This window comes from Streptomyces sp. NBC_00341 (genome assembly GCF_041435055.1).
Lineage (GTDB): Bacteria > Actinomycetota > Actinomycetes > Streptomycetales > Streptomycetaceae > Streptomyces.
In genome coordinates, this window is sequence record NZ_CP108002.1 from 57672 (window position 1) to 171560 (window position 113889).

Genomic DNA, 113889 nt, shown 5'->3' on the forward strand with positions numbered 1-113889 from the left:
TGCGAGTCCGGCACGGCGAGCACCAGATCCTCCGAGTGCACCGGCATCGACTCGAACTTCTCCGGGATCGGCGGCCGCACCAGCCCGAGATCGATATCGAGATTCGCCAACGCCTCGAACTGCTCGGGACTCACCAGCTCCGTCAGCTCCGCCGTCACCCCTGGCGTCCGCCTGCCGACCAGGGTCAGGAAGTCCGCGAGCACGGCGTACGCGCCGATCGCGGTGAACGCGATCCGCAGTGTCCCGGTCGTCCCGTCGGCCGCGCGCCGGGTCGCCTCCGGAGCGACCTCCAGCAGCGCGAGCACGCGGCGGGCGTGCTCCAGGAACACTCCGCCGGCTGCGGTCAGCCGGACGCCGCGGCCGGGGCGGTCGAACAGGCGGACGTCAAGCATCCGTTCAAGGGCCTGGATCTGCCGGGTCAACGGCGGCTGGGTCAGGTTCAGGCGCTGCGCCGCCCGCCCGAAGTGCAGTTCTTCGGCGACGGCGACGAAGCCACGGAGTTGCTGAAGCGTGAAGTCCATGCGCGCACGGTATCGGTTCATGCGAAAACGGGCTTGGACCTGCATGACGGAAGGCGCCTACCGTCAGATTCACGCCAACCCCGAAGGAGCTCCCGTGCCGAATCCCCGACTCGCGGCCCTCATCTCACCCGAACGTGCCGCCGATGTCATCGACGCCGACACGCGCCGGCTACTCGACGAACGCTTCGATGTCGTCTGGGCGGAAGACGGGCACACGACGGGCCCGGCCCAGCCGGGCAACCCGCCCGGTCTCGACCCGGCCGCCCTCCCCGAGTTGGCTGCCGGCGCCGACGTCCTGCTGACCAGCTGGGGCACGCCGAGGCTCGGCAACGAGCTGTGGGCCGGCGGCCAGGGCCCGAAGGTGGTCGCGCACGCGGCCGGCACGGTGAAGCACCTGATCGACCCGGCCGTCCTCGATCACGGCGTCGGCGTCTTCTCGGCCGGCCGGCGGATCGCCTGGTCGGTCGGCGAGTACTGCCTCGGCTCCCTGCTGACCCTCGCCCGCAGGCTTCCCCGGTTCGACGGAGCGATCCGTTCCGGTGGCTGGAAGCAGACGGAGTACCGCGGTCACGAGCTGGCCGGCGCCAAGGTCGGGATCATCGGCGCGAGCAGCACGGCCCGCGCACTGATCACCATGCTCAAACCGTTCGGCTGCGACATCGCGGTCTACGACCCGTACCTGTCGCGCGCCGGCGCACAGGAAATAGGCGTACGGACGACGACGCTCAAGGACGCCGCACGCAGTCCGTTCCTGAGCATCCACGTCCCGAACGTGCCCGAGACGAAAGGCATGATCACCCGCGAGCTGATCGAGAACCTGCCCGACGGCGCGGTCGTGGTCAACTCCTCGCGCGGCCCCGCGATCGACCAGCAAGCCCTCCTGGACCACGCGCTGAGTGGCCGGATCTACGCGGCCCTGGACGTCTACGACCCCGAGCCCTCGACGTTCGACGCGACGGTCCTCCGTGCCCCGAACCTCCTGCTCACCCCGCACATCGCGGGCGACACCGCCGAAGGCCACCTCGCGCTCGCGGGCTATGTGCTGCGCGACGCCCTGCGGTGGCTGGCCGACGGCACCCGAGGACCGAGCTTCGTCGAACCGGCCGCCTGGTCGATCACCGCCTGAAAGGACCGCAGATGTCCCGCATTACCCAGGTCGAGGTCTTCCCGGTCGCCGTACCGTTCGCCCGCAGGTTCGTGCTCGGCAGCGGAGCCGTCGGCGCACCCGACGCCGCGCCGGACCAGTCCGCGGCGGTGATCTTCGTCAAGCTGACCACAGAGGACGGCGTGGTCGGCTGGGGAGAGCAGCGCGCGCTCCCCAGCTGGAGCTACGAGACCGCCGAGACGATGGCCGTCATCATCCGCCGCCACCTCGCGCCGATCCTGCTCGAACTCACCCCGTTCGATGTCGAGCTCTTCCAACGGCGCGCCGCCCAGCGCCTCAGTCCCGCGGTCTCGAACGGCTTCCCGTTCGCCCGCGCCGCGGTCGACGTCGCGATGCACGACGCGGCCGGCAAACTCGCGGGCGTCCCCGTGCACGCGCTGCTCGGCGGCAAGGTGTACGACGAGATCCCGCTCTGCTCGGCGATCGGGGTCGGCGACCAGGACGCGGTCCGCGAGCACGTACTCCAGTCGTCGGACTACGCGGCGTACAAGATCAAGATCGGTGGCGACCTGGACGCCGACACGGCGGCGATCGAGACCGCCGCGGAAGTCGCCGACGGCAAACCGCTGTGGCTCGACGCGAACCAGTCGTACCGCCCGGCCGCCCTCAAGCAACTCCTCGACCGGACGGCGCACATCAGCACGATCCACTGTGTCGAGCAACCCGTGCCGAGCACCGACACGCTCGCGATGAGCCGGCTGCGTGGGCTCATCGACCTGCCGGTCGCGATCGACGAGGGCAGCTTCTCCGCCCAGGACCTGGCGCGCGCGATCCGGCTGGACGCGGCGGACCTGGTCGTGATCAAGGTCTGCAAGTCCGGGGGACTGCGCAACGCCCTGAAGACCGCCCAGACCGCGCTCGCCGGCGGTCTGGAGATCCTGGCCAGCGGTCTCACCGACTGCGGAATCGCGTTCGCCGCCGCACTCCACGTCTTCAGCCAGCTTGAACTCGCCCTGCCCGCCGAACTCAACGGGCCGGAGCTCCTGACCGACCTGTACGTCGACGGGCTGACCATCACCAAGGCCGTCGCGACGGTCCCCACAGCCCCTGGACTGGGCATCGAGGTCGACGAGGAGCGGATTCGCGCCGAGTCGGTCGACCTGCTCTATCGCTGAGGAGAACCATGATCAGTAAGCTGTCCCGCCGCAGCTTCCTCGAGCTCAGCGGCCTCGCCGGCATCGGGCTCGCCGCAGCCGGCTGTTCGTCCGCCCCGTCCTCCGACAGGGCGACCTGGTCCATGTGGTCCAGCAGCGCCGCGGAGACGAAGGTCTGGGAGGACTTCGGCACGTATGTCGAGAAGCAGCTCGGCGTGCGCTCCGTCGCCACCCTGACCCCGTCGAGCGGCTACTCGACCAAGCTCGACCTGCAACTCGTCAGCGGCACCGCGAGCCTGGTCACCGCGCTCAACGGCACCCTGATCCCGACGTACGCCGCCCGCGGCGCGCACCGCCCGCTCGACGACCTGATCGCCGCCGACCCCGACTTCGACCTCGACGACTTCTACGAGACCAGCCGGCGGATCTCGAGCTTCAACGGGCAGACGTACGGCATCGGTTTCGACGTCGCGCCGACCGTCATGTACTACAACAAGGACCTCCTGCAGAAGCAGGGCATCCCGCTGCCGTCACGCACCGAACCGATGTCGTGGGCGACGTTCCGCGAGCTCACCAAGCAGCTCACCAAACCCGGTGAGCAGTACGGCTTCACCTGCGCGCCGCTGATCGGCGACCTGGTGTCGTGGATCTACTGCGCCGGCGGAAACGTGATGAGCGCGGACGGCGGCCGGAGCATCCTCGGTGAGCCGCGGGCGATGGAGGGCCTGCAGTTCGTCATCGACCTGTTCGCGAAGGACAAGGTCACACCGCCGATCAAGAACCTCGTCACCGAGAACTCCCTGTCGAACTTCCTCCAGGGCAACGTCGCGTTCCTGCAGAACGGGCCGTGGCAGGTGGTCAACGCGCGCAAGGCGAAGTTCGACTGGGACGTCATCCCGTTCCCGGCCGGTGCCGCCGGGAGTACGCCGCGCGTCTCGGGCACCAGCTTCGCGATTCCGTCGGGGGTGCGCGAGGGCGCCGAACTCGACCTCGCGTGGAAGCTGCTCAAGACGCTGACCAGCACCGGTGCGCTCGACATCTACGCCGAGGCCGGCCGCAACAACCCGGCGCGGCGCAGTGCGGGCAGCGCGTTCCAGCCGCCGCCCGCCAACCTCGGGATCGTCCAGAACATCCTGGCCGGCAAGCTCGCCGGCGGGCACGCCTACGACGTCACCACGAACTGGAACCAGGTCGAGCAGCTGCTCGGTCAGGATCTGCCGCGCGCCTTCCTCGGCCAGGTCGGCATCCGCGAGGTCATCGACGGCCTCACCCCACGCCTCGACGTACTGATGCGTCAGCATCGCGACACCGTCAGCCAAGCCACGGCCAGGAAGAGGTGATCGCGATGGCTGTCGGTACCCCGCCCGCCACAAGCACACCCGTACCGCTCACACCCGCTACCGCTCCGCGCCGACGCAGCCGTGAGGCGCTCACCGCCTGGCTGTTCCTCCTGCCCAGCCTGATCGGCTTCGTCGTCTTCACCGTCGGCCCGGTCGTCGCGGCAGGCGTGATCTCCCTGCTGGACTGGAACCTGTTCAGCTCGCCCACCTGGGTCGGCCTGCGCAACTTCGCGCGCCTCGGCCCCGATCCGACGTTCTGGTCGGCGCTCGGCAACACGGCGTACTTCACGCTGGTCAGCGTGCCGCTGACGATCCTGGTCAGCCTGGCACTGGCGTTGCTGCTCAATCAGGGAATCCGGCGGATCGCCGTCTTCCGGTCCCTCCTGCTGTTGCCGTACGCGACCATCACGGTCGCGGTGGCGTTCGTCTGGATCTGGCTCTACATCCCGCACGACGGCCTGGTGAACACCGTGCTGGGATGGTTCGGCATCAGCGGTCCGGCCTGGCTGATCTCGGACAACTGGGCGATGCCGGCCCTGATCGTCATGAGCGTGTGGAAGAGCTTCGGCTTCGGCATGGTCGTCATCCTGGCGGGGCTCCAGACGATTCCGCAGCAGCTCTACGAGGCCGGACGCGTGGACGGTGCGTCGCCGTGGCACAGCTTCCGGCACATCACGCTGCCGATGCTTTCCCCCGCACTGTTCTTCGTCGTCGTCACGTCGGTGATCGGCTCGTTCCAGGTCTTCGACCAGGCCCTGATCATGACGAACGGCGGACCTGGCACCCGGACCACCACGCTGGTCATGTACATCTACCAGACGGGCTTCAAGAACTACGACCAGGGGTACGCCGCCGCGCAGTCGCTGGTGCTGTTCGCGTTCATCGTGCTGATCACAGCGGGCCAGTTCCTCTTCCAACGGAAGCTGGTGCACTATGACAAGTGAGACCAAACCTGTTGTCAGGCGCAAACTAGTCGTCTTCGCCTGTTTCCTGGTCACGGCGGTCACGCTGATCCCGGTCGTGATGATGGTGCTGGTGGCGTTCCAGTCCGACGACGAGTCGATGGCCGCGAAGCCGTCGTTCTGGCCGAGCAGCTGGCACCCCGAGAACCTGACCCGCGTCTTCGATCTCGTCCCGCTCGGCAAGTACCTGCTGAACACCATCTACTTCGCCGCCGGGACGACGATCCTCGAAACGGTCACCGCGGCGCTCGCGGCGTACGCGTTCGCCCGGCTGAACTTCCCCGGCCGCAGCTGGCTGTTCGGTGTCTACCTCGCCACGTTGATGATCCCGTCGCAGGTGACGCTGATCCCGCAGTTCGTGCTGGTCGCGAAGCTGCACGCCATCGACACCTGGCCGGGCATGATCGTGCCGCACGCGTTCACCGCGATCGGGGTGTTCCTGCTCCGGCAGTTCTTCCTCGGCATCCCGCGCGACTACGAGGAGGCGGCCCGCCTCGACGGCGCGAACCGCTGGCAGGCGTTCGTCCGCGTGATCGTGCCACTCGCCCTGCCGGCGCTCGCGACCCTGGCGGTGTTCAAGTTCATCGGACAGTGGAACAACCTGCTCTGGCCGATGATCATCTCGAACAGCGACGCCACCCGCACCGTCCCGGTCGGCCTGCAGGTGTTCCAGGACATCAACGGCACCCAGTGGAACCTGCTGCTGATGGCGGCCACCGTCACCACGATCCCCCTGATCATCCTGTTCTTCCTCACCCAGCGCTGGTTCGTCCGCGGCATCACCATGAGCGGTCTGGGAGGCCGTTGACGCCGGATCTCCGGCCCGCCCCCCCCCGGCCGACCGTGCGCGAGCCGACCGCGCCGTGCCCCTCAAGAGAAAGGCAGCACCAGATGCAAACGGTCCTGTTCACCAAGCTGTTCGGCGACCGCGAAGTCGCCGAGACCGTCGACACGATCGCAGGTCTCGGCTTCGACGGAGTCGACCTCCTCATCCGGGACGGATTCACCGCCTCCCCGACGAATCCCGCCGACATCTCCAGCGCGGTCTCCCGCTGCCGCGAAGGCGGACTGTCCGTCCCGCTGGCGACGACCGACCTCAGCGATCCCGCGGCCTACCCGGCCGAGTCCGTGCTCGAAGCCTGCGCCGCGGCCGGGATCGGCACGGTTCGGCTCGGCTACTGGAAGTACGACCCGAACATGCGGGTCACCGAGCAGATCGACCGGGCCAGGCGCGATCTCGACGCCTTGGGCGACCTCGCGGAACGAGCCGGTGTCCGGCTCGCGCTGCAGCTGCACGGCGGCACCGTACACAGCTCCGGCGCGCTCGCGCACCGGCTGCTCGACGGGCGCGATCCGGCCACGTTCGTCGCCTACCCGGACCCCGGGAACCAGGCGGTGCAGGAGGGGCGGGAGAACTGGCGGCTGACCTTCGACCTGCTGGCCACCTGGCTCGGCTGCGTAGGAGTGAAGAACGGCGGCTGGTACCCGGCCGCCCCCGACCCGAGCGGCCGTCGGGCGTGGGCCTCCGACTGGTTCGGACTCGCCGACGGCATGGTCCCGTGGCCCGAGATCATCGCCCACCTCCGAGCAGCTGACTTCGACGGTGTGCTCACCCTGCACAGCCACTACGCGCTGCCCTACGCACAGGCGCTCGACCAGACCCGGACCGACGTGTCGTACATCCGGCGGCTGGTGACCGGATGAGCCTCCCGCCTCCGCGGGGCCCGCTGAGCGGGCACACGATTCTCGTCGCCGGCGCCAGCAGCGGCATGGGACGAGCGACCGCGCAGACGCTGGCCGGACTCGGTGCCGACCTCGTGCTCGCCGCCCGGCGGGCACCGGAGCTGGCCGAAGTGGCGGACCGCCTGCGCGGCGGCGGCACACGCGTGCTCGACGTCCCCGGCGATCTGGCCGGCCTCGACGCGGCACAGTCTGCCGTCGAACGCGCCACCGCGGAGTTCGGCGGACTGGACGCGGTGGTCAACTGCGTCGGTGCGAACGTGACCCGACGCTCACTGGACACCCTCTCCGAGAGCGACTGGCGTGAGCTGTTCCGGGTGAACGTCGACGCCGCGTTCGCCCTGACCAGGGCAGCGGTCCCCGCGCTGAAGCGGCGCGGCGGCGGGGTGCTCGTCCACGTGTCGTCATCGGCCGCGAAGAGGCCGGACCTGTCCGGCGTCGGCTACCAGGCGGCCAAGGCCGCCGTGGCCGCACTGGCCCACGCCGCCATGGAGGAGGCTCGCGCCGACGGTGTCCGGGTCAGCGTGATCTACCCCGGATTCACCCGGACCCCGATGATCGCCAAGCGTCCGACGCCCCCGACGGCCGATCAGCTGGCACACGCGCTGCAGCCGGAGGACGTGGCGGCGATGGTCGCCGCGATCCTGCAGCTTCCACCTCGGGCGTACGTACCCGAGCTGATGCTCTGTCCCAGCCGGTCATGACCGCCCTACCGAACGAGAAGACAGCCCCCGGCACGCCGTGCCGAACGCCGTTCACCCGCCGCACATCGCCGGACAGACACCCGATACCTACCCGCTTCAGGAAGAGACGAATGATGCACGAGATCAGCCGACCGCTCGAAGGCGAGCCGTCGCACTACGAAATGATGGACGATCAGGCCGGGAGGCAGGCATGAGCCGGACACCGACACACGGACAGACAACCGGGCTCCGCTCGTTGAACCTCCAGGGGCGCAGGGCCCTGGTGACCGGCGGCGGTACGGGCATCGGAGCGGCGGTCGCGATCGCTCTCGCGGACGCCGGCGCCGACGTGGCGCTGACCTACAAGACCCACGACGGCCACGAGGTCGCCGACCGGATCGCCGCCACCGGAAGGCGGGCGCACGCCGCGCCGCTCGACGCCACCGACCCAGCAGCCGTGGAAGCGGCGGTCAGCACCGCCGCCGCACAGCTCCAGGGCCCGATCGACATCCTGGTCAACAACGCCGGCGGTCTCGTGGGCCGGCACAGTCTCATCGAGATGCCCGACGAGCACTGGCACACCGTCCTGAACCTGAACCTCACCAGCACATTCCTCGTCACCCGTGCCGTGGTGCGCCAGATGGGCCCGGGAGGCGGCAGGATCGTCAACATCAGCTCCCAGGCCGCACGCAACGGTGGCGGACCGGGCGCCTCGGCGTACGCCGCGGCCAAGGCGGGCATGCACGGCCTCATGCTCGCCTGGGCGAAGGAGCTCGGCGCGCGCGACATCACCGTCAACACCATCGCGCCGGGCTTCATCGGGGACACCCCGTTCCACGCGACCTTCACACCGCCCGAGTCCCAACGCGCGGTGATCGAGGCGACACCGCTGCGCCGAGCCGGTGTACCCGAAGACGTCGCCGGCGCGGTGCTGTACCTTGCGTCCGACCTCGGCGGGTTCTGCACCGGCGAGATCATCGACGTCAACGGAGGTGCGTACCTGTGACGCGCCCAACTTCGCCGGTGCGCGCGGTCCTCGTCGGCGCCGGACATCGCGGCGTGCTCTACTCGCGCTACGCGCAGGTCGCGCCCGACCAGCTGACGATCACAGCGATCGTCGAGCCCGACCCGACGCGCCGAGAGAGGTGGGGCGCGGAGTTCGACATCCCCCATGCGGCCCGGTACGCATCGCTGACCGACCTTCCGGACGCGGGCGTGCTCGCAGAGGCGGCGATCGACGCAACGATGGACCAAGACCATGTGCACACCGCCACCCGGCTGCTCGCCGCCGGTTACGACGTGCTGCTGGAGAAGCCCACCGCACAGAGCGCTCCGGAACTCATGACCCTGGCGCAGGCGCAGCGGACGTCCGGGCGGACCTTGATGGTCTGTCACGTGCTGCGCTACGCACCCTTCTACAGCGAGGTCAAGCGCCGCATCCTCGCCGGCGAGATCGGTGAGCCCCTCAGCATCGAGATGGCCGAGCACGTCAGCTACGACCACATGTCGATGGCGTACGTCCGAGGCCGCTGGGCCAACTCCGAGCAGTCGGGCTCCTCGATACTGCTTGCCAAGTGCTGCCACGACCTGGACCTGATGACCTGGTTGTGCAACGCGGCAGCCCCGGTCCGCGTCGCCGGCTCCGGGTCCCGTGGCATGTTCATCCCCGAACGGGCGCCGCAGGGTGCGGGCACGCGGTGCCTGTCCGACTGCTCGATCGAGTCGACGTGCTCGTACTCGGCGCGTCGGCTCTACGTCGAGCTGAACAAGTGGCAGGAATACGTCTGGGAGCAGGCCGAGCACCTGAGCCCGGACCCTGACCTGGACCAGAAGCTCGAATCGCTGCGCACCGACAACCGCTACGGCCGCTGTGTGTGGCGCGCCGACAATGACGTGCTCGATCGCCAGACCGTGAGCGTGGAGTTCGCCGACGGTGTCCTCGGATCCTTCGTGCTGGCGACCAACACCCCGGCTTCGAGCCGCACGCTCCACGTGGTCGGAACCGCCGGTGAGATCTCCGGCGCCCTGGAGGAGGGGACGCTCAGGGTCCGCCGCATCCGCACCGACGCGGCTGCTTCGTTCGACGAGGAGATGGTCAACACGTCGGTGACCGACGACATGCACGGTGGCGGTGATCACTTGCTCGTTGCGGACTTCGTCCGGGTCGTGCGCGGAGAGCCGGCCAGCGTGTCGAGTACGCAGTTCGCCGACTCGGTCAACGGCCATCTGCTGGTCTTCGCCGCCGAACGCGCGCGACAGCAGCACCGCTGGGTCGAGCTCGCGGAGCTGCAGACCGCGATCGACGCGTGATGCGACGCGCCATCGGACCGTCTCGGAGCCGGGCGCCGATACGGCCCACGAGAAACCAGGAGCATTGATGATGGGCGCCGACATGGGCTACTCGGCCTGCGGCTGGTACGGAATCGGGGCCGGTTCCCCGACCCTGATCTCGCCGGTCGTCCCGGGTCTGGTGACCGCCGTCATCGCGGGCGCGATCGGCTTCGGTGCGAACACCGTGCTCGGCGCCCATCGCACTCATCGCGGCACTCATCGCGCCCCGCTCCCGGAGGTCTCCGACAACAAGTACCGGCACCTCGGGGCGGCCGTCCCGGCCATCACCCGCGAGACCGGGGGAGGCGTCCTCACGAGGCTCAGTGACGCGCTGATCAACCAGCACCCGACGGAGGCAGCACGATGAATCTGTTCAACCTGGCCGGGCGGACCGCCCTCGTCACCGGCTCCAGCCGCGGTATCGGGTACGCCCTCGCCCAGGGTCTGCTCGAAGCGGGCGCCCGGGTCGTCGTCCACGGGCGCGGCGTCGAGGCGGCGGAGGCCGCGGCGGTTCGGCTGCGGGAGATCACCGGCGGCGAGGTGCGGGTGGCCACCTTCGACGTGACCTCCCCGGACGAGGTGGACTCGGGGATCGGGCGGATCGAAGAGGTCTGGGGCACCCCGGACATCCTGGTCAACAATGCCGGCATCCAGCGCCGGGCGGCCTTCACCGAGTTTCCGATCGCCGACTGGAACGAACTGGTCGCCACCAACCTGACCAGCGCCTTTCTGGTAGGGCAGCGGGTCGCCCGCGGCATGGTCGCCCGTGGCAGCGGCAAGATCGTCAACATCGGGTCGGTCCAGAGCCGACTGGCACGGCCCGACATCACCCCGTACAGCGCCACCAAGGGGGGCATCGTGATGCTGACCCAGGGCATGTGCGCCGACCTCGGTCCGCACGGCATCCAGGCCAATGCCCTGGCCCCCGGCTACTTCGCCACCGAGCTGACCGAGCCCCTGGTCGAGGACGTCGACTTCAGCGCCTGGGTCGCTCAGCGGACACCGGCCGGCCGGTGGGGGCGGGTGCACGAACTGGTCGGCGCACTGGTTTTCTTGTCCTCGTCGGCCTCGGACTTCGTGAACGGGCAGACGATCTACGTCGACGGTGGCATGACGGCGGTGGTGTGATGATCATGGATGTGCTGCCACGGCCTCTCACCGGGTTCGCGCAGAACAAGCCCCTGAACGCCCATCCGCTACCCCACCGGACCCGGCACAAGCCGGTGCGCTCCGCCATCCGCATCGAAGGACCGCTCGTGATGCCACTCGTCCCCGGCGACGCCATCCCGACTGGCACCCCCGGCACTGTCGTACCCGTCCAGCCCCGTGACGTCGTCGAGATCCTGGTCGACGGCATCGGTACGCTCTCGAATCCGGTGGTCCGACCATGACTCCTCCTGTCTCGTCCCCGGCTGTCGTCGTCCACGCTGCGGACGACCTACGGATCGACGACGTTCCCGTCCGGACCCCCGAGCCCGACGAGGCCGTGGTCGAGATCGTGTACGGCGGCATCTGCGGCTCCGATCTGCACTACTGGACGCACGGCGCTGCCGGCGAGTCGATCCTGCGGGCACCGATGGTGCTCGGTCACGAGGTAGTCGGCATCGTCGCGTCAGCGGCCACCGACGGGTCCGGCCCCGGTATCGGTACGAGGGTCGCGGTGCATCCGGCCTCCCCGGCCGGCCAAGGGGCCACCCGCTATCCGGCCGACCGGCCGAACCTGTCACCGGGTTGCACCTACCTGGGATCTGCGGCCAGGTCTCCGCACACGGACGGGGCGTTCATCCGATACGCGACCTTGCCGAGCCGGATGCTCCGGGCGCTGCCCGACGGTCTGGCCCTGCGGACGGCAGCCACGGCAGAACCCGCGTCGGTGGCCTGGCACGCCGTCTCCCGGGCCGGAGACGTGACCGGCAGGACGGCTTTGGTGGTCGGTGCCGGGCCGATCGGTGCGCTGGTCGTCGCCGTGCTCAAACGGGCGGGCGCGGCGGAGATCGTCGTGGTCGACCTCCATGATCATCCGTTGACGGTAGCCAGGGCACTGGGCGCCACCCGGACCCTGAGCGCCACCGACACCGACGCGATCGCCGCGGTACAGGCCGACGTGGCGATCGACTCCAGCGGCAACCACCACGGTCTGGCCGGCGCCATCCGCGGCACCGCCCGCGGCGGACGGGTGGTGATGGTCGGGCTGCTGCCGGCCGGCGATCAGCCGGTGCCGATGTCGGTGGCCGTAACTCGCGAGCTGGAGCTGGTGGGCTCGTTTCGGTTCAATGACGAGATCGACGAGGTGATCGCGGCCCTTGCCGACGGCAGCCTGGTGGTCGACGCGGTGATCACCCACGAGTACCCGATCAGTGAGGCGCTGGAGGCCTTCGCAATGGCCAAGGACGCCTCGCGGTCGTCGAAGGTGCTGCTGCGGTTCTGAGTACCCGGTATGCCACCACGGCCCCCGGAAAGTGCATCTCTGCGGGGGCCGCTCCTTCCTGAACGTTTCCGGCTGCTCATCCGTCATAGCAACACCACTCAGAGGGGACGGTTCATGAGAGGACGCCTACGCCCCGTGCCGCTCAGCGTCCGACGCCGGCGATGCCCGGAGCCCCCGATTCCACAGAAAGACGCGATAGGCCTGGCGACGACATTGACGTTCCGCGCGTGCGGGCGGTCCTGGCCCTGGGAGGCGTTGCCCTGGGACCACCTGGACGATGGGGTGCAGGAGGTTCGGCTGAAGCTGCTGGAGCAGCAGGCCGGGCCCGGACGCGCAGCGGTCCGCAATCCGTCCGCGTGGAGCGGCGTCGTCGCCTCCCGCGTCGCAGCGGACCGGCAACCGGTCGGGGAAAAGGGGACGGTGGTCTGCAGGCGCGCCTCGCCGCCCGCTGGGCGAGACAACCCGCCACGGAGCATGAGGACGAGCAACGAACCCTTGCTCTCGAAGTAGCCACTGGACTCGCCGGCCTGCCGGCCCACCACCGACAACTGCTGACGCTGCGCCAGCCGACTGCATGCGGCCGTAGGTGCCTTGCGCACACAACTCAGCGAGACGAGGTGATCTACGATGACTCGACCGACTGAGGACGAGGAGAGCCGGCTTCGCCGAGCGTTTTCGCTCATCGGCGAAGCTGTGGCCGTCCCGGAGTCCGCCGAGGAATTCGGGCAGGGCGAGGCACCGCGGAAAAGGGCATCCTCCCGGCCGACACGGAAGAGGGGACGAACGGTCCTCTGGACCGCGGCAGCTGCATGCGCGGCCGTCCTTGTCATTGGGGTGGCTGTCGCAGCGAGTGGCGGCTCTTCGGCCCCCTCTGCCGGCGGGACGACCCGCGGACAGACATTCCCCGAGCTCTTGGCGTGCTCGAATAGCATCGTTGAGGGCACCCTGAAAGATGTCCGCGCTGTCAGCAACGGGCGTGTGCGGGTGACCATGTCGGTGGACCGATGGCTCAAGCCCGAGAACGGACTCGACACAGCCACCTTCGCCCTGGCCGACCCCACCGTCAGAGACCCGGAAGAGGCTTACGGCCGGGGCGACCACGTGCTCATGGTGATTCCGTCGAACCATGACCAGATCGCGACAACCTTCCCCCTCCAGGGGCAGGAAATCCCAGCGACCCGTGACCGGATCATCCGCGCGCTGCCAGGAGTAACCGCCGCGGACTGCCCGACCGCCTTCCGCTGACCCGGCGTGTTGGGTGTGGAGCGTAAGGGACCCGCCAGGCGCCGGCCCGGCTCGACGGTGCCGGATGGCGCCGCCTTGCGGGCGGGTGTCCGAGGTCCTGGCAGAACCCCCTGCAGGCGAGGAGGCGCCGCCGGCCGGGATGGCCGGTGAACGGCCTGCGCGTGTCGCCGGGGAGCCAGGCGAACGTCCGTTTCACCAGCCACCTTTTCTGCTGCACCACGGAGCCCGCGGTAGCGTCGGTGCGTCTGACCACCGTCAGCGCGATGCGCAGCACGTCGCGAGCGAGGTCGACCAGGCGTCCGGGGTAGCCGCCGTCGGCCCACACCGGCGAGATGCGCCAGTACCGTTCACGGAGCCGCTTCAGCAGCGTCCGGCCGGCGTCGCGGTCGGTGACGGGTGCGGCGGTGACCATCACGGTCAGCACGAGCCCGAGGGTACCCACGGCGATGTGGCGCTTGCGGCCGTTGACCTTCTTCTTCCCGCCGTCGAACAAGATCGGGATGACAGCGGCTTCCCGTACTGGAGTTTAATTCGCTGGTGAGCGGCGAAGCCCGTCCCGAACACTGCTGCCATGGCAGTAACGCAGCAACTCGCACGAGTGACGACGGAGTACTTGATTTTCTGCCGACAGGCAGCAGAGGTCTCGCCGGACGCCAACCCCCAGTGGGACCCGCCGAGAGCTGACTGGATCGATCTCGACTGGTCGCCCGCGTCCCTCCGGCAACTCCTCAAGCTGGCCAAGGTCGGACCGGCGGCGGTTGCGGCACTCGAACGGTCCACCAACGGCGATGCGCTGATCGATGTCTCCTACCTCGACCATGACGATGCCGTGGGCACCTTCGGTCCTCCGCCCAGAGCCGTCGCCCCCGCCGCGGTAGCGGAGATAGCCACCACACTCGCTGCGGTCGACTGGGAGGCTGTCATCGCGGCGCTGCCGGCGGGCGCCCAAGAAGCAGCAACTGCTCTGGGAATGAGCATCACCGGCGACCCTCGGCCGTACCCCACCGGCCACTTCGAGGCACTCCGCACCTTCTACCAACAGGCGGCTGAACGGCGGCTCACCGTCGTCCTGTGGTGGGACTGAGCCTGGCCTGGAACAACGAAGAGGGTCAAGATTCTGCGGATCGTCCTCATTGGCTTCGGAGCGGCTTGGATTCTCGTTCGAGCGGCAGGCCTCGTGATCGGTATGACATCGGCTTCTGAAAGTGAAGGAAGCCAAGTGGACGCGGAGGGCGGCTTGATGGTCTTCGTCTCGTTCGACGAGACCGCCCTCGCGGCCGCCGACAGCGACCGCGTTGCTGTCGGGGCGAGCGTCTTGGGCCCGCCGCTAGCCGTGTCCGGGGCCTGGAGCATGCCCGTCACATCCGTACGCTGCCCGCCACCGGCGGCGACCACCTGCCCGTCGCCGGCGGCGACCACCTGCCCGTCGCCGCCTCGGTCACCCTGCACCGACCGGCACCCCCGGCAGATCACCGAAGACGGCCGAGGCTTCCGGGGTACAGGTACTTCCGTTCCGGGACGGTGGTGCCGTGTGCCCAGGCGTCGAAGAATCCGGTGAGGTCCGGCCCGCCGGAGATCTTCTTCGCGAGTGCTTCGAACTGGGGCCAGGTGGCGTTGCCGTAGCGGTGCTCCTTCTGCCACTGCCGGAGGGTCCCGAAGAAGGCGGCGTCCCCGATGGTCCGCCGCAGGGCGTGCATCATCATCGACCCCTTGTCGTACAGCGCCGGGTCCAGCTCCTTGCCCTGGCCCGGGTCGTAGAGCTTCACGTTCCAGAAGCCGGGGTCCTGTTCGCTCTGCTCCACCATGCCGGCGTAGAAGCCGGTGTCGAGGTCGGCGCCGCCCTTCTCCTCTCACAGCTGGTTGGCGTACTGGGCGACGCACTCGGCGATGCAGCCGTCACGCCAGTCCGAGAAGGAGACGCTGTCGCCGAACCACTGATGGGCGTACTCGTGCACCATCGAGGCATCGAACATCATCCCGCTGTACGTCGGACGGCTCTGCGTCTCCAGCGCGAGGGGGCCGTTGCCGCCCGCGTCGGCTTCGCCGTTGATGACGATGCCACCGGCCGAGGAGAAGGGGTACGGGCCGAACTTCGAGGCCAGGAAGCCGATGATCTCCGGGAGCAGCGCCTCGGACTCCGGGTCGATCACGGCGCCGGGGCTGTAGGCGTTGATGACCGGGGTGCCATCGGCCAGTTTCGACGTGTGCACCGTGAACTTGTCGATGGCGAGGGTGCTGAGGTAGGTGGCGAGCGGCTTGTCCTCGTACCAGCGGAAGGTCTTTCTCCCCTTGGCCGGGGAGGTGGTCGGGCCGGGGCGGCCGTTGCCGATCACGGTCCAGGTGCCGGGGACCGTCGCGCTGAGCCGGAACGTCGCCTTGTCGGACGGGTGGTCGTTGGCCGGGTACCAGACGGTGGCGGAGTGCGGCTCGCCGGTCACGCTCACCCCGCCGTTGGTGAGCCGGTGCCAGCTCTCACCGACAGGCTTGCCGGAGTAGCGGACGCGGACCGCGAATTTCGCGCCCTTGGCGATCAGGCCGGCCGGGGTGATGACCAGTTCGTGTGCACCGCTGCGGGTGACGCTTCTGACGGGAACGCCGTCGACAGTGACCGAGCCGACCCGGAAGCCCTCCAGGTCCAAGTGGAATCGGTCGAGCCTGTCGGTGGCCGTGGCGGTGACCGTGGTGTCGCCGTCGAGGTGGCCGGGGCGGGCCGGGTCGTAGGCCACGCGGACGTCGTAGTGGGAGACGTCGTATCCGGGGTTGCCGTCGTCGGGGAAGTACGGGTCCCCCACACCGGACCCGCCGCCGGTGGTGGCCGCGGAGGGCACGGCGGTCAGCAGCACGCTGCCTGCCAGGATGCCCACCACCGTGGGGTATCGGTGCCGTTTCGTCGTGCTGCGCATAGGTCCTGCTCCTGACCGTAGGGGTCGTGGTCGGTGATCAGTGGGTGGCGAGCTGCCAGGTCACGCCGAGAACGGCGTTGGTGCTAACGGTCTCGGTCCCGGGGTCCACGTTGTCGATGCGGTCGCATGCGTCGTGGAGGCAGTTGCCGACGCCGGTGGTGAAGCCGGAGACCGGGATTCCGGCGTCGCCGAACGACTCGTGGTCCGAGCCGCCGATGCCGATGTCGAAGGTGGGCAGGCTCTTGGCCGCGAAGTACGCCTCGAACGCGTCCGTGGCCCTGGGGTCGTCGTGGACGACGAGCCACTGCTGCACGTTCTTGCTGCCGGTCATGTCGAAGTTGAGGTAGACGTCGATCTTCTTCCGTCCGGCGGCGGAGAGCTTGTGCACATAGTCCTTGGAGCCGATCAGGCCCTGCTCCTCCGCTCCCCACCACGCGAACCGCAGATGCCGCTTCGGCGCGACACCCGCCCGCGACATCGCGACGGCGGTGGCGAGCACGGCGGCCGAGCCCGAGCCGTTGTCGTTCATACCGGGCCCGGCCTCGACGCTGTCGAGGTGGGCGCCGACGAGCACGACGTGGTCCGGGTCGCCTCCCGGCAAGTCCGCGATGAGGTTGTGTCCGAGGACGCCGTTGTGCGTGAAGGGCCGCAGGCTGGTGCGGAAGCCCGCCTTGTCCAGTACGCCCTTCACATACGCCAGCGACTCCTGGAAGCCCTTGGTGCCGTGGGCGCGGTTGCCTCCGGTGCGGTCCGCGATTGACTGCAGCGCCCGCAGGTGCGGCATGACCTGCTCCGTGGAGACGAGGGGTATCCGTGGCGTCTTCGGAGCGGTGGGTTCGGCCGACGCGGCGGCGGGGACGGCGACCAGTGCCGCACACAGACCGAGTACCGCGGCCGTGTGCCGCATGCGGCTGAGTATCTTCATGCGTGACTCTCTCCTTGAGGGCAAGGCGGGATCTTCCGGCGTGGAGCCGGAAGAAGAGAGAGTCGCTGGGTGATGTCAGAAAACTGTCAGAAACCTGTGGCCGCGCAGTAGTCGTCATCCGGGGGAACCACGCGCTCCGTGCAGCGGCGGATACCGCCGATCGCCCCCGCACCGGGAGCCTTCCTTCAGCGTGGCGCGGTCGAACGGTCCGCTCTCCTCGAAGAGGCGCGCGACGCGTTGGAGGCGGCCGGGATCAACGAGGCCCACGGCGGGGGAGTCCTGGCCTCGGCTCGTCCCCGCGATCGAACAGTGCACTGCGTTCTTGCCGGCACGTTAGAGGGACCACCCCGGCTACAGCGACTGCGGTCCCGTTCCCAGGACAGGGGGACGGATCAGCGCCGGACCATCGTCGGACCATCGTCGGCGGCGAGGCGGTCGGGGCACGTCGCCTCCCCACACCCACGGGCCGTCAGGGCGGCTGAAGGCAGGCGCGTATGAGGCCCTCCCGCCCGGTCCGTATGTGCTGTGAGAGGTGATCAGGTGTGCGCGGCGGTGGTGATCTCCTCTTCCGTCCAGCCGGTCACCTCGATCAGCCGCCCGTCCAGCGGCCCACCGGTCAGCTCGCGGTAGTCGCCGCCGGGCTGCGGCCCGGCCGCCGGCTCATCTTGCTCGCTGCCGTACACCCTCGGTCCCTGTGTCACGCGACCGGTCTGGTGCGACGCGGGGTCCACCAGCACGGAGCCGGCGCGGCCTCACCGGGAAGAGCCCTGCCCACTGCACATGACGGCACACCTGTCCCGTACAACCCTGAGGGCCCACCAACAGTCCATACCTGCACCGAACGACGTGGGTGCATGCGCGTACGCGTCTGAACGCCTGCCCACTCGCGCACCCGCGCCGACGGATCAACCGATTTCCGAATGCCGTACCACCGACATCCGGCCTGCCGCAGGAGAAGAAGACCCACATGCACCAGAGCCTCCGTATCGCCACCGCTGCCGCCACCGCGGCCGCGTTCACCGGCGCGCTGCTCGTCGCCGGTGCGGCCAGCGCCTCCGCCGCGCCTTCCGGGCTGCAGGGCGACTTCAACGGAGACGGCTACCGCGACCTCGTCATAGCCGCGCCCATCGGTAAGATCTCGGGCAAGGAAGGGGCCGGTTACGTCACGGTCGTCTACGGAACCAAGAGCGGCCTCGACAAGTCCAAGCACACGGTCATCAGCCAGGCCACCGCGGGAATCCCCGGCACTCCGGAGGCCAGTGACTACTTCGGTGACCGGCTCACCACGGGCGACCTCGACGGCGACGGGTACACCGACCTCGTGGTCGGTGTGCACTCCGAGCGGATCGGCTCCACCGACTCGTCCGGTGTCCTCACCGTCATCTGGGGCGGGGCGACCGGCCTCAAGACCGGCACCGACATCGCGTCCCCGCTGCCCAAGTACCGGAACGAACTCGGCTGGGCCCTGGCGGCCGGCGACTTCGACGGCGATGGACACACCGACCTCGCCGCCGGTAGCAACTCCACCCCGAGCCTGAACATCTTCAAGGGCCCCATCTCCCGTACCGGCAAGGCCGCTGCACTCGTCGGCATCGACACCACCGCCGCCACCGGCATCTACCCGGACAAGCTCGTCGCCGGCAACGTCAACCGGGACGGCGCGGCCGACCTCCTCGTCATGGGCCAGCAGGAGAGCGGCAACACGTACGCCACCCGCAGCGTCCTCTACAAGGGCAGCTCCACCGGCCTCAAGGCGTCGAGCAAACTCGCGGGCGGCTACACGGCGGCCATCGCCGACGTCGACAAGGACGGTTACGGGGACATCATCACCGGCAACTTCATGGAGAAGTCAGCCGGGGAACCGAACGGCGGTCCGGGCGGTGCGGTCACCGTGACGTACGGAAGCGCCTCCGGACTCTCCACCCGGACCCCTGTCCGGATCACCCAGGACACCGCCTCGGTCCCGGGCACCGCCGAGAAGAACGACCACTTCGGGTGGAGCGTGTCCGCGGGTGACACCAACGGCGACGGGTACGCCGATATCGCAGTCGGCGCCCCGGGTGAGGCCCTCGGATCAAAGCAGTCGGCCGGCACGGTCACGGTGCTGCGCGGCTCGGCCAAGGGACTGACCGGGACCGGCTCGAAGAGCTTCTCCCAGGACACAGCGGGGGTCCCCGGCGCCGCCGAGGCCCGTGACGAGTTCGGCGGCTCAGTATGGGCCACGGACAGCAACAACGACGGCCGTGCGGAACTGGTGGTCGGTGCCGCCGCGGAGAACAACGGCGTTGGTTCGGTCTGGCTGCTCAAGACGGGGGCCAGCGGTATCACGGCGACCGGATCGACGTCCTTCGGACCGGGATCGGTCGGCGGGCCTGCCGGGATCTCCTACTTCGGCGACAACTTCGCCAACTGATCGCTTGGGCTCTGACGGAGCCCTTGGGCCCGGGTCGTGCCCACGTACGCTCAGGTTCTGCCCCTGTGCGTACGGTGGTACGTCCCCGCCCCCGGCCGGCCGCCCGGATGTTCGCAGCCACGACCATCGCCTCCCCGAGCGCCGCCCGGCACAGCAGCGAGCCGAGACTCACCCTGCGCACCCCCAGTTCGCCGAACTGGGCGACCGAGGGCCGGCACGTGGTCGACCCGGACCGCGCTATCCCGAGCCCGCCCGCCGTCGACACCGTGCGGCTGCGGACACCCCGTCCGTTGCGGAGGGGCCGCCAGGTCCCGCTGGAGGTGGAGCGAGTCGATCTGCGACTCTCCGGGAATCCCCCAGGGGGCCGAGTCATCGTGCAGGACGTAGAGGCAGCGCTTCCAGGAAGTCCGCTCGCGGCGCCCGCCGCTACGGCGGTCCGGTTGCCCTCCTGACGGCCGCGACGACGTTCAGCGCAGGTGAGATGTTCGCCCAGGTCCTCATCGACCGGCCCGGCGGGACCGTCCACATCGGGGCGAACAAGTAGGGCGTCTTCTCCGACACGCCGCACGCCGCCCGACGGCATGGCGGTCTGGCTTCCGAACGAGGAGTTCCTCACCCGCCGGGGAGAGACCTTCGACGGCGCGGGAATCCCGCCCCACATCCGTACACCGGTCTTCACCGAGGCGGAGTTCGCGACGGACCGGGACTCGGCCTTCGACGCGGCGGTCGCGTGCTCCGGGACCAGAAGCTGTCGTGAGGCGCCACGCGCCCGTTCGGCGTGTCGTGGAACAGGGACTGTGCGGGGCCGCCCCTGGGGAATGACGGACCTGCTAAGGGGAGGTGACGCGCCACGCCGCCTCGATCATTTCGAAGATCTCGTCCACCGCGGCCTGCGGATCGGGCGCCTCGCGGGCCAGTGCGTACGCGTCGATCACGAACCTCGCGATCGTCCGGCAGGCCGTTGTGGTCCGTGCCAGGTCAGGATCGGCGGACATGGCCGTTGCCAGCGTCTCCGCATGGCGCAGCCTCATCGACTCCTCGTACTCCCGCAGAGCGGGGGACCCGACGACCATGTCCCAGACCGGGGCGTTGCCGTCTGCGGTGCAGTGGCGCACCAGGGCGTGGATCTCGCGGCGCAGCGGGGGGAGGAGTGGCTCGTGCGGCGCCCGTCCGGTGACCGCCTGGGTGAGGCGCTGCTCGAAGTCCGTGTCCTGCTCGAACACCAGGGCCTCTTTGGAGGCGAAGTGGGAGAAGAGGGTGGTGACGGCTACATCGGCTTCGGCGGCCACGTCACGGATGCCCACCGCGTCGTACCCGCGTTCCATGAAGAGCCGGAGGGCGGTGTCGGCGATCTTCTGGCGGGTCGCGGCCTTCTTGCGCTCACGGCGTCCGGACTCAACGGTCATGCGTTGACACTAGCAGGTAGTAAATGCTAACCGTTTCAAAAAGCTAACCGTTAGTGTTATGTTCCCGGTATGAAGAAAGTGAACTTCGCCGAGTTCGGCGGTCCGGACGTCCTGCGACTCATCGATGCCGAGGAGCCCCACGCCGGCCCCGGCCGGATACGCGTCGCCGTGAGGGCGGCGGGCGTGAACCCCGTCGACTGGCGGATCCGGGAAGGACAGGTTCTGGGCGCCCACCCGACCGAGTTGCCCGCCGGAGTCGGGCTGGACGCCGCCGGGGTCGTGGACGAGGTCGGTGAGGGCGTCGACGGGATCGAGATCGGCGACCACGTGTTCGGCGAGGGCTCCAGTACGTACGCCGAGTTCGCCGTCCTGTCAGCCTGGGCCCGGATGCCCGAGGGGCTGCCGTTCGAAGAGGCGGCCGGGTACCCCTCCGTGATGGAGACCGCGCTGCGCGTCATCCGCGAGGTCGGTGTGCTGCCGGGGCAGACGCTGCTGGTCAGCGGTGCGTCCGGGGGAGTCGGGTCGGCGGTGCTGCAGATCGCCCGCGACCGTGGCATCGCGGTGATCGGCACGGGAAGTGCTTCGTCCCAGGATTATCTGCGGGGCCTGGGCGCCCTCGCCACCACGTACGGCGAGGGCTGGGCCGAGCGGGTGCGGCAGCTCGGCCGGGTCGACGCCGCTCTCGATCTGGCCGGTTCGGGAGTGATCCGCGAGCTCGTCGATCTGACGGGGGATCCGCAGAAGGTCGTCTCCATCGCCGATCTTCGCGCGCCGGAGTCCGGGGTCCGGTTCTCCGGCGTGGCCGGGAGCGTGCCGGAGGCGCTCGCCGAGGCCGCCCGTCTCATCGCGCGAGGGAAGCTCCACATCCCGGTCGAGAAGTCGTACACGCTCGCCGAGGCCGCAACGGCCCACATCGACAGCCAGGCCGGCCACACGCGCGGGCGTCGGGTCATGGTCGTCTGACCGGCTCCACGCGCCAGCCGTGACCGGGAGGGGACGGGCACGGATGGGGACCTGGCGCGGTTGCGAGCCCGGTAGGCGAAGGTGCCCGGCGTACGCGGTGCACGCACGCCGGGCTCCACCTGGCCGTCTGCAGGCTCGAAGCCATCGAGCCGTTGGCCGAGTTCGGGTAGGGGCAGGGATCTCCTTGTGGATGCCCGGTTCAACGGCGGGACGAGTGGGGAGCCGGCCAGGTGCCGGGGCGTCGGTGGCCCCGGTGCTGCGGCTGGCCGGTACCTGCGGCTGCCGGCCAGCGCGGCGAACACCTTTGGTGACAGGGGAGCATGTGTGCTGGTGGTACGGCATGTCGGGCCGTTGTCGACCTGTTCCACGACATCTCAGCCCCTGACCCGCTCCCGCTGCTCCGTGCCTTGATCAACTCACCTCGACATACCAACAAGATCAATGAGCAGAGTCCCCGCGCTCAGACTCCCACCTGGGGCCCGTCACGAAGCGGCTCAGCCGATAGGTGGCCGGCAGCGCCAGGCGCCCGCACAGCGTGTCGATCCGGATCATCGAATCGTCGACTCCTGCTTCTCGGATGTCGCGCAACCGTATGTGCAGCTCCGCCTGGTCCCGAGTCTCAACAATCACTTCCCACTCGGTGATCATTTGCCAGATCCACGGCCTAGTAGTCGGCGGAGTAGTTAAGGAAGTTGGCGACGGCGGGTACGGCGCGCCGACGTCCGAGTTTCTGCCGGAGGTCGTTGAGGGTGCTGGTGCCGCGTGGGGAGGTGACGCCTCCCAGGCGGGCGACGGCGCTGTGGGAGGCGTCTATGTCGCCGAGGGCGAGATGGGCCTCGGCGAGGCGTGCGAGGTAGATGGAGTGTCCGCGGGGGAGGGCGTCGCCGGTGCATGCCTCGCCCTCACTGCGGTGGGCGGTGGAGACGTCCTGGAAGTGCGTGAGGGATTGGCGGCGGTTGCCAAGGTTGAGGGCGGAGCTGCCCAGGAGCCGGTGGGTTTCGCCGAGGCCCCTGTTACCTACGGCATGGTCCGTGCGCACATCGCTACTTTGCGCGGGGCTCCATCCGGGCCGCCGCCCCGGCCGCCGACGGTGCGGCAGGTGACCGGCTGGATCACTCGGCATCCCGCGACTCTGACCGAGGTAGACCGCGCCGGGGTTGGAGCTGAAGCCGGTCACACCTCTACATGGAGGAACTCACCACGCGAAGAGCGGCGATACGTCCCAGGCTGGGGCCGGTCCGGGCCTTCCCTCAACACCCACTGCGCGTGGGTTGCCAGGCCAGGTACGCCCGTTGTCAGTGCCGTGCAGCAGAATCCGCTTCACTGACTCCGTCGTGGCCACGGCACCCGGTACGAGAAGAGGACCCCTGTGCGTTATCTGCTCCAGTTCGACCGTCTCCATCCGGACGAACAGCTGACGTCCCCGTCGGGGAGGTTCGTGCTGCGCTGCGACTCGGCAGGTGTCGCCGTGGTCACGGACACCGACCGCGACCGGGTCGTCTGGCGGGCGGGTGCGGCCGGACGACTGCTGCTCGGACACGGCTACGAGGTCGTCGTAGAGGCCGGGGAGGACTACGAGACGGTCTGGCGCTCGGGCTTCGCCATGCCCGGTGCGCGGTACCTGATCCTCACGGACTCCGGCGAGCTGGAACTCGTGGACGGCTCGCACGTTCGGGTGGCCAACATACGCACCGGCCCCATCCACGCTGTGCCCCTCGGGGATGCGGCGCCCGCGGCTGCCATCACCGCGGATGCGTATCTCGTCCGCGACGGGAAGATCCGCCGGACCGTGGCCCGTGAGCAGGACGGATGGCTGAGGATCTGTGAGAGCTGGACGGGCGGGGGCGGAAGCTATGCGCTGACCAGTCCTCTGGTCGACTGGCTGGAGCAGGAAGGCACCGTGCTGACCTGGCGCCTGCACATGGCGGGCGGTTCGAAATCCAAAGGCTGGATGCTGTGCCTGGTCGACTCCGACGGCACGGTCCTGTGGCACGAGGGCACCCAACGCCCTCATGAACCGGTCCCCCTGGGAACGCCCTACGCCTACGGCGGACCCGCGCTGGAGGCGGGAGGGCGCCTGCGTAACCAGTCTCTGACGTCTCCCGCCGGTACCCACACTCTGGTCCACCAGGGCAACGGTGACCTGGCTCTGTACTGTCACACCGAGGATCGTGCCGTGTGGACTACCGGCACCGAATGGGTGGACGGTGGATGGGCCGAGCTCTCCGAGAACGGCGACCTGTCGGTCCGTAACACCCACGGCGCCCGGGTGTGGAGCTCTGCCACGGCCGGTTCAGGGGCCCGCCGCCTCGTGGTCCGTGACAACGGTCGTGCCGAACTCCTCGACATGGACGGCCGGTCGATGTGGTCGACAGGCACACACACGTCATGCGACGGTCCCGCTGTCGACACCCCGCGGGGCGCGGTGCTGCGCCGGGGGCAGACGCTCGGACGGCACTCCCTCACCTCCCCCGACGGAAGCACGGTGCTTGGGCACTGGGACGAACGGCGTCTCGTGCTGTTCGGGGCGAACCACACCTGGCTCTGGTACGCGCACCTCGGCGAGACGGCCCGGCCAGGACTGCACCTTGACGAGGACGGCATGCTGCGCGTTCTTGACGACGAAAGCTCTCCGCTGGGTGGGCCGGCCGACGAACTGCGTGTAGAGGAAGGCGAAGTGATCCTGTGCCGTGCCGACGGCACCGTCGTCTGGCGCAACGGCGAGGCGGTGGCCGAGCCCACCGTCGTTCCGGAGGAGCCGGCCGAGGACTTCGAGGCATGGATGGAGGAACTGACAGGCCAGGTCAGTTACTGTGCGACCGTCGTGCACGACACGACGCCCGACGAAGCCCTGACCCGGCTGGGAGCGGACCCGGCGGGCATCCGCACCGGCACCTGGAACGACCTTCGCACCCAGAGCGAGATCGACGGCGCCAGCGTGGAGGACGTGCGTGTGGCCGCGTTCGCCCTTGGCCCGCACACCCTGGTCGTCGAGGACAACGGCCTGTTGGGAATCGGTAGCCCGGCGCTGTCCCAGGGCACTTTCGCGGTCTCCAACTACAGCAGTGTCAACGCGGACACCTACTTCGTGGTCCACCGCGACGGCGAGACGGTCGCCGACCACTCCGACAACGGCAGTGAGGAGCCGACCACACCAGAGGTCGAGGCGGCCATGGCAGCGATGGGCTCAGACGACCCGCTGGACGCCGCCTTCCAGGACGGCCTCGAACTCCTCTGCCGGACGGCGGGCGTCCGCCCGACGGTCGCGGACGTGACAGGGGAAGCCCGGTTCACGATCATTGCGGCGCCCTGAACAAGGCACCGGATCATCCAGAGCACGGACAGCCTCACCTCCGCTCACGGGGAGCAGGATCCGGCGGTCCAGCGATCGCACAGCAACCGACCCTGCCCTGGCGGCTGATAGATCATTTGCGGGACAGCCCTTAGACATCGCTTCTTATGGCGTGCATGCTCGTTGGTCTGTGCATGACGGGTCTGGTTGAGCGGTTGGTGCCGGATGAGTTGTAGGTGTTGTTCCGGCGGGTGGTGCCGCCTACGGAGGTGAGGCGTCCGCAGGGTGGGGGTCGGCGTCGGGACGGCGATCGTGAAGTCCTGGCCGCGATCGTCTTCGTGGCTACCTCGGGCTGTACGTGGAGGCAGCTCCCGCCGGTGTTCGGCCCGGCCTGGCAGACGGTCTATCGGCGGTTCGCCCAGTGGACCGCGGATCGGGTTCGGGCCCGGCTCCACCCTGTGGTCCTGGACGAACTGGGGGCGCGGGGTGAGCTGGACTGGTCGCGGTGCGCGATCGACTCGGTCAGCGTTCGGGCGGCAAAAGGGGGCTTCTGACGGGACCGAATCCGACCGATCGCGGCAAGTTGGGATCGAGAATCCATCTGGTCACCGACCGGAACGGACAAGGGCTACGACTATGACCACCTGCGGCGATGGCTCTGCAAGCGCGGCATAGGCCCCCGCATTGCCCGGAAGGGCGTCGAGTCCTCCGCCCGGCACCGCTGGGTCGTAAAGCGATCCGTTTCCTGGCTGGCCGGCTGCCGTCGCCTGCACCGCCGCTACGAATGCAGGCCCGAGCACTTCCTCGCCTTCGTCGGCATAGCCGCGCCCCTTATCTGTCACCGCCGACTCGGGAGGCCGCCGAGCCGCCCGCAGGAGCCAGTCGACCGCCCTTCGGGGGCTGGTCAGTCGCGGCGGGGGCCGATGACGGAGGCCCCGTCGTGCACGGTGATCGCCAGGGCCGGGCAGATGTCGGCCGCGTCCAGGACCCGTTCGTCCGGCTCGGTCCCCTCGGCCCGCACGCGGGCGCGCTCACCGTCCAGTGCGAACACCTCCGGAACTGTTCCGGCGCACATCCCGGAACCCTGGCAGAGCTTCGGGTCGACGCGTACGTTCCAGGTCACGGCGCTCACCACTCCACCGGCATGACGCGCGGACCGCGCACCAGCATCTCGGACTTCCAGGTGACATCGCCCGCCAGGCGAAGTTCCGGGAAGCCCGCGATGAGGGCGGACAGCGCCTCCTGGAGTTCCAGCCGGGCCAGCGGGGCGCCCAGGCAGTGGTGGACCCCATGGCCGAATCCGAGGTGCTGGTTGCCCTCCCGGGCGACGTCGAGCACGCCCGGGGCGGTGAACCGCAGCGCGTCGCGGTTGGCGGCGCCCACCGCGACCAGGACGGGGCTGCCCGCGTGGACCAGTGTTCCGCCGACCTCGATGTCCTCGGTGGCGTACCGGGGCTGGCCTGCCCCGCTGCCCAGGGGCACGAAGCGGAGCAGCTCCTCCACGGCGCTCGGTACGAGCTCCGGCTCGGCCCGGAGCCTGGCCAGCTGGTCCGGGTGGTCCAGGAGGGTGAGGACGAAGTTGGGGATCTGGGACGCGGTGGTCTCGTGCCCCGCTACCAGGACGGCGACGCAGAGATCGATGAGTTCCAGTTCCGAGAGCCGGTCGCCGCCGTCGCGGGCCTCGATGAGGGCCGTCATCAGGTCGTCCTGCGGCTCCTGGCGGTGGAGCTCGATCAACCCGGCCATGTAGGAACGGAGTTCGGCGCGGCTCGCGTCGAACTCCTCGGCGGTGAGCGAGCTGGTCGACAGCGCGTCGTCGCTCCACACGCGGAACCGCGGCCGGTCCTCGGTGGGCACGCCCAGCATCCGGCAGATCACGGCGACCGGCAGCGGCAGCGCGAAGAGGTCGACCAGATCGGCGGGCGGTCCGGCCGTCCTCATCCCGTCGAGCAGGCCGGCGGTCAGCTCGCGGACCTGGGGGCGCAGCTTCTCGACCTGGCGGACGGTGAACGCCTTGGCGACCAGGGAGCGCAGCCGGGTGTGGTCCGGCGGGTCCATGCCGAGGATTCCGCCGTCGCGCTGCCCCTCGGACTGACGGGGCTCGTCGTGCGAGGCGGCCGCCGCCCGGCTGAAGCGCTGGTCACCGAGGACCAGCCGGGCATCGGCGTAGCGCGTGACCAGCCAGGCCGGTTCTCCGTACGGCAACTGGACCCTCAAGAGGCCCGATCGGTCGCGGACGCGCTCATAGGCATCGGAGAGCTGGAGTCCGTCAGGGGTGTTGAAGGGGTAGGCAAGGGGCGCGATATCTGCGGTCGTCACTGCGGCCTCCCGGTTGTAAGCAGCTGCTTACAACGGTAGGAGCGTCCTCCGAGAGCAGTCAACAACGCTTTACAGCCGTTATCCTGACGGGCCGTCCGAGAGGAATCCCGCCATGGAATCCGGTTCCGCACCGCCGCCCGAAGAGCGCCGCAGGGATGCCCGGGCCACCCGTCGCCGCCTTCTGGAGGCGGCCCGTGACCTGTTCGCGGAGCGGGGCTACGAGGGGACGACGGTCCGGAGCATCGCCGCGCTGGCCGGGGTCAACCAGGCCCTGCTGTTCCGGTATTTCGGCTCGAAACGGGGTTTGCTGACGGAAGTCGTCGCTCTCGGCGGGCTGGAGCAGTTGCGCGAGACGCCGCCCGAGGAGCTTTTCGAGACCGCCCTGCGCTCGATGCTGACCCGGAGCGCGGAGGGGGCGGAGGACCGTTCCCTGGAGGTCTATCTGCGCTCGGTGGGGCGTGGCGACGAGGCAGCCGGAACCCTGCGGGAGCTGGGGGAGGAGTACCGGAGTGCGCTGGCCGGGCTCTCCGGTGCCCCGGACGCGGTGCTGCGGGCGGATCTCGCCATGGCCTGGCTGCTGGGGATCGGGCTGATGCGGACGGTCGTCGCGCGGGAACCGCTGGCAGGTGCCGAGCCGGACGACGTCTGCCGTCTCGTCCTCGGCACGCTCGGCCATCTGTGGTCCGCGACGCCGGGCGACGGCGAGGTGCGGAAAGGTCCCGGGGCGTAGGCACCCTTGTCCGCGGCCCGACCATCATGACCGACGTCCGTCCACTTGCGCCCGGTTGACCGCGAGCGGCGATGCGGTGCCGGGCACAGGCGGCGTCCGCGGCCGCTGCGTCTCCGCGCACCGGACTCCCGCCCAGTGCCGGGCTCTGGCGGCTGTCGGCATCCATTGATGCGGTCCGGCGCCCCCGGGGCAGTGGCGCAGGTTTCTACCGTGGGGGCCGGTCCGGCCGGTTGAGGGCGTGCAGACGCATGCGCAGCAGCGCAATGACTTATTTTCCCTACTTGGTGCTGAGGCCGGGAACGGTATAGCGCGGATTACTGGGAAAACGCCATGACACTCCTTGGCCGGTAGAATGGCGTCATTTCCACTTCCCTCTCCCGTCTGATCCATAACCAAGCAGTCTGTGTCACTGCGGCGGAACTGCGGGGGATCAGTTGTTGGTCGACGGGTGCGACCGGACCGTTCTGCTGGCTCGGCTGCGGGCTGAGTGGTTCGTACGGAGGTGCCGCCCTGGAGACGCGCCGACGACGGAGAGATTCGGTCGCGGCTGGCGTGGATGACGGCGCTGCCAGTACGGGTTGTCGTGGGAAAGCTTGCTGGAGACGCGGCCGTACATACCGAAGGTCAGAATGACCAGCCCCATGATGAAGCTGAAGATGACGTTGGTCATGCCGAAGTCGAGGAAGTTCGCCGGCCGGTCCAGAACGAAAATGTGCGCGAATCCGCTGAGCAGGAACAGTGTGCCCACTGTCATGTTCAGCGTGGACGCCGTGTTGCCGCCGACGAAAGCTCCTGCGATGAGGGCGAGTCCTACTACGAGTGAGATGGCGCTGAGGGAGGTGTTCGACGTCATGCCGGCGATCCGGTCACCGCTGGTGCTGAACGGGCTGAGTGTATCGGCGAAACCCAGGGCGGCGAAGAGAAGCAGGATCAGACCACACACGGCGGACCCCCAACGGTAGACGACCGCCAGCCGGTGATCGACGGGAAGTTCATCGCTCAATTTCATGACTCATCTCCTTCGCTGTCACGTGCCGGTCGTGAACCGTCGTCCAGTTGTGGGGGCGACGCCCGGTCTCTGCGTCCTGCGGGATCAATACCGGCTTCCGCATCACGATGGATGCAGAGGTATTCGAGTGTGTGCAGTGCGTGAATTGGAAGGCTGAGCTTCATGACGGGGAGGGTCTGTTCGGACGGTGATGGGTGAGAGCGCATATGAACGGCTGGGGAGAGGGCGCGGTCCGGCCGTATATGGCTGTGCCCGGGGCCTGAATCACCCGAGCGGGTCAGTGGGCGGACGGAGTTGCGTGTCCGGGTCGCGGGAACGCGCGCCACTGCCTGAACTTGTGGTCCTCTCGTACGGCCGGTCGGCCCTATCCGTAGCCGGAAATTCGTTATTCAGTGCATCCGAACGCCTCGCAGCACGGAATGAGGAGTGGGAGTGCACCGAACCCGCCGACCGGAGGACATGGTGATGCTGCGAAGCCGGGCCAAAGGGCAGTCCTTTTCCCAAGACCACCCGCGTTCGGAGACAGAGGCGATGGACGGTGCCGCTCACGCCGGCCGGGGCCGCTACCCGGTGCACGACGGTGCCGGGTCACGGCACGGCGCCATGGGCCTGGTGGACCAGGACGTACCCGGAGCTGTCCTGCGCACAGCACGGGCTGTCCTCAGCGAGAAGCTCGATCAGGCCTCCGCGATCGACGCCGTCTTCTCCCGTGACGTCGCCGAACGCCTCGCCGGCTTCACCCTCGGCGGGGGGAGTCGGATGCGCTCCCAGTTCATCTGGTGGGGCATACGCGCGACCACTGCGGGCTCACAGGCCGTGGACGTCGAGTCCGCGCTGCGCCTGGGAGTGGCGGTCGAACTCGTCCAGACGTGCGCGCTGGTCCAGGACGACGTGATGGACGGTTCGTCGTTGCGCCGGGGCCGCCCCGCCATGCATGTCGACTTCGCGGAGAGCCCCGGCCTGTTATGCGGCCCGAAGCTGCGGGACTCATTCGGTAGATCCGCTGCCGTGCTCCTCGGTGACTTGGCTCTCGCTTGGGCGGACGACACCGTCGCGGAGACGAGCATGTGCCCGGCGACCAGGCAGCGCGTGTCAGCGGTCTGGCAGGCGATGAGAACCGAGATGGTGGCCGGGCAGTACCTCGACCTGCACGGGCAGGTCACTGGCACACGGTCCGAGGCCCGCGCCTTGCGAACGGCGTACCTGAAGAGCGCCCTGTACTCGGTTGCCCGTCCACTGGCGTTGGGAGCCGCCCTGGCCGGTGCCGCGGAGGACGCCACTCGTGCGTTGTCGGCGGCCGGCCGGTGCGCCGGCCTCGCTTTTCAGATCCGCGACGATCTGCTGGGTGTCTTCGGTGACCCCGGCAAGACCGGTAAGCCTTCGGGTGGCGACATCCGCGAGGGCAAGCCGACCTGCCTGATGGCTGTGGCCCGGTCGCGAGCCGGAACCAGCAGTGCGCGCGCCGTTCTCGACGACGCCCTGGGCCGGGCCGACCTCTCGGACGAAGCCCTGACCGACGTGCGCGACGTACTCGTGACCACCGGGGCCCGCGCCGAGATGGAGGACAGAGCCGGCCGGCTCATGAAGCACGCGGCACGCCATCTGGCCGAGGCCTCCGTGGAGCCGTACGCCGGAAACCGCCTGCTCGGCCTGTTCGAAAGCGTCACCGGAGCCGCCACGACTCCATCGGCGGAACCGAGGACCCGGCCCGTCCCGGCCCTGGAGACGGGCTCCTCCTCGCCTTCTGACGCAACGGGTCCGGCAGAAGGGGGCACAGCCCGGTGATGACCGTGAAGGGCCCCACCGACCACGTGGTGGTGGTCGGTGCCGGGCTGGCGGGACTGTCCGCCGCTCTCCATCTGCTCGGCGCCGGACGGCAGGTCACGGTGGTGGAGCGGGACTCCTCGCCCGGCGGGAGGGCCGGGCTGCTGGAGCGCGGCGGCTACCGCATGGACACCGGCCCGACCGTGCTGACCATGCCGGATCTGGTCGAGGAGGCCTTCGCGGCCATCGGCCACACTCTGACCGGCCGACTGGAGCTGATCCCTCTCCACCCCGCCTACCGGGCACGGTTCGCCGACGGGACGCAACTGGACGTGCACACGGAACCGGAGGCCATGGAAGCCGCGGTCGAGCAGTTCGCGGGCGCCAGGGAAGCGGTCGGCTACCGCAGGCTGCGGACCTGGCTGACGCGCCTCTACGCCGTACAGATGCGCCGGTTCATCGACACGAACTTCGACTCCCCGCTCCAGCTCCTCCACCCCGACCTGGCCCGGCTCGCCGCCCTCGGAGGCTTCGGACGGCTCGACGCGCGAGTCGGACACTTCATCAAGGACGAGCGGCTGCGCCGGGTCTTCACCTTCCAGGCCCTGTACGCCGGTGTGCCCCCGGCCCGCGCGCTGGCCGCCTACGCCGTCATCGCCTACATGGACACCATCGCAGGGGTCTATTTCCCGCGGGGCGGTATGCACGCACTGCCGGAGGCGATGGCCCGCTCGGCGACCGAGGCGGGCGCCGCATTCCACTACGGGCACACCGTCACCCGTTTGGAGCGTTCCGGAGAACGGATCACCGCCGTCGTCACCGACCAGCGGCGCATCGCCTGTGATGCCGTCGTCCTGACGCCGGATCTGCCCGTCAGCTACCGATTGCTCGGTCGCAGCCCCCGCCGCCCCCTTGCTCTGCGCCACTCTCCGTCCGCGGTGATCCTGCATGCCGGAACCGACCGCACCTGGCCCGGCCTCGCCCACCACACCATCTCGTTCGGTGCGGCCTGGAAGGAGACCTTCGGTGAACTCACCCACGGATCACTGATGTCGGACCCCTCCCTGCTCATCACCCGTCCCACCGCGACGGACCCGGATCTGGCCCCGCCCGGCAAACACCTCCACTACGTCCTGGCGCCGTGCCCGAACACAGACGTCGGACCAGGCACCAGCGAGTGGCGCCAACTGGCACCCCGCTACCGCGACACCCTGCTCACCACGCTCGAACAGCGCGGAATGGCCGGGCTGGGCTCCGCGATCGAGGAGGAGGGCCTGGTCACCCCCATCGACTGGACCGCCCAGGGACACACGGCCGGCACACCCTTCTCCGCCGCCCACACCTTTCCCCAGACGGGGCCCTTCCGCCCGCGCAACCTCTTACGGGGCACCGAGAACGCCGTGCTCGCCGGCTGCGGCACCACGCCGGGCGTCGGCGTGCCCACCGTGCTCATCTCGGGAAAGCTGGCAGCGGAGAGGATCACCGGTCCTCGCTCCGGCCGACCTCGTCCACGTCCCTCCTCTCGAAGGGCAGGCCCGCATGACGCCTCGTGAACTCGACGCGGCAGGCATCCGCGAGCCCGCCCTGCGCGCCGCGTACACGGCGTGCCGCCGGCTCAACGCGCGGCACGGCAAGACGTACTTCCTCGCGACCCGGCTGCTCCCGGTCGAAAAGCGCCCAGCAGTCCATGCCCTGTACGGCTTCGCCCGGTGGGCCGACGACATCGTGGACGATCTCGACAGCGCCGCCACCCCCGACGAACGCGCCCACGCGCTGCACCGTCTCCAGGAAGTCCTCGACGACGGCCTGCGCGGCGGCACCTGCACGGAGCCCGTCATCCGCTCGCTCGTCCACACGGCTGCCGTCCACGACATCGACCACCGTCACTTCGCCGCCTTCATGGCGTCGATGCGCAGCGACCTGACGGTGACCGGGTACGCCTCGTACGAGGAACTGGGCCGCTACATGTACGGGTCGGCCGCCGTGATCGGCCTTCAGATGCTGCCGGTGCTGGGTACCGAAGGTCCGCGGGAAGAGGCGGCCCCGTACGCGGCCGCCCTGGGCGTCGCCTTCCAGCTCACCAACTTCCTCCGGGACGTGGGGGAAGATCTCGACCGGGGCCGGCTCTATCTGCCGGCCGATCTGCTGGCCGCGCACGGAGTGGACCGGGACTACCTCGAATGGAGCAGGGCCACCGGCCGGTGCGACGTTCGCATCACCAGGGTCATGCAAGCGGCGGCCGCTCACAACCGCGGTGTCTATCGCGACGCGCTCCCCGGTCTCGCCCTGCTCGCGCCCCGCTCACGCCCTTGCATCCGTACGGCGTTCATCCTCTACAGCCGCATCCTCGACGCGATCGAGGACGACGGCTACGCCGTCCTGCACCGACGGGCCGTGGTCCCTCGTCTGAACCGGGCGGCCGTGGCCCTCGACGGACTGGTACGGGCCCTGGCCACCAGAGCCGCCGGAGCGGGTGCCGGCCGCACCTCGCCGGCCCGCCCCGCGACGAGCGCCGCGTCGGCGTCCCAGACCAGGGCCCGACCCGTCCGCGAGGAGGTGGCATGACCCGCGGCCGCCGTACCGCAGGGAACCGGATCCCCCTGCGGCTGCGCCGCGCGGCCGTCACGTGGGACCGGCAACCCCCGACCTGGCGCGATGCCAGGCCCGGGGTCATCGCGGACGCGCTGAAGCGTGCACTGGGCCGGCCTTCCGGTAACTGGTACGTCCTCGGGGCGTCCCGTGCCGTCACGGCCGAGCGGTCGATCGGACGGACCGTCGGTGGCAGTGAAGTGGTGGCCTGGCGCGATGCCTCGGGCCGTCTGCGCGCCGGGCCCGGCGCGTGCCCGCACCTCGGGGCGCCCCTGCGCGACAGCCCCGTCCGGTGCGGCACCCTGGTCTGTCACTGGCACGGACTCGCCCTGAGCGGTGAGCCGTTCGCCGGCTGGGAGCCCTATCCGGCCTTCGACGACGGGGTCCTCGCCTGGGTGCGCCTCGACCACGTCGGCGGTGAGACCCCGCTGGAGCGGCCGGTCGTCCCGCCCCGCCCGGCGGTGGGGGACACCGTCGACTCCGTGTACGAGGGTGTCGGTGTCTGCGAGCCGGAAGACGTGGTGGCCAATCGCCTCGACCCGTGGCACGGCGCCTGGTTCCACCCGTACTCATTCGTCGACCTGACAGTGACCGGTACGCCTTCCGTTGAGGGCGACGGGGACGAGGACGGGTTCGCCGTCGACGTGTCCTTCAAGATCGTGGGGCGCGTCGTGGTACCGGTGCGTGCCCTCTTCACCGCGCCGGAACCACGCACCGTCGTCATGCACATCACGGAGGGCGAGGGCCGCGGGTCCGTGGTCGAATCCCATGCCACGCCGCTGGGGCCCGACCTCATGGGCAGGCCCCGGACCGCGGTGACGGAGGCACTCCTGGCCGCCTCCGACCGTCGCGGCTTCGCCGTTGCCCGCGCGGCGGCCCCGCTGCTCCGCCCGCTCATGCGGGCCTCCGCCGGACGGCTGTGGCGGGACGACCTCGCGTACGCCGAACGGCGTTGGGAACTGCGCGGCACCGGCCGCTTGCCGGGCTGACCGCGGCGCGCGCCCGGCCCGCCGGCCCTCCGGACGGTCCTGTGACCGCGCGCCGCCCAGCCCCGACCGTCCTCCTCACCGGGTCCCGAGCGCGGCCAGCCCGCGCAGCACCGCGGAGCGGCCGGCCCGCGGCACCGTCCACAGCGTCTGACCGCGCACCCCCCAGCGCTCCAACAGCGCGTTGGCCGCGAGGAATCCGCTTGTCGCGGCACGCTCCATCAGCGCCACCGGAAGCCCGGTCCGGACCAGGTCACCCGCCACCGTCACGGTGGGGTCGGGCGTGCGGACGCCGGGCCGGTGCGGGTATCCGCCGACCGGGAAGAGCGGGCAGTCCGCGCGCCATTCGTGCCGTACGTCCACCACCCGGGCGCTGCGCGTCTCCGGGTAGACCCGGTGGAGCTGTTCGATCGCCGCTGTCTGCACCTCGGCACGGTCCGCGTCCGGTGAGACCGCGTAGGCGTGCAGTTCGAGCACCGAGCCCCGGTGACGGCGCGCCCAACGGGCGGCCTCGCCCTCCCATCGGTCCAGCACACTGACGTTGTCCAGCGGGGGATAGCCGCTGGTACCGAGGAAGCCGGGGCGGTCCGGCGCCACCGGACGGTCCAGCCAGAGCCGCGAGACGAGGAACGGTGGTGCTGTCCTGAGACCCTCCACCTTCGCACGCCAGGACGCGTCGCCCAGTCCGGGCGACGCTGCCACGGCCTTCCGCAGTCCGTCGGTGTCCAGGGCCAGGACCAGTGCGTCGTGGCGCCGCGTCCGGCCGTCGGCGGTGACATCGTGCCCACCGCCCACCAGGGGTGTGACGTTCTCCACCGCCGATCCCGTGCGTACCTGCGCGCTGTGCCCCTCCAGATATCGCCGCAACGGTTCCCACAACGCCTGCGGGAACGGCTCGTCCGGCACGTCGAAGAGGAGTCCCTCGCTGGAGCCGAGAAAATAGATGTGGAACATCAACACCAGTTCCGCGGCGGACAGTTCCCGCGGATCGGCGAAGAAGCTACGGGAGAACACCTCGAAGGCCAGATGATGGGCGGCCTCCGGGAACCGGATGCGCGTCAGGAAGTCGTGCGCGCTGACCTCGTCGAGCTGCTCGTACACGTCGGGCACGCGCACGTCCAGCAGGGGCAGCGCGGCCCGCGGCCTCATCCGGACCAGGTCGCGCAGGCCGAAGGTCGGGCTGAGCGCGACGAAACCCAGGACGCTGAACGGCGGAGTGCGCGGCACCCGCGCGAAGCTGTCGTACAGGCCCGTGCTGTGCCGCAGCGGATAGTCGGGCAGCCCGGTCAGCGTACGCAGTCCCGGGTCGACCCGGCGCAACAGGCCGCGCAGGTTGTAGTACTGACGGAAGAAGGCGTGAAAGCCGCGGCTCATCGTGACCGTGGTCCCGTCGGCGATCTCGGTGGGCCGGCCCGCAAGCCGCCCGCCGAGACCCGGCTCACGCTCGTACAGCGTCACCCGCGCACCGCGCTCGGCCAGCACCGTCGCCGCGGAGATTCCCGCGATGCCACCGCCGATCACGGCCACCGAGGGCGCGTCACCGGCGAAACGAGCACGACCGCCGGGTCCGCGGAGCACGACGGCCCTCCGGTCGCGGCCGCGACGGTGGCCGTCCGTAACGGACCTCGCGTACCTCATGGCCGTTCCCGTAGGGCGCTCGGCGCCTGGGCGACGATCGTGTGGGTGATGCCCGTCTGCCAACCGGGCAGCGGCAGGACCCGCACATGACCGAATCCGCGGCGTCGTACCCGATCGGCGAAATCGGCGGCCGAGTCGAACTCCAGCACGCTGCGGTGCAGGTGGCGGTAGAGGTCCGCGTCTCCGGTGAGCCGCCCTGCCGGGACCACCACCGCGCCGCAGACCGCCGACCACAGCGCCCGGTGCATACGGCCGGAGCCGAGCGTGTACTCGTGCACGGCCAGCCGCCCGGCCGGGACGAGCAGCTCCCGGACCACGTCGAGCACCTGGTCCGGATCGCTCACATTGCGGAAGAGGTATGCGGCGAACACGGCGTCGAAGCGGCCGTTCACCTGCGAGGGGTGCATGGCCTCCGCCGGTGCGTGCACGAAGGTGACGTTCGACGGCCAGCGCTTGGCCTTGGCACGCTCGAGCATGCCCACCGACGAGTCCACCGCGACGATCTCCGCATCCGGCGCCGCCGTCAGGAGCGCGGCGGTCGACGTTCCCGTTCCGCAGCCGAGATCCAGCAGGCGCAGGCCCCGGCCGCCGCCCGCCAGCCCGAGTCTGCGCGCCGAGCGCCGCAGGTCGCGGCGGTAGCCGGGATTGACCGCGGTGAGCCGGTCGTAGGCGAGGGAGCCGTGGTCGAACGCGGCGGACAGGTCGTCGTCACGCAGCAGTGTCATGGGTCGCTCGTTTCCTGATCAGGAGGCGTACGGGCAGGAGCGCTGGGAGTGGGCCACGGCGGGGCTCCGGCAGGCGCCTGCCGCTTCGGTCTGAAAGGGAGTTCGACGACGGTGCGAAGCATCGGGGCGACCGGCGTGCGCAGCCCGACCAGGACGTCCTCGTATCCGCGCGACGTACCGTCCAGGAACCGCAGCAGCCGCTCTCCCGGGACCGTGCGGAAGAGGCCGGAGAAGAACTCGCCACCGTCCACCCGGCCGCTGTCCAGCGCCCGCAGCATCACGGCGTCCATGGCGCGCGGCCAGGCCCCGTAAGGCGATGCCACCCGCAGCCGGCTTCCGCCGCGTACCTGCGCGGCGATGGTCCGGCTCTGGCGCTGGACAGCGGCGAACGTATAGCCGGTCGACGGACGGGTGGCCCCGCCGGCCGTCCCGATACGGAAGACCGACCGGCCGACCCGAACCGGGAAACGTCCGTCGGTCATCGGAATGACGCCCCGCTCCACAGCGGTCACCCGATGGGCCCCGAGACCCAGCACATCGTGGGTGTAGTGACGTAACGCCCGCTCATATCCCGGCGCGTCCAGGACGGCACGCGAGAACTGCGTGTACTCGACCAGGGCGCTGCGCGGTCCCATCGGGAGCACGTAGCCGAACGACAGGCCCTGCGGCGGCTGCGGAGTGCGGAAGTCCATCAGATCCGCCGTAGCCGGATCGAACACCGGCCCGTCCGTCTCGACGAACCAGCCCGTGAAGTGCTGCAGCAGCGTGGTGCGGGCCGTCGGCAGCCGGGTGGGCGGCCTCGAATCGAAGACGTACCTCCCGTGCAGCAGGATCCGCGCGCCCCGGGCGTCGCGTGCGACCACCCGGCCACCGCCTCCGGGCGCGTCCCCGACCGCGGTCACCGTCGCCTCCAGCCGGCGAAAGCCTGCCGCGTGCGACAGCCGCCGCTGGACCAACTGCTCGAAGGCGTCCGAGCGGAGCATCTTGTAGCGGAACGGATCGGGGCACGTCACGGTTTCCGCACCGTCGGGGCCCGTCACGCGCAACCGCTCCCAGGACGCGGACAACACGTCGTCGTACGCGCCACCGGCGGCCTCCCAGAAGCACCACGTGCGAGGCGGTGGTCGCAACGGTCCCGCGGGGGCGTCGACGAGGACAACCGACACGGGGGCGCCATCCGCCGGCGCGCACAGCTGATGGGCGAGTGTCAGCCCGGCCGCCCCGGCGCCCACGATGACGACGTCCGGCTGTAGCACGGGGCGCCTTTCTCTCGGACGGGTTTCAGTACAGCAATCCGGCGGTCCGGGGAGAGAACCGCCTGCCTGCTGGAGATACTTCCGCAGGGGACGGCACTGCGGATGCGTGCGACGCGCACACGACGTGTAATCGTGCCCACCCGATCGCGCGCACTGCCTCTCGTCGTTGCTGCATCCGAAGTGGCCGTGGGGGGCGAAGTGTCAAAAGCCATCACCCCACCACGGGAACCAGCCTCAACCTGAGAGACAACACGCGTGCACACACTGACTGGCTTCGTCATCCGGCACCGCTTCCTGGTACTCGGAGTCTGGCTGATCCTGGCCGTGGTGGGCGGTTACGCCGCACCGAAGGCGACCGCTGCCCTGAGCTTCGAGTTCGGACTGCCGGACCAGCCCGGCTACGAGGCGAACGAGCAGTTGGTGGAGCACTTCGGTTCCGGCGGATCGAACGCACCCGTCCTGCTGGTCGTCGGTGACGGAGACGCCCGTGTCCAGCGGTCGGCGGCGGCACCTCTGGTCGCGGATGTGCGGCGCACGGTGCCCGGCGCACGTGTGGCCTCGTTCGGCGACGAATCCGCCCTGCTGTCCCGCGACGAGCGCACCGGCATCATCCTGGTCTACCCCCGACCGCTGCCCGGCCAGGACCCCTATGCCCGTGCCCTGCCGGCCTTGACGAACGTCGCTGAGCGTTCCGGTGAGACAGTGCGGGTGACCGGGCAGGACGCCTTGCAGGCAGACGGCGGTGGTGGCGGTGCGGGGGTGCTCGCCGAGACGCTGTTCGGCGGCGTGGGCGCGTTGATCGTCCTGCTGGTGGTGTTCGGATCCGCCCTCGCGCTGATGCCGCTGCTCATCGCCGTCGCGTCCATCCTCACCACGTTCCTGATCGTGTGGGGCCTGACGGGTGTCACCGACATCTCGTTCATCGTCCAGTACCTGCTCGCCCTGATCGGTCTGGGGGTGGCGATCGATTACGCGCTGCTGGTCGTGACCCGCTGGCGTGAGGAGTTGGGCCGCGGTGCCGACACCGAGGAGGCAGTGCGGCGGGCCATGTCCACGGCCGGGCGCTCCGTGCTCTTCTCCGGGGTCACCGTGGCGGTGAGCCTGGCGGCACTGATCGTCCTGCCCGTGCCGTTCCTGCGAAGCGTCGGATTCACCGGGCTGCTCATTCCGTTGATGAGCGTCGCTGCCGCCCTCACCCTGCTCCCGGCTCTCCTGCTGACGGTGGGCAGGCGGCTGGAGTGGCCCGGTCGGCGCTCCCGCGCCTCCGGGAGCAGGCTGTGGCACGCGGTCGGCAGCGCTGTGGTGCGCCACCGCTGGGCGGCCGGTCTGGCAGCCACGGTGGTGCTGCTGGCACTGGCCTCGCCGGTGCTCGGTCTGCGGCTCGGCCGGCCCACGACCGAGTCACTGGCATCCCTGGGAGGGCCGGCCGCCTCCGCCGTGGATCAACTGGACGATTCGTCGATCGGAGCCGGTCTCGCCCACCCTGTCGAGATCATCACCGAGGACGTGGCGAAGGTCCGTGAGGCACTCGGCGGTATCGACGGCGTGGCGGGCGTCATCGCACCACCCGGCTGGACCGACGGCAGCCGTTCCGTCGTCGAGGCGTGGACGCGTGCGGACACCTCCACGGAGACCGGAGCCGACGCGGCCGCCCAGATCAGGACCGCCGCCGAGAAGGCCGGTGCCCAGGTCGGCGGAGGCCCCGCCCAGGACGCCGACTTCCTCAGCGCCGTCTACGGCAACGCGCCCTGGGTGCTGGCCATCATCGTGGTCGTGACGTTCCTGCTCCTGTCCAGAGCCCTGCGTTCGTTCTGGCTGCCGGTCAAGGCACTGGTGCTCAACGTGCTCTCGCTCGGCGCCGCATACGGCGTCACGGTCCTGATCTGGCAGCACGGCCTGGGTACCGAGTTCCTGTTCGGGCAGTCCGCATCGGGCGCGATCACCGTCTGGGTCCCGATCGCCGTGTTCGCGTTCCTCTTCGGCCTCTCGATGGACTACGAGGTCTTCCTGCTGTCCCGGATCCGCGAAGAACACGACGCCGGAGCCGACACGGACACCGCCACGGTGCTGGGCGTCGCCCGGACAGGCCGGCTCGTCAGCTCCGCGGCACTCATCCTGTTCCTCGCCTTCGTCGCCCTGTCACGCGTCCCCACCACCGACGTCAAGATCCTTGCCACAGCGCTCGCGCTCGGCATCGTCATCGACGCGACCATCGTCCGCGGCGTCCTCGCACCCGCCCTCGTCGCGCTCCTTGGCGACGCCAACTGGTGGCGCACCCCCCTGCCACGCAAGAAGAGATGAACCTCCGCACCGACCGGGCTGCGCCTCTCCCCGGCGGTCGGCGGCGCTCCACCGCCGTTCCGCTGCCGTCCCAGGTGGTCCGGAGATGCGCAAACGGGTGTATGGCACCACGCTTGAACCATGGCTGAGCACCTTGTACCTCCCGGTGAGACCCCTCCCGTCGAGGGCTGCATCGCCGAAGCCCATGAAGAGCGCCCGGACGGAGGTGTGTGGGAGCACCCGAAGATCTGGCTGGGGCTCATCGTCTTCGGCGCGGTTCTCATCGCAGCCTTCTTCATCGCCCGCATATTCGCTCTGTGAGCCGACCGGCTACGCGTCCTCACACGCGATGTCCCTGACGGGCGAGGAGAAACGCGGCCAGGTCAGGGCTGTTGCGGACCGGGCGCGCAGGGGCCCAGGGCCTGTGCGAGCGCTGCCGGGAGCTGTCGGGACACCTCATCCCCCAAACGCTCGAACTCCCTCTTCAGCAGGGGGGTTGCCAGTCGCGCGATCCCGTGGAACTCGACCTGCGCGCCGTAGGTGATACGGGTGCCGTCGGAGAGCGTTTCGAAGTGCAGGTCGTCCGTCGATGTCGCAGTCTTGTTGCGCCCGACGAAGGTGAGCCGGTCGTTGCTCATCCGCGTCAGTTCGTAGCGAAGCTCCGTACGGCGTCCGCGGAACGAGGACACGTTGAGCCACTCCGTGCCCACCTCCACCGGATCATTGGCGTTCACCCGTCGGCAGGTGATGGTCCCCGGGTCCCACTGTTCGGCGCGGGAGAAGTCGGCCATGTAGGCCACGATCTCGTCGCGCGTTCGGCTTGAGTGCATGACTCGTTCGACCTTGATCACTACGACTCCTGACGGTCTCACATCGTGTTCCGTGCCCGGACTGCTCGAATTCTCACGATTGTCCTCCTTCCCCGAGGGCGATCATCGGACGCAGCCGTCTCGGCCGAAGCGTGGCGGGCACCCTGTCACAGCCCCTGGACGGTGACATGCCAGCTGTCGGCTGCGTGATCGCAGGTACGCCTGCGGGGACCACTGTGCGACCGGTTGACGTGCTGCTCGCCCCGGGCCGGTGCCCGGCCGGGCTCAGTCAATCGTCTTGATCTCCCGGGCGGGGACTCCCGCGACCAGGGTGCGTGCGGGGACGTCACGAGCGACCACCGCGCCGGCAGCGACCACCGCGCCGGCACCGATGGTCACTCCCTGAGTGATCGTTGCTCCCGCACCGATCCAGACGTCGTCTTCGATGACGATCGGGGCGAGGGAGAGGTACTCGCGGCGCTCGGCGAGGGGCAGAGGGTGCCCCCCGGTGATGAGATTGACCTTCGGGGCGATCATGACACCGTTGCCGATCCGAATCCCGCCCTTGTCCATGAATGTGCATCCCTGGTTGACGAAGACGTTCTCCCCGAATGTCGTGTTCAGCCCGCACTCGGTGAAGAACGGCGGGTAGATCGTCACCGTCTCCGGGAGCGGACCACCGAACACAACCGAAAGTAGTTCAGCGCGAGCTTCGCCGTCGCTGAACGGCAGCACGTTCAGCCGGGACGTCGCGTCGGTGACCTCCACGACTCGCTTCATATGACGCGCGAACTCGGGCTTGTGGACATACATGATCTGATCTGTGCGAGTGGACATGCGCTGATCCCACCACCCTGAAGAACCCACGATCAAACAACCACACACCCGACCGGCAACAACCAACCATTGTGAAAGTAGGGTGGGAGTGTGGATGTTGAAGCGATGCGGACGTTCGTGACCGTCGCTGAGACCGGCCAGTTCCAGGCGGCGGCGGACGAGCTCGGGATCAGCCAGCAGGCGGTCTCCAAGCGGATCGCGACCCTGGAGAAGCACCTTGGGGTCACGCTCCTGGTGCGCACCTCCCGCGGCTCCCGGATGAGCCTGGACGGGCAGGTCTTCCTGCCGCACGCCAAGAAGGTACTGACCACCGTCGAGCAGGCCGAGCAAGCCGTGCGCCCCGGCAGCCGTCCCTTGCGCGTCGACGTCCTCAACCGGCGCATCGCTCCTGCCCAGGCCGTCTACCGGTTCTACCGCTCCCAACCCGAGATGAACCTCGACGCCGTCACACTGAGCAAGGAGAACGCCGCCCAGGCCGCCCGCGCGGTGCTCGACGGGACTGTCGACGCGTCCTTCCGTGCCCTGCCGGCAGGCCAGGTCCCGGCCGGGATCAGGGCCGAACGACTCCTGGACGCGCCCCTGGAGCTCCTGGTCGGACCCAGCCACCCGTTGGCGGACGTACCCTGGGTCAGGCCCGCGGACCTGGCCGGCCACCGCATCTGGATCCCCGGGATCAGGCCCGGCACGGAGTGGGCGGCGTTTTATCAGGCGCTGTCCGAGGCCTTCGGCCTGAGTATCGACGCGCTCGGCCCCAACTTCGGGGACGAGGCCCTGATGGACGCACTGGCCGACTCGGACGCGCTGGCCACCCTCGTCGGCAGCGGGGACCGGTACGTGTGGCCCCAGACCCACGATCTGCGGCGCATCCCATTGCGCGAACCGACCCCGGTGTACACACACGTGCTGCTGTCCCGCACCGGAGACCAGCACCCCGTACTGACCGCGCTACGCGACCATCTGCGCACCTTGAGGCTGCGCACCCCGGACGACGTGTGGGCGCCGGACCGGACAGACCGCTGACCGGGACATCCCGGCAGGCGTCGCCCTCGCCCAGGTGGTGGTAGTTCCGCACCCGCCCGCCAGACGTCTGACCCCGGCCCGCCGCGGCCTGCCCCGTGACTGGACGCAGGTGACCCTGACCAAGCCATCGACGGACGAGCGACTGGACGCTGCCCTCGCCCTGGACGCCGCGCACGCGGTGAGTCCCGACCAGCGCCTGCTGCGCGTTCTGCTCGCCGACGATCAGGTCGTTGTCCGGCCGCCGAGTTGCAGCAGGTCCACCTCCGCGTCGACGCGCCCGAACTCGCGGGCCATGTGCACCAGCGCCTCCCGCAGCAGGCTCCGGCGCTCCGCCCGGTCCATGGCGGGCGCGGCGGTGATGGTGTCGGCCATGTGTGACCTGGTCCCGTCGTCGTTCGTGCCGAGCGAGGCCGGGTCGACGAGCGAGTCCAGGGCCGGCAGGACGCCGTTGCCGGCCAGCTGTTCGCACGTCATCCGCAGTCCGGTGGTGGGCGGGGCGGCCCACGACAGCCCGGCCGGGTCACCGACGAGGGCGGGCAGCAACTCGGCAGCCGTCTTCCACGTGCTCAGCAGCACGGCCTGGACCTCGTCGAAGCCCAGCCGCGTGTCCCGGCCGGAGCCGAGGGCCGCCGCCAAGGCCTGCGGGTTCTCGACCAGAACGTCCGAGCAGGCGACCACGGTGGACTCCATCGTGGCCGGCAGGGCGAGCATGACGGACGCCTTCAGGGCCGGGCCGCCGTCCGGTCCCGCGATCGTGCACGAGTAGGCGGCGGTACGGGCCGAGTTGCCGAAGGGGCCCCGTTCCCGGCGAGCGGCGGACAGCTCGGCGCCCCGACGCCTGGACAGCATCGTCACCGCCCCGGCCACCGCGCTGTACGGAAGCTGCTGCTCAAGCAGAGTGCGCCGGGGTTTGCTGATCTCCAGCCGGCTCGCCTCGGCCCAGGGCAGGTTCACCACGGCGCGCAGGCGCAGCGCCGTCGTCTGCCCGGCAGTCCTGTTCTCGGCCGACCGGCCCTGGTTGATGCTGAAGCGGGGGAGCGGCTGCCACCTCCACACACCACGCCCCGAACACGTCAGCCGGTCCGCGCCCCACGAACCGCCGTCGACGTTCACACTCCGGGAGCCGGCCGCGATCACCCACGGCGCGTCCGTGCCCTCGGGCGGGCGGGGAAGGCCGATGCCCGCGAGCGGATCTGGGCCCGGCGCATGCCGGCCGACTTCGACAGTCGCCTGCCAGACGGGCGCAGCGACGGCGACCGCAGGGCGCCCGGCCACCAGGCACAGCACCCAGCCCGGCTCACCGTCCCGTTCGTGGTGCAGATCCTGACAAGCGGCCGTGCCCTGCGCCCAGGCCTCGCCGGCAGGCAGCCCCAGCCCTTCTCCGGCCAACTGCCCGTAGACCGCCCGCATTTCCCGCTCCCGGTCCGGCAGGCCCTGCCCGACCCGCAGTCCGTCGTCCGGCCCGGCTTTCGACACGGCCTGCCCCAGGAGCTCGGTGAGAGCCTGGGCGGTCGGCATGCCCGAGGCCCGGACACCGGCGGAGAGCAGCTGCTGGATCCCAGTCCGCGGCAGCCAGTGCGTGCTGTCGCCGTCCCGCATCGGCACGGCGACCGTGTCGGTGCGCGGCGAACCGGGCTTGCCCACCGGTGCCGGCACGACGAAGAGCGTGTCGACAGCCTGCGCCGGGATGTCGATGAACGCCACCCGCCCGCCATCACCACAGGACCATCCCACCCGCACACCGCGCGGTGCCGGGGTGATCCTCTGTCGGATCAGCTTGCGGATCCGGTCCAGGTTCACCTCGGCCGGGCCGACCTCGACAATGTGGTCCAGCACCTCTTCGCCGTGCTCATGGCGGGTGGCGATGCCGATGACACCTTGTGGGCGTGCACGGCGCCAGCTGGCACCCAGATGGCGCGGGTGCCCGGCGCGATCCACGTCCCGGTGCTGGTCGTCACGGCCGGCACGCCCCGGCCCGCGTAGACGATCTGGTGGTCGTCGTGGCGGTGGGCGTCAATGGCCGCTCCGGGCACCAGCCACTGTGCGCCAGTCGGCGCTGTGGGCTCGTGGCGGATTTCTGTCATTGGTTGGCAGTTTATCGGAAGCGCGACATATCGCTCGGCGTCGACCATGGCGATGTGCCGGTCCCGCCGGCCCACGCGTCGCCGGCCCCGGCCGCCGAGACGCACGCCCCCTCTGCCTTCCCGTCGTCATGATCTCCAGGAGCCCCATTCATGAGCAGCGCCTTCCGGGTCCCCCCGCTCACTGAACTCCGTCACCGCCTCAGCGCGAAATGGCAGACCTTCCCGCACGATGTGCTGCCCCTGCCCGTCGCCGAGATGGATTTCCCGCTCGCCGAGCCGGTCGCCGCCGCCCTGCACCAGGCGATCCGCCGCTCCGACACCGGCTACGCGGCACCCACCACCGATCTCGCCAAGGCGGTCGCCGGCTACGCCCTGCGCACCTGGGACTGGGACATCGACCCCGACCATGTGCACACCGTCGCCGACGTCGGAATCGGGATCGTCGAGACGTTGCGCCGCATCGTCGCCCCCGGGGACAAGGTGGTCATCAGTCCGCCGGTCTACGAGCCGTTCTTCTGGTGGGTCCAGGAGGTGGGCGCCCTTGTCGTCGAGGCGCCGCTGAGCGAGGCACCCTCGGCCGACAGCATCGCGCGGGGCCCGCGCCTGGATCTGGCCGCCCTGGAGCGAGCCTTCGCCGACGGGGCCAGGGCCTACCTGCTGTGCAGCCCGCACAATCCGCTCGGCCTCGTGCACCCGCGCGACGACCTGGTCGCGCTCGCCGAACTGGCCGAGAAATACGGCGTCTTCGTCCTCGCCGACGAGATCCACGCCCCGCTCGTGCAGGCCGGAGCGGAGTTCGTCCCGTTCCTGTCGGTGTCGCAGGAGGCGCGGCGCTGGGGCTTCTCGTTCCTGTCCGCCAGCAAGGGCTGGAACCTGGCCGGTCTCAAGGCCGCCACCATCATCACCGCCGACCCGGCGCCGAAGCGGTACGTCGAGCGTATGTCGCCCCACTGCCTTTACCGCACCGGGCACCTGGGGGTGATCGCCACCGTCGCCGCCCTCAACGACGCGGACGCCTGGCTCGCCGAGGTCCTGGAAGTCCTCGACCACAACCGGACCCTGCTCGCCGAGCTCCTGGACAAGCATCTCCCCGCGGCGCGCTACACGCCGCCGCAGGCCAGTTTCCTGGCGTGGATCGACTTCCGGGCCCTCGGCTGGGGCGACGACCCCGCCGCCCACATCCTCGGCGCGGCCAAGGTCGCCCTGAACTCCGGTCACCGTTACGGCTTTCCCGGCTTCGCCCGGCTCAACTTCGGCTGCGCGCCGGAGACCCTCACCGAGGCGGTCATCCGTATCGCCGAGTCCTGCTGACACCCCTGACGAACCTCGAAGTCGACCGCTGACGGATGATCTTCTCCGTAGGCTCCCGCCCACGACCAGCGTGAGCACCCCGGAAGGCCGTCACACCAGCCATTTGACTTGCGAATTCAAGTTGGCGAAGGCTCACTCACTCTGCGAGTCTGACTACAAGGAGGACACCGCCTCCCCGTCCCGCCAAGCGATCCGCGTCGGCATCGGCTCCCCCACCACCGAGTCCCGCAGGAACAGCGGTGTCGAGCCGGCCATGCTCAGGTGGCCGTTCACACTCCGCGTGAGGGCGAGGCCGTAGCCGTCGGGGGTGTCCGCCCAACCCGTGCGCGTACCGGCAGCCCCTCCGTGCCTCGTCGCCCAGCCCCACTCGCGCCACACCCCCGTCACCAGGTCGAAATACCGGTCTCGGGTGTCCGGCGCGGTTCCCAACACCCAGTACCGGACGTCGAAGGTCGCCCAGCCGTCATCGGGATGGTTCAGGTCATCGGACAGGACAACCCCGCGGTGCAGGCCCGCGTGGGGTAGGTCCGGATGCCGTAGCGCCAGCGACAGTTCCGGGGGGCAGCGCACGGAGCGTCTCCGTGAAGCGCCGTAGTAGCTGGGTACGGGCCTCGGCCTGTGTTCTCACCGTTCTCACCCGCATAGGACGCCCGCAATCAAGCGAGAGAGAGGGGGCACCAGTGGGAGAAATTCCTGGTGTGCGTGAGGAGTTGGACCGGCTCGGGCGTGCCCTGCGTGCGCAGCTCGTCGAGCTGATCGACGACCTGACCCCCGGCGCCGACCTCGGCCTCCTCTTCCTCGACGAGCCGAACGTCGCCGACTGGCGCGAGCCCCTGCGCTACAGCTACTCGGCCGTGTTCCGTGGGGAACGCCCCGGAGGGGTCGGCGCTGCCGACGTCGCCTCCCGGGCGGCCGGCCTGCTCAGCTTGGCCGACTGGGACATCGCGGGGCCTCAGGAGGAGATCGACGGCACGAAACGCACGTACGCCCTCACTGCCCGCCGCCCCGACGGCACCCGCATCGAAGTCCGCACAGGCGACTACAACTCGGCCGTGCTCTACAGCGGGCAGACCCCCGCCCTAGCCTTGCACGAGCCGGAGGAGTTCCAGTGGCCGGAGCCGGTCCGGACGCCCGAGACCCTCACGCCCGGCTACGTGCTCTGCTACGAGTGCGACGGCCTCGGCGCCTGCCACGGCTGCGGTGGACGCGGCTGCCCCTGCCCGCCGACAGCGACCTGGCCCAGGCCATCGCCGTCCTCGCCCGCGCCCACCAGGACGCGGTCTGGAACCGGCAGCAGATCGCCAACCAGCTCCGCTCTCTCCTGCGTGAGTACTACCGGGCAGCTCTTGAGGCATGGCGGCACAAGGCGGGCGGACTGACCCGGCCGGACGCGCGGAAGATCCTTGCCGCGGCACCGACCCCGACCGAGGCCGCTGAGGTGGCACTCTGGAAGCTCAAGGTGACGATGCACAACGCGGGCCGCCAACGTTGGGATCAACGAGGACACCGAACGGATTCAGACGCTGTTCCGGCAGCCGTCCGCCCGCCAGCTACCGGTGGTGGAGGAGGCCATGGGTATCCAGGCCAAGGCTCTGCTGGTCCAGCTGAACGCCGTCTGCAAGGCAGTCGACGAGCTTGCCAAGGCGGTCGAACGGACCTTCCGAACCCACCCCGACGCCCCGGTCATGCTCAGCTTCCCCGGTATCGGCCCTGGAGTCGGTGCCCGCCTCCTGGCCGAGATCGGCGACGACCGCACCCGCTTCGCCACCGCTGGTGGACTCAAGGCATACGCGGGAGCTGCCCCGATCACCCGGGCCTCGGGCAAACGCAAATACGTCGGGCGCAGGTTCGTGAAGAACAACCGCCTCAACCACGCCGGCTACCTATGGGCCTTCTCCACCCTCACCCACTCGAAGGGCGCCAACGCGCACTACCGGAAGCGACGGGAGCACGGAGACTGGCATGCACAAGCCCTGCGGCACCTGTTCAACCGCATGCTCGGCCAGCTCCACCACTGCCTCCAGACTCGTGTCCCCTTCGACGAAGTGATCGCCTTTCCAGTGGACGCCGCTACGGCGTGACTGACGAGGACTCCTCCTCCGGGGCGGCCATGACCAGACCGGAACTTACGGCCTGGTCATGATCGATCCCAAGGCGCTGGAGGTAGGCCCAGCGGTCGAGCTGTTCGCAGGCCCATGAGGGGTCGTACGCCGCCGTCGGCAGCTGCGGTATGCGCTTGCGGCCGGTTTCGTCGAGGCGGTAGGGAGCGTCGAAGGCTTTGTCCCAGCCGTCCAGGTCTGCTGCGAAACGAGCGCCCGCTTCCGCGGCGTCGATCCCCAAGTACTGGGCGATCTCCGACCAGGAGCTGCCCCGTTCGCGTTCGTAGATCACGGCCGAGGCCAATGCGCGTTGAGCGAGTTCGATGAGCTGGAACGCTTGGCTGACCCGACCCCCGGGACCAGTGTCAGGGTCGTTCTCGGTGGCGACCAGTCCCCTCGCGCTATCAGCTACGTCCACGGCGTGGTCGCAGAGGACCAGGCGTGCCAGCGCCTGGCGGGTGAATCGGGCACGGTCGGCGTCGTAAGGGGTCGTCTCAGTCACCCGCACAGCCTCCCAGGCTGTGTCCGCAGCGAGTACCTGATTTCCGACGGGGACCGGGCTCCGCTTGACGGCTTAGCCGCATGAGGTGTCTTTCCACGCGATAGCCGTGGGAGAGGTCAGGTGCTCACGTTCTCTGCGGGGCTGGTTGCCGCCCGTGTGCGGGTGACGGGCCCGCCCTCCGCGCATGCCCGTCTGTCCGGGCAAGCGGGGCCCGGGACGAAGAGGACGTCCCGGGCCCCGCCGGGGCTCTGCCGACGAGGTGGTTCGCGGCGTGGGTTCAGTAAGTCGGGAAACAGGCTCTCCGGGTCGACGTGTCGGACATTGGGGATAGATCGGGGCTGCTCGAATAGTCCCCTGAACCATCCCGTCGATTCTAGGAGTTCTCGTGCGTATGCCCACATTCGTCCTCACTGTCGCCCCGGCCGCTCTGCTCGTTCTGACCGCTGCGGGAGGCGCCACGGCTGACGACTTCGACTCACCGAGCGGGACCGGTACTGCGGTCACCTGGCAGGGCAATGGGGGCGACGGGAGCATCACCTTCTTCGACAACGGGAGCACGTTCCAGGGAACCGCGCAGTTCCCCGGCGAGGGCCCCATGGGCTACGGCGGCAACTCCTGAACGAGGTTTCTGGACCTTCTGCGCGCCGCCCGTGTGCTGCGCGCAGAGGGCCGGGGCCCCGGACGGTTCTACAACAACCGTAAATAAGGCGAAAGGCGTCATGAAATTCAGCGTGTAATTCTGCCTTTCTTGAAACAGCCTTGGACGGTTTTCTGTTCGGGGTTGTTTTGTGTTTTGGTGTCCTTTGACAGCGAAGCTACTGAACTTGATTGGGTGATGTCGGGCGTGCAGCTCATCTTGCTCCGCAAGCCCTGCTCGACGGTGAGCCCGGCGGTCGGAATCCACTTCGTTGCAGCGCGCCGGGACCGTTAGGGTCAGCGGGATGAGTGATCTTCAGGCTGTCGTATGGCTACTTACGGGCATGCCCGGCTCGGGCAAGACCACCTTCGCGAAGGCGTTGGCACGAGGCGGTGTCGTCCGTCTGTCGGTGGATGACCAAATGACAGCTCGGCATGGACGGATCGGCAAAGACCACGCCGAGCACGAACACCTCGCGCTTCAGGCTCCCGTGATTGAGGGCGTTCAGCGACAGCTCGTCGCACTCCTACGGGAAAGCCGTTCGGTAGTGCTGGATCACGGTCTGGGCACCCGCGCGGTCAGGGACGACTACAAGCAGTTGGTTACGGAGTGTGGCGCCAAGTGGCGACTCGTCCACTTCCAGGCTGATCACGATGAGTTGTTGCGGCGACTGGCCAAGCGAAACAACGAGGAGGAACACGGCGTGATTTCGCCAGAGACGCTGGCCTGGATCGCCGAGCACTCCGAAGCCCCTGCGGGGGAGGGTGAAGAGCCCCCAATACTTCCAACCTCAGCCTGACAAAGATCCCTGGCTGAGATGCTTTTCGGCCACGCAGGTCCAGGCACGGTCGACACCAGGCCAGATCAGGTGTCCAGCGCCAGGCTGGCGCCGGCAAGACAGCCGTCGATGAGGTGCGGCCGGTACTGGATCTTCTTGAGGTTGCTTTTCACAGCGATGGCGAGCTGGTCGAGGTTCGCGGCGGCGAGGTCGCCGATCGTCCGTTTCACCAGGGACCAGATGCCTTCCTGCGGGTTGAGGTCAGGTGCGTAGGACGGGAAATGGAAGACGGTCAGCCAGTCCTCGTTCGCGGTGATGAAGTCCTTCATCTGCGGCATGAGATGGGTGCGCAGGTTGTCCCAGACCAGGACGATGGGGCCCTTGAGCTGGTTATGCGCCCGCACGATGAGGTCGCGGTAGTCCTGCCAGGTGAATCCCTTGGGTTCGCCCTTGCGGCCCCGGTGGACGCGGAAACTGCAGATCAGCCGGGAGCGGTCTCCGGGACGGAAGCAGACCATTCCCGCCATCGAAACCCGCCCTGAACCCCGTCCCCGGACGCGGACTACAGGAGTCCGGCCGACCCGGCCCCAGGACCTCGCGCGTGGCGGCCTCAGCGACTGGCTGGCCTCGTCCTCGAAGAGGATCCAGGCATCGCGGACCGCCGCCGTGCTTTTACCTGCGGCCACACCTCCTTCTTCCACAACTCCACTGCGTCGTCGTCACGTTCGATTGCCCGGCGGGCCGGCTGCTGCCACGACCAGCCATGACGCTTCAGCAGCCGCCATGTCCCCTCCACCGTGTAGCTGACGTGAAACAAGCGCCCGATCAAGGTCTTCACCCGCGCCAGCGTCCACCGCTGATCAGCCCAACCATGAGCAAGCGGACCACGCTCCAACTCCCGCTCCATTTTGGCAATTTGGTCTGCCGTAAGCCTCGGACGACCTGGCGATCCCTTCGACCGGACACCCTCTTCACCCCGCTCGCGCCACTGACGGCGCCAGCGCTCCACCGACCGCTCGCTCACCCGCAGCGCGGCCGCGATCTCCCGGCTCTTTGCACCGATCTCGAAGCGACCGACCGCTTCCAGCCGGATCCGCTCTCTTGCCGCCCTCTTGGCATCGGTCAAGCCACCGCCCTGCACGTATCTCACACCCCACAGGTACCGACCCGACTCAGCTCCGTCAGGCGAACAGCCCGACATCACCCAATCAAGTTCAGTAGTCGAGTGCAGCGCGCTGACCTGCGGCGACTAGGTTGGATGTCAACGGAGGGGCCAATGAGCTCTTTTCAACCTCCCACGTCACAAACAGTGCTCTCTGCCCGTCGGCGGCGTGGCAGCGTCCCGCAGGCGTAGGTGTCAGGGCCCGGTTGCGGGCGCGTCCTGGCGCGGTGTGAGCCTGACGTCGACTCGCAGTCAGTCGGTCCGGGTGCGGAGGCTTCGCGCCAGAGTGGGGATCATCACCGCCGCAGGGACGAGGTGGAGCCCGAGGAGGGCGGCGATGGTGGCAGTGTTCGCCCCGGACAGGAGGGGCGGGACCAACGAGATCGCCGTCAGCGACACTGCCGTCCACACGAATCGCAACGCGGGGCGAGGGCTCCAACGAAGAAAAGCGACGGCAATGACGATGCCCACGACCGAGAAGAACCCGGTCACCACGGCGAACCCGGACAACGGGATCGTCTCGCCACCGTCGGGGATCTCGAAGTTGACGCCAACGGCCTGGGCAAGCGCCGCGGCGACGGTGGTGGCCACCGTCGCTGCGAGCGTGGCGATGAAGCCGGTGCCGGCGAGCCCGCGGAGCCGGTGGGTGTGGCTGGACCGGCCCGATGCCGCGCCTGCGACGACCCCGGTGTCATCCATGCTGTTCATGGTGTTCCTCCGTCATTCGGTAACTGGCGTACGGGGTGTTGCCTTGCATGTGACGGTCCTGGCCCTAGAGTGTGTCTTCAAAGGTCAGATCCATAACAGGATTGAGGCGATGGTGACGGTGGCCTGGAACGACTCGTGGGTCTTGTCGTAGCGGGTGGCCAGGCCGCGCCATTGTTTGAGCCGGTTGAAGCAGCGCTCGACGACGTTGCGGAGTCGGTAGACCTCCCTGTTGAAACGCGGTGGTCGGCCGCCACGTGAGCCTCGGCGTAGGCGGCCGCTGGCCTGGTCGATGCGTTCGGGAATCGTGTGGCGGATGCCGCGCTTTCGCAGGTAGGCGCGGATCTTACGGGAGCTGTAGCCCTTGTCCGCGATGACGTGGTCGGGCCGGGTGCGTGGCCGGCCTGGACCGATGCGGGGAACGCAGATGGCGTCCAGGACCTCCTCGAAGCGAGTGCAGTCGTTGACGTTCCCGCCGGTCAGAACGAAGGCGAGTGGGCGGCCGTGTCCGTCGCAGACCAGGTGGAGCTTGGTGCTCAGTCCGCCTCGGGATCTGCCGAGGGCGTGATCACCCGCTTCGTCCCCCTCGGTGACCCCTTTTTGCCGCCGGCGGCGTGCTGATGGGCCCGCACGATCGTGGAATCGACCGACACCAGCCAGTCGATGTCCCCGGCCGCATCTTTCTCCGCCTGCAGAGCCCGCAGCATGCGAGAGAACGTGCCATCCAGCGCCCACCTGCGGAAACGCGTGTAGAGCGTCTGCCAGGAGCCGTAGCGTTCCGGCACATCCCGCCAGGCCGACCCCGTACGCAACTTCCACACAATCCCGTTCAGCACCACGCGGTCATCCGACCGCGGCCGCCCCGCCGTCCCCGAACTCGGCAACAACCGCGACAGGACAGCCCACTCAGCATCCGACAGCTCATGACGACGCACCACAACCGACATGATCCCTCAACACCTAAAACAGCTTTGAAGACACGGCCTAGGGGTGACGACGCGCACCCTCGCCGTGCGTCGGCCGGGGTTGCGCAGGGCGCGGACGCCGGTGCCGCGGAGCCAGAACCCGGCTCCGCGTCCGAGGACCTGCCCCAGCTCGCCGTCGCGCAGCTCCAGCTGAACCCGCCCGCGGGTGACGACGCCGAACGCGTCGCACCACTCCTCCGCGACCACTGGCACACGCGCGCCACCGCGCAGCGCGAGCGTCCACACCGGGACTACTCCGTGCCGTCCGCCGGCAGGCGCTCCGGCAGCCCCAGCCGCGGGAACCGGTCGTCGTGGAACGTGACGATCTCGGTGATCACCCCGCCGGTGATCCGCAGGACATCGATCGTCAGCGGCAGGTACGCGCCCTCCTGCTTCTGCCAGAGGTAGAAGGCGACGGCGGGCTGCCGGTTCACGGAGGTGGGGACGGCGCGCAGGCCCGTCATGCCCTCGAAGCCGTCCTCGACCCAGTCGTTCACCACCGCGTCTCGGCCGATGTATAGGCCCGGCGTGGGCGGCATCGAGCACCGGACGTCGTCCCGCAGTATGGCCGCGATCTTGCCGACGTCGGTCGCGACGCTGGCTTCGGTGAAGCGGCGCACCAACTCGCGCGTCCCGGTGTCCTGTTCGCCGCCGGTCCAGTCCTGCCGCTCGGCGGGCAGATGCTCCCGCATGCCGGCACGGGCCCGCTGCAGTGCGCTGTTCACGGAGTTGACGGAGTCCCCGAGGAGCTCCGCGACCTCCTTCGCCGGCCAGCCGAGCACGTCCCGCAGGATCAGCACGGCCCGTGGGCGCGGCGCGAGGTGCTGGACGGCGACCAGGTACGCCAGCTCGATTGTCTCCCGCGCGACGGCGAGGGTCTCCGGCTCGTCCGCGTCGCCCGCGGGCAGCTCATCGAGGAGCCGGTCCGGGTAGGGCTGCAGCCACAGCACTTCGCCACCGGTCGCAGGCTCCGGGCGGTGCTTGGCGAGCAGGTCCAGGCAGGCGTTGGTGGCAATCCGGTACAGCCAGGCCCGGAACGTCGACCGCCCCTCGAAGGTCTCCCGCCGCCGCCAGGCACGGAGGAACGTTTCCTGCACGGTGTCCTCGGCGTCCTCGAACGACCCGAGCATCCGGTAGCAGTGCACGTGCAGCTCCCGCCGGTGCCGCTCCGCCAGCCCAGAGAACGCCGGCTCGCCGACCTCGCCCAGCCCGCTCAAGCCCAGCTCTTCCAGCCGCGTGTCCGCACTCATCACGTCACCCTTCCGCCTCGTCGTGTCCCGTCGTAGGTATGACGGGTGCGGACGCGAAAACTCATCACCAGGGTCGGTCGGCATGACCGATCCAGTCACCGATCCACTGATGGATTCGGTGACGGAGCACGACGCGCGTTACGACAAGGGGGGCGGGTCCGCCGGAGCGGGCGCGGGTGCGCGATCGCCTGGCGCGTGCCGGGGTCGCCTGGTCTACGACGACGCGGCGGGCATGGCCGCACGGGCACGGCACGAGGTCCACCGAAAAGAGACGGGCTTGGTCGTGGAGCCGAGACCCGGCTCACCTGGGGAGATGCGCCCAAGGGGATTCGACCTACCCACGGCGGGGATGACGGTAGCGCAAGAGCCATCGCACGTGCGCCAGCAGTACCGCCTCCGGCGCACCCAGCGTGCTCACCCCGTACGACTAGGTTCACTGTCAAAGAGGCCGAAACGACTGAGTTCGCTGTCAAACGCCTCGATTGGATGACAAAGGACATTTGGTGTCCTTCGACAGTGAAGTTAGTCGTGTGCGGCGTGCTGGTCTGCGGCGACTGAGTTGGACGTCAATGCGCGCCCGCCACACAGCACCTTCGCGACCGCGAGCGCGTTCGCAAGGGGTACGGCCGCAAAGCCGTCTCTTACGTGCTGCTGCCCGGGCAGCGCAGGACGCTGCCGGGGCCGGCCCTGGTGCTCCGTGAGGACTACGGTGTCGGGCGGTGCGGCACGATCGGGAGTTGCACGTAGCTGATGCGGTCCGGACCGGTGTGCACGGTGTTGGTTGCGCCTGCGTGGTAGGCGGCGTCGTACTCGTGGGGGACACCGTGGGCGACTCCGTCGTAGGGCTGGATGTCGATGCGCAGGCGCTGGCCGGTCCGGATCAGTCCGGTGTTGGGGATGAGTTCGATTTCGACCGGGACCACCTCGCCGTCGCGAAGGGGTGCGTGGTCGTCTTTGAGGTGGGTGTGCTTGGGCGTGTATGGGGTGGTGCGGGCGGTGTCGAGCGTGCGGTGTGACGCCTTGAGCCATCCCTTGGTCATCGGGGCGATGCGGGCGGGGTAGTTCATGGTGGTGATGCCGAGGAAGTCGACTTCTCGGTCCTGTTCGTCGATGACGCGCACGGAGATGTAGATGTCCATGTCCTCGCTCGTGGAGGACACCCAGAGTTTGGCTTTGCCGTATCCGGCGATGACCGCGTCGTCGGCCATGGGCTCGCTGATGAAGGACATGCCGGTGGTACGGGGGTCTGCCGGCTCGACGTCGGCCGAGTAGGCTGCCTCCCGCTCAGCCGTTGGCTCCGAGGACGAGAGCCGCCTGAAGTCCGAGCGCGCGGAGTCTGCCGCCCAGTCCGACTCAGCCGCGTCGAAGTACCACTTGGTGTAGTTCGTCCTGGCGATCGGCCATTCGTTCTCCTCCTGGATGTAGGAGGCGCCGTTCCCGGTGCGGATCTCCAGGCGCACCGGCGGGGTGTCCATGATTCCGTTGTCGATGCCCTTGAGCCAGTGGTCGAAGAACGCCTTGTGCCGGGTGACGGTGTCTGCCGCGTAGGACTTCTGGAACCAGTCCTCCCAGAAGTCGAGCTTCTTGTGCGGGGTCGGTGTGGCGAGGTATGCCTCGCTGCTGCCGAGCTGGTGGAAGTGGGCGAGGTGGGTGGTGGCTGCTACGGACCACAGGGGAACGGTGACCTCGCTCATGTCCGGGCTCATGAACATCTCCGCGCGCGGCCCGTAGATGAGGTCGGGGTCGGAGTCCTTGAAGGGGCTCTCCTTCATGATGCGGGTGAAGTCGGCGATGTCGGGTTCGCCGCAGATCGCGGGCACGAACCCGGCCTGCTTCCAGTTGGGGAAGAAGTGCTCGTTGTAGATGCCGCCGTTGTAGGCGACCTCCTCGTACAGGTCGACGTCGGTGCCAATCGCGATCATCGCCTTGAGGTGTGCGGGCTGCAGGCTCGCGGCGGCGTGCTGACTGACGGCGAGATAGGACATGCCCCACAAGCCGACGGCCCCGTTCGACCAGGGCTGGACGCCGGCCCACTCGATGGCGTCGCGGAACGCTTCGGCTCCGGCCAGTCCCCACGGGGCCAGTTGACCGGGGCTCCGGCCTGCACCGGGCATGTCGACGCGGACGACCGCGTACCTGTCGGGTACCCACGTGGCCGTGTTGACGGTCTCGTGGTTCTCGAACTGCTGGCCCTCCGCGTTGCCGAGGAAGTAGTCCTCTTCCATCTGCTCGTGCCGCTCCAGGTCGGCGTCACTGCAGACGGAGTGGTGGTGGAAGGCTTTTCCGTACGGGCCGCAGCTCACGATGACCGGGTGGTTTCCGGGCTCTGCCGGGCGGAAGACGTCGGCGAAGACGTGCGAGCCGTTCTGCAGAGGGATCTTGACGTCGCGGAAGCGGAGGATGCCCATCGCGTTGCGGCGCAGTTCGTTCCGCGCGTTCGCGGGAGTGCACAACTGGCGCGGCGTCGCGTCGGTGAAGACGCCGGCCCGGTCGAGGTCGGCGAGAAGCCCGGTGACGACGGGGTCCTCGGTGAATCCCTGGATCTTGTCGGCCTGGTGGACGCCGGCGAAGTTGGCGTCGTGGCGGAAGTCGATGGGCCGGTCGCCGATGATGTCGTGGGCCTCGGGTGCGATGTCGGTCCCGTTGTCGCGGATGCCGTTGCGGCCGAGGGAGAACACCAGGCGGGCGATGTTCGTGACGCCCGGGTCCTTCAGCTTGCTGAGGTCGCCGTCGACGCGGGCGACTATCTGTGCGAGATGCAGCCGGGGCGCTGCGGGGACGTTGCCGATCGCGGTGCCGCCGAGAAGGAACGCGACTCGCTCGCCTTCCTCGTAGTGGAACTCGCCGCGTTCGTTGGTGAGTCCGCGACGGGTGGGGGTCTCGTACTTCAGGCCGGCGATCGGCCCGGCCATGACGCCTGTGAGAGTCATCGTTTTCTGTCTTCCTTGCCTTGAGTCATCGGTGGCCGCAAATGCGAAGCCGGTCGCGCAGAGCGCGCCGGAGGGCAGAGGCTGCACGCGGGCGTTCGCGATGGGATGGGAAACCGCCGGTCCGGCCGGCAGTGCCGCGACCGGAACGGCGGACTGTCATGCGGTCTTGAGCGGGAGCTGCAGGTAGGAGGTGCGGGCCCCGCCGGTGTGCACGAGGTGGATTCCCGTGTTCTGCGGCTCGTGGAACGGGACGCCGGGCATGATCGCGCCGAGCAGGTTATGTGCGCTGATCACCAGGCGCAGCTGCTCGCCGGGGTGGAGCACCAGACCGACGGGGGAGAGATCGATCTGGATCTCCGCTACGTCGCCGACTGCGAGCTTCTCGACCCGGTCGAAGGTGTGCGCGGGGATCTCGTCGGTGCTGAGGTCGCCGTCGAGGTGGCGGGTGGACACGCGCAGGCGCCCGTTGGAGCCCTTGTAGCGCAGCACCGAGGCGCTCCGATCGGTGACGTCCTGCAGGAAGGCGCTCCGGTGGGGGACGGTGAACTGCTGCAGCGCTGTCCCGTTGGCGTCGAGCTTCTGCACAAGGACGAACAGGTCCATGTCGTCCGTGCCCTCTGCCTCCACCCACAGGTGGGCTTTGGGGTAACCGACGAGTTCCGTTTCCTCGTCGAACCCGGCGAGGAAGGAGACACAGCCCGGGAGTGCCTGGGCCGGGTACCGCACGCTGCCCGCGGAGCCCGGGGCTTCCCTCCGCAGCGTGCGTGAGGAGGCGTCCAGGTAGAACCTCGTGTTCTCCACACCGGCGGGCGGGAAGGTGTCTGCGGGCTGTTCGACCCGGTCGGTGCCATGGAGGTCGAGCGTGGCGTAGCGCACCCGGGGAGTCTCCTCCCACCCGTTGTCCTCGCCCTTGAGGTAGTGGTCGAAGAACCGGCACAGGTCCTCACGGTGCGCCTCGTCGTAGTAGTCCGGCCACTCCTGGGTGCTGTGAATGCGCAGCCACTTCTCCTGCGAGGCGATGCGCCGCCAGGCCCGGAAGGTGCCTTGCGTGTGCAGGGTGTTGGTGTAGCTCGCGACGACGTACGCCGGGACGGTGATCCTGTCGAAGCGGGGGACCTTCTCCTCCCACACCGCGTCGAAGAGAGGGCGCTGCTCGGCTTCGGCGGCGACGTCTTCTCGGCGGCCGGCGCCGGCGAAGTTGCGCTGCAGTTGCTTCGTGAATCCGAGGTCGGGCATGCCGCCGCGCAGGACGAGATCCCGGTAGACGTCGCTGATTCCTTCCCACGGGTTGATCGCGGCGAGGTGCGGCGGCTGCTCCGCCGCGGTGAACCACTGCGACACCGCGAGGTAGGACGTGCCGCTCATGCCGACCTTGCCGTTGCACCACTCCTGGTCGGCGAGCCACTCGATGAGGTCGTGGCAGTCACGGCCCTCCTGCCGGTCCCACAGGTAGCTGTCACCACCGGAGTTCGCGATACCGCGGGGGTCGGGATTGCAGATCGCATACCCGTTCGCGCACCAGAACGCGGGGTCCGGTCCCTCGAACTTGCCCAGACCGGACAAGGCGCTGTTGTCCACGCCGATCATGTCGAAGAGCGAGGTAGTGGTGGGGGCTGTGCCCCCGCTCTTGCCGTACGGGCTCCACGCCACGATGACGGGTACCCGCTCGCTGCCCGCCGGGCGGAAGACGTCGGTGTAGATCGTGACGCCGTCGCGCAGGGTCACGGCGACGTCCTTCTCGAACACGATCTCGGCCGACAGCGGCAGGAATTCCGGCGCGACCTGAAACCGGGCGGGCAGAGTGCGGATGCCGGGCTCGAAGGGACTCAGCACGCCCCGGGCAGGCCCGGTCTCATAGGGGTACGACGGCACGAAGACCTTCTCGTCATCGCTCACGACGGGGCTCCTCTCACCGACACGTAGTCGGCTCACTTCAGACGGCCGGGTCGGATGATCCGCCGCTGGCGAGCGTAGAGCTGCGATCCAATTATATCAACTAGCGTTGATATATGACGGAGGCCGCTAGAGTGATCACATGTCCGAAAAACCCACAGCGTCGGCGCCCCGGCCACCACGCGGACGCCGGCCGGGGCAGAACACCACCCGGCAGGCGGTCCTCGACGCCGCGCGAGCCCGCTTCGCCGCAGACGGCTTCAACGCCACGACCATCCGCAAGATCGCTGCGGACGCCGGCGTCGACGCCGCGCTGGTGATGCGGTACTTCCGGTCCAAGGACGAACTCTTCGCCGCGGTGATGTCCATCTCGCCCGACGCCCTTGCCCGCCTCGCCGGCGCATTCGAGGGCCCCGAGCACTCGCTGGGCGAACGGGTCGCCCGGGCCCACCTGGGTGTGTGGGAGAGCGAGCCCAAGGATGCGGATGCTCTGCTCGCGATGCTCCGCGGAGCGATCGCGAACGAGCAGGCGACCGCGCAACTCCGGGAATTCATCGAGTCGCGCCTGACGGAGGACGTCCACCGGCGCGTGCCCGGTGACGATCACGACACCGCGGTCCGGGTGGCTCTGGCCGCGTCCATGCTGATCGGCATCCTCGTCGGACGCCGGGTGGTACAGGTGCCCCTGCTCACCGGCGAAGACGCGGAGTCAATCGTCCAGCGGGTTGGGCCCGCGCTGCAGGAACTTCTCGTGCCGCGGCCCGCACCGGACTCAGCCTGAAATCAAGCCCGGTGCAACCTCCAGCCCGCCCGCCGACAAAGCGTGGTGCGAGGTGCCGAAAATCAAGGTGCCCCTGGGCGGTCGTGACCGCTTCGCCGACTCCGGCCGCGAACATCAGCGCCTCATTGGTCAACCCGCACGACTCGGTTGCCTGTCAAAGAAGCTGATACGACTGGGTTCGATGTCAAACGCCTCGATTGAATGTCAGAGGAAATTTGGGTGTGGGGTTTGGTTTTGGTGCAGGTGGTGCCGATTGCCAATTGCTACACAATGATCCATGTTGATGCACGTCGACTTTGGGGCGTCCCGGGAGTGTGGTCCTGTTCCGCCAAAGGAACATGCTGCATCAGTTGATGCAGAGGGGTGGCAGGGATGGGGGAGACTGGTTCCAGAGTTCATCCGGACCACGAAGTGACGCGCCCTCACACCAGGCCTGGTACACCCCACGGCCCCGTGCTGGGCCCTGCTCGCCGCCAGGGCCACCAGGCAGGGCCCAGCGCACTCTCGCCACCTGCAGGCCGCAGGAGTGGTGGCCCCGCATCCCAGTCTCCACAAAGGCCAGGACGATGATGCGCCGTCACCCTTCCCGTAGCCAGCCCGGCGGAGCCGGTAGGGCGGCCGCTGGCAGCGGACGCCCTACCGGCTCCGCCGGGCTGGCTACGGGAAGGGTGACGGCGCATCATCGTCCTGGCCTTTGTGGAGACTGGGATGCGGGGCCACCACTCCTGCGGCCTGCAGGTGGCGAGAGTGCGCTGGGCCCTGCCTGGTGGCCCTGGCGGCGAGCAGGGCCCAGCACGGGGCCGTGGGGTGTACCAGGCCTGGTGTGAGGGCGCGTCACTTCGTGGTCCGGATGAACTCTGGAACCAGTCTCCCCCATCCCTGCCACCCCTCTGCATCAACTGATGCAGCATGTTCCTTTGGCGGAACAGGACCACACTCCCGGGACGCCCCAAAGTCGACGTGCATCAACATGGATCATTGTGTAGCAATTGGCAATCGGCACCACCTGCACCAAAACCAAACCCCACACCCAAATTTCCTCTGACATTCAATCGAGGCGTTTGACATCGAACCCAGTCGTATCAGCTTCTTTGACAGGCAACCGAGTCGTGCGGGTTGACCAATGAGGCGCTGATGTTCGCGGCCGGAGTCGGCGAAGCGGTCACGACCGCCCAGGGGCACCTTGATTTTCGGCACCTCGCACCACGCTTTGTCGGCGGGCGGGCTGGAGGTTGCACCGGGCTTGATTTCAGGCTGAGTCCGGTGCGGGCCGCGGCACGAGAAGTTCCTGCAGCGCGGGCCCAACCCGCTGGACGATTGACTCCGCGTCTTCGCCGGTGAGCAGGGGCACCTGTACCACCCGGCGTCCGACGAGGATGCCGATCAGCATGGACGCGGCCAGAGCCACCCGGACCGCGGTGTCGTGATCGTCACCGGGCACGCGCCGGTGGACGTCCTCCGTCAGGCGCGACTCGATGAATTCCCGGAGTTGCGCGGTCGCCTGCTCGTTCGCGATCGCTCCGCGGAGCATCGCGAGCAGAGCATCCGCATCCTTGGGCTCGCTCTCCCACACACCCAGGTGGGCCCGGGCGACCCGTTCGCCCAGCGAGTGCTCGGGGCCCTCGAATGCGCCGGCGAGGCGGGCAAGGGCGTCGGGCGAGATGGACATCACCGCGGCGAAGAGTTCGTCCTTGGACCGGAAGTACCGCATCACCAGCGCGGCGTCGACGCCGGCGTCCGCAGCGATCTTGCGGATGGTCGTGGCGTTGAAGCCGTCTGCGGCGAAGCGGGCTCGCGCGGCGTCGAGGACCGCCTGCCGGGTGGTGTTCTGCCCCGGCCGGCGTCCGCGTGGTGGCCGGGGCGCCGACGCTGTGGGTTTTTCGGACATGTGATCACTCTAGCGGCCTCCGTCATATATCAACGCTAGTTGATATAATTGGATCGCAGCTCTACGCTCGCCAGCGGCGGATCATCCGACCCGGCCGTCTGAAGTGAGCCGACTACGTGTCGGTGAGAGGAGCCCCGTCGTGAGCGATGACGAGAAGGTCTTCGTGCCGTCGTACCCCTATGAGACCGGGCCTGCCCGGGGCGTGCTGAGTCCCTTCGAGCCCGGCATCCGCACTCTGCCCGCCCGGTTTCAGGTCGCGCCGGAATTCCTGCCGCTGTCGGCCGAGATCGTGTTCGAGAAGGACGTCGCCGTGACCCTGCGCGACGGCGTCACGATCTACACCGACGTCTTCCGCCCGGCGGGCAGCGAGCGGGTACCCGTCATCGTGGCGTGGAGCCCGTACGGCAAGAGCGGGGGCACAGCCCCCACCACTACCTCGCTCTTCGACATGATCGGCGTGGACAACAGCGCCTTGTCCGGTCTGGGCAAGTTCGAGGGACCGGACCCCGCGTTCTGGTGCGCGAACGGGTATGCGATCTGCAATCCCGACCCCCGCGGTATCGCGAACTCCGGTGGTGACAGCTACCTGTGGGACCGGCAGGAGGGCCGTGACTGCCACGACCTCATCGAGTGGCTCGCCGACCAGGAGTGGTGCAACGGCAAGGTCGGCATGAGCGGCACGTCCTACCTCGCGGTGTCGCAGTGGTTCACCGCGGCGGAGCAGCCGCCGCACCTCGCCGCGATCAACCCGTGGGAAGGAATCAGCGACGTCTACCGGGATCTCGTCCTGCGCGGCGGCATGCCCGACCTCGGATTCACGAAGCAACTGCAGCGCAACTTCGCCGGCGCCGGCCGCCGAGAAGACGTCGCCGCCGAAGCCGAGCAGCGCCCTCTCTTCGACGCGGTGTGGGAGGAGAAGGTCCCCCGCTTCGACAGGATCACCGTCCCGGCGTACGTCGTCGCGAGCTACACCAACACCCTGCACACGCAAGGCACCTTCCGGGCCTGGCGGCGCATCGCCTCGCAGGAGAAGTGGCTGCGCATTCACAGCACCCAGGAGTGGCCGGACTACTACGACGAGGCGCACCGTGAGGACCTGTGCCGGTTCTTCGACCACTACCTCAAGGGCGAGGACAACGGGTGGGAGGAGACTCCCCGGGTGCGCTACGCCACGCTCGACCTCCATGGCACCGACCGGGTCGAACAGCCCGCAGACACCTTCCCGCCCGCCGGTGTGGAGAACACGAGGTTCTACCTGGACGCCTCCTCACGCACGCTGCGGAGGGAAGCCCCGGGCTCCGCGGGCAGCGTGCGGTACCCGGCCCAGGCACTCCCGGGCTGTGTCTCCTTCCTCGCCGGGTTCGACGAGGAAACGGAACTCGTCGGTTACCCCAAAGCCCACCTGTGGGTGGAGGCAGAGGGCACGGACGACATGGACCTGTTCGTCCTTGTGCAGAAGCTCGACGCCAACGGGACAGCGCTGCAGCAGTTCACCGTCCCCCACCGGAGCGCCTTCCTGCAGGACGTCACCGATCGGAGCGCCTCGGTGCTGCGCTACAAGGGCTCCAACGGGCGCCTGCGCGTGTCCACCCGCCACCTCGACGGCGACCTCAGCACCGACGAGATCCCCGCGCACACCTTCGACCGGGTCGAGAAGCTCGCAGTCGGCGACGTAGCGGAGATCCAGATCGATCTCTCCCCCGTCGGTCTGGTGCTCCACCCCGGCGAGCAGCTGCGCCTGGTGATCAGCGCACATAACCTGCTCGGCGCGATCATGCCCGGCGTCCCGTTCCACGAGCCGCAGAACACGGGAATCCACCTCGTGCACACCGGCGGGGCCCGCACCTCCTACCTGCAGCTCCCGCTCAAGACCGCATGACAGTCCGCCGTTCCGGTCGCGGCACTGCCGGCCGGACCGGCGGTTTCCCATCCCATCGCGAACGCCCGCGTGCAGCCTCTGCCCTCCGGCGCGCTCTGCGCGACCGGCTTCGCATTTGCGGCCACCGATGACTCAAGGCAAGGAAGACAGAAAACGATGACTCTCACAGGCGTCATGGCCGGGCCGATCGCCGGCCTGAAGTACGAGACCCCCACCCGTCGCGGACTCACCAACGAACGCGGCGAGTTCCACTACGAGGAAGGCGAGCGAGTCGCGTTCCTTCTCGGCGGCACCGCGATCGGCAACGTCCCCGCAGCGCCCCGGCTGCATCTCGCACAGATAGTCGCCCGCGTCGACGGCGACCTCAGCAAGCTGAAGGACCCGGGCGTCACGAACATCGCCCGCCTGGTGTTCTCCCTCGGCCGCAACGGCATCCGCGACAACGGGACCGACATCGCACCCGAGGCCCACGACATCATCGGCGACCGGCCCATCGACTTCCGCCACGACGCCAACTTCGCCGGCGTCCACCAGGCCGACAAGATCCAGGGATTCACCGAGGACCCCGTCGTCACCGGGCTTCTCGCCGACCTCGACCGGGCCGGCGTCTTCACCGACGCGACGCCGCGCCAGTTGTGCACTCCCGCGAACGCGCGGAACGAACTGCGCCGCAACGCGATGGGCATCCTCCGCTTCCGCGACGTCAAGATCCCTCTGCAGAACGGCTCGCACGTCTTCGCCGACGTCTTCCGCCCGGCAGAGCCCGGAAACCACCCGGTCATCGTGAGCTGCGGCCCGTACGGAAAAGCCTTCCACCACCACTCCGTCTGCAGTGACGCCGACCTGGAGCGGCACGAGCAGATGGAAGAGGACTACTTCCTCGGCAACGCGGAGGGCCAGCAGTTCGAGAACCACGAGACCGTCAACACGGCCACGTGGGTACCCGACAGGTACGCGGTCGTCCGCGTCGACATGCCCGGTGCAGGCCGGAGCCCCGGTCAACTGGCCCCGTGGGGACTGGCCGGAGCCGAAGCGTTCCGCGACGCCATCGAGTGGGCCGGCGTCCAGCCCTGGTCGAACGGGGCCGTCGGCTTGTGGGGCATGTCCTATCTCGCCGTCAGTCAGCACGCCGCCGCGAGCCTGCAGCCCGCACACCTCAAGGCGATGATCGCGATTGGCACCGACGTCGACCTGTACGAGGAGGTCGCCTACAACGGCGGCATCTACAACGAGCACTTCTTCCCCAACTGGAAGCAGGCCGGGTTCGTGCCCGCGATCTGCGGCGAACCCGACATCGCCGACTTCACCCGCATCATGAAGGAGAGCCCCTTCAAGGACTCCGACCCCGACCTCATCTACGGGCCGCGCGCGGAGATGTTCATGAGCCCGGACATGAGCGAGGTCACCGTTCCCCTGTGGTCCGTAGCAGCCACCACCCACCTCGCCCACTTCCACCAGCTCGGCAGCAGCGAGGCATACCTCGCCACACCGACCCCGCACAAGAAGCTCGACTTCTGGGAGGACTGGTTCCAGAAGTCCTACGCGGCAGACACCGTCACCCGGCACAAGGCGTTCTTCGACCACTGGCTCAAGGGCATCGACAACGGAATCATGGACACCCCGCCGGTGCGCCTGGAGATCCGCACCGGGAACGGCGCCTCCTACATCCAGGAGGAGAACGAATGGCCGATCGCCAGGACGAACTACACCAAGTGGTACTTCGACGCGGCTGAGTCGGACTGGGCGGCAGACTCCGCGCGCTCGGACTTCAGGCGGCTCTCGTCCTCGGAGCCAACGGCTGAGCGGGAGGCAGCCTACTCGGCCGACGTCGAGCCGGCAGACCCCCGTACCACCGGCATGTCCTTCATCAGCGAGCCCATGGCCGACGACGCGGTCATCGCCGGATACGGCAAAGCCAAACTCTGGGTGTCCTCCACGAGCGAGGACATGGACATCTACATCTCCGTGCGCGTCATCGACGAACAGGACCGAGAAGTCGACTTCCTCGGCATCACCACCATGAACTACCCCGCCCGCATCGCCCCGATGACCAAGGGATGGCTCAAGGCGTCACACCGCACGCTCGACACCGCCCGCACCACCCCATACACGCCCAAGCACACCCACCTCAAAGACGACCACGCACCCCTTCGCGACGGCGAGGTGGTCCCGGTCGAAATCGAACTCATCCCCAACACCGGACTGATCCGGACCGGCCAGCGCCTGCGCATCGACATCCAGCCCTACGACGGAGTCGCCCACGGTGTCCCCCACGAGTACGACGCCGCCTACCACGCAGGCGCAACCAACACCGTGCACACCGGTCCGGACCGCATCAGCTACGTGCAACTCCCGATCGTGCCGCACCGCCCGACACCGTAGTCCTCACGGAGCACCAGGGCCGGCCCCGGCAGCGTCCTGCGCTGCCCGGGCAGCAGCACGTAAGAGACGGCTTTGCGGCCGTACCCCTTGCGAACGCGCTCGCGGTCGCGAAGGTGCTGTGTGGCGGGCGCGCATTGACGTCCAACTCAGTCGCCGCAGACCAGCACGCCGCACACGACTAACTTCACTGTCGAAGGACACCAAATGTCCTTTGTCATCCAATCGAGGCGTTTGACAGCGAACTCAGTCGTTTCGGCCTCTTTGACAGTGAACCTAGTCGTACGGGGTGAGCACGCTGGGTGCGCCGGAGGCGGTACTGCTGGCGCACGTGCGATGGCTCTTGCGCTACCGTCATCCCCGCCGTGGGTAGGTCGAATCCCCTTGGGCGCATCTCCCCAGGTGAGCCGGGTCTCGGCTCCACGACCAAGCCCGTCTCTTTTCGGTGGACCTCGTGCCGTGCCCGTGCGGCCATGCCCGCCGCGTCGTCGTAGACCAGGCGACCCCGGCACGCGCCAGGCGATCGCGCACCCGCGCCCGCTCCGGCGGACCCGCCCCCCTTGTCGTAACGCGCGTCGTGCTCCGTCACCGAATCCATCAGTGGATCGGTGACTGGATCGGTCATGCCGACCGACCCTGGTGATGAGTTTTCGCGTCCGCACCCGTCATACCTACGACGGGACACGACGAGGCGGAAGGGTGACGTGATGAGTGCGGACACGCGGCTGGAAGAGCTGGGCTTGAGCGGGCTGGGCGAGGTCGGCGAGCCGGCGTTCTCTGGGCTGGCGGAGCGGCACCGGCGGGAGCTGCACGTGCACTGCTACCGGATGCTCGGGTCGTTCGAGGACGCCGAGGACACCGTGCAGGAAACGTTCCTCCGTGCCTGGCGGCGGCGGGAGACCTTCGAGGGGCGGTCGACGTTCCGGGCCTGGCTGTACCGGATTGCCACCAACGCCTGCCTGGACCTGCTCGCCAAGCACCGCCCGGAGCCTGCGACCGGTGGCGAAGTGCTGTGGCTGCAGCCCTACCCGGACCGGCTCCTCGATGAGCTGCCCGCGGGCGACGCGGACGAGCCGGAGACCCTCGCCGTCGCGCGGGAGACAATCGAGCTGGCGTACCTGGTCGCCGTCCAGCACCTCGCGCCGCGCCCACGGGCCGTGCTGATCCTGCGGGACGTGCTCGGCTGGCCGGCGAAGGAGGTCGCGGAGCTCCTCGGGGACTCCGTCAACTCCGTGAACAGCGCACTGCAGCGGGCCCGTGCCGGCATGCGGGAGCATCTGCCCGCCGAGCGGCAGGACTGGACCGGCGGCGAACAGGACACCGGGACGCGCGAGTTGGTGCGCCGCTTCACCGAAGCCAGCGTCGCGACCGACGTCGGCAAGATCGCGGCCATACTGCGGGACGACGTCCGGTGCTCGATGCCGCCCACGCCGGGCCTATACATCGGCCGAGACGCGGTGGTGAACGACTGGGTCGAGGACGGCTTCGAGGGCATGACGGGCCTGCGCGCCGTCCCCACCTCCGTGAACCGGCAGCCCGCCGTCGCCTTCTACCTCTGGCAGAAGCAGGAGGGCGCGTACCTGCCGCTGACGATCGATGTCCTGCGGATCACCGGCGGGGTGATCACCGAGATCGTCACGTTCCACGACGACCGGTTCCCGCGGCTGGGGCTGCCGGAGCGCCTGCCGGCGGACGGCACGGAGTAGTCCCGGTGTGGACGCTCGCGCTGCGCGGTGGCGCGCGTGTGCCAGTGGTCGCGGAGGAGTGGTGCGACGCGTTCGGCGTCGTCACCCGCGGGCGGGTTCAGCTGGAGCTGCGCGACGGCGAGCTGGGGCAGGTCCTCGGACGCGGAGCCGGGTTCTGGCTCCGCGGCACCGGCGTCCGCGCCCTGCGCAACCCCGGCCGACGCACGGCGAGGGTGCGCGTCGTCACCCCTAGGCCGTGTCTTCAAAGCTGTTTTAGGTGTTGAGGGATCATGTCGGTTGTGGTGCGTCGTCATGAGCTGTCGGATGCTGAGTGGGCTGTCCTGTCGCGGTTGTTGCCGAGTTCGGGGACGGCGGGGCGGCCGCGGTCGGATGACCGCGTGGTGCTGAACGGGATTGTGTGGAAGTTGCGTACGGGGTCGGCCTGGCGGGATGTGCCGGAACGCTACGGCTCCTGGCAGACGCTCTACACGCGTTTCCGCAGGTGGGCGCTGGATGGCACGTTCTCTCGCATGCTGCGGGCTCTGCAGGCGGAGAAAGATGCGGCCGGGGACATCGACTGGCTGGTGTCGGTCGATTCCACGATCGTGCGGGCCCATCAGCACGCCGCCGGCGGCAAAAAGGGGTCACCGAGGGGGACGAAGCGGGTGATCACGCCCTCGGCAGATCCCGAGGCGGACTGAGCACCAAGCTCCACCTGGTCTGCGACGGACACGGCCGCCCACTCGCCTTCGTTCTGACCGGCGGGAACGTCAACGACTGCACTCGCTTCGAGGAGGTCCTGGACGCCATCTGCGTTCCCCGCATCGGTCCAGGCCGGCCACGCACCCGGCCCGACCACGTCATCGCGGACAAGGGCTACAGCTCCCGTAAGATCCGCGCCTACCTGCGAAAGCGCGGCATCCGCCACACGATTCCCGAACGCATCGACCAGGCCAGCGGCCGCCTACGCCGAGGCTCACGTGGCGGCCGACCACCGCGTTTCAACAGGGAGGTCTACCGACTCCGCAACGTCGTCGAGCGCTGCTTCAACCGGCTCAAACAATGGCGCGGCCTGGCCACCCGCTACGACAAGACCCACGAGTCGTTCCAGGCCACCGTCACCATCGCCTCAATCCTGTTATGGATCTGACCTTTGAAGACACACTCTAGGGCCAGGACCGTCACATGCAAGGCAACACCCCGTACGCCAGTTACCGAATGACGGAGGAACACCATGAACAGCATGGATGACACCGGGGTCGTCGCAGGCGCGGCATCGGGCCGGTCCAGCCACACCCACCGGCTCCGCGGGCTCGCCGGCACCGGCTTCATCGCCACGCTCGCAGCGACGGTGGCCACCACCGTCGCCGCGGCGCTTGCCCAGGCCGTTGGCGTCAACTTCGAGATCCCCGACGGTGGCGAGACGATCCCGTTGTCCGGGTTCGCCGTGGTGACCGGGTTCTTCTCGGTCGTGGGCATCGTCATTGCCGTCGCTTTTCTTCGTTGGAGCCCTCGCCCCGCGTTGCGATTCGTGTGGACGGCAGTGTCGCTGACGGCGATCTCGTTGGTCCCGCCCCTCCTGTCCGGGGCGAACACTGCCACCATCGCCGCCCTCCTCGGGCTCCACCTCGTCCCTGCGGCGGTGATGATCCCCACTCTGGCGCGAAGCCTCCGCACCCGGACCGACTGACTGCGAGTCGACGTCAGGCTCACACCGCGCCAGGACGCGCCCGCAACCGGGCCCTGACACCTACGCCTGCGGGACGCTGCCACGCCGCCGACGGGCAGAGAGCACTGTTTGTGACGTGGGAGGTTGAAAAGAGCTCATTGGCCCCTCCGTTGACATCCAACCTAGTCGCCGCAGGTCAGCGCGCTGCACTCGACTACTGAACTTGATTGGGTGATGTCGGGCTGTTCGCCTGACGGAGCTGAGTCGGGTCGGTACCTGTGGGGTGTGAGATACGTGCAGGGCGGTGGCTTGACCGATGCCAAGAGGGCGGCAAGAGAGCGGATCCGGCTGGAAGCGGTCGGTCGCTTCGAGATCGGTGCAAAGAGCCGGGAGATCGCGGCCGCGCTGCGGGTGAGCGAGCGGTCGGTGGAGCGCTGGCGCCGTCAGTGGCGCGAGCGGGGTGAAGAGGGTGTCCGGTCGAAGGGATCGCCAGGTCGTCCGAGGCTTACGGCAGACCAAATTGCCAAAATGGAGCGGGAGTTGGAGCGTGGTCCGCTTGCTCATGGTTGGGCTGATCAGCGGTGGACGCTGGCGCGGGTGAAGACCTTGATCGGGCGCTTGTTTCACGTCAGCTACACGGTGGAGGGGACATGGCGGCTGCTGAAGCGTCATGGCTGGTCGTGGCAGCAGCCGGCCCGCCGGGCAATCGAACGTGACGACGACGCAGTGGAGTTGTGGAAGAAGGAGGTGTGGCCGCAGGTAAAAGCACGGCGGCGGTCCGCGATGCCTGGATCCTCTTCGAGGACGAGGCCAGCCAGTCGCTGAGGCCGCCACGCGCGAGGTCCTGGGGCCGGGTCGGCCGGACTCCTGTAGTCCGCGTCCGGGGACGGGGTTCAGGGCGGGTTTCGATGGCGGGAATGGTCTGCTTCCGTCCCGGAGACCGCTCCCGGCTGATCTGCAGTTTCCGCGTCCACCGGGGCCGCAAGGGCGAACCCAAGGGATTCACCTGGCAGGACTACCGCGACCTCATCGTGCGGGCGCATAACCAGCTCAAGGGCCCCATCGTCCTGGTCTGGGACAACCTGCGCACCCATCTCATGCCGCAGATGAAGGACTTCATCACCGCGAACGAGGACTGGCTGACCGTCTTCCATTTCCCGTCCTACGCACCTGACCTCAACCCGCAGGAAGGCATCTGGTCCCTGGTGAAACGGACGATCGGCGACCTCGCCGCCGCGAACCTCGACCAGCTCGCCATCGCTGTGAAAAGCAACCTCAAGAAGATCCAGTACCGGCCGCACCTCATCGACGGCTGTCTTGCCGGCGCCAGCCTGGCGCTGGACACCTGATCTGGCCTGGTGTCGACCGTGCCTGGACCTGCGTGGCCGAAAAGCATCTCAGCCAGGGATCTTTGTCAGGCTGAGGTTGGAAGTATTGGGGGCTCTTCACCCTCCCCCGCAGGGGCTTCGGAGTGCTCGGCGATCCAGGCCAGCGTCTCTGGCGAAATCACGCCGTGTTCCTCCTCGTTGTTTCGCTTGGCCAGTCGCCGCAACAACTCATCGTGATCAGCCTGGAAGTGGACGAGTCGCCACTTGGCGCCACACTCCGTAACCAACTGCTTGTAGTCGTCCCTGACCGCGCGGGTGCCCAGACCGTGATCCAGCACTACCGAACGGCTTTCCCGTAGGAGTGCGACGAGCTGTCGCTGAACGCCCTCAATCACGGGAGCCTGAAGCGCGAGGTGTTCGTGCTCGGCGTGGTCTTTGCCGATCCGTCCATGCCGAGCTGTCATTTGGTCATCCACCGACAGACGGACGACACCGCCTCGTGCCAACGCCTTCGCGAAGGTGGTCTTGCCCGAGCCGGGCATGCCCGTAAGTAGCCATACGACAGCCTGAAGATCACTCATCCCGCTGACCCTAACGGTCCCGGCGCGCTGCAACGAAGTGGATTCCGACCGCCGGGCTCACCGTCGAGCAGGGCTTGCGGAGCAAGATGAGCTGCACGCCCGACATCACCCAATCAAGTTCAGTAGCTTCGCTGTCAAAGGACACCAAAACACAAAACAACCCCGAACAGAAAACCGTCCAAGGCTGTTTCAAGAAAGGCAGAATTACACGCTGAATTTCATGACGCCTTTCGCCTTATTTACGGTTGTTGTAGAACCGTCCGGGGCCCCGGCCCTCTGCGCGCAGCACACGGGCGGCGCGCAGAAGGTCCAGAAACCTCGTTCAGGAGTTGCCGCCGTAGCCCATGGGGCCCTCGCCGGGGAACTGCGCGGTTCCCTGGAACGTGCTCCCGTTGTCGAAGAAGGTGATGCTCCCGTCGCCCCCATTGCCCTGCCAGGTGACCGCAGTACCGGTCCCGCTCGGTGAGTCGAAGTCGTCAGCCGTGGCGCCTCCCGCAGCGGTCAGAACGAGCAGAGCGGCCGGGGCGACAGTGAGGACGAATGTGGGCATACGCACGAGAACTCCTAGAATCGACGGGATGGTTCAGGGGACTATTCGAGCAGCCCCGATCTATCCCCAATGTCCGACACGTCGACCCGGAGAGCCTGTTTCCCGACTTACTGAACCCACGCCGCGAACCACCTCGTCGGCAGAGCCCCGGCGGGGCCCGGGACGTCCTCTTCGTCCCGGGCCCCGCTTGCCCGGACAGACGGGCATGCGCGGAGGGCGGGCCCGTCACCCGCACACGGGCGGCAACCAGCCCCGCAGAGAACGTGAGCACCTGACCTCTCCCACGGCTATCGCGTGGAAAGACACCTCATGCGGCTAAGCCGTCAAGCGGAGCCCGGTCCCCGTCGGAAATCAGGTACTCGCTGCGGACACAGCCTGGGAGGCTGTGCGGGTGACTGAGACGACCCCTTACGACGCCGACCGTGCCCGATTCACCCGCCAGGCGCTGGCACGCCTGGTCCTCTGCGACCACGCCGTGGACGTAGCTGATAGCGCGAGGGGACTGGTCGCCACCGAGAACGACCCTGACACTGGTCCCGGGGGTCGGGTCAGCCAAGCGTTCCAGCTCATCGAACTCGCTCAACGCGCATTGGCCTCGGCCGTGATCTACGAACGCGAACGGGGCAGCTCCTGGTCGGAGATCGCCCAGTACTTGGGGATCGACGCCGCGGAAGCGGGCGCTCGTTTCGCAGCAGACCTGGACGGCTGGGACAAAGCCTTCGACGCTCCCTACCGCCTCGACGAAACCGGCCGCAAGCGCATACCGCAGCTGCCGACGGCGGCGTACGACCCCTCATGGGCCTGCGAACAGCTCGACCGCTGGGCCTACCTCCAGCGCCTTGGGATCGATCATGACCAGGCCGTAAGTTCCGGTCTGGTCATGGCCGCCCCGGAGGAGGAGTCCTCGTCAGTCACGCCGTAGCGGCGTCCACTGGAAAGGCGATCACTTCGTCGAAGGGGACACGAGTCTGGAGGCAGTGGTGGAGCTGGCCGAGCATGCGGTTGAACAGGTGCCGCAGGGCTTGTGCATGCCAGTCTCCGTGCTCCCGTCGCTTCCGGTAGTGCGCGTTGGCGCCCTTCGAGTGGGTGAGGGTGGAGAAGGCCCATAGGTAGCCGGCGTGGTTGAGGCGGTTGTTCTTCACGAACCTGCGCCCGACGTATTTGCGTTTGCCCGAGGCCCGGGTGATCGGGGCAGCTCCCGCGTATGCCTTGAGTCCACCAGCGGTGGCGAAGCGGGTGCGGTCGTCGCCGATCTCGGCCAGGAGGCGGGCACCGACTCCAGGGCCGATACCGGGGAAGCTGAGCATGACCGGGGCGTCGGGGTGGGTTCGGAAGGTCCGTTCGACCGCCTTGGCAAGCTCGTCGACTGCCTTGCAGACGGCGTTCAGCTGGACCAGCAGAGCCTTGGCCTGGATACCCATGGCCTCCTCCACCACCGGTAGCTGGCGGGCGGACGGCTGCCGGAACAGCGTCTGAATCCGTTCGGTGTCCTCGTTGATCCCAACGTTGGCGGCCCGCGTTGTGCATCGTCACCTTGAGCTTCCAGAGTGCCACCTCAGCGGCCTCGGTCGGGGTCGGTGCCGCGGCAAGGATCTTCCGCGCGTCCGGCCGGGTCAGTCCGCCCGCCTTGTGCCGCCATGCCTCAAGAGCTGCCCGGTAGTACTCACGCAGGAGAGAGCGGAGCTGGTTGGCGATCTGCTGCCGGTTCCAGACCGCGTCCTGGTGGGCGCGGGCGAGGACGGCGATGGCCTGGGCCAGGTCGCTGTCGGCGGGCAGGGGCAGCCGCGTCCACCGCAGCCGTGGCAGGCGCCGAGGCCGTCGCACTCGTAGCAGAGCACGTAGCCGGGCGTGAGGGTCTCGGGCGTCCGGACCGGCTCCGGCCACTGGAACTCCTCCGGCTCGTGCAAGGCTAGGGCGGGGGTCTGCCCGCTGTAGAGCACGGCCGAGTTGTAGTCGCCTGTGCGGACTTCGATGCGGGTGCCGTCGGGGCGGCGGGCAGTGAGGGCGTACGTGCGTTTCGTGCCGTCGATCTCCTCCTGAGGCCCCGCGATGTCCCAGTCGGCCAAGCTGAGCAGGCCGGCCGCCCGGGAGGCGACGTCGGCAGCGCCGACCCCTCCGGGGCGTTCCCCACGGAACACGGCCGAGTAGCTGTAGCGCAGGGGCTCGCGCCAGTCGGCGACGTTCGGCTCGTCGAGGAAGAGGAGGCCGAGGTCGGCGCCGGGGGTCAGGTCGTCGATCAGCTCGACGAGCTGCGCACGCAGGGCACGCCCGAGCCGGTCCAACTCCTCACGCACACCAGGAATTTCTCCCACTGGTGCCCCCTCTCTCTCGCTTGATTGCGGGCGTCCTATGCGGGTGAGAACGGTGAGAACACAGGCCGAGGCCCGTACCCAGCTACTACGGCGCTTCACGGAGACGCTCCGTGCGCTGCCCCCCGGAACTGTCGCTGGCGCTACGGCATCCGGACCTACCCCACGCGGGCCTGCACCGCGGGGTTGTCCTGTCCGATGACCTGAACCATCCCGATGACGGCTGGGCGACCTTCGACGTCCGGTACTGGGTGTTGGGAACCGCGCCGGACACCCGAGACCGGTATTTCGACCTGGTGACGGGGGTGTGGCGCGAGTGGGGCTGGGCGACGAGGCACGGAGGGGCTGCCGGTACGCGCACGGGTTGGGCGGACACCCCCGACGGCTACGGCCTCGCCCTCACGCGGAGTGTGAACGGCCACCTGAGCATGGCCGGCTCGACACCGCTGTTCCTGCGGGACTCGGTGGTGGGGGAGCCGATGCCGACGCGGATCGCTTGGCGGGACGGGGAGGCGGTGTCCTCCTTGTAGTCAGACTCGCAGAGTGAGTGAGCCTTCGCCAACTTGAATTCGCAAGTCAAATGGCTGGTGTGACGGCCTTCCGGGGTGCTCACGCTGGTCGTGGGCGGGAGCCTACGGAGAAGATCATCCGTCAGCGGTCGACTTCGAGGTTCGTCAGGGGTGTCAGCAGGACTCGGCGATACGGATGACCGCCTCGGTGAGGGTCTCCGGCGCGCAGCCGAAGTTGAGCCGGGCGAAGCCGGGAAAGCCGTAACGGTGACCGGAGTTCAGGGCGACCTTGGCCGCGCCGAGGATGTGGGCGGCGGGGTCGTCGCCCCAGCCGAGGGCCCGGAAGTCGATCCACGCCAGGAAACTGGCCTGCGGCGGCGTGTAGCGCGCCGCGGGGAGATGCTTGTCCAGGAGCTCGGCGAGCAGGGTCCGGTTGTGGTCGAGGACTTCCAGGACCTCGGCGAGCCAGGCGTCCGCGTCGTTGAGGGCGGCGACGGTGGCGATCACCCCCAGGTGCCCGGTGCGGTAAAGGCAGTGGGGCGACATACGCTCGACGTACCGCTTCGGCGCCGGGTCGGCGGTGATGATGGTGGCGGCCTTGAGACCGGCCAGGTTCCAGCCCTTGCTGGCGGACAGGAACGAGAAGCCCCAGCGCCGCGCCTCCTGCGACACCGACAGGAACGGGACGAACTCCGCTCCGGCCTGCACGAGCGGGGCGTGGATCTCGTCGGCGAGGACGAAGACGCCGTATTTCTCGGCCAGTTCGGCGAGCGCGACCAGGTCGTCGCGCGGGTGCACGAGGCCGAGCGGATTGTGCGGGCTGCACAGCAGGTAGGCCCTGGCCCCGTCGGCGAAGGCTCGCTCCAGGGCGGCCAGATCCAGGCGCGGGCCCCGCGCGATGCTGTCGGCCGAGGGTGCCTCGCTCAGCGGCGCCTCGACGACAAGGGCGCCCACCTCCTGGACCCACCAGAAGAACGGCTCGTAGACCGGCGGACTGATGACCACCTTGTCCCCGGGGGCGACGATGCGGCGCAACGTCTCGACGATCCCGATTCCGACGTCGGCGACGGTGTGCACATGGTCGGGGTCGATGTCCCAGTCCCAGGTGCGCAGGGCGTAGCCGGCGACCGCCTTGGCGAGATCGGTGGTGGGTGCCGCGTAGCCGGTGTCGGAGCGGCGGATCGCCTGGTGCAGGGCGGCGGCGACCGGCTCGGCGAGCGGGAAATCCATCTCGGCGACGGGCAGGGGCAGCACATCGTGCGGGAAGGTCTGCCATTTCGCGCTGAGGCGGTGACGGAGTTCAGTGAGCGGGGGGACCCGGAAGGCGCTGCTCATGAATGGGGCTCCTGGAGATCATGACGACGGGAAGGCAGAGGGGGCGTGCGTCTCGGCGGCCGGGGCCGGCGACGCGTGGGCCGGCGGGACCGGCACATCGCCATGGTCGACGCCGAGCGATATGTCGCGCTTCCGATAAACTGCCAACCAATGACAGAAATCCGCCACGAGCCCACAGCGCCGACTGGCGCACAGTGGCTGGTGCCCGGAGCGGCCATTGACGCCCACCGCCACGACGACCACCAGATCGTCTACGCGGGCCGGGGCGTGCCGGCCGTGACGACCAGCACCGGGACGTGGATCGCGCCGGGCACCCGCGCCATCTGGGTGCCAGCTGGCGCCGTGCACGCCCACAAGGTGTCATCGGCATCGCCACCCGCCATGAGCACGGCGAAGAGGTGCTGGACCACATTGTCGAGGTCGGCCCGGCCGAGGTGAACCTGGACCGGATCCGCAAGCTGATCCGACAGAGGATCACCCCGGCACCGCGCGGTGTGCGGGTGGGATGGTCCTGTGGTGATGGCGGGCGGGTGGCGTTCATCGACATCCCGGCGCAGGCTGTCGACACGCTCTTCGTCGTGCCGGCACCGGTGGGCAAGCCCGGTTCGCCGCGCACCGACACGGTCGCCGTGCCGATGCGGGACGGCGACAGCACGCACTGGCTGCCGCGGACTGGGATCCAGCAGCTGCTCTCCGCCGGTGTCCGGGCCTCGGGCATGCCGACCGCCCAGGCTCTCACCGAGCTCCTGGGGCAGGCCGTGTCGAAAGCCGGGCCGGACGACGGACTGCGGGTCGGGCAGGGCCTGCCGGACCGGGAGCGGGAAATGCGGGCGGTCTACGGGCAGTTGGCCGGAGAAGGGCTGGGGCTGCCTGCCGGCGAGGCCTGGGCGCAGGGCACGGCCGCTTGTCAGGATCTGCACCACGAACGGGACGGTGAGCCGGGCTGGGTGCTGTGCCTGGTGGCCGGGCGCCCTGCGGTCGCCGTCGCTGCGCCCGTCTGGCAGGCGACTGTCGAAGTCGGCCGGCATGCGCCGGGCCCAGATCCGCTCGCGGGCATCGGCCTTCCCCGCCCGCCCGAGGGCACGGACGCGCCGTGGGTGATCGCGGCCGGCTCCCGGAGTGTGAACGTCGACGGCGGTTCGTGGGGCGCGGACCGGCTGACGTGTTCGGGGCGTGGTGTGTGGAGGTGGCAGCCGCTCCCCCGCTTCAGCATCAACCAGGGCCGGTCGGCCGAGAACAGGACTGCCGGGCAGACGACGGCGCTGCGCCTGCGCGCCGTGGTGAACCTGCCCTGGGCCGAGGCGAGCCGGCTGGAGATCAGCAAACCCCGGCGCACTCTGCTTGAGCAGCAGCTTCCGTACAGCGCGGTGGCCGGGGCGGTGACGATGCTGTCCAGGCGTCGGGGCGCCGAGCTGTCCGCCGCTCGCCGGGAACGGGGCCCCTTCGGCAACTCGGCCCGTACCGCCGCCTACTCGTGCACGATCGCGGGACCGGACGGCGGCCCGGCCCTGAAGGCGTCCGTCATGCTCGCCCTGCCGGCCACGATGGAGTCCACCGTGGTCGCCTGCTCGGACGTTCTGGTCGAGAACCCGCAGGCCTTGGCGGCGGCCCTCGGCTCCGGCCGGGACACGCGGCTGGGCTTCGACGAGGTCCAGGCCGTGCTGCTGAGCACGTGGAAGACGGCTGCCGAGTTGCTGCCCGCCCTCGTCGGTGACCCGGCCGGGCTGTCGTGGGCCGCCCCGCCCACCACCGGACTGCGGATGACGTGCGAACAGCTGGCCGGCAACGGCGTCCTGCCGGCCCTGGACTCGCTCGTCGACCCGGCCTCGCTCGGCACGAACGACGACGGGACCAGGTCACACATGGCCGACACCATCACCGCCGCGCCCGCCATGGACCGGGCGGAGCGCCGGAGCCTGCTGCGGGAGGCGCTGGTGCACATGGCCCGCGAGTTCGGGCGCGTCGACGCGGAGGTGGACCTGCTGCAACTCGGCGGCCGGACAACGACCTGATCGTCGGCGAGCAGAACGCGCAGCAGGCGCTGGTCGGGACTCACCGCGTGCGCGGCGTCCAGGGCGAGGGCAGCGTCCAGTCGCTCGTCCGTCGATGGCTTGGTCAGGGTCACCTGCGTCCAGTCACGGGGCAGGCCGCGGCGGGCCGGGGTCAGACGTCTGGCGGGCGGGTGCGGAACTACCACCACCTGGGCGAGGGCGACGCCTGCCGGGATGTCCCGGTCAGCGGTCTGTCCGGTCCGGCGCCCACACGTCGTCCGGGGTGCGCAGCCTCAAGGTGCGCAGATGGTCGCGTAGCGCGGTCAGTACGGGGTGCTGGTCTCCGGTGCGGGACAGCAGCACGTGTGTGTACACCGGGGTCGGTTCGCGCAATGGGATGCGCCGCAGATCGTGGGTCTGGGGCCACACGTACCGGTCCCCGCTGCCGACGAGGGTGGCCAGCGCGTCCGAGTCGGCCAGTGCGTCCATCAGGGCCTCGTCCCCGAAGTTGGGGCCGAGCGCGTCGATACTCAGGCCGAAGGCCTCGGACAGCGCCTGATAAAACGCCGCCCACTCCGTGCCGGGCCTGATCCCGGGGATCCAGATGCGGTGGCCGGCCAGGTCCGCGGGCCTGACCCAGGGTACGTCCGCCAACGGGTGGCTGGGTCCGACCAGGAGCTCCAGGGGCGCGTCCAGGAGTCGTTCGGCCCTGATCCCGGCCGGGACCTGGCCTGCCGGCAGGGCACGGAAGGACGCGTCGACAGTCCCGTCGAGCACCGCGCGGGCGGCCTGGGCGGCGTTCTCCTTGCTCAGTGTGACGGCGTCGAGGTTCATCTCGGGTTGGGAGCGGTAGAACCGGTAGACGGCCTGGGCAGGAGCGATGCGCCGGTTGAGGACGTCGACGCGCAAGGGACGGCTGCCGGGGCGCACGGCTTGCTCGGCCTGCTCGACGGTGGTCAGTACCTTCTTGGCGTGCGGCAGGAAGACCTGCCCGTCCAGGCTCATCCGGGAGCCGCGGGAGGTGCGCACCAGGAGCGTGACCCCAAGGTGCTTCTCCAGGGTCGCGATCCGCTTGGAGACCGCCTGCTGGCTGATCCCGAGCTCGTCCGCCGCCGCCTGGAACTGGCCGGTCTCAGCGACGGTCACGAACGTCCGCATCGCTTCAACATCCACACTCCCACCCTACTTTCACAATGGTTGGTTGTTGCCGGTCGGGTGTGTGGTTGTTTGATCGTGGGTTCTTCAGGGTGGTGGGATCAGCGCATGTCCACTCGCACAGATCAGATCATGTATGTCCACAAGCCCGAGTTCGCGCGTCATATGAAGCGAGTCGTGGAGGTCACCGACGCGACGTCCCGGCTGAACGTGCTGCCGTTCAGCGACGGCGAAGCTCGCGCTGAACTACTTTCGGTTGTGTTCGGTGGTCCGCTCCCGGAGACGGTGACGATCTACCCGCCGTTCTTCACCGAGTGCGGGCTGAACACGACATTCGGGGAGAACGTCTTCGTCAACCAGGGATGCACATTCATGGACAAGGGCGGGATTCGGATCGGCAACGGTGTCATGATCGCCCCGAAGGTCAATCTCATCACCGGGGGGCACCCTCTGCCCCTCGCCGAGCGCCGCGAGTACCTCTCCCTCGCCCCGATCGTCATCGAAGACGACGTCTGGATCGGTGCGGGAGCAACGATCACTCAGGGAGTGACCATCGGTGCCGGCGCGGTGGTCGCTGCCGGCGCGGTGGTCGCTCGTGACGTCCCCGCACGCACCCTGGTCGCGGGAGTCCCCGCCCGGGAGATCAAGACGATTGACTGAGCCCGGCCGGGCACCGGCCCGGGGCGAGCAGCACGTCAACCGGTCGCACAGTGGTCCCCGCAGGCGTACCTGCGATCACGCAGCCGACAGCTGGCATGTCACCGTCCAGGGGCTGTGACAGGGTGCCCGCCACGCTTCGGCCGAGACGGCTGCGTCCGATGATCGCCCTCGGGGAAGGAGGACAATCGTGAGAATTCGAGCAGTCCGGGCACGGAACACGATGTGAGACCGTCAGGAGTCGTAGTGATCAAGGTCGAACGAGTCATGCACTCAAGCCGAACGCGCGACGAGATCGTGGCCTACATGGCCGACTTCTCCCGCGCCGAACAGTGGGACCCGGGGACCATCACCTGCCGACGGGTGAACGCCAATGATCCGGTGGAGGTGGGCACGGAGTGGCTCAACGTGTCCTCGTTCCGCGGACGCCGTACGGAGCTTCGCTACGAACTGACGCGGATGAGCAACGACCGGCTCACCTTCGTCGGGCGCAACAAGACTGCGACATCGACGGACGACCTGCACTTCGAAACGCTCTCCGACGGCACCCGTATCACCTACGGCGCGCAGGTCGAGTTCCACGGGATCGCGCGACTGGCAACCCCCCTGCTGAAGAGGGAGTTCGAGCGTTTGGGGGATGAGGTGTCCCGACAGCTCCCGGCAGCGCTCGCACAGGCCCTGGGCCCCTGCGCGCCCGGTCCGCAACAGCCCTGACCTGGCCGCGTTTCTCCTCGCCCGTCAGGGACATCGCGTGTGAGGACGCGTAGCCGGTCGGCTCACAGAGCGAATATGCGGGCGATGAAGAAGGCTGCGATGAGAACCGCGCCGAAGACGATGAGCCCCAGCCAGATCTTCGGGTGCTCCCACACACCTCCGTCCGGGCGCTCTTCATGGGCTTCGGCGATGCAGCCCTCGACGGGAGGGGTCTCACCGGGAGGTACAAGGTGCTCAGCCATGGTTCAAGCGTGGTGCCATACACCCGTTTGCGCATCTCCGGACCACCTGGGACGGCAGCGGAACGGCGGTGGAGCGCCGCCGACCGCCGGGGAGAGGCGCAGCCCGGTCGGTGCGGAGGTTCATCTCTTCTTGCGTGGCAGGGGGGTGCGCCACCAGTTGGCGTCGCCAAGGAGCGCGACGAGGGCGGGTGCGAGGACGCCGCGGACGATGGTCGCGTCGATGACGATGCCGAGCGCGAGCGCTGTGGCAAGGATCTTGACGTCGGTGGTGGGGACGCGTGACAGGGCGACGAAGGCGAGGAACAGGATGAGTGCCGCGGAGCTGACGAGCCGGCCTGTCCGGGCGACGCCCAGCACCGTGGCGGTGTCCGTGTCGGCTCCGGCGTCGTGTTCTTCGCGGATCCGGGACAGCAGGAAGACCTCGTAGTCCATCGAGAGGCCGAAGAGGAACGCGAACACGGCGATCGGGACCCAGACGGTGATCGCGCCCGATGCGGACTGCCCGAACAGGAACTCGGTACCCAGGCCGTGCTGCCAGATCAGGACCGTGACGCCGTATGCGGCGCCGAGCGAGAGCACGTTGAGCACCAGTGCCTTGACCGGCAGCCAGAACGAACGCAGGGCTCTGGACAGGAGCAGGAACGTCACGACCACGATGATGGCCAGCACCCAGGGCGCGTTGCCGTAGACGGCGCTGAGGAAGTCGGCGTCCTGGGCGGGGCCTCCGCCGACCTGGGCACCGGCCTTCTCGGCGGCGGTCCTGATCTGGGCGGCCGCGTCGGCTCCGGTCTCCGTGGAGGTGTCCGCACGCGTCCACGCCTCGACGACGGAACGGCTGCCGTCGGTCCAGCCGGGTGGTGCGATGACGCCCGCCACGCCGTCGATACCGCCGAGTGCCTCACGGACCTTCGCCACGTCCTCGGTGATGATCTCGACAGGGTGGGCGAGACCGGCTCCGATCGACGAATCGTCCAGTTGATCCACGGCGGAGGCGGCCGGCCCTCCCAGGGATGCCAGTGACTCGGTCGTGGGCCGGCCGAGCCGCAGACCGAGCACCGGCGAGGCCAGTGCCAGCAGCACCACCGTGGCTGCCAGACCGGCCGCCCAGCGGTGGCGCACCACAGCGCTGCCGACCGCGTGCCACAGCCTGCTCCCGGAGGCGCGGGAGCGCCGACCGGGCCACTCCAGCCGCCTGCCCACCGTCAGCAGGAGAGCCGGGAGCAGGGTGAGGGCGGCAGCGACGCTCATCAACGGAATGAGCAGCCCGGTGAATCCGACGCTTCGCAGGAACGGCACGGGCAGGACGATCAGTGCCGCCAGGCTCACCGCCACGGTGACCCCGGAGAAGAGCACGGAGCGCCCGGCCGTGGACATGGCCCGCCGCACTGCCTCCTCGGTGTCGGCACCGCGGCCCAACTCCTCACGCCAGCGGGTCACGACCAGCAGCGCGTAATCGATCGCCACCCCCAGACCGATCAGGGCGAGCAGGTACTGGACGATGAACGAGATGTCGGTGACACCCGTCAGGCCCCACACGATCAGGAACGTGGTGAGGATGGACGCGACGGCGATGAGCAGCGGCATCAGCGCGAGGGCGGATCCGAACACCACCAGCAGGACGATCAACGCGCCCACGCCGCCGAACAGCGTCTCGGCGAGCACCCCCGCACCGCCACCACCGCCGTCTGCCTGCAAGGCGTCCTGCCCGGTCACCCGCACTGTCTCACCGGAACGCTCAGCGACGTTCGTCAAGGCCGGCAGGGCACGGGCATAGGGGTCCTGGCCGGGCAGCGGTCGGGGGTAGACCAGGATGATGCCGGTGCGCTCGTCGCGGGACAGCAGGGCGGATTCGTCGCCGAACGAGGCCACACGTGCGCCGGGCACCGTGCGCCGCACATCCGCGACCAGAGGTGCCGCCGCCGACCGCTGGACACGGGCGTCTCCGTCACCGACGACCAGCAGGACGGGTGCGTTCGATCCGCCGGAACCGAAGTGCTCCACCAACTGCTCGTTCGCCTCGTAGCCGGGCTGGTCCGGCAGTCCGAACTCGAAGCTCAGGGCAGCGGTCGCCTTCGGTGCGGCGTAACCGCCCACCACGGCCAGGATCAGCCAGACTCCGAGTACCAGGAAGCGGTGCCGGATGACGAAGCCAGTCAGTGTGTGCACGCGTGTTGTCTCTCAGGTTGAGGCTGGTTCCCGTGGTGGGGTGATGGCTTTTGACACTTCGCCCCCCACGGCCACTTCGGATGCAGCAACGACGAGAGGCAGTGCGCGCGATCGGGTGGGCACGATTACACGTCGTGTGCGCGTCGCACGCATCCGCAGTGCCGTCCCCTGCGGAAGTATCTCCAGCAGGCAGGCGGTTCTCTCCCCGGACCGCCGGATTGCTGTACTGAAACCCGTCCGAGAGAAAGGCGCCCCGTGCTACAGCCGGACGTCGTCATCGTGGGCGCCGGGGCGGCCGGGCTGACACTCGCCCATCAGCTGTGCGCGCCGGCGGATGGCGCCCCCGTGTCGGTTGTCCTCGTCGACGCCCCCGCGGGACCGTTGCGACCACCGCCTCGCACGTGGTGCTTCTGGGAGGCCGCCGGTGGCGCGTACGACGACGTGTTGTCCGCGTCCTGGGAGCGGTTGCGCGTGACGGGCCCCGACGGTGCGGAAACCGTGACGTGCCCCGATCCGTTCCGCTACAAGATGCTCCGCTCGGACGCCTTCGAGCAGTTGGTCCAGCGGCGGCTGTCGCACGCGGCAGGCTTTCGCCGGCTGGAGGCGACGGTGACCGCGGTCGGGGACGCGCCCGGAGGCGGTGGCCGGGTGGTCGCACGCGACGCCCGGGGCGCGCGGATCCTGCTGCACGGGAGGTACGTCTTCGATTCGAGGCCGCCCACCCGGCTGCCGACGGCCCGCACCACGCTGCTGCAGCACTTCACGGGCTGGTTCGTCGAGACGGACGGGCCGGTGTTCGATCCGGCTACGGCGGATCTGATGGACTTCCGCACTCCGCAGCCGCCGCAGGGCCTGTCGTTCGGCTACGTGCTCCCGATGGGACCGCGCAGCGCCCTGGTCGAGTACACGCAGTTCTCGCGTGCCGTCCTGGACGCGCCGGGATATGAGCGGGCGTTACGTCACTACACCCACGATGTGCTGGGTCTCGGGGCCCATCGGGTGACCGCTGTGGAGCGGGGCGTCATTCCGATGACCGACGGACGTTTCCCGGTTCGGGTCGGCCGGTCGGTCTTCCGTATCGGGACGGCCGGCGGGGCCACCCGTCCGTCGACCGGCTATACGTTCGCCGCTGTCCAGCGCCAGAGCCGGACCATCGCCGCGCAGGTACGCGGCGGAAGCCGGCTGCGGGTGGCATCGCCTTACGGGGCCTGGCCGCGCGCCATGGACGCCGTGATGCTGCGGGCGCTGGACAGCGGCCGGGTGGACGGTGGCGAGTTCTTCTCCGGCCTCTTCCGCACGGTCCCGGGAGAGCGGCTGCTGCGGTTCCTGGACGGTACGTCGCGCGGATACGAGGACGTCCTGGTCGGGCTGCGCACGCCGGTCGCCCCGATGCTTCGCACCGTCGTCGAACTCCCTTTCAGACCGAAGCGGCAGGCGCCTGCCGGAGCCCCGCCGTGGCCCACTCCCAGCGCTCCTGCCCGTACGCCTCCTGATCAGGAAACGAGCGACCCATGACACTGCTGCGTGACGACGACCTGTCCGCCGCGTTCGACCACGGCTCCCTCGCCTACGACCGGCTCACCGCGGTCAATCCCGGCTACCGCCGCGACCTGCGGCGCTCGGCGCGCAGACTCGGGCTGGCGGGCGGCGGCCGGGGCCTGCGCCTGCTGGATCTCGGCTGCGGAACGGGAACGTCGACCGCCGCGCTCCTGACGGCGGCGCCGGATGCGGAGATCGTCGCGGTGGACTCGTCGGTGGGCATGCTCGAGCGTGCCAAGGCCAAGCGCTGGCCGTCGAACGTCACCTTCGTGCACGCACCGGCGGAGGCCATGCACCCCTCGCAGGTGAACGGCCGCTTCGACGCCGTGTTCGCCGCATACCTCTTCCGCAATGTGAGCGATCCGGACCAGGTGCTCGACGTGGTCCGGGAGCTGCTCGTCCCGGCCGGGCGGCTGGCCGTGCACGAGTACACGCTCGGCTCCGGCCGTATGCACCGGGCGCTGTGGTCGGCGGTCTGCGGCGCGGTGGTGGTCCCGGCAGGGCGGCTCACCGGAGACGCGGACCTCTACCGCCACCTGCACCGCAGCGTGCTGGAGTTCGACTCGGCCGCCGATTTCGCCGATCGGGTACGACGCCGCGGATTCGGTCATGTGCGGGTCCTGCCGCTGCCCGGTTGGCAGACGGGCATCACCCACACGATCGTCGCCCAGGCGCCGAGCGCCCTACGGGAACGGCCATGAGGTACGCGAGGTCCGTTACGGACGGCCACCGTCGCGGCCGCGACCGGAGGGCCGTCGTGCTCCGCGGACCCGGCGGTCGTGCTCGTTTCGCCGGTGACGCGCCCTCGGTGGCCGTGATCGGCGGTGGCATCGCGGGAATCTCCGCGGCGACGGTGCTGGCCGAGCGCGGTGCGCGGGTGACGCTGTACGAGCGTGAGCCGGGTCTCGGCGGGCGGCTTGCGGGCCGGCCCACCGAGATCGCCGACGGGACCACGGTCACGATGAGCCGCGGCTTTCACGCCTTCTTCCGTCAGTACTACAACCTGCGCGGCCTGTTGCGCCGGGTCGACCCGGGACTGCGTACGCTGACCGGGCTGCCCGACTATCCGCTGCGGCACAGCACGGGCCTGTACGACAGCTTCGCGCGGGTGCCGCGCACTCCGCCGTTCAGCGTCCTGGGTTTCGTCGCGCTCAGCCCGACCTTCGGCCTGCGCGACCTGGTCCGGATGAGGCCGCGGGCCGCGCTGCCCCTGCTGGACGTGCGCGTGCCCGACGTGTACGAGCAGCTCGACGAGGTCAGCGCGCACGACTTCCTGACGCGCATCCGGTTCCCGGAGGCCGCCCATCATCTGGCCTTCGAGGTGTTCTCCCGTAGCTTCTTCGCCGATCCGCGGGAACTGTCCGCCGCGGAACTGGTGTTGATGTTCCACATCTATTTTCTCGGCTCCAGCGAGGGACTCCTCTTCGACGTGCCGGACGAGCCGTTCCCGCAGGCGTTGTGGGAACCGTTGCGGCGATATCTGGAGGGGCACAGCGCGCAGGTACGCACGGGATCGGCGGTGGAGAACGTCACACCCCTGGTGGGCGGTGGGCACGATGTCACCGCCGACGGCCGGACGCGGCGCCACGACGCACTGGTCCTGGCCCTGGACACCGACGGACTGCGGAAGGCCGTGGCAGCGTCGCCCGGACTGGGCGACGCGTCCTGGCGTGCGAAGGTGGAGGGTCTCAGGACAGCACCACCGTTCCTCGTCTCGCGGCTCTGGCTGGACCGTCCGGTGGCGCCGGACCGCCCCGGCTTCCTCGGTACCAGCGGCTATCCCCCGCTGGACAACGTCAGTGTGCTGGACCGATGGGAGGGCGAGGCCGCCCGTTGGGCGCGCCGTCACCGGGGCTCGGTGCTCGAACTGCACGCCTACGCGGTCTCACCGGACGCGGACCGTGCCGAGGTGCAGACAGCGGCGATCGAACAGCTCCACCGGGTCTACCCGGAGACGCGCAGCGCCCGGGTGGTGGACGTACGGCACGAATGGCGCGCGGACTGCCCGCTCTTCCCGGTCGGCGGATACCCGCACCGGCCCGGCGTCCGCACGCCCGACCCCACCGTGACGGTGGCGGGTGACCTGGTCCGGACCGGGCTTCCGGTGGCGCTGATGGAGCGTGCCGCGACAAGCGGATTCCTCGCGGCCAACGCGCTGTTGGAGCGCTGGGGGGTGCGCGGTCAGACGCTGTGGACGGTGCCGCGGGCCGGCCGCTCCGCGGTGCTGCGCGGGCTGGCCGCGCTCGGGACCCGGTGAGGAGGACGGTCGGGGCTGGGCGGCGCGCGGTCACAGGACCGTCCGGAGGGCCGGCGGGCCGGGCGCGCGCCGCGGTCAGCCCGGCAAGCGGCCGGTGCCGCGCAGTTCCCAACGCCGTTCGGCGTACGCGAGGTCGTCCCGCCACAGCCGTCCGGCGGAGGCCCGCATGAGCGGGCGGAGCAGCGGGGCCGCCGCGCGGGCAACGGCGAAGCCGCGACGGTCGGAGGCGGCCAGGAGTGCCTCCGTCACCGCGGTCCGGGGCCTGCCCATGAGGTCGGGCCCCAGCGGCGTGGCATGGGATTCGACCACGGACCCGCGGCCCTCGCCCTCCGTGATGTGCATGACGACGGTGCGTGGTTCCGGCGCGGTGAAGAGGGCACGCACCGGTACCACGACGCGCCCCACGATCTTGAAGGACACGTCGACGGCGAACCCGTCCTCGTCCCCGTCGCCCTCAACGGAAGGCGTACCGGTCACTGTCAGGTCGACGAATGAGTACGGGTGGAACCAGGCGCCGTGCCACGGGTCGAGGCGATTGGCCACCACGTCTTCCGGCTCGCAGACACCGACACCCTCGTACACGGAGTCGACGGTGTCCCCCACCGCCGGGCGGGGCGGGACGACCGGCCGCTCCAGCGGGGTCTCACCGCCGACGTGGTCGAGGCGCACCCAGGCGAGGACCCCGTCGTCGAAGGCCGGATAGGGCTCCCAGCCGGCGAACGGCTCACCGCTCAGGGCGAGTCCGTGCCAGTGACAGACCAGGGTGCCGCACCGGACGGGGCTGTCGCGCAGGGGCGCCCCGAGGTGCGGGCACGCGCCGGGCCCGGCGCGCAGACGGCCCGAGGCATCGCGCCAGGCCACCACTTCACTGCCACCGACGGTCCGTCCGATCGACCGCTCGGCCGTGACGGCACGGGACGCCCCGAGGACGTACCAGTTACCGGAAGGCCGGCCCAGTGCACGCTTCAGCGCGTCCGCGATGACCCCGGGCCTGGCATCGCGCCAGGTCGGGGGTTGCCGGTCCCACGTGACGGCCGCGCGGCGCAGCCGCAGGGGGATCCGGTTCCCTGCGGTACGGCGGCCGCGGGTCATGCCACCTCCTCGCGGACGGGTCGGGCCCTGGTCTGGGACGCCGACGCGGCGCTCGTCGCGGGGCGGGCCGGCGAGGTGCGGCCGGCACCCGCTCCGGCGGCTCTGGTGGCCAGGGCCCGTACCAGTCCGTCGAGGGCCACGGCCGCCCGGTTCAGACGAGGGACCACGGCCCGTCGGTGCAGGACGGCGTAGCCGTCGTCCTCGATCGCGTCGAGGATGCGGCTGTAGAGGATGAACGCCGTACGGATGCAAGGGCGTGAGCGGGGCGCGAGCAGGGCGAGACCGGGGAGCGCGTCGCGATAGACACCGCGGTTGTGAGCGGCCGCCGCTTGCATGACCCTGGTGATGCGAACGTCGCACCGGCCGGTGGCCCTGCTCCATTCGAGGTAGTCCCGGTCCACTCCGTGCGCGGCCAGCAGATCGGCCGGCAGATAGAGCCGGCCCCGGTCGAGATCTTCCCCCACGTCCCGGAGGAAGTTGGTGAGCTGGAAGGCGACGCCCAGGGCGGCCGCGTACGGGGCCGCCTCTTCCCGCGGACCTTCGGTACCCAGCACCGGCAGCATCTGAAGGCCGATCACGGCGGCCGACCCGTACATGTAGCGGCCCAGTTCCTCGTACGAGGCGTACCCGGTCACCGTCAGGTCGCTGCGCATCGACGCCATGAAGGCGGCGAAGTGACGGTGGTCGATGTCGTGGACGGCAGCCGTGTGGACGAGCGAGCGGATGACGGGCTCCGTGCAGGTGCCGCCGCGCAGGCCGTCGTCGAGGACTTCCTGGAGACGGTGCAGCGCGTGGGCGCGTTCGTCGGGGGTGGCGGCGCTGTCGAGATCGTCCACGATGTCGTCGGCCCACCGGGCGAAGCCGTACAGGGCATGGACTGCTGGGCGCTTTTCGACCGGGAGCAGCCGGGTCGCGAGGAAGTACGTCTTGCCGTGCCGCGCGTTGAGCCGGCGGCACGCCGTGTACGCGGCGCGCAGGGCGGGCTCGCGGATGCCTGCCGCGTCGAGTTCACGAGGCGTCATGCGGGCCTGCCCTTCGAGAGGAGGGACGTGGACGAGGTCGGCCGGAGCGAGGACCGGTGATCCTCTCCGCTGCCAGCTTTCCCGAGATGAGCACGGTGGGCACGCCGACGCCCGGCGTGGTGCCGCAGCCGGCGAGCACGGCGTTCTCGGTGCCCCGTAAGAGGTTGCGCGGGCGGAAGGGCCCCGTCTGGGGAAAGGTGTGGGCGGCGGAGAAGGGTGTGCCGGCCGTGTGTCCCTGGGCGGTCCAGTCGATGGGGGTGACCAGGCCCTCCTCCTCGATCGCGGAGCCCAGCCCGGCCATTCCGCGCTGTTCGAGCGTGGTGAGCAGGGTGTCGCGGTAGCGGGGTGCCAGTTGGCGCCACTCGCTGGTGCCTGGTCCGACGTCTGTGTTCGGGCACGGCGCCAGGACGTAGTGGAGGTGTTTGCCGGGCGGGGCCAGATCCGGGTCCGTCGCGGTGGGACGGGTGATGAGCAGGGAGGGGTCCGACATCAGTGATCCGTGGGTGAGTTCACCGAAGGTCTCCTTCCAGGCCGCACCGAACGAGATGGTGTGGTGGGCGAGGCCGGGCCAGGTGCGGTCGGTTCCGGCATGCAGGATCACCGCGGACGGAGAGTGGCGCAGAGCAAGGGGGCGGCGGGGGCTGCGACCGAGCAATCGGTAGCTGACGGGCAGATCCGGCGTCAGGACGACGGCATCACAGGCGATGCGCCGCTGGTCGGTGACGACGGCGGTGATCCGTTCTCCGGAACGCTCCAAACGGGTGACGGTGTGCCCGTAGTGGAATGCGGCGCCCGCCTCGGTCGCCGAGCGGGCCATCGCCTCCGGCAGTGCGTGCATACCGCCCCGCGGGAAATAGACCCCTGCGATGGTGTCCATGTAGGCGATGACGGCGTAGGCGGCCAGCGCGCGGGCCGGGGGCACACCGGCGTACAGGGCCTGGAAGGTGAAGACCCGGCGCAGCCGCTCGTCCTTGATGAAGTGTCCGACTCGCGCGTCGAGCCGTCCGAAGCCTCCGAGGGCGGCGAGCCGGGCCAGGTCGGGGTGGAGGAGCTGGAGCGGGGAGTCGAAGTTCGTGTCGATGAACCGGCGCATCTGTACGGCGTAGAGGCGCGTCAGCCAGGTCCGCAGCCTGCGGTAGCCGACCGCTTCCCTGGCGCCCGCGAACTGCTCGACCGCGGCTTCCATGGCCTCCGGTTCCGTGTGCACGTCCAGTTGCGTCCCGTCGGCGAACCGTGCCCGGTAGGCGGGGTGGAGAGGGATCAGCTCCAGTCGGCCGGTCAGAGTGTGGCCGATGGCCGCGAAGGCCTCCTCGACCAGATCCGGCATGGTCAGCACGGTCGGGCCGGTGTCCATGCGGTAGCCGCCGCGCTCCAGCAGCCCGGCCCTCCCGCCGGGCGAGGAGTCCCGCTCCACCACCGTGACCTGCCGTCCGGCGCCGAGCAGATGGAGAGCGGCGGACAGTCCCGCCAGCCCGGCACCGACCACCACCACGTGGTCGGTGGGGCCCTTCACGGTCATCACCGGGCTGTGCCCCCTTCTGCCGGACCCGTTGCGTCAGAAGGCGAGGAGGAGCCCGTCTCCAGGGCCGGGACGGGCCGGGTCCTCGGTTCCGCCGATGGAGTCGTGGCGGCTCCGGTGACGCTTTCGAACAGGCCGAGCAGGCGGTTTCCGGCGTACGGCTCCACGGAGGCCTCGGCCAGATGGCGTGCCGCGTGCTTCATGAGCCGGCCGGCTCTGTCCTCCATCTCGGCGCGGGCCCCGGTGGTCACGAGTACGTCGCGCACGTCGGTCAGGGCTTCGTCCGAGAGGTCGGCCCGGCCCAGGGCGTCGTCGAGAACGGCGCGCGCACTGCTGGTTCCGGCTCGCGACCGGGCCACAGCCATCAGGCAGGTCGGCTTGCCCTCGCGGATGTCGCCACCCGAAGGCTTACCGGTCTTGCCGGGGTCACCGAAGACACCCAGCAGATCGTCGCGGATCTGAAAAGCGAGGCCGGCGCACCGGCCGGCCGCCGACAACGCACGAGTGGCGTCCTCCGCGGCACCGGCCAGGGCGGCTCCCAACGCCAGTGGACGGGCAACCGAGTACAGGGCGCTCTTCAGGTACGCCGTTCGCAAGGCGCGGGCCTCGGACCGTGTGCCAGTGACCTGCCCGTGCAGGTCGAGGTACTGCCCGGCCACCATCTCGGTTCTCATCGCCTGCCAGACCGCTGACACGCGCTGCCTGGTCGCCGGGCACATGCTCGTCTCCGCGACGGTGTCGTCCGCCCAAGCGAGAGCCAAGTCACCGAGGAGCACGGCAGCGGATCTACCGAATGAGTCCCGCAGCTTCGGGCCGCATAACAGGCCGGGGCTCTCCGCGAAGTCGACATGCATGGCGGGGCGGCCCCGGCGCAACGACGAACCGTCCATCACGTCGTCCTGGACCAGCGCGCACGTCTGGACGAGTTCGACCGCCACTCCCAGGCGCAGCGCGGACTCGACGTCCACGGCCTGTGAGCCCGCAGTGGTCGCGCGTATGCCCCACCAGATGAACTGGGAGCGCATCCGACTCCCCCCGCCGAGGGTGAAGCCGGCGAGGCGTTCGGCGACGTCACGGGAGAAGACGGCGTCGATCGCGGAGGCCTGATCGAGCTTCTCGCTGAGGACAGCCCGTGCTGTGCGCAGGACAGCTCCGGGTACGTCCTGGTCCACCAGGCCCATGGCGCCGTGCCGTGACCCGGCACCGTCGTGCACCGGGTAGCGGCCCCGGCCGGCGTGAGCGGCACCGTCCATCGCCTCTGTCTCCGAACGCGGGTGGTCTTGGGAAAAGGACTGCCCTTTGGCCCGGCTTCGCAGCATCACCATGTCCTCCGGTCGGCGGGTTCGGTGCACTCCCACTCCTCATTCCGTGCTGCGAGGCGTTCGGATGCACTGAATAACGAATTTCCGGCTACGGATAGGGCCGACCGGCCGTACGAGAGGACCACAAGTTCAGGCAGTGGCGCGCGTTCCCGCGACCCGGACACGCAACTCCGTCCGCCCACTGACCCGCTCGGGTGATTCAGGCCCCGGGCACAGCCATATACGGCCGGACCGCGCCCTCTCCCCAGCCGTTCATATGCGCTCTCACCCATCACCGTCCGAACAGACCCTCCCCGTCATGAAGCTCAGCCTTCCAATTCACGCACTGCACACACTCGAATACCTCTGCATCCATCGTGATGCGGAAGCCGGTATTGATCCCGCAGGACGCAGAGACCGGGCGTCGCCCCCACAACTGGACGACGGTTCACGACCGGCACGTGACAGCGAAGGAGATGAGTCATGAAATTGAGCGATGAACTTCCCGTCGATCACCGGCTGGCGGTCGTCTACCGTTGGGGGTCCGCCGTGTGTGGTCTGATCCTGCTTCTCTTCGCCGCCCTGGGTTTCGCCGATACACTCAGCCCGTTCAGCACCAGCGGTGACCGGATCGCCGGCATGACGTCGAACACCTCCCTCAGCGCCATCTCACTCGTAGTAGGACTCGCCCTCATCGCAGGAGCTTTCGTCGGCGGCAACACGGCGTCCACGCTGAACATGACAGTGGGCACACTGTTCCTGCTCAGCGGATTCGCGCACATTTTCGTTCTGGACCGGCCGGCGAACTTCCTCGACTTCGGCATGACCAACGTCATCTTCAGCTTCATCATGGGGCTGGTCATTCTGACCTTCGGTATGTACGGCCGCGTCTCCAGCAAGCTTTCCCACGACAACCCGTACTGGCAGCGCCGTCATCCACGCCAGCCGCGACCGAATCTCTCCGTCGTCGGCGCGTCTCCAGGGCGGCACCTCCGTACGAACCACTCAGCCCGCAGCCGAGCCAGCAGAACGGTCCGGTCGCACCCGTCGACCAACAACTGATCCCCCGCAGTTCCGCCGCAGTGACACAGACTGCTTGGTTATGGATCAGACGGGAGAGGGAAGTGGAAATGACGCCATTCTACCGGCCAAGGAGTGTCATGGCGTTTTCCCAGTAATCCGCGCTATACCGTTCCCGGCCTCAGCACCAAGTAGGGAAAATAAGTCATTGCGCTGCTGCGCATGCGTCTGCACGCCCTCAACCGGCCGGACCGGCCCCCACGGTAGAAACCTGCGCCACTGCCCCGGGGGCGCCGGACCGCATCAATGGATGCCGACAGCCGCCAGAGCCCGGCACTGGGCGGGAGTCCGGTGCGCGGAGACGCAGCGGCCGCGGACGCCGCCTGTGCCCGGCACCGCATCGCCGCTCGCGGTCAACCGGGCGCAAGTGGACGGACGTCGGTCATGATGGTCGGGCCGCGGACAAGGGTGCCTACGCCCCGGGACCTTTCCGCACCTCGCCGTCGCCCGGCGTCGCGGACCACAGATGGCCGAGCGTGCCGAGGACGAGACGGCAGACGTCGTCCGGCTCGGCACCTGCCAGCGGTTCCCGCGCGACGACCGTCCGCATCAGCCCGATCCCCAGCAGCCAGGCCATGGCGAGATCCGCCCGCAGCACCGCGTCCGGGGCACCGGAGAGCCCGGCCAGCGCACTCCGGTACTCCTCCCCCAGCTCCCGCAGGGTTCCGGCTGCCTCGTCGCCACGCCCCACCGAGCGCAGATAGACCTCCAGGGAACGGTCCTCCGCCCCCTCCGCGCTCCGGGTCAGCATCGAGCGCAGGGCGGTCTCGAAAAGCTCCTCGGGCGGCGTCTCGCGCAACTGCTCCAGCCCGCCGAGAGCGACGACTTCCGTCAGCAAACCCCGTTTCGAGCCGAAATACCGGAACAGCAGGGCCTGGTTGACCCCGGCCAGCGCGGCGATGCTCCGGACCGTCGTCCCCTCGTAGCCCCGCTCCGCGAACAGGTCACGGGCCGCCTCCAGAAGGCGGCGACGGGTGGCCCGGGCATCCCTGCGGCGCTCTTCGGGCGGCGGTGCGGAACCGGATTCCATGGCGGGATTCCTCTCGGACGGCCCGTCAGGATAACGGCTGTAAAGCGTTGTTGACTGCTCTCGGAGGACGCTCCTACCGTTGTAAGCAGCTGCTTACAACCGGGAGGCCGCAGTGACGACCGCAGATATCGCGCCCCTTGCCTACCCCTTCAACACCCCTGACGGACTCCAGCTCTCCGATGCCTATGAGCGCGTCCGCGACCGATCGGGCCTCTTGAGGGTCCAGTTGCCGTACGGAGAACCGGCCTGGCTGGTCACGCGCTACGCCGATGCCCGGCTGGTCCTCGGTGACCAGCGCTTCAGCCGGGCGGCGGCCGCCTCGCACGACGAGCCCCGTCAGTCCGAGGGGCAGCGCGACGGCGGAATCCTCGGCATGGACCCGCCGGACCACACCCGGCTGCGCTCCCTGGTCGCCAAGGCGTTCACCGTCCGCCAGGTCGAGAAGCTGCGCCCCCAGGTCCGCGAGCTGACCGCCGGCCTGCTCGACGGGATGAGGACGGCCGGACCGCCCGCCGATCTGGTCGACCTCTTCGCGCTGCCGCTGCCGGTCGCCGTGATCTGCCGGATGCTGGGCGTGCCCACCGAGGACCGGCCGCGGTTCCGCGTGTGGAGCGACGACGCGCTGTCGACCAGCTCGCTCACCGCCGAGGAGTTCGACGCGAGCCGCGCCGAACTCCGTTCCTACATGGCCGGGTTGATCGAGCTCCACCGCCAGGAGCCGCAGGACGACCTGATGACGGCCCTCATCGAGGCCCGCGACGGCGGCGACCGGCTCTCGGAACTGGAACTCATCGATCTCTGCGTCGCCGTCCTGGTAGCGGGGCACGAGACCACCGCGTCCCAGATCCCCAACTTCGTCCTCACCCTCCTGGACCACCCGGACCAGCTGGCCAGGCTCCGGGCCGAGCCGGAGCTCGTACCGAGCGCCGTGGAGGAGCTGCTCCGCTTCGTGCCCCTGGGCAGCGGGGCAGGCCAGCCCCGGTACGCCACCGAGGACATCGAGGTCGGCGGAACACTGGTCCACGCGGGCAGCCCCGTCCTGGTCGCGGTGGGCGCCGCCAACCGCGACGCGCTGCGGTTCACCGCCCCGGGCGTGCTCGACGTCGCCCGGGAGGGCAACCAGCACCTCGGATTCGGCCATGGGGTCCACCACTGCCTGGGCGCCCCGCTGGCCCGGCTGGAACTCCAGGAGGCGCTGTCCGCCCTCATCGCGGGCTTCCCGGAACTTCGCCTGGCGGGCGATGTCACCTGGAAGTCCGAGATGCTGGTGCGCGGTCCGCGCGTCATGCCGGTGGAGTGGTGAGCGCCGTGACCTGGAACGTACGCGTCGACCCGAAGCTCTGCCAGGGTTCCGGGATGTGCGCCGGAACAGTTCCGGAGGTGTTCGCACTGGACGGTGAGCGCGCCCGCGTGCGGGCCGAGGGGACCGAGCCGGACGAACGGGTCCTGGACGCGGCCGACATCTGCCCGGCCCTGGCGATCACCGTGCACGACGGGGCCTCCGTCATCGGCCCCCGCCGCGACTGACCAGCCCCCGAAGGGCGGTCGACTGGCTCCTGCGGGCGGCTCGGCGGCCTCCCGAGTCGGCGGTGACAGATAAGGGGCGCGGCTATGCCGACGAAGGCGAGGAAGTGCTCGGGCCTGCATTCGTAGCGGCGGTGCAGGCGACGGCAGCCGGCCAGCCAGGAAACGGATCGCTTTACGACCCAGCGGTGCCGGGCGGAGGACTCGACGCCCTTCCGGGCAATGCGGGGGCCTATGCCGCGCTTGCAGAGCCATCGCCGCAGGTGGTCATAGTCGTAGCCCTTGTCCGTTCCGGTCGGTGACCAGATGGATTCTCGATCCCAACTTGCCGCGATCGGTCGGATTCGGTCCCGTCAGAAGCCCCCTTTTGCCGCCCGAACGCTGACCGAGTCGATCGCGCACCGCGACCAGTCCAGCTCACCCCGCGCCCCCAGTTCGTCCAGGACCACAGGGTGGAGCCGGGCCCGAACCCGATCCGCGGTCCACTGGGCGAACCGCCGATAGACCGTCTGCCAGGCCGGGCCGAACACCGGCGGGAGCTGCCTCCACGTACAGCCCGAGGTAGCCACGAAGACGATCGCGGCCAGGACTTCACGATCGCCGTCCCGACGCCGACCCCCACCCTGCGGACGCCTCACCTCCGTAGGCGGCACCACCCGCCGGAACAACACCTACAACTCATCCGGCACCAACCGCTCAACCAGACCCGTCATGCACAGACCAACGAGCATGCACGCCATAAGAAGCGATGTCTAAGGGCTGTCCCGCAAATGATCTATCAGCCGCCAGGGCAGGGTCGGTTGCTGTGCGATCGCTGGACCGCCGGATCCTGCTCCCCGTGAGCGGAGGTGAGGCTGTCCGTGCTCTGGATGATCCGGTGCCTTGTTCAGGGCGCCGCAATGATCGTGAACCGGGCTTCCCCTGTCACGTCCGCGACCGTCGGGCGGACGCCCGCCGTCCGGCAGAGGAGTTCGAGGCCGTCCTGGAAGGCGGCGTCCAGCGGGTCGTCTGAGCCCATCGCTGCCATGGCCGCCTCGACCTCTGGTGTGGTCGGCTCCTCACTGCCGTTGTCGGAGTGGTCGGCGACCGTCTCGCCGTCGCGGTGGACCACGAAGTAGGTGTCCGCGTTGACACTGCTGTAGTTGGAGACCGCGAAAGTGCCCTGGGACAGCGCCGGGCTACCGATTCCCAACAGGCCGTTGTCCTCGACGACCAGGGTGTGCGGGCCAAGGGCGAACGCGGCCACACGCACGTCCTCCACGCTGGCGCCGTCGATCTCGCTCTGGGTGCGAAGGTCGTTCCAGGTGCCGGTGCGGATGCCCGCCGGGTCCGCTCCCAGCCGGGTCAGGGCTTCGTCGGGCGTCGTGTCGTGCACGACGGTCGCACAGTAACTGACCTGGCCTGTCAGTTCCTCCATCCATGCCTCGAAGTCCTCGGCCGGCTCCTCCGGAACGACGGTGGGCTCGGCCACCGCCTCGCCGTTGCGCCAGACGACGGTGCCGTCGGCACGGCACAGGATCACTTCGCCTTCCTCTACACGCAGTTCGTCGGCCGGCCCACCCAGCGGAGAGCTTTCGTCGTCAAGAACGCGCAGCATGCCGTCCTCGTCAAGGTGCAGTCCTGGCCGGGCCGTCTCGCCGAGGTGCGCGTACCAGAGCCAGGTGTGGTTCGCCCCGAACAGCACGAGACGCCGTTCGTCCCAGTGCCCAAGCACCGTGCTTCCGTCGGGGGAGGTGAGGGAGTGCCGTCCGAGCGTCTGCCCCCGGCGCAGCACCGCGCCCCGCGGGGTGTCGACAGCGGGACCGTCGCATGACGTGTGTGTGCCTGTCGACCACATCGACCGGCCGTCCATGTCGAGGAGTTCGGCACGACCGTTGTCACGGACCACGAGGCGGCGGGCCCCTGAACCGGCCGTGGCAGAGCTCCACACCCGGGCGCCGTGGGTGTTACGGACCGACAGGTCGCCGTTCTCGGAGAGCTCGGCCCATCCACCGTCCACCCATTCGGTGCCGGTAGTCCACACGGCACGATCCTCGGTGTGACAGTACAGAGCCAGGTCACCGTTGCCCTGGTGGACCAGAGTGTGGGTACCGGCGGGAGACGTCAGAGACTGGTTACGCAGGCGCCCTCCCGCCTCCAGCGCGGGTCCGCCGTAGGCGTAGGGCGTTCCCAGGGGGACCGGTTCATGAGGGCGTTGGGTGCCCTCGTGCCACAGGACCGTGCCGTCGGAGTCGACCAGGCACAGCATCCAGCCTTTGGATTTCGAACCGCCCGCCATGTGCAGGCGCCAGGTCAGCACGGTGCCTTCCTGCTCCAGCCAGTCGACCAGAGGACTGGTCAGCGCATAGCTTCCGCCCCCGCCCGTCCAGCTCTCACAGATCCTCAGCCATCCGTCCTGCTCACGGGCCACGGTCCGGCGGATCTTCCCGTCGCGGACGAGATACGCATCCGCGGTGATGGCAGCCGCGGGCGCCGCATCCCCGAGGGGCACAGCGTGGATGGGGCCGGTGCGTATGTTGGCCACCCGAACGTGCGAGCCGTCCACGAGTTCCAGCTCGCCGGAGTCCGTGAGGATCAGGTACCGCGCACCGGGCATGGCGAAGCCCGAGCGCCAGACCGTCTCGTAGTCCTCCCCGGCCTCTACGACGACCTCGTAGCCGTGTCCGAGCAGCAGTCGTCCGGCCGCACCCGCCCGCCAGACGACCCGGTCGCGGTCGGTGTCCGTGACCACGGCGACACCTGCCGAGTCGCAGCGCAGCACGAACCTCCCCGACGGGGACGTCAGCTGTTCGTCCGGATGGAGACGGTCGAACTGGAGCAGATAACGCACAGGGGTCCTCTTCTCGTACCGGGTGCCGTGGCCACGACGGAGTCAGTGAAGCGGATTCTGCTGCACGGCACTGACAACGGGCGTACCTGGCCTGGCAACCCACGCGCAGTGGGTGTTGAGGGAAGGCCCGGACCGGCCCCAGCCTGGGACGTATCGCCGCTCTTCGCGTGGTGAGTTCCTCCATGTAGAGGTGTGACCGGCTTCAGCTCCAACCCCGGCGCGGTCTACCTCGGTCAGAGTCGCGGGATGCCGAGTGATCCAGCCGGTCACCTGCCGCACCGTCGGCGGCCGGGGCGGCGGCCCGGATGGAGCCCCGCGCAAAGTAGCGATGTGCGCACGGACCATGCCGTAGGTAACAGGGGCCTCGGCGAAACCCACCGGCTCCTGGGCAGCTCCGCCCTCAACCTTGGCAACCGCCGCCAATCCCTCACGCACTTCCAGGACGTCTCCACCGCCCACCGCAGTGAGGGCGAGGCATGCACCGGCGACGCCCTCCCCCGCGGACACTCCATCTACCTCGCACGCCTCGCCGAGGCCCATCTCGCCCTCGGCGACATAGACGCCTCCCACAGCGCCGTCGCCCGCCTGGGAGGCGTCACCTCCCCACGCGGCACCAGCACCCTCAACGACCTCCGGCAGAAACTCGGACGTCGGCGCGCCGTACCCGCCGTCGCCAACTTCCTTAACTACTCCGCCGACTACTAGGCCGTGGATCTGGCAAATGATCACCGAGTGGGAAGTGATTGTTGAGACTCGGGACCAGGCGGAGCTGCACATACGGTTGCGCGACATCCGAGAAGCAGGAGTCGACGATTCGATGATCCGGATCGACACGCTGTGCGGGCGCCTGGCGCTGCCGGCCACCTATCGGCTGAGCCGCTTCGTGACGGGCCCCAGGTGGGAGTCTGAGCGCGGGGACTCTGCTCATTGATCTTGTTGGTATGTCGAGGTGAGTTGATCAAGGCACGGAGCAGCGGGAGCGGGTCAGGGGCTGAGATGTCGTGGAACAGGTCGACAACGGCCCGACATGCCGTACCACCAGCACACATGCTCCCCTGTCACCAAAGGTGTTCGCCGCGCTGGCCGGCAGCCGCAGGTACCGGCCAGCCGCAGCACCGGGGCCACCGACGCCCCGGCACCTGGCCGGCTCCCCACTCGTCCCGCCGTTGAACCGGGCATCCACAAGGAGATCCCTGCCCCTACCCGAACTCGGCCAACGGCTCGATGGCTTCGAGCCTGCAGACGGCCAGGTGGAGCCCGGCGTGCGTGCACCGCGTACGCCGGGCACCTTCGCCTACCGGGCTCGCAACCGCGCCAGGTCCCCATCCGTGCCCGTCCCCTCCCGGTCACGGCTGGCGCGTGGAGCCGGTCAGACGACCATGACCCGACGCCCGCGCGTGTGGCCGGCCTGGCTGTCGATGTGGGCCGTTGCGGCCTCGGCGAGCGTGTACGACTTCTCGACCGGGATGTGGAGCTTCCCTCGCGCGATGAGACGGGCGGCCTCGGCGAGCGCCTCCGGCACGCTCCCGGCCACGCCGGAGAACCGGACCCCGGACTCCGGCGCGCGAAGATCGGCGATGGAGACGACCTTCTGCGGATCCCCCGTCAGATCGACGAGCTCGCGGATCACTCCCGAACCGGCCAGATCGAGAGCGGCGTCGACCCGGCCGAGCTGCCGCACCCGCTCGGCCCAGCCCTCGCCGTACGTGGTGGCGAGGGCGCCCAGGCCCCGCAGATAATCCTGGGACGAAGCACTTCCCGTGCCGATCACCGCGATGCCACGGTCGCGGGCGATCTGCAGCACCGCCGACCCGACTCCCCCGGACGCACCGCTGACCAGCAGCGTCTGCCCCGGCAGCACACCGACCTCGCGGATGACGCGCAGCGCGGTCTCCATCACGGAGGGGTACCCGGCCGCCTCTTCGAACGGCAGCCCCTCGGGCATCCGGGCCCAGGCTGACAGGACGGCGAACTCGGCGTACGTACTGGAGCCCTCGCCGAACACGTGGTCGCCGATCTCGATCCCGTCGACGCCCTCACCGACCTCGTCCACGACCCCGGCGGCGTCCAGCCCGACTCCGGCGGGCAACTCGGTCGGGTGGGCGCCCAGAACCTGTCCTTCCCGGATCCGCCAGTCGACGGGGTTCACGCCCGCCGCCCTCACGGCGACGCGTATCCGGCCGGGGCCGGCGTGGGGCTCCTCGGCATCGATGAGTCGCAGGACGTCCGGACCGCCGAACTCGGCGAAGTTCACTTTCTTCATACCGGGAACATAACACTAACGGTTAGCTTTTTGAAACGGTTAGCATTTACTACCTGCTAGTGTCAACGCATGACCGTTGAGTCCGGACGCCGTGAGCGCAAGAAGGCCGCGACCCGCCAGAAGATCGCCGACACCGCCCTCCGGCTCTTCATGGAACGCGGGTACGACGCGGTGGGCATCCGTGACGTGGCCGCCGAAGCCGATGTAGCCGTCACCACCCTCTTCTCCCACTTCGCCTCCAAAGAGGCCCTGGTGTTCGAGCAGGACACGGACTTCGAGCAGCGCCTCACCCAGGCGGTCACCGGACGGGCGCCGCACGAGCCACTCCTCCCCCCGCTGCGCCGCGAGATCCACGCCCTGGTGCGCCACTGCACCGCAGACGGCAACGCCCCGGTCTGGGACATGGTCGTCGGGTCCCCCGCTCTGCGGGAGTACGAGGAGTCGATGAGGCTGCGCCATGCGGAGACGCTGGCAACGGCCATGTCCGCCGATCCTGACCTGGCACGGACCACAACGGCCTGCCGGACGATCGCGAGGTTCGTGATCGACGCGTACGCACTGGCCCGCGAGGCGCCCGATCCGCAGGCCGCGGTGGACGAGATCTTCGAAATGATCGAGGCGGCGTGGCGCGTCACCTCCCCTTAGCAGGTCCGTCATTCCCCAGGGGCGGCCCCGCACAGTCCCTGTTCCACGACACGCCGAACGGGCGCGTGGCGCCTCACGACAGCTTCTGGTCCCGGAGCACGCGACCGCCGCGTCGAAGGCCGAGTCCCGGTCCGTCGCGAACTCCGCCTCGGTGAAGACCGGTGTACGGATGTGGGGCGGGATTCCCGCGCCGTCGAAGGTCTCTCCCCGGCGGGTGAGGAACTCCTCGTTCGGAAGCCAGACCGCCATGCCGTCGGGCGGCGTGCGGCGTGTCGGAGAAGACGCCCTACTTGTTCGCCCCGATGTGGACGGTCCCGCCGGGCCGGTCGATGAGGACCTGGGCGAACATCTCACCTGCGCTGAACGTCGTCGCGGCCGTCAGGAGGGCAACCGGACCGCCGTAGCGGCGGGCGCCGCGAGCGGACTTCCTGGAAGCGCTGCCTCTACGTCCTGCACGATGACTCGGCCCCCTGGGGGATTCCCGGAGAGTCGCAGATCGACTCGCTCCACCTCCAGCGGGACCTGGCGGCCCCTCCGCAACGGACGGGGTGTCCGCAGCCGCACGGTGTCGACGGCGGGCGGGCTCGGGATAGCGCGGTCCGGGTCGACCACGTGCCGGCCCTCGGTCGCCCAGTTCGGCGAACTGGGGGTGCGCAGGGTGAGTCTCGGCTCGCTGCTGTGCCGGGCGGCGCTCGGGGAGGCGATGGTCGTGGCTGCGAACATCCGGGCGGCCGGCCGGGGGCGGGGACGTACCACCGTACGCACAGGGGCAGAACCTGAGCGTACGTGGGCACGACCCGGGCCCAAGGGCTCCGTCAGAGCCCAAGCGATCAGTTGGCGAAGTTGTCGCCGAAGTAGGAGATCCCGGCAGGCCCGCCGACCGATCCCGGTCCGAAGGACGTCGATCCGGTCGCCGTGATACCGCTGGCCCCCGTCTTGAGCAGCCAGACCGAACCAACGCCGTTGTTCTCCGCGGCGGCACCGACCACCAGTTCCGCACGGCCGTCGTTGTTGCTGTCCGTGGCCCATACTGAGCCGCCGAACTCGTCACGGGCCTCGGCGGCGCCGGGGACCCCCGCTGTGTCCTGGGAGAAGCTCTTCGAGCCGGTCCCGGTCAGTCCCTTGGCCGAGCCGCGCAGCACCGTGACCGTGCCGGCCGACTGCTTTGATCCGAGGGCCTCACCCGGGGCGCCGACTGCGATATCGGCGTACCCGTCGCCGTTGGTGTCACCCGCGGACACGCTCCACCCGAAGTGGTCGTTCTTCTCGGCGGTGCCCGGGACCGAGGCGGTGTCCTGGGTGATCCGGACAGGGGTCCGGGTGGAGAGTCCGGAGGCGCTTCCGTACGTCACGGTGACCGCACCGCCCGGACCGCCGTTCGGTTCCCCGGCTGACTTCTCCATGAAGTTGCCGGTGATGATGTCCCCGTAACCGTCCTTGTCGACGTCGGCGATGGCCGCCGTGTAGCCGCCCGCGAGTTTGCTCGACGCCTTGAGGCCGGTGGAGCTGCCCTTGTAGAGGACGCTGCGGGTGGCGTACGTGTTGCCGCTCTCCTGCTGGCCCATGACGAGGAGGTCGGCCGCGCCGTCCCGGTTGACGTTGCCGGCGACGAGCTTGTCCGGGTAGATGCCGGTGGCGGCGGTGGTGTCGATGCCGACGAGTGCAGCGGCCTTGCCGGTACGGGAGATGGGGCCCTTGAAGATGTTCAGGCTCGGGGTGGAGTTGCTACCGGCGGCGAGGTCGGTGTGTCCATCGCCGTCGAAGTCGCCGGCCGCCAGGGCCCAGCCGAGTTCGTTCCGGTACTTGGGCAGCGGGGACGCGATGTCGGTGCCGGTCTTGAGGCCGGTCGCCCCGCCCCAGATGACGGTGAGGACACCGGACGAGTCGGTGGAGCCGATCCGCTCGGAGTGCACACCGACCACGAGGTCGGTGTACCCGTCGCCGTCGAGGTCGCCCGTGGTGAGCCGGTCACCGAAGTAGTCACTGGCCTCCGGAGTGCCGGGGATTCCCGCGGTGGCCTGGCTGATGACCGTGTGCTTGGACTTGTCGAGGCCGCTCTTGGTTCCGTAGACGACCGTGACGTAACCGGCCCCTTCCTTGCCCGAGATCTTACCGATGGGCGCGGCTATGACGAGGTCGCGGTAGCCGTCTCCGTTGAAGTCGCCCTGCAGCCCGGAAGGCGCGGCGGAGGCGCTGGCCGCACCGGCGACGAGCAGCGCGCCGGTGAACGCGGCCGCGGTGGCGGCAGCGGTGGCGATACGGAGGCTCTGGTGCATGTGGGTCTTCTTCTCCTGCGGCAGGCCGGATGTCGGTGGTACGGCATTCGGAAATCGGTTGATCCGTCGGCGCGGGTGCGCGAGTGGGCAGGCGTTCAGACGCGTACGCGCATGCACCCACGTCGTTCGGTGCAGGTATGGACTGTTGGTGGGCCCTCAGGGTTGTACGGGACAGGTGTGCCGTCATGTGCAGTGGGCAGGGCTCTTCCCGGTGAGGCCGCGCCGGCTCCGTGCTGGTGGACCCCGCGTCGCACCAGACCGGTCGCGTGACACAGGGACCGAGGGTGTACGGCAGCGAGCAAGATGAGCCGGCGGCCGGGCCGCAGCCCGGCGGCGACTACCGCGAGCTGACCGGTGGGCCGCTGGACGGGCGGCTGATCGAGGTGACCGGCTGGACGGAAGAGGAGATCACCACCGCCGCGCACACCTGATCACCTCTCACAGCACATACGGACCGGGCGGGAGGGCCTCATACGCGCCTGCCTTCAGCCGCCCTGACGGCCCGTGGGTGTGGGGAGGCGACGTGCCCCGACCGCCTCGCCGCCGACGATGGTCCGACGATGGTCCGGCGCTGATCCGTCCCCCTGTCCTGGGAACGGGACCGCAGTCGCTGTAGCCGGGGTGGTCCCTCTAACGTGCCGGCAAGAACGCAGTGCACTGTTCGATCGCGGGGACGAGCCGAGGCCAGGACTCCCCCGCCGTGGGCCTCGTTGATCCCGGCCGCCTCCAACGCGTCGCGCGCCTCTTCGAGGAGAGCGGACCGTTCGACCGCGCCACGCTGAAGGAAGGCTCCCGGTGCGGGGGCGATCGGCGGTATCCGCCGCTGCACGGAGCGCGTGGTTCCCCCGGATGACGACTACTGCGCGGCCACAGGTTTCTGACAGTTTTCTGACATCACCCAGCGACTCTCTCTTCTTCCGGCTCCACGCCGGAAGATCCCGCCTTGCCCTCAAGGAGAGAGTCACGCATGAAGATACTCAGCCGCATGCGGCACACGGCCGCGGTACTCGGTCTGTGTGCGGCACTGGTCGCCGTCCCCGCCGCCGCGTCGGCCGAACCCACCGCTCCGAAGACGCCACGGATACCCCTCGTCTCCACGGAGCAGGTCATGCCGCACCTGCGGGCGCTGCAGTCAATCGCGGACCGCACCGGAGGCAACCGCGCCCACGGCACCAAGGGCTTCCAGGAGTCGCTGGCGTATGTGAAGGGCGTACTGGACAAGGCGGGCTTCCGCACCAGCCTGCGGCCCTTCACGCACAACGGCGTCCTCGGACACAACCTCATCGCGGACTTGCCGGGAGGCGACCCGGACCACGTCGTGCTCGTCGGCGCCCACCTCGACAGCGTCGAGGCCGGGCCCGGTATGAACGACAACGGCTCGGGCTCGGCCGCCGTGCTCGCCACCGCCGTCGCGATGTCGCGGGCGGGTGTCGCGCCGAAGCGGCATCTGCGGTTCGCGTGGTGGGGAGCGGAGGAGCAGGGCCTGATCGGCTCCAAGGACTATGTGCACAAGCTCTCCGCCGCCGGACGGAAGAAGATCGACGTCTACCTCAACTTCGACATGACCGGCAGCAAGAACGTGCAGCAGTGGCTCGTCGTCCACGACGACCCCAGGGCCACGGACGCGTTCGAGGCGTACTTCGCGGCCAAGAGCCTGCCCACCTTCGACATCGGCATCGGCGGCTCGGACCACGAGTCGTTCGGCGACGCCGGAATCCCGGTCTCCGGCTTCACCACCGGCGTCGGCAACTGCCTCCACGACGCATGCGACCGCATCGACAACGTGGACCCCGGGACCGAGACCGTTAGCACCAACGCCGTTCTCGGCGTGACCTGGCAGCTCGCCACCCACTGATCACCGACCACGACCCCTACGGTCAGGAGCAGGACCTATGCGCAGCACGACGAAACGGCACCGATACCCCACGGTGGTGGGCATCCTGGCAGGCAGCGTGCTGCTGACCGCCGTGCCCTCCGCGGCCACCACCGGCGGCGGGTCCGGTGTGGGGGACCCGTACTTCCCCGACGACGGCAACCCCGGATACGACGTCTCCCACTACGACGTCCGCGTGGCCTACGACCCGGCCCGCCCCGGCCACCTCGACGGCGACACCACGGTCACCGCCACGGCCACCGACAGGCTCGACCGATTCCACTTGGACCTGGAGGGCTTCCGGGTCGGCTCGGTCACTGTCGACGGCGTTCCCGTCAGAAGCGTCACCCGCAGCGGTGCACACGAACTGGTCATCACCCCGGCCGGCCTGATCGCCAAGGGCGCGAAATTCGCGGTCCGCGTCCGCTACTCCGGCAAGCCTGTCGGTGAGAGCTGGCACCGGCTCACCAACGGCGGGGTGAGCGTGACCGGCGAGCCGCACTCCGCCACCGTCTGGTACCCGGCCAACGACCACCCGTCCGACAAGGCGACGTTCCGGCTCAGCGCGACGGTCCCCGGCACCTGGACCGTGATCGGCAACGGCCGCCCCGGCCCGACCACCTCCCCGGCCAAGGGGAGAAAGACCTTCCGCTGGTACGAGGACAAGCCGCTCGCCACCTACCTCAGCACCCTCGCCATCGACAAGTTCACGGTGCACACGTCGAAACTGGCCGATGGCACCCCGGTCATCAACGCCTACAGCCCCGGCGCCGTGATCGACCCGGAGTCCGAGGCGCTGCTCCCGGAGATCATCGGCTTCCTGGCCTCGAAGTTCGGCCCGTACCCCTTCTCCTCGGCCGGTGGCATCGTCATCAACGGCGAAGCCGACGCGGGCGGCAACGGCCCCCTCGCGCTGGAGACGCAGAGCCGTCCGACGTACAGCGGGATGATGTTCGATGCCTCGATGGTGCACGAGTACGCCCATCAGTGGTTCGGCGACAGCGTCTCCTTCTCGGACTGGCGTGACGGCTGCATCGCCGAGTGCGTCGCCCAGTACGCCAACCAGCTGTGAGAGGAGAAGGGCGGCGCCGACCTCGACACCGGCTTCTACGCCGGCATGGTGGAGCAGAGCGAACAGGACCCCGGCTTCTGGAACGTGAAGCTCTACGACCCGGGCCAGGGCAAGGAGCTGGACCCGGCGCTGTACGACAAGGGGTCGATGATGATGCACGCCCTGCGGCGGACCATCGGGGACGCCGCCTTCTTCGGGACCCTCCGGCAGTGGCAGAAGGAGCACCGCTACGGCAACGCCACCTGGCCCCAGTTCGAAGCACTCGCGAAGAAGATCTCCGGCGGGCCGGACCTCACCGGATTCTTCGACGCCTGGGCACACGGCACCACCGTCCCGGAACGGAAGTACCTGTACCCCGGAAGCCTCGGCCGTCTTCGGTGATCTGCCGGGGGTGCCGGTCGGTGCAGGGTGACCGAGGCGGCGACGGGCAGGTGGTCGCCGCCGGCGACGGGCAGGTGGTCGCCGCCGGTGGCGGGCAGCGTACGGATGTGACGGGCATGCTCCAGGCCCCGGACACGGCTAGCGGCGGGCCCAAGACGCTCGCCCCGACAGCAACGCGGTCGCTGTCGGCGGCCGCGAGGGCGGTCTCGTCGAACGAGACGAAGACCATCAAGCCGCCCTCCGCGTCCACTTGGCTTCCTTCACTTTCAGAAGCCGATGTCATACCGATCACGAGGCCTGCCGCTCGAACGAGAATCCAAGCCGCTCCGAAGCCAATGAGGACGATCCGCAGAATCTTGACCCTCTTCGTTGTTCCAGGCCAGGCTCAGTCCCACCACAGGACGACGGTGAGCCGCCGTTCAGCCGCCTGTTGGTAGAAGGTGCGGAGTGCCTCGAAGTGGCCGGTGGGGTACGGCCGAGGGTCGCCGGTGATGCTCATTCCCAGAGCAGTTGCTGCTTCTTGGGCGCCCGCCGGCAGCGCCGCGATGACAGCCTCCCAGTCGACCGCAGCGAGTGTGGTGGCTATCTCCGCTACCGCGGCGGGGGCGACGGCTCTGGGCGGAGGACCGAAGGTGCCCACGGCATCGTCATGGTCGAGGTAGGAGACATCGATCAGCGCATCGCCGTTGGTGGACCGTTCGAGTGCCGCAACCGCCGCCGGTCCGACCTTGGCCAGCTTGAGGAGTTGCCGGAGGGACGCGGGCGACCAGTCGAGATCGATCCAGTCAGCTCTCGGCGGGTCCCACTGGGGGTTGGCGTCCGGCGAGACCTCTGCTGCCTGTCGGCAGAAAATCAAGTACTCCGTCGTCACTCGTGCGAGTTGCTGCGTTACTGCCATGGCAGCAGTGTTCGGGACGGGCTTCGCCGCTCACCAGCGAATTAAACTCCAGTACGGGAAGCCGCTGTCATCCCGATCTTGTTCGACGGCGGGAAGAAGAAGGTCAACGGCCGCAAGCGCCACATCGCCGTGGGTACCCTCGGGCTCGTGCTGACCGTGATGGTCACCGCCGCACCCGTCACCGACCGCGACGCCGGCCGGACGCTGCTGAAGCGGCTCCGTGAACGGTACTGGCGCATCTCGCCGGTGTGGGCCGACGGCGGCTACCCCGGACGCCTGGTCGACCTCGCTCGCGACGTGCTGCGCATCGCGCTGACGGTGGTCAGACGCACCGACGCTACCGCGGGCTCCGTGGTGCAGCAGAAAAGGTGGCTGGTGAAACGGACGTTCGCCTGGCTCCCCGGCGACACGCGCAGGCCGTTCACCGGCCATCCCGGCCGGCGGCGCCTCCTCGCCTGCAGGGGGTTCTGCCAGGACCTCGGACACCCGCCCGCAAGGCGGCGCCATCCGGCACCGTCGAGCCGGGCCGGCGCCTGGCGGGTCCCTTACGCTCCACACCCAACACGCCGGGTCAGCGGAAGGCGGTCGGGCAGTCCGCGGCGGTTACTCCTGGCAGCGCGCGGATGATCCGGTCACGGGTCGCTGGGATTTCCTGCCCCTGGAGGGGGAAGGTTGTCGCGATCTGGTCATGGTTCGACGGAATCACCATGAGCACGTGGTCGCCCCGGCCGTAAGCCTCTTCCGGGTCTCTGACGGTGGGGTCGGCCAGGGCGAAGGTGGCTGTGTCGAGTCCGTTCTCGGGCTTGAGCCATCGGTCCACCGACATGGTCACCCGCACACGCCCGTTGCTGACAGCGCGGACATCTTTCAGGGTGCCCTCAACGATGCTATTCGAGCACGCCAAGAGCTCGGGGAATGTCTGTCCGCGGGTCGTCCCGCCGGCAGAGGGGGCCGAAGAGCCGCCACTCGCTGCGACAGCCACCCCAATGACAAGGACGGCCGCGCATGCAGCTGCCGCGGTCCAGAGGACCGTTCGTCCCCTCTTCCGTGTCGGCCGGGAGGATGCCCTTTTCCGCGGTGCCTCGCCCTGCCCGAATTCCTCGGCGGACTCCGGGACGGCCACAGCTTCGCCGATGAGCGAAAACGCTCGGCGAAGCCGGCTCTCCTCGTCCTCAGTCGGTCGAGTCATCGTAGATCACCTCGTCTCGCTGAGTTGTGTGCGCAAGGCACCTACGGCCGCATGCAGTCGGCTGGCGCAGCGTCAGCAGTTGTCGGTGGTGGGCCGGCAGGCCGGCGAGTCCAGTGGCTACTTCGAGAGCAAGGGTTCGTTGCTCGTCCTCATGCTCCGTGGCGGGTTGTCTCGCCCAGCGGGCGGCGAGGCGCGCCTGCAGACCACCGTCCCCTTTTCCCCGACCGGTTGCCGGTCCGCTGCGACGCGGGAGGCGACGACGCCGCTCCACGCGGACGGATTGCGGACCGCTGCGCGTCCGGGCCCGGCCTGCTGCTCCAGCAGCTTCAGCCGAACCTCCTGCACCCCATCGTCCAGGTGGTCCCAGGGCAACGCCTCCCAGGGCCAGGACCGCCCGCACGCGCGGAACGTCAATGTCGTCGCCAGGCCTATCGCGTCTTTCTGTGGAATCGGGGGCTCCGGGCATCGCCGGCGTCGGACGCTGAGCGGCACGGGGCGTAGGCGTCCTCTCATGAACCGTCCCCTCTGAGTGGTGTTGCTATGACGGATGAGCAGCCGGAAACGTTCAGGAAGGAGCGGCCCCCGCAGAGATGCACTTTCCGGGGGCCGTGGTGGCATACCGGGTACTCAGAACCGCAGCAGCACCTTCGACGACCGCGAGGCGTCCTTGGCCATTGCGAAGGCCTCCAGCGCCTCACTGATCGGGTACTCGTGGGTGATCACCGCGTCGACCACCAGGCTGCCGTCGGCAAGGGCCGCGATCACCTCGTCGATCTCGTCATTGAACCGAAACGAGCCCACCAGCTCCAGCTCGCGAGTTACGGCCACCGACATCGGCACCGGCTGATCGCCGGCCGGCAGCAGCCCGACCATCACCACCCGTCCGCCGCGGGCGGTGCCGCGGATGGCGCCGGCCAGACCGTGGTGGTTGCCGCTGGAGTCGATCGCCACGTCGGCCTGTACCGCGGCGATCGCGTCGGTGTCGGTGGCGCTCAGGGTCCGGGTGGCGCCCAGTGCCCTGGCTACCGTCAACGGATGATCATGGAGGTCGACCACGACGATCTCCGCCGCGCCCGCCCGTTTGAGCACGGCGACGACCAGCGCACCGATCGGCCCGGCACCGACCACCAAAGCCGTCCTGCCGGTCACGTCTCCGGCCCGGGAGACGGCGTGCCAGGCCACCGACGCGGGTTCTGCCGTGGCTGCCGTCCGCAGGGCCAGACCGTCGGGCAGCGCCCGGAGCATCCGGCTCGGCAAGGTCGCGTATCGGATGAACGCCCCGTCCGTGTGCGGAGACCTGGCCGCAGATCCCAGGTAGGTGCAACCCGGTGACAGGTTCGGCCGGTCGGCCGGATAGCGGGTGGCCCCTTGGCCGGCCGGGGAGGCCGGATGCACCGCGACCCTCGTACCGATACCGGGGCCGGACCCGTCGGTGGCCGCTGACGCGACGATGCCGACTACCTCGTGACCGAGCACCATCGGTGCCCGCAGGATCGACTCGCCGGCAGCGCCGTGCGTCCAGTAGTGCAGATCGGAGCCGCAGATGCCGCCGTACACGATCTCGACCACGGCCTCGTCGGGCTCGGGGGTCCGGACGGGAACGTCGTCGATCCGTAGGTCGTCCGCAGCGTGGACGACGACAGCCGGGGACGAGACAGGAGGAGTCATGGTCGGACCACCGGATTCGAGAGCGTACCGATGCCGTCGACCAGGATCTCGACGACGTCACGGGGCTGGACGGGTACGACAGTGCCGGGGGTGCCAGTCGGGATGGCGTCGCCGGGGACGAGTGGCATCACGAGCGGTCCTTCGATGCGGATGGCGGAGCGCACCGGCTTGTGCCGGGTCCGGTGGGGTAGCGGATGGGCGTTCAGGGGCTTGTTCTGCGCGAACCCGGTGAGAGGCCGTGGCAGCACATCCATGATCATCACACCACCGCCGTCATGCCACCGTCGACGTAGATCGTCTGCCCGTTCACGAAGTCCGAGGCCGACGAGGACAAGAAAACCAGTGCGCCGACCAGTTCGTGCACCCGCCCCCACCGGCCGGCCGGTGTCCGCTGAGCGACCCAGGCGCTGAAGTCGACGTCCTCGACCAGGGGCTCGGTCAGCTCGGTGGCGAAGTAGCCGGGGGCCAGGGCATTGGCCTGGATGCCGTGCGGACCGAGGTCGGCGCACATGCCCTGGGTCAGCATCACGATGCCCCCCTTGGTGGCGCTGTACGGGGTGATGTCGGGCCGTGCCAGTCGGCTCTGGACCGACCCGATGTTGACGATCTTGCCGCTGCCACGGGCGACCATGCCGCGGGCGACCCGCTGCCCTACCAGAAAGGCGCTGGTCAGGTTGGTGGCGACCAGTTCGTTCCAGTCGGCGATCGGAAACTCGGTGAAGGCCGCCCGGCGCTGGATGCCGGCATTGTTGACCAGGATGTCCGGGGTGCCCCAGACCTCTTCGATCCGCCCGATCCCCGAGTCCACCTCGTCCGGGGAGGTCACGTCGAAGGTGGCCACCCGCACCTCGCCGCCGGTGATCTCCCGCAGCCGAACCGCCGCGGCCTCCGCCGCCTCGACGCCGCGCCCGTGGACGACGACCCGGGCGCCCGCTTCGAGCAGACCCTGGGCGAGGGCGTACCCGATACCGCGGCTGGAGCCGGTGACGAGGGCGGTCCGCCCGGCCAGGTTGAACAGATTCATCGTGCTGCCTCCGTCGGGTGCTGGTTGATCAGCGCGTCACTGAGCCTCGTGAGGACGCCTCCCCCGGTCTCGCGGGTGATGGCCGGGACGGCCGCCCCGAGGTGCCGGTACTTGTTGTCGGAGACCTCCGGGAGCGGGGCGCGATGAGTGCCGCGATGAGTGCGATGGGCGCCGAGCACGGTGTTCGCACCGAAGCCGATCGCGCCCGCGATGACGGCGGTCACCAGACCCGGGACGACCGGCGAGATCAGGGTCGGGGAACCGGCCCCGATTCCGTACCAGCCGCAGGCCGAGTAGCCCATGTCGGCGCCCATCATCAATGCTCCTGGTTTCTCGTGGGCCGTATCGGCGCCCGGCTCCGAGACGGTCCGATGGCGCGTCGCATCACGCGTCGATCGCGGTCTGCAGCTCCGCGAGCTCGACCCAGCGGTGCTGCTGTCGCGCGCGTTCGGCGGCGAAGACCAGCAGATGGCCGTTGACCGAGTCGGCGAACTGCGTACTCGACACGCTGGCCGGCTCTCCGCGCACGACCCGGACGAAGTCCGCAACGAGCAAGTGATCACCGCCACCGTGCATGTCGTCGGTCACCGACGTGTTGACCATCTCCTCGTCGAACGAAGCAGCCGCGTCGGTGCGGATGCGGCGGACCCTGAGCGTCCCCTCCTCCAGGGCGCCGGAGATCTCACCGGCGGTTCCGACCACGTGGAGCGTGCGGCTCGAAGCCGGGGTGTTGGTCGCCAGCACGAAGGATCCGAGGACACCGTCGGCGAACTCCACGCTCACGGTCTGGCGATCGAGCACGTCATTGTCGGCGCGCCACACACAGCGGCCGTAGCGGTTGTCGGTGCGCAGCGATTCGAGCTTCTGGTCCAGGTCAGGGTCCGGGCTCAGGTGCTCGGCCTGCTCCCAGACGTATTCCTGCCACTTGTTCAGCTCGACGTAGAGCCGACGCGCCGAGTACGAGCACGTCGACTCGATCGAGCAGTCGGACAGGCACCGCGTGCCCGCACCCTGCGGCGCCCGTTCGGGGATGAACATGCCACGGGACCCGGAGCCGGCGACGCGGACCGGGGCTGCCGCGTTGCACAACCAGGTCATCAGGTCCAGGTCGTGGCAGCACTTGGCAAGCAGTATCGAGGAGCCCGACTGCTCGGAGTTGGCCCAGCGGCCTCGGACGTACGCCATCGACATGTGGTCGTAGCTGACGTGCTCGGCCATCTCGATGCTGAGGGGCTCACCGATCTCGCCGGCGAGGATGCGGCGCTTGACCTCGCTGTAGAAGGGTGCGTAGCGCAGCACGTGACAGACCATCAAGGTCCGCCCGGACGTCCGCTGCGCCTGCGCCAGGGTCATGAGTTCCGGAGCGCTCTGTGCGGTGGGCTTCTCCAGCAGCACGTCGTAACCGGCGGCGAGCAGCCGGGTGGCGGTGTGCACATGGTCTTGGTCCATCGTTGCGTCGATCGCCGCCTCTGCGAGCACGCCCGCGTCCGGAAGGTCGGTCAGCGATGCGTACCGGGCCGCATGGGGGATGTCGAACTCCGCGCCCCACCTCTCTCGGCGCGTCGGGTCGGGCTCGACGATCGCTGTGATCGTCAGCTGGTCGGGCGCGACCTGCGCGTAGCGCGAGTAGAGCACGCCGCGATGTCCGGCGCCGACGAGGACCGCGCGCACCGGCGAAGTTGGGCGCGTCACAGGTACGCACCTCCGTTGACGTCGATGATCTCGCCGGTGCAGAACCCGCCGAGGTCGGACGCAAGGTACAGCACCGCGCCGGCGACGTCTTCGGGTACACCGGCTCGGCGCAGCGGTGTCGCCTCGATCACCGCGCGTTGGGACTCGGGCGGTGTGAAGGTCGCGTGGAACGGGGTGTCCCCGATGAAGCCCGGCGCGATGGTGTTG

The 113889-nt window shown here is 69.2% G+C and carries 104 protein-coding genes and 8 pseudogenes (2 of these 112 running past the window's edge); 59 read left to right on the plus strand and 53 right to left on the minus strand.

Going from position 1 to position 113889, the window contains the following annotated elements; translation table 11 throughout:
- A protein-coding gene (locus tag OG892_RS00245; RefSeq protein ID WP_073738812.1) for a LysR family transcriptional regulator crosses the window boundary here: on the minus strand, window positions 1–521 show its 5' portion. 355 nt of this gene lie to the left of the window's left edge; 521 of the gene's 876 nt are visible here — the first part of the coding sequence; the start codon lies at window positions 519–521; its stop codon lies off the left edge, out of view.
- Between the two features lie 94 nt (window positions 522–615).
- Here OG892_RS00245 and OG892_RS00250 point away from each other — a divergent pair, with 94 nt between their 5' ends.
- The 14 genes from OG892_RS00250 (at window position 616) to OG892_RS00315 (ending at window position 13509) form a co-directional block, all read left to right on the plus strand.
- Window positions 616–1647: a hydroxyacid dehydrogenase gene (locus OG892_RS00250; protein WP_371628162.1), complete on the plus strand. Its 1032-nt coding sequence runs from the start codon at window positions 616–618 to the stop codon at window positions 1645–1647.
- A gap of 11 nt (window positions 1648–1658) precedes the next feature.
- Window positions 1659–2801, plus strand: coding sequence for a mandelate racemase/muconate lactonizing enzyme family protein (locus OG892_RS00255; RefSeq protein WP_073738810.1), 1143 nt, complete (start codon window positions 1659–1661; stop codon window positions 2799–2801).
- An 8-nt stretch (window positions 2802–2809) separates the two neighbouring features.
- The gene (locus tag OG892_RS00260; RefSeq protein ID WP_073738809.1) at window positions 2810–4120 is read left to right on the plus strand and encodes a sugar ABC transporter substrate-binding protein; all 1311 of its coding nucleotides are present in this window, start codon (window positions 2810–2812) and stop codon (window positions 4118–4120) included.
- 5 nt (window positions 4121–4125) lie between these two features.
- Window positions 4126–5064 (plus strand): carbohydrate ABC transporter permease, encoded by a 939-nt coding sequence (locus tag OG892_RS00265; RefSeq protein WP_073738948.1) that lies wholly within the window; start codon window positions 4126–4128, stop codon window positions 5062–5064.
- Window positions 5054–5890: a carbohydrate ABC transporter permease gene (locus OG892_RS00270; RefSeq protein WP_328868233.1), complete on the plus strand. Its 837-nt coding sequence runs from the start codon at window positions 5054–5056 to the stop codon at window positions 5888–5890. The genes OG892_RS00265 and OG892_RS00270 overlap by 11 nt, the downstream gene beginning before the upstream one ends.
- An 83-nt stretch (window positions 5891–5973) precedes the next feature.
- On the plus strand, window positions 5974–6786 hold the full coding sequence (locus OG892_RS00275; RefSeq protein ID WP_371628163.1) for a sugar phosphate isomerase/epimerase family protein: 813 nt from the start codon (window positions 5974–5976) through the stop codon (window positions 6784–6786).
- On the plus strand, window positions 6783–7526 hold the full coding sequence (locus tag OG892_RS00280) for an SDR family oxidoreductase (RefSeq protein WP_328868235.1): 744 nt from the start codon (window positions 6783–6785) through the stop codon (window positions 7524–7526). The genes OG892_RS00275 and OG892_RS00280 overlap by 4 nt, the downstream gene beginning before the upstream one ends.
- A 190-nt stretch (window positions 7527–7716) precedes the next feature.
- On the plus strand, window positions 7717–8511 hold the full coding sequence (locus tag OG892_RS00285; RefSeq protein ID WP_328868236.1) for an SDR family oxidoreductase: 795 nt from the start codon (window positions 7717–7719) through the stop codon (window positions 8509–8511).
- The gene (locus OG892_RS00290; protein ID WP_371628164.1) at window positions 8508–9815 is read left to right on the plus strand and encodes a Gfo/Idh/MocA family protein; all 1308 of its coding nucleotides are present in this window, start codon (window positions 8508–8510) and stop codon (window positions 9813–9815) included. Before OG892_RS00285 ends, OG892_RS00290 begins: the two co-directional genes overlap by 4 nt.
- A gap of 67 nt (window positions 9816–9882) precedes the next feature.
- Window positions 9883–10203, plus strand: coding sequence for a hypothetical protein (locus OG892_RS00295; protein ID WP_371628165.1), 321 nt, complete (start codon window positions 9883–9885; stop codon window positions 10201–10203).
- Window positions 10200–10964, plus strand: a complete 765-nt coding sequence (locus OG892_RS00300) for an SDR family oxidoreductase (RefSeq protein WP_371628166.1) — start codon at window positions 10200–10202, stop codon at window positions 10962–10964. Before OG892_RS00295 ends, OG892_RS00300 begins: the two co-directional genes overlap by 4 nt.
- An 11-nt stretch (window positions 10965–10975) precedes the next feature.
- A complete protein-coding gene (locus tag OG892_RS00305; protein ID WP_371628167.1) occupies window positions 10976–11227 on the plus strand; it encodes a fumarylacetoacetate hydrolase family protein in 252 nt (83 codons plus the stop codon).
- Entirely contained in the window at window positions 11224–12264 is a 1041-nt protein-coding gene (locus OG892_RS00310) for an L-idonate 5-dehydrogenase (RefSeq protein ID WP_328868239.1), read from the plus strand. Before OG892_RS00305 ends, OG892_RS00310 begins: the two co-directional genes overlap by 4 nt.
- A 627-nt stretch (window positions 12265–12891) precedes the next feature.
- Window positions 12892–13509, plus strand: a complete 618-nt coding sequence (locus OG892_RS00315) for a hypothetical protein (RefSeq protein ID WP_073738799.1) — start codon at window positions 12892–12894, stop codon at window positions 13507–13509.
- Here OG892_RS00315 and OG892_RS00320 read toward each other — a convergent pair.
- Window positions 13454–13999, minus strand: a pseudogene (locus tag OG892_RS00320) (transposase); the annotation flags it as partial. The gene OG892_RS00315 and the pseudogene OG892_RS00320 overlap by 56 nt on opposite strands.
- Window positions 14000–14080: 81 nt before the next feature.
- On the opposite strand from OG892_RS00320, the gene OG892_RS00325 reads away from it, so the two are divergent.
- Window positions 14081–14593, plus strand: coding sequence for a DUF1877 domain-containing protein (locus OG892_RS00325; RefSeq protein ID WP_371628168.1), 513 nt, complete (start codon window positions 14081–14083; stop codon window positions 14591–14593).
- A gap of 385 nt (window positions 14594–14978) precedes the next feature.
- Here OG892_RS00325 and OG892_RS00330 read toward each other — a convergent pair whose 3' ends face one another.
- From OG892_RS00330 to OG892_RS00345, 4 genes are all read right to left on the minus strand, one after another.
- A complete protein-coding gene (locus OG892_RS00330) occupies window positions 14979–15314 on the minus strand; it encodes a M1 family aminopeptidase (RefSeq protein ID WP_371628169.1) in 336 nt (111 codons plus the stop codon).
- Between the two features lie 45 nt (window positions 15315–15359).
- Window positions 15360–16412, minus strand: a complete 1053-nt coding sequence (locus tag OG892_RS00335) for a M1 family aminopeptidase (protein WP_371628170.1) — start codon at window positions 16410–16412, stop codon at window positions 15360–15362.
- A 37-nt stretch (window positions 16413–16449) separates the two neighbouring features.
- Window positions 16450–17337 (minus strand): M20/M25/M40 family metallo-hydrolase, encoded by an 888-nt coding sequence (locus OG892_RS00340; protein WP_371628171.1) that lies wholly within the window; start codon window positions 17335–17337, stop codon window positions 16450–16452.
- A 536-nt stretch (window positions 17338–17873) separates the two neighbouring features.
- On the minus strand, window positions 17874–18038 hold the full coding sequence (locus tag OG892_RS00345; RefSeq protein ID WP_371628172.1) for a hypothetical protein: 165 nt from the start codon (window positions 18036–18038) through the stop codon (window positions 17874–17876).
- A 266-nt stretch (window positions 18039–18304) separates the two neighbouring features.
- Between OG892_RS00345 and OG892_RS00350 the strand changes: the two genes are divergently transcribed.
- Window positions 18305–19750 (plus strand): FG-GAP and VCBS repeat-containing protein, encoded by a 1446-nt coding sequence (locus OG892_RS00350; protein ID WP_073738795.1) that lies wholly within the window; start codon window positions 18305–18307, stop codon window positions 19748–19750.
- A gap of 830 nt (window positions 19751–20580) precedes the next feature.
- Here OG892_RS00350 and OG892_RS00355 read toward each other — a convergent pair.
- Window positions 20581–21156 (minus strand): TetR/AcrR family transcriptional regulator, encoded by a 576-nt coding sequence (locus tag OG892_RS00355; RefSeq protein ID WP_073738794.1) that lies wholly within the window; start codon window positions 21154–21156, stop codon window positions 20581–20583.
- Between the two features lie 69 nt (window positions 21157–21225).
- Between OG892_RS00355 and OG892_RS00360 the strand changes: the two genes are divergently transcribed.
- Window positions 21226–22119: an NADP-dependent oxidoreductase gene (locus tag OG892_RS00360; protein ID WP_073738793.1), complete on the plus strand. Its 894-nt coding sequence runs from the start codon at window positions 21226–21228 to the stop codon at window positions 22117–22119.
- A gap of 438 nt (window positions 22120–22557) precedes the next feature.
- Here OG892_RS00360 and OG892_RS00365 read toward each other — a convergent pair whose 3' ends face one another.
- Both OG892_RS00365 and OG892_RS00370 read right to left on the minus strand, forming a co-directional pair.
- Window positions 22558–22767 carry a hypothetical protein gene (locus OG892_RS00365; protein WP_073738792.1) on the minus strand — a complete coding sequence of 70 codons (210 nt, stop codon included), beginning with the start codon at window positions 22765–22767 and terminating at the stop codon, window positions 22558–22560.
- Window positions 22768–22783: 16 nt separating this feature from the next.
- A complete protein-coding gene (locus tag OG892_RS00370; protein WP_371628173.1) occupies window positions 22784–23158 on the minus strand; it encodes a hypothetical protein in 375 nt (124 codons plus the stop codon).
- 330 nt (window positions 23159–23488) lie between these two features.
- On the opposite strand from OG892_RS00370, the gene OG892_RS00375 reads away from it, so the two are divergent.
- Together OG892_RS00375 and OG892_RS00380 are read left to right on the plus strand one after the other, a co-directional pair.
- On the plus strand, window positions 23489–25432 hold the full coding sequence (locus tag OG892_RS00375; RefSeq protein ID WP_371628174.1) for a DUF6461 domain-containing protein: 1944 nt from the start codon (window positions 23489–23491) through the stop codon (window positions 25430–25432).
- Window positions 25433–25647: 215 nt separating this feature from the next.
- Window positions 25648–26262: pseudogene (locus tag OG892_RS00380) on the plus strand (transposase); the annotation flags it as partial.
- Between the two features lie 53 nt (window positions 26263–26315).
- On the opposite strand, the gene OG892_RS00385 reads toward OG892_RS00380, so the two are convergent.
- Together OG892_RS00385 and OG892_RS00390 are read right to left on the minus strand one after the other, a co-directional pair.
- Window positions 26316–26534, minus strand: coding sequence for a ferredoxin (locus tag OG892_RS00385; protein ID WP_079193667.1), 219 nt, complete (start codon window positions 26532–26534; stop codon window positions 26316–26318).
- A 5-nt stretch (window positions 26535–26539) separates the two neighbouring features.
- Window positions 26540–27730, minus strand: coding sequence for a cytochrome P450 (locus tag OG892_RS00390; protein ID WP_073738790.1), 1191 nt, complete (start codon window positions 27728–27730; stop codon window positions 26540–26542).
- A 112-nt stretch (window positions 27731–27842) separates the two neighbouring features.
- Here OG892_RS00390 and OG892_RS00395 point away from each other — a divergent pair, with 112 nt between their 5' ends.
- A complete protein-coding gene (locus OG892_RS00395; RefSeq protein WP_073738789.1) occupies window positions 27843–28460 on the plus strand; it encodes a TetR/AcrR family transcriptional regulator in 618 nt (205 codons plus the stop codon).
- Between the two features lie 430 nt (window positions 28461–28890).
- Here the strand turns inward: OG892_RS00395 and OG892_RS00400 are convergent, their stop codons facing one another.
- Window positions 28891–29469 carry a DUF4383 domain-containing protein gene (locus OG892_RS00400; RefSeq protein WP_371628175.1) on the minus strand — a complete coding sequence of 193 codons (579 nt, stop codon included), beginning with the start codon at window positions 29467–29469 and terminating at the stop codon, window positions 28891–28893.
- Between the two features lie 531 nt (window positions 29470–30000).
- Between OG892_RS00400 and OG892_RS00405 the strand changes: the two genes are divergently transcribed.
- The 4 genes from OG892_RS00405 to OG892_RS00420 are packed head-to-tail and all read left to right on the plus strand — an operon-like array spanning window position 30001 to window position 34811.
- On the plus strand, window positions 30001–31254 hold the full coding sequence (locus OG892_RS00405; RefSeq protein WP_371628176.1) for a polyprenyl synthetase family protein: 1254 nt from the start codon (window positions 30001–30003) through the stop codon (window positions 31252–31254).
- Entirely contained in the window at window positions 31251–32786 is a 1536-nt protein-coding gene (locus OG892_RS00410; protein ID WP_371628177.1) for a phytoene desaturase, read from the plus strand. The genes OG892_RS00405 and OG892_RS00410 overlap by 4 nt, the downstream gene beginning before the upstream one ends.
- The gene (locus OG892_RS00415; protein ID WP_328868251.1) at window positions 32773–33798 is read left to right on the plus strand and encodes a phytoene/squalene synthase family protein; all 1026 of its coding nucleotides are present in this window, start codon (window positions 32773–32775) and stop codon (window positions 33796–33798) included. Before OG892_RS00410 ends, OG892_RS00415 begins: the two co-directional genes overlap by 14 nt.
- Window positions 33795–34811 carry a DUF5914 domain-containing protein gene (locus OG892_RS00420; protein ID WP_328868252.1) on the plus strand — a complete coding sequence of 339 codons (1017 nt, stop codon included), beginning with the start codon at window positions 33795–33797 and terminating at the stop codon, window positions 34809–34811. The genes OG892_RS00415 and OG892_RS00420 overlap by 4 nt, the downstream gene beginning before the upstream one ends.
- A gap of 75 nt (window positions 34812–34886) precedes the next feature.
- Here the strand turns inward: OG892_RS00420 and OG892_RS00425 are convergent, their stop codons facing one another.
- Genes OG892_RS00425 through OG892_RS00435 form a run of 3 tightly spaced genes read right to left on the minus strand, consistent with a single transcriptional unit; the run spans window position 34887 to window position 38427 of the window.
- Window positions 34887–36446 (minus strand): FAD-dependent oxidoreductase, encoded by a 1560-nt coding sequence (locus tag OG892_RS00425; protein WP_371628178.1) that lies wholly within the window; start codon window positions 36444–36446, stop codon window positions 34887–34889.
- Entirely contained in the window at window positions 36443–37171 is a 729-nt protein-coding gene (locus tag OG892_RS00430; protein ID WP_371628179.1) for a class I SAM-dependent methyltransferase, read from the minus strand. The genes OG892_RS00425 and OG892_RS00430 overlap by 4 nt, the downstream gene beginning before the upstream one ends.
- Window positions 37168–38427: a lycopene cyclase family protein gene (locus tag OG892_RS00435; protein WP_328868255.1), complete on the minus strand. Its 1260-nt coding sequence runs from the start codon at window positions 38425–38427 to the stop codon at window positions 37168–37170. The genes OG892_RS00430 and OG892_RS00435 overlap by 4 nt, the downstream gene beginning before the upstream one ends.
- A 255-nt stretch (window positions 38428–38682) precedes the next feature.
- Here OG892_RS00435 and OG892_RS00440 point away from each other — a divergent pair, with 255 nt between their 5' ends.
- Together OG892_RS00440 and OG892_RS00445 are read left to right on the plus strand one after the other, a co-directional pair.
- On the plus strand, window positions 38683–40728 hold the full coding sequence (locus OG892_RS00440; protein WP_371628180.1) for an MMPL family transporter: 2046 nt from the start codon (window positions 38683–38685) through the stop codon (window positions 40726–40728).
- Window positions 40729–40848: 120 nt separating this feature from the next.
- Window positions 40849–41028 carry a DUF6480 family protein gene (locus OG892_RS00445; protein WP_024490199.1) on the plus strand — a complete coding sequence of 60 codons (180 nt, stop codon included), beginning with the start codon at window positions 40849–40851 and terminating at the stop codon, window positions 41026–41028.
- Window positions 41029–41090: 62 nt separating this feature from the next.
- Here the strand turns inward: OG892_RS00445 and OG892_RS00450 are convergent, their stop codons facing one another.
- Window positions 41091–41579 carry an SRPBCC family protein gene (locus OG892_RS00450; RefSeq protein ID WP_328868258.1) on the minus strand — a complete coding sequence of 163 codons (489 nt, stop codon included), beginning with the start codon at window positions 41577–41579 and terminating at the stop codon, window positions 41091–41093.
- 222 nt (window positions 41580–41801) lie between these two features.
- Window positions 41802–42329, minus strand: a complete 528-nt coding sequence (locus OG892_RS00455; RefSeq protein ID WP_328868533.1) for a DapH/DapD/GlmU-related protein — start codon at window positions 42327–42329, stop codon at window positions 41802–41804.
- 114 nt (window positions 42330–42443) lie between these two features.
- Between OG892_RS00455 and OG892_RS00460 the strand changes: the two genes are divergently transcribed.
- Complete coding sequence (locus tag OG892_RS00460; RefSeq protein WP_371628181.1) at window positions 42444–43373, plus strand: LysR family transcriptional regulator; 930 nt, start codon at window positions 42444–42446, stop codon at window positions 43371–43373.
- A 222-nt stretch (window positions 43374–43595) separates the two neighbouring features.
- On the opposite strand, the gene OG892_RS00465 is transcribed toward OG892_RS00460, so the two are convergent.
- Together OG892_RS00465 and OG892_RS00470 are read right to left on the minus strand one after the other, a co-directional pair.
- Window positions 43596–45311, minus strand: a complete 1716-nt coding sequence (locus tag OG892_RS00465; RefSeq protein WP_371628182.1) for a hypothetical protein — start codon at window positions 45309–45311, stop codon at window positions 43596–43598.
- A pseudogene (locus OG892_RS00470) lies at window positions 45251–45457 on the minus strand (AraC family transcriptional regulator); the annotation flags it as partial. The gene OG892_RS00465 and the pseudogene OG892_RS00470, both read right to left, overlap by 61 nt.
- Window positions 45458–45607: 150 nt before the next feature.
- Here OG892_RS00470 and OG892_RS00475 point away from each other — a divergent pair.
- Window positions 45608–46768 (plus strand): MalY/PatB family protein, encoded by a 1161-nt coding sequence (locus tag OG892_RS00475; RefSeq protein WP_371628183.1) that lies wholly within the window; start codon window positions 45608–45610, stop codon window positions 46766–46768.
- A gap of 153 nt (window positions 46769–46921) precedes the next feature.
- Here OG892_RS00475 and OG892_RS00480 read toward each other — a convergent pair whose 3' ends face one another.
- Window positions 46922–47338, minus strand: a complete 417-nt coding sequence (locus OG892_RS00480; protein ID WP_371628184.1) for a hypothetical protein — start codon at window positions 47336–47338, stop codon at window positions 46922–46924.
- Between the two features lie 643 nt (window positions 47339–47981).
- Between OG892_RS00480 and OG892_RS00485 the strand changes: the two are divergent.
- A pseudogene (locus tag OG892_RS00485) lies at window positions 47982–48849 on the plus strand (transposase); the annotation flags it as partial.
- Here the strand turns inward: OG892_RS00485 and OG892_RS00490 are convergent.
- Entirely contained in the window at window positions 48839–49369 is a 531-nt protein-coding gene (locus OG892_RS00490; RefSeq protein ID WP_371628185.1) for a hypothetical protein, read from the minus strand. The pseudogene OG892_RS00485 and the gene OG892_RS00490 overlap by 11 nt on opposite strands.
- Before the next feature lie 391 nt (window positions 49370–49760).
- Between OG892_RS00490 and OG892_RS00495 the strand changes: the two genes are divergently transcribed.
- Window positions 49761–49988: a hypothetical protein gene (locus OG892_RS00495; RefSeq protein ID WP_371631549.1), complete on the plus strand. Its 228-nt coding sequence runs from the start codon at window positions 49761–49763 to the stop codon at window positions 49986–49988.
- Window positions 49989–50310: 322 nt separating this feature from the next.
- Window positions 50311–50805 carry an AAA family ATPase gene (locus OG892_RS00500; RefSeq protein ID WP_371628186.1) on the plus strand — a complete coding sequence of 165 codons (495 nt, stop codon included), beginning with the start codon at window positions 50311–50313 and terminating at the stop codon, window positions 50803–50805.
- A gap of 65 nt (window positions 50806–50870) precedes the next feature.
- Here OG892_RS00500 and OG892_RS00505 read toward each other — a convergent pair whose 3' ends face one another.
- The 7 genes from OG892_RS00505 to OG892_RS00535 all read right to left on the minus strand — a co-directional run bounded on the left by OG892_RS00505 (window position 50871) and on the right by OG892_RS00535 (window position 59692).
- Entirely contained in the window at window positions 50871–51428 is a 558-nt protein-coding gene (locus OG892_RS00505) for a transposase (RefSeq protein ID WP_371631550.1), read from the minus strand.
- Window positions 51395–51934, minus strand: coding sequence for a winged helix-turn-helix domain-containing protein (locus tag OG892_RS00510; RefSeq protein ID WP_371628187.1), 540 nt, complete (start codon window positions 51932–51934; stop codon window positions 51395–51397). Before OG892_RS00510 ends, OG892_RS00505 begins: the two co-directional genes overlap by 34 nt.
- 264 nt (window positions 51935–52198) lie before the next feature.
- The gene (locus OG892_RS00515; RefSeq protein ID WP_371628188.1) at window positions 52199–52654 is read right to left on the minus strand and encodes a DUF6069 family protein; all 456 of its coding nucleotides are present in this window, start codon (window positions 52652–52654) and stop codon (window positions 52199–52201) included.
- An 84-nt stretch (window positions 52655–52738) separates the two neighbouring features.
- Window positions 52739–53598 (minus strand): IS5 family transposase gene (locus OG892_RS00520; RefSeq protein ID WP_371628189.1). Its coding sequence is split into 2 segments (ribosomal slippage): window positions 52739–53238 and window positions 53238–53598, totalling 861 coding nucleotides; the frame shifts between segments, so codons are not numbered across the junction.
- A gap of 269 nt (window positions 53599–53867) precedes the next feature.
- Window positions 53868–54866, minus strand: a complete 999-nt coding sequence (locus OG892_RS00525; RefSeq protein WP_371628190.1) for an RNA polymerase subunit sigma-70 — start codon at window positions 54864–54866, stop codon at window positions 53868–53870.
- 704 nt (window positions 54867–55570) lie between these two features.
- On the minus strand, window positions 55571–57796 hold the full coding sequence (locus OG892_RS00530) for a CocE/NonD family hydrolase (protein WP_371628191.1): 2226 nt from the start codon (window positions 57794–57796) through the stop codon (window positions 55571–55573).
- Window positions 57797–57952: 156 nt separating this feature from the next.
- Window positions 57953–59692 carry a CocE/NonD family hydrolase gene (locus OG892_RS00535; protein ID WP_371628192.1) on the minus strand — a complete coding sequence of 580 codons (1740 nt, stop codon included), beginning with the start codon at window positions 59690–59692 and terminating at the stop codon, window positions 57953–57955.
- A gap of 139 nt (window positions 59693–59831) precedes the next feature.
- Between OG892_RS00535 and OG892_RS00540 the strand changes: the two genes are divergently transcribed.
- Window positions 59832–60470, plus strand: a complete 639-nt coding sequence (locus OG892_RS00540) for a TetR family transcriptional regulator (RefSeq protein ID WP_371628193.1) — start codon at window positions 59832–59834, stop codon at window positions 60468–60470.
- A gap of 1249 nt (window positions 60471–61719) precedes the next feature.
- Here the strand turns inward: OG892_RS00540 and OG892_RS00545 are convergent.
- Window positions 61720–62358, minus strand: coding sequence for a TetR family transcriptional regulator (locus tag OG892_RS00545; protein ID WP_371628193.1), 639 nt, complete (start codon window positions 62356–62358; stop codon window positions 61720–61722).
- A 139-nt stretch (window positions 62359–62497) separates the two neighbouring features.
- Here OG892_RS00545 and OG892_RS00550 point away from each other — a divergent pair, with 139 nt between their 5' ends.
- The 7 genes from OG892_RS00550 (at window position 62498) to OG892_RS00580 (ending at window position 71319) form a co-directional block, all read left to right on the plus strand.
- Entirely contained in the window at window positions 62498–64237 is a 1740-nt protein-coding gene (locus OG892_RS00550; protein WP_371628192.1) for a CocE/NonD family hydrolase, read from the plus strand.
- Between the two features lie 156 nt (window positions 64238–64393).
- A complete protein-coding gene (locus OG892_RS00555; RefSeq protein ID WP_371628191.1) occupies window positions 64394–66619 on the plus strand; it encodes a CocE/NonD family hydrolase in 2226 nt (741 codons plus the stop codon).
- A 704-nt stretch (window positions 66620–67323) separates the two neighbouring features.
- Window positions 67324–68322, plus strand: coding sequence for an RNA polymerase subunit sigma-70 (locus OG892_RS00560; protein ID WP_371628190.1), 999 nt, complete (start codon window positions 67324–67326; stop codon window positions 68320–68322).
- Between the two features lie 269 nt (window positions 68323–68591).
- Window positions 68592–69451 (plus strand): IS5 family transposase gene (locus OG892_RS00565; protein ID WP_371628189.1). Its coding sequence is split into 2 segments (ribosomal slippage): window positions 68592–68952 and window positions 68952–69451, totalling 861 coding nucleotides; the frame shifts between segments, so codons are not numbered across the junction.
- An 84-nt stretch (window positions 69452–69535) separates the two neighbouring features.
- Window positions 69536–69991 (plus strand): DUF6069 family protein, encoded by a 456-nt coding sequence (locus OG892_RS00570; protein WP_371628188.1) that lies wholly within the window; start codon window positions 69536–69538, stop codon window positions 69989–69991.
- A 264-nt stretch (window positions 69992–70255) separates the two neighbouring features.
- Window positions 70256–70795: a winged helix-turn-helix domain-containing protein gene (locus OG892_RS00575; protein ID WP_371628187.1), complete on the plus strand. Its 540-nt coding sequence runs from the start codon at window positions 70256–70258 to the stop codon at window positions 70793–70795.
- The gene (locus tag OG892_RS00580; protein ID WP_371631551.1) at window positions 70792–71319 is read left to right on the plus strand and encodes a transposase; all 528 of its coding nucleotides are present in this window, start codon (window positions 70792–70794) and stop codon (window positions 71317–71319) included. The genes OG892_RS00575 and OG892_RS00580 overlap by 4 nt, the downstream gene beginning before the upstream one ends.
- 65 nt (window positions 71320–71384) lie before the next feature.
- Here the strand turns inward: OG892_RS00580 and OG892_RS00585 are convergent, their stop codons facing one another.
- Both OG892_RS00585 and OG892_RS00590 read right to left on the minus strand, forming a co-directional pair.
- Window positions 71385–71879, minus strand: coding sequence for an AAA family ATPase (locus tag OG892_RS00585; protein ID WP_371628186.1), 495 nt, complete (start codon window positions 71877–71879; stop codon window positions 71385–71387).
- Window positions 71880–72201: 322 nt separating this feature from the next.
- Window positions 72202–72429 carry a hypothetical protein gene (locus OG892_RS00590; protein ID WP_371631549.1) on the minus strand — a complete coding sequence of 76 codons (228 nt, stop codon included), beginning with the start codon at window positions 72427–72429 and terminating at the stop codon, window positions 72202–72204.
- Between the two features lie 391 nt (window positions 72430–72820).
- Here OG892_RS00590 and OG892_RS00595 point away from each other — a divergent pair, with 391 nt between their 5' ends.
- A complete protein-coding gene (locus OG892_RS00595) occupies window positions 72821–73351 on the plus strand; it encodes a hypothetical protein (RefSeq protein WP_371628185.1) in 531 nt (176 codons plus the stop codon).
- On the opposite strand, the pseudogene OG892_RS00600 reads toward OG892_RS00595, so the two are convergent.
- Window positions 73341–74208: pseudogene (locus OG892_RS00600) on the minus strand (transposase); the annotation flags it as partial. The gene OG892_RS00595 and the pseudogene OG892_RS00600 sit on opposite strands and share 11 nt — an antisense overlap.
- 643 nt (window positions 74209–74851) lie before the next feature.
- On the opposite strand from OG892_RS00600, the gene OG892_RS00605 reads away from it, so the two are divergent.
- Complete coding sequence (locus OG892_RS00605) at window positions 74852–75268, plus strand: hypothetical protein (protein WP_371628184.1); 417 nt, start codon at window positions 74852–74854, stop codon at window positions 75266–75268.
- A 153-nt stretch (window positions 75269–75421) separates the two neighbouring features.
- Here OG892_RS00605 and OG892_RS00610 read toward each other — a convergent pair whose 3' ends face one another.
- Entirely contained in the window at window positions 75422–76582 is a 1161-nt protein-coding gene (locus tag OG892_RS00610; RefSeq protein ID WP_371628183.1) for a MalY/PatB family protein, read from the minus strand.
- Window positions 76583–76732: 150 nt separating this feature from the next.
- Between OG892_RS00610 and OG892_RS00615 the strand changes: the two are divergent.
- Window positions 76733–76939 (plus strand): annotated as a pseudogene (locus OG892_RS00615) (AraC family transcriptional regulator); the annotation flags it as partial.
- A complete protein-coding gene (locus OG892_RS00620) occupies window positions 76879–78594 on the plus strand; it encodes a hypothetical protein (protein WP_371628182.1) in 1716 nt (571 codons plus the stop codon). The pseudogene OG892_RS00615 and the gene OG892_RS00620, both read left to right, overlap by 61 nt.
- A 222-nt stretch (window positions 78595–78816) precedes the next feature.
- Here OG892_RS00620 and OG892_RS00625 read toward each other — a convergent pair whose 3' ends face one another.
- A complete protein-coding gene (locus OG892_RS00625) occupies window positions 78817–79746 on the minus strand; it encodes a LysR family transcriptional regulator (RefSeq protein ID WP_371628181.1) in 930 nt (309 codons plus the stop codon).
- A 114-nt stretch (window positions 79747–79860) separates the two neighbouring features.
- On the opposite strand from OG892_RS00625, the gene OG892_RS00630 reads away from it, so the two are divergent.
- On the plus strand, window positions 79861–80388 hold the full coding sequence (locus OG892_RS00630; RefSeq protein WP_328868533.1) for a DapH/DapD/GlmU-related protein: 528 nt from the start codon (window positions 79861–79863) through the stop codon (window positions 80386–80388).
- 243 nt (window positions 80389–80631) lie between these two features.
- Window positions 80632–81099: an SRPBCC family protein gene (locus tag OG892_RS00635; protein ID WP_371628194.1), complete on the plus strand. Its 468-nt coding sequence runs from the start codon at window positions 80632–80634 to the stop codon at window positions 81097–81099.
- Window positions 81100–81161: 62 nt separating this feature from the next.
- Here the strand turns inward: OG892_RS00635 and OG892_RS00640 are convergent, their stop codons facing one another.
- Window positions 81162–81341 carry a DUF6480 family protein gene (locus OG892_RS00640; protein ID WP_024490199.1) on the minus strand — a complete coding sequence of 60 codons (180 nt, stop codon included), beginning with the start codon at window positions 81339–81341 and terminating at the stop codon, window positions 81162–81164.
- A 120-nt stretch (window positions 81342–81461) separates the two neighbouring features.
- Window positions 81462–83507, minus strand: coding sequence for an MMPL family transporter (locus OG892_RS00645; RefSeq protein WP_371628180.1), 2046 nt, complete (start codon window positions 83505–83507; stop codon window positions 81462–81464).
- A 255-nt stretch (window positions 83508–83762) separates the two neighbouring features.
- Between OG892_RS00645 and OG892_RS00650 the strand changes: the two genes are divergently transcribed.
- From OG892_RS00650 to OG892_RS00660, 3 genes are read left to right on the plus strand one after another with little or no spacing between them, the layout of a single operon-like run.
- On the plus strand, window positions 83763–85022 hold the full coding sequence (locus OG892_RS00650; RefSeq protein ID WP_328868255.1) for a lycopene cyclase family protein: 1260 nt from the start codon (window positions 83763–83765) through the stop codon (window positions 85020–85022).
- Window positions 85019–85747 carry a class I SAM-dependent methyltransferase gene (locus OG892_RS00655; protein WP_371628179.1) on the plus strand — a complete coding sequence of 243 codons (729 nt, stop codon included), beginning with the start codon at window positions 85019–85021 and terminating at the stop codon, window positions 85745–85747. Before OG892_RS00650 ends, OG892_RS00655 begins: the two co-directional genes overlap by 4 nt.
- Window positions 85744–87303: an FAD-dependent oxidoreductase gene (locus OG892_RS00660; RefSeq protein WP_371628178.1), complete on the plus strand. Its 1560-nt coding sequence runs from the start codon at window positions 85744–85746 to the stop codon at window positions 87301–87303. Before OG892_RS00655 ends, OG892_RS00660 begins: the two co-directional genes overlap by 4 nt.
- 75 nt (window positions 87304–87378) lie before the next feature.
- On the opposite strand, the gene OG892_RS00665 is transcribed toward OG892_RS00660, so the two are convergent.
- From OG892_RS00665 to OG892_RS00680, 4 genes are read right to left on the minus strand one after another with little or no spacing between them, the layout of a single operon-like run.
- Window positions 87379–88395: a DUF5914 domain-containing protein gene (locus OG892_RS00665; protein ID WP_328868252.1), complete on the minus strand. Its 1017-nt coding sequence runs from the start codon at window positions 88393–88395 to the stop codon at window positions 87379–87381.
- On the minus strand, window positions 88392–89417 hold the full coding sequence (locus OG892_RS00670; RefSeq protein WP_328868251.1) for a phytoene/squalene synthase family protein: 1026 nt from the start codon (window positions 89415–89417) through the stop codon (window positions 88392–88394). Before OG892_RS00670 ends, OG892_RS00665 begins: the two co-directional genes overlap by 4 nt.
- The gene (locus OG892_RS00675; protein ID WP_371628177.1) at window positions 89404–90939 is read right to left on the minus strand and encodes a phytoene desaturase; all 1536 of its coding nucleotides are present in this window, start codon (window positions 90937–90939) and stop codon (window positions 89404–89406) included. Before OG892_RS00675 ends, OG892_RS00670 begins: the two co-directional genes overlap by 14 nt.
- Entirely contained in the window at window positions 90936–92189 is a 1254-nt protein-coding gene (locus OG892_RS00680) for a polyprenyl synthetase family protein (RefSeq protein WP_371628176.1), read from the minus strand. The genes OG892_RS00675 and OG892_RS00680 overlap by 4 nt, the downstream gene beginning before the upstream one ends.
- 531 nt (window positions 92190–92720) lie before the next feature.
- Here OG892_RS00680 and OG892_RS00685 point away from each other — a divergent pair.
- A complete protein-coding gene (locus tag OG892_RS00685; protein ID WP_371628175.1) occupies window positions 92721–93299 on the plus strand; it encodes a DUF4383 domain-containing protein in 579 nt (192 codons plus the stop codon).
- A gap of 430 nt (window positions 93300–93729) precedes the next feature.
- Here OG892_RS00685 and OG892_RS00690 read toward each other — a convergent pair whose 3' ends face one another.
- On the minus strand, window positions 93730–94347 hold the full coding sequence (locus OG892_RS00690) for a TetR/AcrR family transcriptional regulator (RefSeq protein ID WP_073738789.1): 618 nt from the start codon (window positions 94345–94347) through the stop codon (window positions 93730–93732).
- A 112-nt stretch (window positions 94348–94459) separates the two neighbouring features.
- On the opposite strand from OG892_RS00690, the gene OG892_RS00695 reads away from it, so the two are divergent.
- Together OG892_RS00695 and OG892_RS00700 are read left to right on the plus strand one after the other, a co-directional pair.
- Window positions 94460–95650: a cytochrome P450 gene (locus OG892_RS00695; protein WP_073738790.1), complete on the plus strand. Its 1191-nt coding sequence runs from the start codon at window positions 94460–94462 to the stop codon at window positions 95648–95650.
- Window positions 95651–95655: 5 nt separating this feature from the next.
- Window positions 95656–95874 carry a ferredoxin gene (locus tag OG892_RS00700; RefSeq protein WP_079193667.1) on the plus strand — a complete coding sequence of 73 codons (219 nt, stop codon included), beginning with the start codon at window positions 95656–95658 and terminating at the stop codon, window positions 95872–95874.
- Window positions 95875–95927: 53 nt separating this feature from the next.
- Here the strand turns inward: OG892_RS00700 and OG892_RS00705 are convergent.
- Together OG892_RS00705 and OG892_RS00710 are read right to left on the minus strand one after the other, a co-directional pair.
- A pseudogene (locus OG892_RS00705) lies at window positions 95928–96542 on the minus strand (transposase); the annotation flags it as partial.
- Window positions 96543–96757: 215 nt separating this feature from the next.
- Entirely contained in the window at window positions 96758–98701 is a 1944-nt protein-coding gene (locus OG892_RS00710) for a DUF6461 domain-containing protein (RefSeq protein ID WP_371628174.1), read from the minus strand.
- Between the two features lie 330 nt (window positions 98702–99031).
- On the opposite strand from OG892_RS00710, the gene OG892_RS00715 reads away from it, so the two are divergent.
- Both OG892_RS00715 and OG892_RS00720 read left to right on the plus strand, forming a co-directional pair.
- Entirely contained in the window at window positions 99032–99406 is a 375-nt protein-coding gene (locus OG892_RS00715; protein ID WP_371628173.1) for a hypothetical protein, read from the plus strand.
- Window positions 99407–99422: 16 nt separating this feature from the next.
- Window positions 99423–99632, plus strand: a complete 210-nt coding sequence (locus OG892_RS00720) for a hypothetical protein (protein WP_073738792.1) — start codon at window positions 99423–99425, stop codon at window positions 99630–99632.
- Between the two features lie 438 nt (window positions 99633–100070).
- Here OG892_RS00720 and OG892_RS00725 read toward each other — a convergent pair whose 3' ends face one another.
- On the minus strand, window positions 100071–100964 hold the full coding sequence (locus OG892_RS00725) for an NADP-dependent oxidoreductase (protein WP_073738793.1): 894 nt from the start codon (window positions 100962–100964) through the stop codon (window positions 100071–100073).
- 69 nt (window positions 100965–101033) lie between these two features.
- Here OG892_RS00725 and OG892_RS00730 point away from each other — a divergent pair, with 69 nt between their 5' ends.
- Complete coding sequence (locus OG892_RS00730; protein WP_073738794.1) at window positions 101034–101609, plus strand: TetR/AcrR family transcriptional regulator; 576 nt, start codon at window positions 101034–101036, stop codon at window positions 101607–101609.
- 830 nt (window positions 101610–102439) lie between these two features.
- Here OG892_RS00730 and OG892_RS00735 read toward each other — a convergent pair.
- Window positions 102440–103885, minus strand: coding sequence for an FG-GAP and VCBS repeat-containing protein (locus OG892_RS00735; RefSeq protein WP_073738795.1), 1446 nt, complete (start codon window positions 103883–103885; stop codon window positions 102440–102442).
- 266 nt (window positions 103886–104151) lie between these two features.
- On the opposite strand from OG892_RS00735, the gene OG892_RS00740 reads away from it, so the two are divergent.
- The 4 genes from OG892_RS00740 to OG892_RS00755 all read left to right on the plus strand — a co-directional run bounded on the left by OG892_RS00740 (window position 104152) and on the right by OG892_RS00755 (window position 107211).
- Window positions 104152–104316: a hypothetical protein gene (locus OG892_RS00740; RefSeq protein WP_371628172.1), complete on the plus strand. Its 165-nt coding sequence runs from the start codon at window positions 104152–104154 to the stop codon at window positions 104314–104316.
- A 536-nt stretch (window positions 104317–104852) separates the two neighbouring features.
- Entirely contained in the window at window positions 104853–105740 is an 888-nt protein-coding gene (locus OG892_RS00745) for a M20/M25/M40 family metallo-hydrolase (RefSeq protein WP_371628171.1), read from the plus strand.
- A 37-nt stretch (window positions 105741–105777) separates the two neighbouring features.
- Entirely contained in the window at window positions 105778–106830 is a 1053-nt protein-coding gene (locus OG892_RS00750; protein WP_371628170.1) for a M1 family aminopeptidase, read from the plus strand.
- 45 nt (window positions 106831–106875) lie between these two features.
- The gene (locus OG892_RS00755) at window positions 106876–107211 is read left to right on the plus strand and encodes a M1 family aminopeptidase (protein WP_371628169.1); all 336 of its coding nucleotides are present in this window, start codon (window positions 106876–106878) and stop codon (window positions 107209–107211) included.
- 385 nt (window positions 107212–107596) lie between these two features.
- Here the strand turns inward: OG892_RS00755 and OG892_RS00760 are convergent, their stop codons facing one another.
- Window positions 107597–108109: a DUF1877 domain-containing protein gene (locus OG892_RS00760; RefSeq protein ID WP_371628168.1), complete on the minus strand. Its 513-nt coding sequence runs from the start codon at window positions 108107–108109 to the stop codon at window positions 107597–107599.
- An 81-nt stretch (window positions 108110–108190) separates the two neighbouring features.
- Here OG892_RS00760 and OG892_RS00765 point away from each other — a divergent pair.
- Window positions 108191–108736 (plus strand): annotated as a pseudogene (locus tag OG892_RS00765) (transposase); the annotation flags it as partial.
- Here the strand turns inward: OG892_RS00765 and OG892_RS00770 are convergent.
- The 7 genes from OG892_RS00770 to OG892_RS00800 form a co-directional block, all read right to left on the minus strand.
- Window positions 108681–109298: a hypothetical protein gene (locus tag OG892_RS00770; protein WP_073738799.1), complete on the minus strand. Its 618-nt coding sequence runs from the start codon at window positions 109296–109298 to the stop codon at window positions 108681–108683. The pseudogene OG892_RS00765 and the gene OG892_RS00770 overlap by 56 nt on opposite strands.
- 627 nt (window positions 109299–109925) lie before the next feature.
- Window positions 109926–110966, minus strand: a complete 1041-nt coding sequence (locus OG892_RS00775; RefSeq protein WP_328868239.1) for an L-idonate 5-dehydrogenase — start codon at window positions 110964–110966, stop codon at window positions 109926–109928.
- A complete protein-coding gene (locus OG892_RS00780) occupies window positions 110963–111214 on the minus strand; it encodes a fumarylacetoacetate hydrolase family protein (RefSeq protein WP_371628167.1) in 252 nt (83 codons plus the stop codon). Before OG892_RS00780 ends, OG892_RS00775 begins: the two co-directional genes overlap by 4 nt.
- Window positions 111215–111225: 11 nt before the next feature.
- Complete coding sequence (locus OG892_RS00785; protein ID WP_371628166.1) at window positions 111226–111990, minus strand: SDR family oxidoreductase; 765 nt, start codon at window positions 111988–111990, stop codon at window positions 111226–111228.
- Window positions 111987–112307 carry a hypothetical protein gene (locus tag OG892_RS00790; protein WP_371628165.1) on the minus strand — a complete coding sequence of 107 codons (321 nt, stop codon included), beginning with the start codon at window positions 112305–112307 and terminating at the stop codon, window positions 111987–111989. Before OG892_RS00790 ends, OG892_RS00785 begins: the two co-directional genes overlap by 4 nt.
- Window positions 112308–112374: 67 nt before the next feature.
- Window positions 112375–113682, minus strand: coding sequence for a Gfo/Idh/MocA family protein (locus OG892_RS00795; RefSeq protein WP_371628164.1), 1308 nt, complete (start codon window positions 113680–113682; stop codon window positions 112375–112377).
- On the minus strand, window positions 113679–113889 hold the 3' portion of the coding sequence (locus OG892_RS00800; RefSeq protein WP_328868236.1) for an SDR family oxidoreductase. It continues 584 nt past the right edge of the window; the window shows 211 of its 795 coding nt (coding positions 585–795); its start codon lies beyond the right edge, outside the window — the gene reads right to left on this strand; it ends in the stop codon at window positions 113679–113681. Before OG892_RS00800 ends, OG892_RS00795 begins: the two co-directional genes overlap by 4 nt.

Bases quoted from the DNA above. Each gene is read 5' to 3' on its own strand.
- OG892_RS00425 (WP_371628178.1), bottom strand. From the start codon at position 36,446: ATGAGGTACGCGAGGTCCGTTACGGACGGCCACCGTCGCGGCCGCGAC.
- OG892_RS00745 (WP_371628171.1), top strand. From the start codon at position 104,853: ATGAAGATACTCAGCCGCATGCGGCACACGGCCGCGGTACTCGGTCTG.
- OG892_RS00340 (WP_371628171.1), bottom strand. From the start codon at position 17,337: ATGAAGATACTCAGCCGCATGCGGCACACGGCCGCGGTACTCGGTCTG.
- OG892_RS00760 (WP_371628168.1), bottom strand. From the start codon at position 108,109: ATGGCAGTAACGCAGCAACTCGCACGAGTGACGACGGAGTACTTGATT.
- OG892_RS00665 (WP_328868252.1), bottom strand. From the start codon at position 88,395: ATGACCCGCGGCCGCCGTACCGCAGGGAACCGGATCCCCCTGCGGCTG.
- OG892_RS00355 (WP_073738794.1), bottom strand. From the start codon at position 21,156: ATGACCGTTGAGTCCGGACGCCGTGAGCGCAAGAAGGCCGCGACCCGC.
- OG892_RS00730 (WP_073738794.1), top strand. From the start codon at position 101,034: ATGACCGTTGAGTCCGGACGCCGTGAGCGCAAGAAGGCCGCGACCCGC.
- OG892_RS00430 (WP_371628179.1), bottom strand. From the start codon at position 37,171: ATGACACTGCTGCGTGACGACGACCTGTCCGCCGCGTTCGACCACGGC.
- OG892_RS00775 (WP_328868239.1), bottom strand. From the start codon at position 110,966: ATGACTCCTCCTGTCTCGTCCCCGGCTGTCGTCGTCCACGCTGCGGAC.
- OG892_RS00755 (WP_371628169.1), top strand. From the start codon at position 106,876: ATGGTGGAGCAGAGCGAACAGGACCCCGGCTTCTGGAACGTGAAGCTC.
- OG892_RS00585 (WP_371628186.1), bottom strand. From the start codon at position 71,879: ATGAGTGATCTTCAGGCTGTCGTATGGCTACTTACGGGCATGCCCGGC.
- OG892_RS00750 (WP_371628170.1), top strand. From the start codon at position 105,778: ATGCGCAGCACGACGAAACGGCACCGATACCCCACGGTGGTGGGCATC.
- OG892_RS00685 (WP_371628175.1), top strand. From the start codon at position 92,721: ATGAAATTGAGCGATGAACTTCCCGTCGATCACCGGCTGGCGGTCGTC.
- OG892_RS00670 (WP_328868251.1), bottom strand. From the start codon at position 89,417: ATGACGCCTCGTGAACTCGACGCGGCAGGCATCCGCGAGCCCGCCCTG.
- OG892_RS00415 (WP_328868251.1), top strand. From the start codon at position 32,773: ATGACGCCTCGTGAACTCGACGCGGCAGGCATCCGCGAGCCCGCCCTG.
- OG892_RS00255 (WP_073738810.1), top strand. From the start codon at position 1,659: ATGTCCCGCATTACCCAGGTCGAGGTCTTCCCGGTCGCCGTACCGTTC.
- OG892_RS00610 (WP_371628183.1), bottom strand. From the start codon at position 76,582: ATGAGCAGCGCCTTCCGGGTCCCCCCGCTCACTGAACTCCGTCACCGC.
- OG892_RS00280 (WP_328868235.1), top strand. From the start codon at position 6,783: ATGAGCCTCCCGCCTCCGCGGGGCCCGCTGAGCGGGCACACGATTCTC.
- OG892_RS00680 (WP_371628176.1), bottom strand. From the start codon at position 92,189: ATGGACGGTGCCGCTCACGCCGGCCGGGGCCGCTACCCGGTGCACGAC.
- OG892_RS00540 (WP_371628193.1), top strand. From the start codon at position 59,832: ATGTCCGAAAAACCCACAGCGTCGGCGCCCCGGCCACCACGCGGACGC.
- OG892_RS00785 (WP_371628166.1), bottom strand. From the start codon at position 111,990: ATGAATCTGTTCAACCTGGCCGGGCGGACCGCCCTCGTCACCGGCTCC.
- OG892_RS00405 (WP_371628176.1), top strand. From the start codon at position 30,001: ATGGACGGTGCCGCTCACGCCGGCCGGGGCCGCTACCCGGTGCACGAC.
- OG892_RS00495 (WP_371631549.1), top strand. From the start codon at position 49,761: ATGCCCACATTCGTCCTCACTGTCGCCCCGGCCGCTCTGCTCGTTCTG.
- OG892_RS00500 (WP_371628186.1), top strand. From the start codon at position 50,311: ATGAGTGATCTTCAGGCTGTCGTATGGCTACTTACGGGCATGCCCGGC.
- OG892_RS00515 (WP_371628188.1), bottom strand. From the start codon at position 52,654: ATGAACAGCATGGATGACACCGGGGTCGTCGCAGGCGCGGCATCGGGC.
- OG892_RS00655 (WP_371628179.1), top strand. From the start codon at position 85,019: ATGACACTGCTGCGTGACGACGACCTGTCCGCCGCGTTCGACCACGGC.
- OG892_RS00420 (WP_328868252.1), top strand. From the start codon at position 33,795: ATGACCCGCGGCCGCCGTACCGCAGGGAACCGGATCCCCCTGCGGCTG.
- OG892_RS00275 (WP_371628163.1), top strand. From the start codon at position 5,974: ATGCAAACGGTCCTGTTCACCAAGCTGTTCGGCGACCGCGAAGTCGCC.
- OG892_RS00395 (WP_073738789.1), top strand. From the start codon at position 27,843: ATGGAATCCGGTTCCGCACCGCCGCCCGAAGAGCGCCGCAGGGATGCC.
- OG892_RS00315 (WP_073738799.1), top strand. From the start codon at position 12,892: ATGACTCGACCGACTGAGGACGAGGAGAGCCGGCTTCGCCGAGCGTTT.
- OG892_RS00555 (WP_371628191.1), top strand. From the start codon at position 64,394: ATGACTCTCACAGGCGTCATGGCCGGGCCGATCGCCGGCCTGAAGTAC.
- OG892_RS00365 (WP_073738792.1), bottom strand. From the start codon at position 22,767: ATGATCACCGAGTGGGAAGTGATTGTTGAGACTCGGGACCAGGCGGAG.
- OG892_RS00770 (WP_073738799.1), bottom strand. From the start codon at position 109,298: ATGACTCGACCGACTGAGGACGAGGAGAGCCGGCTTCGCCGAGCGTTT.
- OG892_RS00735 (WP_073738795.1), bottom strand. From the start codon at position 103,885: ATGCACCAGAGCCTCCGTATCGCCACCGCTGCCGCCACCGCGGCCGCG.
- OG892_RS00455 (WP_328868533.1), bottom strand. From the start codon at position 42,329: ATGTATGTCCACAAGCCCGAGTTCGCGCGTCATATGAAGCGAGTCGTG.
- OG892_RS00335 (WP_371628170.1), bottom strand. From the start codon at position 16,412: ATGCGCAGCACGACGAAACGGCACCGATACCCCACGGTGGTGGGCATC.
- OG892_RS00265 (WP_073738948.1), top strand. From the start codon at position 4,126: ATGGCTGTCGGTACCCCGCCCGCCACAAGCACACCCGTACCGCTCACA.
- OG892_RS00445 (WP_024490199.1), top strand. From the start codon at position 40,849: ATGGCTGAGCACCTTGTACCTCCCGGTGAGACCCCTCCCGTCGAGGGC.
- OG892_RS00285 (WP_328868236.1), top strand. From the start codon at position 7,717: ATGAGCCGGACACCGACACACGGACAGACAACCGGGCTCCGCTCGTTG.
- OG892_RS00330 (WP_371628169.1), bottom strand. From the start codon at position 15,314: ATGGTGGAGCAGAGCGAACAGGACCCCGGCTTCTGGAACGTGAAGCTC.
- OG892_RS00260 (WP_073738809.1), top strand. From the start codon at position 2,810: ATGATCAGTAAGCTGTCCCGCCGCAGCTTCCTCGAGCTCAGCGGCCTC.
- OG892_RS00295 (WP_371628165.1), top strand. From the start codon at position 9,883: ATGATGGGCGCCGACATGGGCTACTCGGCCTGCGGCTGGTACGGAATC.
- OG892_RS00530 (WP_371628191.1), bottom strand. From the start codon at position 57,796: ATGACTCTCACAGGCGTCATGGCCGGGCCGATCGCCGGCCTGAAGTAC.
- OG892_RS00475 (WP_371628183.1), top strand. From the start codon at position 45,608: ATGAGCAGCGCCTTCCGGGTCCCCCCGCTCACTGAACTCCGTCACCGC.
- OG892_RS00350 (WP_073738795.1), top strand. From the start codon at position 18,305: ATGCACCAGAGCCTCCGTATCGCCACCGCTGCCGCCACCGCGGCCGCG.
- OG892_RS00630 (WP_328868533.1), top strand. From the start codon at position 79,861: ATGTATGTCCACAAGCCCGAGTTCGCGCGTCATATGAAGCGAGTCGTG.
- OG892_RS00790 (WP_371628165.1), bottom strand. From the start codon at position 112,307: ATGATGGGCGCCGACATGGGCTACTCGGCCTGCGGCTGGTACGGAATC.
- OG892_RS00400 (WP_371628175.1), bottom strand. From the start codon at position 29,469: ATGAAATTGAGCGATGAACTTCCCGTCGATCACCGGCTGGCGGTCGTC.
- OG892_RS00640 (WP_024490199.1), bottom strand. From the start codon at position 81,341: ATGGCTGAGCACCTTGTACCTCCCGGTGAGACCCCTCCCGTCGAGGGC.
- OG892_RS00300 (WP_371628166.1), top strand. From the start codon at position 10,200: ATGAATCTGTTCAACCTGGCCGGGCGGACCGCCCTCGTCACCGGCTCC.
- OG892_RS00545 (WP_371628193.1), bottom strand. From the start codon at position 62,358: ATGTCCGAAAAACCCACAGCGTCGGCGCCCCGGCCACCACGCGGACGC.
- OG892_RS00360 (WP_073738793.1), top strand. From the start codon at position 21,226: ATGAAGAAAGTGAACTTCGCCGAGTTCGGCGGTCCGGACGTCCTGCGA.
- OG892_RS00570 (WP_371628188.1), top strand. From the start codon at position 69,536: ATGAACAGCATGGATGACACCGGGGTCGTCGCAGGCGCGGCATCGGGC.
- OG892_RS00560 (WP_371628190.1), top strand. From the start codon at position 67,324: ATGAGTGCGGACACGCGGCTGGAAGAGCTGGGCTTGAGCGGGCTGGGC.
- OG892_RS00325 (WP_371628168.1), top strand. From the start codon at position 14,081: ATGGCAGTAACGCAGCAACTCGCACGAGTGACGACGGAGTACTTGATT.
- OG892_RS00590 (WP_371631549.1), bottom strand. From the start codon at position 72,429: ATGCCCACATTCGTCCTCACTGTCGCCCCGGCCGCTCTGCTCGTTCTG.
- OG892_RS00270 (WP_328868233.1), top strand. From the start codon at position 5,054: ATGACAAGTGAGACCAAACCTGTTGTCAGGCGCAAACTAGTCGTCTTC.
- OG892_RS00660 (WP_371628178.1), top strand. From the start codon at position 85,744: ATGAGGTACGCGAGGTCCGTTACGGACGGCCACCGTCGCGGCCGCGAC.
- OG892_RS00525 (WP_371628190.1), bottom strand. From the start codon at position 54,866: ATGAGTGCGGACACGCGGCTGGAAGAGCTGGGCTTGAGCGGGCTGGGC.
- OG892_RS00310 (WP_328868239.1), top strand. From the start codon at position 11,224: ATGACTCCTCCTGTCTCGTCCCCGGCTGTCGTCGTCCACGCTGCGGAC.
- OG892_RS00720 (WP_073738792.1), top strand. From the start codon at position 99,423: ATGATCACCGAGTGGGAAGTGATTGTTGAGACTCGGGACCAGGCGGAG.
- OG892_RS00690 (WP_073738789.1), bottom strand. From the start codon at position 94,347: ATGGAATCCGGTTCCGCACCGCCGCCCGAAGAGCGCCGCAGGGATGCC.
- OG892_RS00725 (WP_073738793.1), bottom strand. From the start codon at position 100,964: ATGAAGAAAGTGAACTTCGCCGAGTTCGGCGGTCCGGACGTCCTGCGA.